This window comes from Vibrio genomosp. F6 (assembly GCF_005146325.1).
GTDB classification, from domain to species: domain Bacteria; phylum Pseudomonadota; class Gammaproteobacteria; order Enterobacterales; family Vibrionaceae; genus Vibrio; species Vibrio cortegadensis.
Genome location: NZ_SYUT01000012.1, coordinates 36413 through 151755 on the forward strand (window position 1 = coordinate 36413; position 115343 = coordinate 151755).

At 42.7% G+C, this 115343-nt stretch carries 105 protein-coding genes and 1 pseudogene (1 of these 106 cut by a window edge); 37 read left to right on the forward strand and 69 right to left on the reverse strand.

Going from position 1 to position 115343, the window contains the following annotated elements; genetic code table 11:
* The 13 genes and pseudogenes from FCV43_RS03300 to FCV43_RS03360 all read right to left on the reverse strand — a co-directional run.
* A pseudogene (locus tag FCV43_RS03300) lies at positions 1–984 on the reverse strand (ISAs1 family transposase); the annotation flags it as partial.
* 208 nt (positions 985–1192) lie between these two features.
* Complete coding sequence (locus tag FCV43_RS03305) at positions 1193–1762, reverse strand: acyltransferase (protein WP_170961596.1); 570 nt, start codon at positions 1760–1762, stop codon at positions 1193–1195.
* Positions 1763–1797: 35 nt separating this feature from the next.
* Positions 1798–2700, reverse strand: a complete 903-nt coding sequence (locus FCV43_RS03310; RefSeq protein WP_136994012.1) for a glycosyltransferase — start codon at positions 2698–2700, stop codon at positions 1798–1800.
* A complete protein-coding gene (locus tag FCV43_RS03315; protein ID WP_136994013.1) occupies positions 2687–4009 on the reverse strand; it encodes a lipopolysaccharide biosynthesis protein in 1323 nt (440 codons plus the stop codon). Before FCV43_RS03315 ends, FCV43_RS03310 begins: the two co-directional genes overlap by 14 nt.
* Before the next feature lie 18 nt (positions 4010–4027).
* Positions 4028–4900, reverse strand: coding sequence for an NAD-dependent epimerase/dehydratase family protein (locus tag FCV43_RS03320; RefSeq protein WP_136994014.1), 873 nt, complete (start codon positions 4898–4900; stop codon positions 4028–4030).
* A complete protein-coding gene (gene rfbC, locus FCV43_RS03325; protein ID WP_136994015.1) occupies positions 4897–5448 on the reverse strand; it encodes a dTDP-4-dehydrorhamnose 3,5-epimerase in 552 nt (183 codons plus the stop codon). The genes FCV43_RS03320 and rfbC overlap by 4 nt, the downstream gene beginning before the upstream one ends.
* A gap of 51 nt (positions 5449–5499) precedes the next feature.
* Entirely contained in the window at positions 5500–6813 is a 1314-nt protein-coding gene (gene rfbH, locus FCV43_RS03330) for a lipopolysaccharide biosynthesis protein RfbH (RefSeq protein WP_136994016.1), read from the reverse strand.
* Positions 6814–6815: 2 nt separating this feature from the next.
* Positions 6816–7895: a CDP-glucose 4,6-dehydratase gene (gene rfbG / locus FCV43_RS03335; RefSeq protein ID WP_136994017.1), complete on the reverse strand. Its 1080-nt coding sequence runs from the start codon at positions 7893–7895 to the stop codon at positions 6816–6818.
* 3 nt (positions 7896–7898) lie between these two features.
* Positions 7899–8672, reverse strand: a complete 774-nt coding sequence (gene rfbF / locus FCV43_RS03340; RefSeq protein ID WP_136994018.1) for a glucose-1-phosphate cytidylyltransferase — start codon at positions 8670–8672, stop codon at positions 7899–7901.
* Between the two features lie 22 nt (positions 8673–8694).
* Positions 8695–9663, reverse strand: coding sequence for an FAD-binding oxidoreductase (locus FCV43_RS03345; protein ID WP_136994019.1), 969 nt, complete (start codon positions 9661–9663; stop codon positions 8695–8697).
* Positions 9664–9816: 153 nt separating this feature from the next.
* The gene (locus tag FCV43_RS03350; RefSeq protein ID WP_136994020.1) at positions 9817–10809 is read right to left on the reverse strand and encodes a Wzz/FepE/Etk N-terminal domain-containing protein; all 993 of its coding nucleotides are present in this window, start codon (positions 10807–10809) and stop codon (positions 9817–9819) included.
* Positions 10810–10889: 80 nt separating this feature from the next.
* Positions 10890–13499 (reverse strand): SLBB domain-containing protein, encoded by a 2610-nt coding sequence (locus FCV43_RS03355; protein ID WP_136994021.1) that lies wholly within the window; start codon positions 13497–13499, stop codon positions 10890–10892.
* A gap of 127 nt (positions 13500–13626) precedes the next feature.
* On the reverse strand, positions 13627–14973 hold the full coding sequence (locus tag FCV43_RS03360; protein WP_136994022.1) for a capsule assembly Wzi family protein: 1347 nt from the start codon (positions 14971–14973) through the stop codon (positions 13627–13629).
* 397 nt (positions 14974–15370) lie between these two features.
* On the opposite strand from FCV43_RS03360, the gene FCV43_RS03365 reads away from it, so the two are divergent.
* The 10 genes from FCV43_RS03365 to FCV43_RS03410 all read left to right on the forward strand — a co-directional run bounded on the left by FCV43_RS03365 (position 15371) and on the right by FCV43_RS03410 (position 26452).
* On the forward strand, positions 15371–15619 hold the full coding sequence (locus FCV43_RS03365) for a hypothetical protein (protein ID WP_136994023.1): 249 nt from the start codon (positions 15371–15373) through the stop codon (positions 15617–15619).
* Positions 15620–15824: 205 nt separating this feature from the next.
* Positions 15825–16529: a YjbF family lipoprotein gene (locus FCV43_RS03370; protein WP_136994024.1), complete on the forward strand. Its 705-nt coding sequence runs from the start codon at positions 15825–15827 to the stop codon at positions 16527–16529.
* Positions 16530–16561: 32 nt separating this feature from the next.
* A complete protein-coding gene (locus FCV43_RS03375; RefSeq protein WP_170961598.1) occupies positions 16562–17503 on the forward strand; it encodes a capsule biosynthesis GfcC family protein in 942 nt (313 codons plus the stop codon).
* Positions 17503–19866: a YjbH domain-containing protein gene (locus FCV43_RS03380; RefSeq protein WP_136994026.1), complete on the forward strand. Its 2364-nt coding sequence runs from the start codon at positions 17503–17505 to the stop codon at positions 19864–19866. Before FCV43_RS03375 ends, FCV43_RS03380 begins: the two co-directional genes overlap by 1 nt.
* A 205-nt stretch (positions 19867–20071) precedes the next feature.
* Complete coding sequence (gene rfaD / locus FCV43_RS03385; RefSeq protein ID WP_136994027.1) at positions 20072–21016, forward strand: ADP-glyceromanno-heptose 6-epimerase; 945 nt, start codon at positions 20072–20074, stop codon at positions 21014–21016.
* Between the two features lie 51 nt (positions 21017–21067).
* Positions 21068–22069, forward strand: a complete 1002-nt coding sequence (locus tag FCV43_RS03390) for a lipid A biosynthesis (KDO)2-(lauroyl)-lipid IVA acyltransferase (protein ID WP_136994028.1) — start codon at positions 21068–21070, stop codon at positions 22067–22069.
* A gap of 12 nt (positions 22070–22081) precedes the next feature.
* Positions 22082–23170: a lipopolysaccharide heptosyltransferase II gene (waaF, locus tag FCV43_RS03395; protein ID WP_136994029.1), complete on the forward strand. Its 1089-nt coding sequence runs from the start codon at positions 22082–22084 to the stop codon at positions 23168–23170.
* Positions 23167–24522, forward strand: a complete 1356-nt coding sequence (locus tag FCV43_RS03400; RefSeq protein WP_136994030.1) for a 3-deoxy-D-manno-octulosonic acid transferase — start codon at positions 23167–23169, stop codon at positions 24520–24522. The genes waaF and FCV43_RS03400 overlap by 4 nt, the downstream gene beginning before the upstream one ends.
* Position 24523: 1 nt before the next feature.
* Positions 24524–25444 (forward strand): glycosyltransferase family 2 protein, encoded by a 921-nt coding sequence (locus tag FCV43_RS03405; RefSeq protein ID WP_136994031.1) that lies wholly within the window; start codon positions 24524–24526, stop codon positions 25442–25444.
* A 24-nt stretch (positions 25445–25468) separates the two neighbouring features.
* Positions 25469–26452 (forward strand): polysialyltransferase family glycosyltransferase, encoded by a 984-nt coding sequence (locus FCV43_RS03410; protein WP_136994032.1) that lies wholly within the window; start codon positions 25469–25471, stop codon positions 26450–26452.
* A 52-nt stretch (positions 26453–26504) separates the two neighbouring features.
* Here the strand turns inward: FCV43_RS03410 and FCV43_RS03415 are convergent, their stop codons facing one another.
* The 18 genes from FCV43_RS03415 to FCV43_RS03500 all read right to left on the reverse strand — a co-directional run bounded on the left by FCV43_RS03415 (position 26505) and on the right by FCV43_RS03500 (position 44492).
* Positions 26505–27233 carry a HisA/HisF-related TIM barrel protein gene (locus FCV43_RS03415; RefSeq protein WP_240697120.1) on the reverse strand — a complete coding sequence of 243 codons (729 nt, stop codon included), beginning with the start codon at positions 27231–27233 and terminating at the stop codon, positions 26505–26507.
* A gap of 50 nt (positions 27234–27283) precedes the next feature.
* Complete coding sequence (gene hisH, locus FCV43_RS03420; RefSeq protein WP_136994034.1) at positions 27284–27895, reverse strand: imidazole glycerol phosphate synthase subunit HisH; 612 nt, start codon at positions 27893–27895, stop codon at positions 27284–27286.
* Entirely contained in the window at positions 27892–29034 is a 1143-nt protein-coding gene (locus FCV43_RS03425; RefSeq protein WP_170961599.1) for an N-acetyl sugar amidotransferase, read from the reverse strand. The genes hisH and FCV43_RS03425 overlap by 4 nt, the downstream gene beginning before the upstream one ends.
* Positions 29035–29046: 12 nt before the next feature.
* Positions 29047–29817, reverse strand: a complete 771-nt coding sequence (locus tag FCV43_RS03430; protein WP_136994036.1) for an oxidoreductase — start codon at positions 29815–29817, stop codon at positions 29047–29049.
* Positions 29810–30505 (reverse strand): cytidylyltransferase domain-containing protein, encoded by a 696-nt coding sequence (locus FCV43_RS03435; protein ID WP_136994037.1) that lies wholly within the window; start codon positions 30503–30505, stop codon positions 29810–29812. The genes FCV43_RS03430 and FCV43_RS03435 overlap by 8 nt, the downstream gene beginning before the upstream one ends.
* A gap of 55 nt (positions 30506–30560) precedes the next feature.
* Positions 30561–30947, reverse strand: coding sequence for a serine O-acetyltransferase (locus FCV43_RS03440; RefSeq protein WP_240697121.1), 387 nt, complete (start codon positions 30945–30947; stop codon positions 30561–30563).
* An 86-nt stretch (positions 30948–31033) separates the two neighbouring features.
* Positions 31034–32017, reverse strand: a complete 984-nt coding sequence (locus FCV43_RS03445; protein WP_240697122.1) for a Gfo/Idh/MocA family protein — start codon at positions 32015–32017, stop codon at positions 31034–31036.
* Positions 32018–32022: 5 nt separating this feature from the next.
* Positions 32023–33081, reverse strand: a complete 1059-nt coding sequence (locus FCV43_RS03450) for a nucleotidyltransferase family protein (RefSeq protein ID WP_136994039.1) — start codon at positions 33079–33081, stop codon at positions 32023–32025.
* A 60-nt stretch (positions 33082–33141) separates the two neighbouring features.
* Positions 33142–33795 (reverse strand): acetyltransferase, encoded by a 654-nt coding sequence (locus tag FCV43_RS03455; protein WP_136994040.1) that lies wholly within the window; start codon positions 33793–33795, stop codon positions 33142–33144.
* Positions 33788–34861, reverse strand: coding sequence for an N-acetylneuraminate synthase (gene neuB / locus FCV43_RS03460; RefSeq protein WP_136994041.1), 1074 nt, complete (start codon positions 34859–34861; stop codon positions 33788–33790). The genes FCV43_RS03455 and neuB overlap by 8 nt, the downstream gene beginning before the upstream one ends.
* A gap of 7 nt (positions 34862–34868) precedes the next feature.
* Positions 34869–36053, reverse strand: coding sequence for a UDP-N-acetylglucosamine 2-epimerase (gene neuC / locus FCV43_RS03465; protein WP_136994042.1), 1185 nt, complete (start codon positions 36051–36053; stop codon positions 34869–34871).
* A 35-nt stretch (positions 36054–36088) separates the two neighbouring features.
* Entirely contained in the window at positions 36089–37234 is a 1146-nt protein-coding gene (locus FCV43_RS03470) for a LegC family aminotransferase (RefSeq protein ID WP_136994043.1), read from the reverse strand.
* A 59-nt stretch (positions 37235–37293) separates the two neighbouring features.
* Positions 37294–38484: a UDP-N-acetylglucosamine 4,6-dehydratase gene (locus FCV43_RS03475; RefSeq protein WP_136994044.1), complete on the reverse strand. Its 1191-nt coding sequence runs from the start codon at positions 38482–38484 to the stop codon at positions 37294–37296.
* A gap of 174 nt (positions 38485–38658) precedes the next feature.
* Positions 38659–40632 carry an acyltransferase family protein gene (locus FCV43_RS03480; RefSeq protein ID WP_136994045.1) on the reverse strand — a complete coding sequence of 658 codons (1974 nt, stop codon included), beginning with the start codon at positions 40630–40632 and terminating at the stop codon, positions 38659–38661.
* Positions 40633–40739: 107 nt separating this feature from the next.
* Positions 40740–41351: a YrbL family protein gene (locus FCV43_RS03485; RefSeq protein ID WP_136994046.1), complete on the reverse strand. Its 612-nt coding sequence runs from the start codon at positions 41349–41351 to the stop codon at positions 40740–40742.
* A 105-nt stretch (positions 41352–41456) separates the two neighbouring features.
* Positions 41457–43313 (reverse strand): DUF3413 domain-containing protein, encoded by a 1857-nt coding sequence (locus FCV43_RS03490; RefSeq protein WP_136994047.1) that lies wholly within the window; start codon positions 43311–43313, stop codon positions 41457–41459.
* A gap of 9 nt (positions 43314–43322) precedes the next feature.
* Positions 43323–44066: a 3-deoxy-D-manno-octulosonic acid kinase gene (locus FCV43_RS03495; RefSeq protein WP_136994048.1), complete on the reverse strand. Its 744-nt coding sequence runs from the start codon at positions 44064–44066 to the stop codon at positions 43323–43325.
* 33 nt (positions 44067–44099) lie between these two features.
* The gene (locus tag FCV43_RS03500) at positions 44100–44492 is read right to left on the reverse strand and encodes a diacylglycerol kinase (RefSeq protein WP_136994049.1); all 393 of its coding nucleotides are present in this window, start codon (positions 44490–44492) and stop codon (positions 44100–44102) included.
* A gap of 104 nt (positions 44493–44596) precedes the next feature.
* On the opposite strand from FCV43_RS03500, the gene FCV43_RS03505 reads away from it, so the two are divergent.
* The 4 genes from FCV43_RS03505 to coaD are packed head-to-tail and all read left to right on the forward strand — an operon-like array spanning position 44597 to position 47989.
* A complete protein-coding gene (locus FCV43_RS03505; protein ID WP_136994050.1) occupies positions 44597–45655 on the forward strand; it encodes a glycosyltransferase family 9 protein in 1059 nt (352 codons plus the stop codon).
* Positions 45645–46439: a glycosyltransferase family 2 protein gene (locus tag FCV43_RS03510; RefSeq protein ID WP_136994051.1), complete on the forward strand. Its 795-nt coding sequence runs from the start codon at positions 45645–45647 to the stop codon at positions 46437–46439. Before FCV43_RS03505 ends, FCV43_RS03510 begins: the two co-directional genes overlap by 11 nt.
* 36 nt (positions 46440–46475) lie before the next feature.
* On the forward strand, positions 46476–47507 hold the full coding sequence (locus FCV43_RS03515; RefSeq protein WP_136994052.1) for a glycosyltransferase family 4 protein: 1032 nt from the start codon (positions 46476–46478) through the stop codon (positions 47505–47507).
* Positions 47504–47989, forward strand: coding sequence for a pantetheine-phosphate adenylyltransferase (gene coaD / locus FCV43_RS03520; RefSeq protein WP_017052181.1), 486 nt, complete (start codon positions 47504–47506; stop codon positions 47987–47989). Before FCV43_RS03515 ends, coaD begins: the two co-directional genes overlap by 4 nt.
* Positions 47990–48049: 60 nt before the next feature.
* Here the strand turns inward: coaD and FCV43_RS03525 are convergent, their stop codons facing one another.
* The 7 genes from FCV43_RS03525 to FCV43_RS03555 all read right to left on the reverse strand — a co-directional run bounded on the left by FCV43_RS03525 (position 48050) and on the right by FCV43_RS03555 (position 54865).
* The gene (locus FCV43_RS03525; protein WP_136994053.1) at positions 48050–50041 is read right to left on the reverse strand and encodes an LTA synthase family protein; all 1992 of its coding nucleotides are present in this window, start codon (positions 50039–50041) and stop codon (positions 48050–48052) included.
* An 86-nt stretch (positions 50042–50127) separates the two neighbouring features.
* Entirely contained in the window at positions 50128–50937 is an 810-nt protein-coding gene (mutM, locus tag FCV43_RS03530) for a bifunctional DNA-formamidopyrimidine glycosylase/DNA-(apurinic or apyrimidinic site) lyase (RefSeq protein ID WP_136994054.1), read from the reverse strand.
* Between the two features lie 2 nt (positions 50938–50939).
* Complete coding sequence (locus FCV43_RS03535) at positions 50940–51464, reverse strand: hypothetical protein (RefSeq protein ID WP_136994105.1); 525 nt, start codon at positions 51462–51464, stop codon at positions 50940–50942.
* Positions 51465–51665: 201 nt separating this feature from the next.
* Positions 51666–51833, reverse strand: a complete 168-nt coding sequence (gene rpmG / locus FCV43_RS03540; RefSeq protein WP_002535344.1) for a 50S ribosomal protein L33 — start codon at positions 51831–51833, stop codon at positions 51666–51668.
* Positions 51834–51846: 13 nt separating this feature from the next.
* Entirely contained in the window at positions 51847–52083 is a 237-nt protein-coding gene (gene rpmB / locus FCV43_RS03545; protein WP_004728407.1) for a 50S ribosomal protein L28, read from the reverse strand.
* A gap of 309 nt (positions 52084–52392) precedes the next feature.
* Positions 52393–53067, reverse strand: coding sequence for a RadC family protein (gene radC / locus FCV43_RS03550; RefSeq protein WP_017052177.1), 675 nt, complete (start codon positions 53065–53067; stop codon positions 52393–52395).
* A 118-nt stretch (positions 53068–53185) separates the two neighbouring features.
* Entirely contained in the window at positions 53186–54865 is a 1680-nt protein-coding gene (locus FCV43_RS03555; RefSeq protein ID WP_136994055.1) for a methyl-accepting chemotaxis protein, read from the reverse strand.
* 200 nt (positions 54866–55065) lie between these two features.
* Here FCV43_RS03555 and coaBC point away from each other — a divergent pair, with 200 nt between their 5' ends.
* Together coaBC and slmA are read left to right on the forward strand one after the other, a co-directional pair.
* Positions 55066–56271: a bifunctional phosphopantothenoylcysteine decarboxylase/phosphopantothenate--cysteine ligase CoaBC gene (coaBC, locus tag FCV43_RS03560; RefSeq protein ID WP_136994056.1), complete on the forward strand. Its 1206-nt coding sequence runs from the start codon at positions 55066–55068 to the stop codon at positions 56269–56271.
* A gap of 58 nt (positions 56272–56329) precedes the next feature.
* A complete protein-coding gene (slmA, locus tag FCV43_RS03565; RefSeq protein ID WP_017052174.1) occupies positions 56330–56920 on the forward strand; it encodes a nucleoid occlusion factor SlmA in 591 nt (196 codons plus the stop codon).
* A gap of 102 nt (positions 56921–57022) precedes the next feature.
* On the opposite strand, the gene pyrE is transcribed toward slmA, so the two are convergent.
* Entirely contained in the window at positions 57023–57664 is a 642-nt protein-coding gene (gene pyrE, locus FCV43_RS03570; RefSeq protein WP_136994057.1) for an orotate phosphoribosyltransferase, read from the reverse strand.
* A 106-nt stretch (positions 57665–57770) separates the two neighbouring features.
* Positions 57771–58487 carry a ribonuclease PH gene (gene rph / locus FCV43_RS03575; RefSeq protein ID WP_017052172.1) on the reverse strand — a complete coding sequence of 239 codons (717 nt, stop codon included), beginning with the start codon at positions 58485–58487 and terminating at the stop codon, positions 57771–57773.
* Positions 58488–58649: 162 nt separating this feature from the next.
* Between rph and FCV43_RS03580 the strand changes: the two genes are divergently transcribed.
* Positions 58650–59516, forward strand: a complete 867-nt coding sequence (locus tag FCV43_RS03580; protein ID WP_017052171.1) for a YicC/YloC family endoribonuclease — start codon at positions 58650–58652, stop codon at positions 59514–59516.
* Between the two features lie 236 nt (positions 59517–59752).
* Here the strand turns inward: FCV43_RS03580 and FCV43_RS03585 are convergent, their stop codons facing one another.
* The 6 genes from FCV43_RS03585 to FCV43_RS03610 form a co-directional block, all read right to left on the reverse strand.
* Positions 59753–60757 carry an SEC-C metal-binding domain-containing protein gene (locus FCV43_RS03585; protein ID WP_136994058.1) on the reverse strand — a complete coding sequence of 335 codons (1005 nt, stop codon included), beginning with the start codon at positions 60755–60757 and terminating at the stop codon, positions 59753–59755.
* A gap of 73 nt (positions 60758–60830) precedes the next feature.
* Positions 60831–62141 (reverse strand): type II toxin-antitoxin system HipA family toxin, encoded by a 1311-nt coding sequence (locus tag FCV43_RS03590; protein WP_136994059.1) that lies wholly within the window; start codon positions 62139–62141, stop codon positions 60831–60833.
* Positions 62131–62421 (reverse strand): helix-turn-helix domain-containing protein, encoded by a 291-nt coding sequence (locus FCV43_RS03595; RefSeq protein ID WP_113796211.1) that lies wholly within the window; start codon positions 62419–62421, stop codon positions 62131–62133. Before FCV43_RS03595 ends, FCV43_RS03590 begins: the two co-directional genes overlap by 11 nt.
* 359 nt (positions 62422–62780) lie before the next feature.
* Entirely contained in the window at positions 62781–63746 is a 966-nt protein-coding gene (locus tag FCV43_RS03600; RefSeq protein ID WP_113796209.1) for a sensor domain-containing diguanylate cyclase, read from the reverse strand.
* A complete protein-coding gene (locus FCV43_RS03605; protein WP_017052041.1) occupies positions 63743–64366 on the reverse strand; it encodes a chemotaxis protein CheC in 624 nt (207 codons plus the stop codon). The genes FCV43_RS03600 and FCV43_RS03605 overlap by 4 nt, the downstream gene beginning before the upstream one ends.
* A complete protein-coding gene (locus tag FCV43_RS03610; protein WP_017052042.1) occupies positions 64363–64731 on the reverse strand; it encodes a response regulator in 369 nt (122 codons plus the stop codon). Before FCV43_RS03610 ends, FCV43_RS03605 begins: the two co-directional genes overlap by 4 nt.
* Before the next feature lie 354 nt (positions 64732–65085).
* Between FCV43_RS03610 and gmk the strand changes: the two genes are divergently transcribed.
* The 5 genes from gmk to FCV43_RS03635 all read left to right on the forward strand — a co-directional run bounded on the left by gmk (position 65086) and on the right by FCV43_RS03635 (position 72398).
* Positions 65086–65709, forward strand: coding sequence for a guanylate kinase (gene gmk / locus FCV43_RS03615; RefSeq protein WP_113796207.1), 624 nt, complete (start codon positions 65086–65088; stop codon positions 65707–65709).
* A gap of 142 nt (positions 65710–65851) precedes the next feature.
* Positions 65852–66124, forward strand: coding sequence for a DNA-directed RNA polymerase subunit omega (gene rpoZ / locus FCV43_RS03620; RefSeq protein WP_004735648.1), 273 nt, complete (start codon positions 65852–65854; stop codon positions 66122–66124).
* A gap of 39 nt (positions 66125–66163) precedes the next feature.
* Positions 66164–68284, forward strand: coding sequence for a bifunctional GTP diphosphokinase/guanosine-3',5'-bis pyrophosphate 3'-pyrophosphohydrolase (gene spoT, locus FCV43_RS03625; protein ID WP_113796205.1), 2121 nt, complete (start codon positions 66164–66166; stop codon positions 68282–68284).
* Between the two features lie 270 nt (positions 68285–68554).
* Complete coding sequence (recG, locus tag FCV43_RS03630) at positions 68555–70633, forward strand: ATP-dependent DNA helicase RecG (protein ID WP_136994060.1); 2079 nt, start codon at positions 68555–68557, stop codon at positions 70631–70633.
* A 373-nt stretch (positions 70634–71006) separates the two neighbouring features.
* Positions 71007–72398 carry a uracil-xanthine permease family protein gene (locus FCV43_RS03635; protein ID WP_136994061.1) on the forward strand — a complete coding sequence of 464 codons (1392 nt, stop codon included), beginning with the start codon at positions 71007–71009 and terminating at the stop codon, positions 72396–72398.
* A gap of 104 nt (positions 72399–72502) precedes the next feature.
* On the opposite strand, the gene envZ is transcribed toward FCV43_RS03635, so the two are convergent.
* The 4 genes from envZ to FCV43_RS03655 form a co-directional block, all read right to left on the reverse strand.
* Positions 72503–73798 carry a two-component system sensor histidine kinase EnvZ gene (gene envZ, locus FCV43_RS03640; protein ID WP_113796200.1) on the reverse strand — a complete coding sequence of 432 codons (1296 nt, stop codon included), beginning with the start codon at positions 73796–73798 and terminating at the stop codon, positions 72503–72505.
* Positions 73799–73903: 105 nt separating this feature from the next.
* Positions 73904–74623 carry an osmolarity response regulator transcription factor OmpR gene (gene ompR / locus FCV43_RS03645; protein WP_017052048.1) on the reverse strand — a complete coding sequence of 240 codons (720 nt, stop codon included), beginning with the start codon at positions 74621–74623 and terminating at the stop codon, positions 73904–73906.
* A gap of 245 nt (positions 74624–74868) precedes the next feature.
* Positions 74869–75354, reverse strand: coding sequence for a transcription elongation factor GreB (gene greB / locus FCV43_RS03650; RefSeq protein WP_017052049.1), 486 nt, complete (start codon positions 75352–75354; stop codon positions 74869–74871).
* A 76-nt stretch (positions 75355–75430) separates the two neighbouring features.
* On the reverse strand, positions 75431–77293 hold the full coding sequence (locus FCV43_RS03655; RefSeq protein WP_136994106.1) for an ATP-dependent zinc protease family protein: 1863 nt from the start codon (positions 77291–77293) through the stop codon (positions 75431–75433).
* Between the two features lie 400 nt (positions 77294–77693).
* Between FCV43_RS03655 and FCV43_RS03660 the strand changes: the two genes are divergently transcribed.
* A complete protein-coding gene (locus FCV43_RS03660) occupies positions 77694–80048 on the forward strand; it encodes a Tex family protein (RefSeq protein ID WP_136994062.1) in 2355 nt (784 codons plus the stop codon).
* Positions 80049–80228: 180 nt separating this feature from the next.
* Here the strand turns inward: FCV43_RS03660 and FCV43_RS03665 are convergent, their stop codons facing one another.
* Entirely contained in the window at positions 80229–80699 is a 471-nt protein-coding gene (locus tag FCV43_RS03665; RefSeq protein ID WP_029203301.1) for a hypothetical protein, read from the reverse strand.
* Positions 80700–80874: 175 nt separating this feature from the next.
* Positions 80875–81645: a pimeloyl-ACP methyl ester esterase BioH gene (gene bioH, locus FCV43_RS03670; RefSeq protein WP_170961600.1), complete on the reverse strand. Its 771-nt coding sequence runs from the start codon at positions 81643–81645 to the stop codon at positions 80875–80877.
* Between the two features lie 87 nt (positions 81646–81732).
* Here bioH and FCV43_RS03675 point away from each other — a divergent pair, with 87 nt between their 5' ends.
* The 4 genes from FCV43_RS03675 to cysQ all read left to right on the forward strand — a co-directional run bounded on the left by FCV43_RS03675 (position 81733) and on the right by cysQ (position 84866).
* Entirely contained in the window at positions 81733–82440 is a 708-nt protein-coding gene (locus tag FCV43_RS03675; RefSeq protein WP_084654766.1) for a ComF family protein, read from the forward strand.
* A 119-nt stretch (positions 82441–82559) separates the two neighbouring features.
* Positions 82560–83144 carry a Fe-S biogenesis protein NfuA gene (gene nfuA / locus FCV43_RS03680; protein WP_029203303.1) on the forward strand — a complete coding sequence of 195 codons (585 nt, stop codon included), beginning with the start codon at positions 82560–82562 and terminating at the stop codon, positions 83142–83144.
* A gap of 324 nt (positions 83145–83468) precedes the next feature.
* On the forward strand, positions 83469–84026 hold the full coding sequence (nudE, locus tag FCV43_RS03685) for an ADP compounds hydrolase NudE (RefSeq protein WP_136994063.1): 558 nt from the start codon (positions 83469–83471) through the stop codon (positions 84024–84026).
* A gap of 12 nt (positions 84027–84038) precedes the next feature.
* On the forward strand, positions 84039–84866 hold the full coding sequence (cysQ, locus tag FCV43_RS03690; RefSeq protein ID WP_017052057.1) for a 3'(2'),5'-bisphosphate nucleotidase CysQ: 828 nt from the start codon (positions 84039–84041) through the stop codon (positions 84864–84866).
* Positions 84867–85034: 168 nt separating this feature from the next.
* Here cysQ and FCV43_RS03695 read toward each other — a convergent pair whose 3' ends face one another.
* From FCV43_RS03695 to gspC, 12 genes are all read right to left on the reverse strand, one after another.
* Complete coding sequence (locus FCV43_RS03695) at positions 85035–85799, reverse strand: type II secretion system protein N (protein ID WP_170961601.1); 765 nt, start codon at positions 85797–85799, stop codon at positions 85035–85037.
* A gap of 1 nt (position 85800) precedes the next feature.
* Positions 85801–86295 carry a type II secretion system protein M gene (locus FCV43_RS03700; protein ID WP_017052059.1) on the reverse strand — a complete coding sequence of 165 codons (495 nt, stop codon included), beginning with the start codon at positions 86293–86295 and terminating at the stop codon, positions 85801–85803.
* Between the two features lie 11 nt (positions 86296–86306).
* On the reverse strand, positions 86307–87545 hold the full coding sequence (gene gspL / locus FCV43_RS03705) for a type II secretion system protein GspL (protein WP_136994064.1): 1239 nt from the start codon (positions 87543–87545) through the stop codon (positions 86307–86309).
* Positions 87514–88566, reverse strand: coding sequence for a type II secretion system minor pseudopilin GspK (gene gspK, locus FCV43_RS03710; protein WP_136994065.1), 1053 nt, complete (start codon positions 88564–88566; stop codon positions 87514–87516). The genes gspL and gspK overlap by 32 nt, the downstream gene beginning before the upstream one ends.
* Positions 88559–89278, reverse strand: a complete 720-nt coding sequence (gene gspJ, locus FCV43_RS03715) for a type II secretion system minor pseudopilin GspJ (RefSeq protein ID WP_136994066.1) — start codon at positions 89276–89278, stop codon at positions 88559–88561. Before gspJ ends, gspK begins: the two co-directional genes overlap by 8 nt.
* The gene (gene gspI, locus FCV43_RS03720) at positions 89265–89624 is read right to left on the reverse strand and encodes a type II secretion system minor pseudopilin GspI (RefSeq protein ID WP_017052063.1); all 360 of its coding nucleotides are present in this window, start codon (positions 89622–89624) and stop codon (positions 89265–89267) included. The genes gspJ and gspI overlap by 14 nt, the downstream gene beginning before the upstream one ends.
* Positions 89614–90231 (reverse strand): type II secretion system minor pseudopilin GspH, encoded by a 618-nt coding sequence (gene gspH / locus FCV43_RS03725; RefSeq protein WP_136994067.1) that lies wholly within the window; start codon positions 90229–90231, stop codon positions 89614–89616. Before gspH ends, gspI begins: the two co-directional genes overlap by 11 nt.
* 88 nt (positions 90232–90319) lie before the next feature.
* Positions 90320–90763 (reverse strand): type II secretion system major pseudopilin GspG, encoded by a 444-nt coding sequence (gspG, locus tag FCV43_RS03730; RefSeq protein WP_017052065.1) that lies wholly within the window; start codon positions 90761–90763, stop codon positions 90320–90322.
* A gap of 104 nt (positions 90764–90867) precedes the next feature.
* Entirely contained in the window at positions 90868–92094 is a 1227-nt protein-coding gene (gene gspF / locus FCV43_RS03735; RefSeq protein ID WP_017052066.1) for a type II secretion system inner membrane protein GspF, read from the reverse strand.
* A complete protein-coding gene (gspE, locus tag FCV43_RS03740; RefSeq protein ID WP_017052067.1) occupies positions 92094–93596 on the reverse strand; it encodes a type II secretion system ATPase GspE in 1503 nt (500 codons plus the stop codon). Before gspE ends, gspF begins: the two co-directional genes overlap by 1 nt.
* A complete protein-coding gene (gene gspD / locus FCV43_RS03745; protein ID WP_136994068.1) occupies positions 93596–95623 on the reverse strand; it encodes a type II secretion system secretin GspD in 2028 nt (675 codons plus the stop codon). Before gspD ends, gspE begins: the two co-directional genes overlap by 1 nt.
* A gap of 89 nt (positions 95624–95712) precedes the next feature.
* On the reverse strand, positions 95713–96642 hold the full coding sequence (gene gspC / locus FCV43_RS03750) for a type II secretion system protein GspC (protein ID WP_040887159.1): 930 nt from the start codon (positions 96640–96642) through the stop codon (positions 95713–95715).
* Positions 96643–96859: 217 nt separating this feature from the next.
* Here gspC and hslR point away from each other — a divergent pair, with 217 nt between their 5' ends.
* From hslR to FCV43_RS03775, 4 genes are all read left to right on the forward strand, one after another.
* Positions 96860–97246, forward strand: coding sequence for a ribosome-associated heat shock protein Hsp15 (gene hslR, locus FCV43_RS03755; RefSeq protein WP_113796182.1), 387 nt, complete (start codon positions 96860–96862; stop codon positions 97244–97246).
* A 14-nt stretch (positions 97247–97260) separates the two neighbouring features.
* Complete coding sequence (gene hslO, locus FCV43_RS03760; RefSeq protein WP_136994069.1) at positions 97261–98151, forward strand: Hsp33 family molecular chaperone HslO; 891 nt, start codon at positions 97261–97263, stop codon at positions 98149–98151.
* A 336-nt stretch (positions 98152–98487) separates the two neighbouring features.
* Positions 98488–100113: a phosphoenolpyruvate carboxykinase (ATP) gene (gene pckA, locus FCV43_RS03770; protein ID WP_017052072.1), complete on the forward strand. Its 1626-nt coding sequence runs from the start codon at positions 98488–98490 to the stop codon at positions 100111–100113.
* 109 nt (positions 100114–100222) lie between these two features.
* Entirely contained in the window at positions 100223–102304 is a 2082-nt protein-coding gene (locus FCV43_RS03775; RefSeq protein WP_136994070.1) for an AsmA family protein, read from the forward strand.
* 231 nt (positions 102305–102535) lie between these two features.
* On the opposite strand, the gene FCV43_RS03780 is transcribed toward FCV43_RS03775, so the two are convergent.
* From FCV43_RS03780 to FCV43_RS03790, 3 genes are read right to left on the reverse strand one after another with little or no spacing between them, the layout of a single operon-like run.
* Entirely contained in the window at positions 102536–103459 is a 924-nt protein-coding gene (locus tag FCV43_RS03780; RefSeq protein WP_017053830.1) for a bifunctional GNAT family N-acetyltransferase/hotdog fold thioesterase, read from the reverse strand.
* A gap of 33 nt (positions 103460–103492) precedes the next feature.
* The gene (gene dtd, locus FCV43_RS03785) at positions 103493–103927 is read right to left on the reverse strand and encodes a D-aminoacyl-tRNA deacylase (RefSeq protein ID WP_017053831.1); all 435 of its coding nucleotides are present in this window, start codon (positions 103925–103927) and stop codon (positions 103493–103495) included.
* Positions 103899–104837: a virulence factor BrkB family protein gene (locus FCV43_RS03790; RefSeq protein WP_017053832.1), complete on the reverse strand. Its 939-nt coding sequence runs from the start codon at positions 104835–104837 to the stop codon at positions 103899–103901. Before FCV43_RS03790 ends, dtd begins: the two co-directional genes overlap by 29 nt.
* A 43-nt stretch (positions 104838–104880) precedes the next feature.
* Here FCV43_RS03790 and FCV43_RS03795 point away from each other — a divergent pair, with 43 nt between their 5' ends.
* Positions 104881–105522, forward strand: coding sequence for a DUF2959 domain-containing protein (locus tag FCV43_RS03795; protein ID WP_017053833.1), 642 nt, complete (start codon positions 104881–104883; stop codon positions 105520–105522).
* Positions 105523–105658: 136 nt separating this feature from the next.
* On the opposite strand, the gene FCV43_RS03800 is transcribed toward FCV43_RS03795, so the two are convergent.
* Together FCV43_RS03800 and typA are read right to left on the reverse strand one after the other, a co-directional pair.
* Positions 105659–106210, reverse strand: coding sequence for an AAA family ATPase (locus tag FCV43_RS03800; protein WP_136994071.1), 552 nt, complete (start codon positions 106208–106210; stop codon positions 105659–105661).
* Between the two features lie 105 nt (positions 106211–106315).
* Positions 106316–108148, reverse strand: coding sequence for a translational GTPase TypA (gene typA / locus FCV43_RS03805; RefSeq protein WP_136994072.1), 1833 nt, complete (start codon positions 108146–108148; stop codon positions 106316–106318).
* A gap of 517 nt (positions 108149–108665) precedes the next feature.
* On the opposite strand from typA, the gene glnA reads away from it, so the two are divergent.
* The 5 genes from glnA to FCV43_RS03830 all read left to right on the forward strand — a co-directional run.
* On the forward strand, positions 108666–110075 hold the full coding sequence (gene glnA, locus FCV43_RS03810) for a glutamate--ammonia ligase (protein ID WP_017053836.1): 1410 nt from the start codon (positions 108666–108668) through the stop codon (positions 110073–110075).
* 265 nt (positions 110076–110340) lie between these two features.
* Complete coding sequence (locus FCV43_RS03815) at positions 110341–110937, forward strand: DUF4124 domain-containing protein (protein ID WP_017052131.1); 597 nt, start codon at positions 110341–110343, stop codon at positions 110935–110937.
* A gap of 145 nt (positions 110938–111082) precedes the next feature.
* Positions 111083–112147 (forward strand): nitrogen regulation protein NR(II), encoded by a 1065-nt coding sequence (gene glnL / locus FCV43_RS03820; protein WP_113796166.1) that lies wholly within the window; start codon positions 111083–111085, stop codon positions 112145–112147.
* A 76-nt stretch (positions 112148–112223) separates the two neighbouring features.
* A complete protein-coding gene (gene glnG / locus FCV43_RS03825; protein WP_136994073.1) occupies positions 112224–113627 on the forward strand; it encodes a nitrogen regulation protein NR(I) in 1404 nt (467 codons plus the stop codon).
* A gap of 203 nt (positions 113628–113830) precedes the next feature.
* Positions 113831–115343: the 5' portion of a bifunctional diguanylate cyclase/phosphodiesterase gene (locus FCV43_RS03830; RefSeq protein WP_136994074.1), read on the forward strand. 1028 nt of this gene lie beyond the right edge of the window; the window shows 1513 of its 2541 coding nt (coding positions 1–1513); the start codon lies at positions 113831–113833; the stop codon falls past the right edge of the window.

Consider the following 115343-nt stretch of genomic DNA (forward strand, 5'->3'; position numbering starts at 1 on the left):
CAAGCATCTTCGCCAAATGTCGTATCTAGACTCCAGTACATCGACTCTACTAACCAGTGTGAACGCGTTGCATTTAACAACTCTTTAGCATTTAAATTCTTCGAACTAATGTAGTATCTCACCGTAATTTCTGACTCTTTCGCCACGGCTTCTTCTTGTCTTACAGAAACGACGATACCCATTGTTTTTAACTCTGGCCAATCAAACGCTAAGTCACCTAAAACACTCAAATCGGTGTTCGTTAAAGCCAATCTAGTTTCTTATCTACCACGTGATTTTTCTTGTGTGCTGTAAGAATCACCATCGTGTTTTTGTAGCATGCTCATATCGAAATAATTATCGAATGCTTGCTCTAAACGACCTTGATTACCTTTCACCGCCAACAAGTAATCTGCGTTTTTGTTTAGCACTTTTTGAGCAATTTTCTTTTGGCATCACATCACATCACATCACATCACATCACATCACATCAATTGTGACCAAACAACCTGATATATCAAGCAGTTCGAGCAATTCTGGGATAGCTGTGATCTCGTTCGATTTCTTGTAAACTTTATGCTGTCCGAGACTAACACCATTTTCAGTAGCAAAAGCGTTCACCATGTGAATCGCGCCAAGGCCACGAGAGTCATCATAAGAGCCTCTGACGGTTTTGCCATCAATGGCAATCACTTCACCTTTAGTCAGCTCACAGCAATCTTTCATCCACTCGATAAAGCATTTCTGCAGTCGAGTAGCATTAATCACGCCCATCGCTCTGGCTATCGTCGATGTTGAAGGTACACCATGGTTAAAATCACCAAATCGCTTCAAGAAATCCAACTTAGCTTCACCGTAAAGGCTAATCGCTTTCCAGTCGTCTTGGCCCGAAAGCACAGCACAAATTGTTAACAGAATGATATCAGTTAACTTGTGTTCGACTTTGCCTTGTTGTCGGTAATCTGGAATGACATCGAAATGCATAAATGGGTGCTGGTTACTCATCGTTGGACCTCCAATTTGTCTATGGAAGTATTAGAAAACACTGAAAATGATCTACAAATCGATCATCGGACAATTAATTGTTATGTGATCACGCTAACTAGTGAAGTTCAAAAATTGAGAACTCACTACGCCACAAACCCTTTAAACATGGGCATATTCATGAATCTTCCCTGCATGGACTGATTTTTCCCTAAATTACACATAATATTTAATCACTCGATACCAAATTTCTGACCATCTTTGCTGGGTTGCCTGCAACCAATACACCATCAGGCACATTTTTAGTGACAACAGAGTTAGCAGCAACAATAGAACGAGCTCCTATGCTAACACCTTTGAGAACAACGACATTCATACCCAACCAAACGTTATCTTTAATTTCGATTGCGCCGGAAGATACTATCTCTTTACCTGAAATTCGATTAATATAGTCCAAATCATGTCTATCATTGTCAATGATAGTACAATTAACCCCGATGAATACATTATTACCTATACTAATCCTTTCTCGAGAAGAAATAACTCCACCGCTTATACCACAGTTATCACCAATATATACCCTCCCCTTACCATTTGCTGAAATGTATGTCCTTTGCTTAATACCAGCACTGTTAGACCAACTTGCGGTTCGGAATTTGCAGTTACTTCCAATAGTTATTTTTGACTCATTATCAAGTGTTACAAGGGGCAAACCATAAAATTCGCAACCATTTTTTATGCTTACATTCAAACTAGATAAATATAAATACATCCATTTATCACATAGAGTCTTTACCACTCTATTCTTTAAATTAAAACACCTATATATAATTCTCATTTACTGCACAACCTTTTAATTCTATAAAATATATATTTAGTTATACGCTTAATTCCAAAAAACAACATAACCATCTTAAAGCACTCAAAATTGTATAACATCAATCTAAAGTAATGGGAATCAAAAAAATCGGTATAAAGTTTATCTGTAAATTCTTTTCTCGCTTCTTTATTACTTATTATATTTCTAAGACTTAACATCCCTAGATATATCTTGTAGTTAGAAAGCCCTGAGCCATATGATGCATTACCCGCCCTCCACGCGACGTAGAATTCACCATTCAACTTCCTAATACATTTAACTCGCAACCTTCCGCTCTTTGATATGAAGGATAGTAGGACTCCAACATGAGGAAAGATCGAACTGCTAAAAAATAAACCTGTCTCGATATGTTTACACACTTTACGAGAATAAATATTAGATGAAATAAGTCCAAGCATAGATAGCGAAGAAAATGTATTATAAAACTCACTCTCGTCATAGTTCGTTTTATCATATGAAAGATACTTTTCACCAACAACTTCAGCTCCTATGTACAAATAGTCGCAATTATTTGCCAGTAAAACTTCATCTATCACATCGAAATCAACAAAATCATCATCACTTAATATCCAAAGAAAGTCTGAATCATTTTTCATAAACCCTTTTAAGATATTTCCGGACAAGCCTATGTTTATTGGATTAGTATCATAGTCAACAAAAATCCTTTCCTGTTCTTTAATCAACAACTCAACGTTACTGTAGCTTTGTTCGGAGGCGTTGTTCGATATGATAACCTTTACATTTTCATATTTGGTTACATTTGAGTTTAACTTTTCGAACAAGTTACTTAGCAGTTGATATAAAATATCAGTTCTATTGTAAGTCGGTATATATATAGTTAGGCTATTCAAGTTCACTCTTCTTTTTACTTAAGTTATTTACAACAAATGGTGAAATTACAGCAAATGGCAACAAACACAATATAGATGAAAGGACAACTCCTTCTATGCCAAAATCAAAGTACTTCACAAAAAAATATGATATTGGGATATTCAATATAGCGCCAACAATACTACAATAAGTTTGCAGCTTTAGTGAGTTTATGCTATTCAAGAAAATCGAAAAAATATTACTCCAGATACAGATCATAATGAAAGAAAATATAGCTTTTGCACCCACAATGCTATATAAAAACCCATCGCCTAGCCAGTGACTAAATATTATAGGAAGAAAGCTATATAGCATAATAGCTAAAATAATCATCATAACAAAAAGTAGTACTTGCTTAACTAGCATCTCCCTAATCCAGGAAAACTCTTCCTTTATATACTTCTCAGAATAAATTCCCCACAATGGATTGTTTATTAATGAGTGCGCTATCAGAAATAGGCTCGCAAACTTGTATATTAAGTCATATTCAGCAGCATCGTCTAATCCTACAAAACTACCGATAATAATCCGATCAGTAGTAAATAGTACCAAATAGCTAAACTGCATGACTAAAAAAGTACCACTAATTTTCGCAATCGGCTTAATTTCATATATGCTACTAAAGCTATATTTGGTTGGAATAAGAACACGATTATTACGAAAATATAAGACTGTATTTTGCAATGCGGCAGATAGTATTGCTATAGATTGTATTAAAAACAGTTCATTTATACCAATAGAAAAGAATCTATCGCAAATCAATATCGCACATAAGTTGACAATAGCAGCAAATGCAAAAGTTCGCTCTTTTAAACTAGCTTGCTTTGTCACATTAGCTATAGCATGGACAATAGAAAATACAAAGTTAGCTAGAACGCTAAATAAAAACACAAGCAAGGGCATCGAATCTATATTTATGTTATCGATTACTCTTTCATAACAAATTGAATATGCAAACAAAAACAAGAAGAATAATGCAATTGAAATACAAGATAAAAATAAAAAAGCCCCCCAAATAAGCACTTTTGCTTCTTTTAGTTTTCCCTCAATAATAAGTTTGCTCAACTTATTTTTAATACCATTAATGAGTCCAAAATCAAACAAGCTAAGCCAAGATACCATTGAAATAACTATAGACCAAAGCCCATATTCTGATTTACCAAGTGAACTTAAGATAATCGGTGTAGTGACAAATGGAACCAACATGCTTATCCCCTTGAAAAAAAAGGACATCTTTACTGTTGCTTTGTAACTTGTCTTATCATCATTCAATGTATTCTCTTTAGTTTTTTCCATTCTGTTTATTATCTCGCACTAAAAACTTTCTGAACACCAAAGCTCTTTAATTCCTTCTTTTAGAGAAACCTGTTTTTTCCACCCTGGTAGTGTTTGGTACACACTTTCAGGAAGTGTCATGACTTCTCTATCACGATAAGGGCGCCCCCCCCAATTTATATTTATTGGCAAATTAAATTCACTTTCTATTAATTTGGTTAACTCTTTTAGAGATATATCGTCACCAGTCAGAATTGTAAACTCTTCACTCTTAGGTGCTTCTGCAAGACTTACTCTTTTCAAAGCGATATCCAAAGCTCTAACTGCATCACAGATATGACATGTTTCAAAACGTTGCTCTCCTGGGCTCATATCAAGAGAAGTGCCATTTTTAGCCGTCTCAATGAGTAACTGGATGATCTTTTTCCGTTGATCTGTTTTTCCATAAGTATCATTGAAATGGAGATTTAAGCAATTCCAGCTATACGCATCAGAATAGAAGGCTAATAGCTCTTGGAAAGCTTGTTTAGTTGCAGCATAAAGGTTGGCGTATTTATAGTGCTCATCATTAAATTTTTGCCATGTTGTACCCACATTGACGATTCTATTTTTGCCAGTTTTTTTCATTGCTTCAAGCAACTGTGTTCCAAAAACAATATTGGCCTCAAGCAAGGGGGTTATATCTTCTTCTTGGTGTGTTGCACGGTAGAAAGTTGCTAAATGAAGGACAATATCAATCTCTTTCAGTGCATACTTAATCGAATTGATAGTTCCGTCGTAATGATGAGTTATTGCGCCAGGTATCGAAACATCTCTACTTCTTACTAACGCATTTACCTCGTAGTATTCATGCTGTGCAGCGATAAATTGCTGACCAATAAAACCAGTCGCGCCTGTAATTAGCACTCTCATTCAAATGGACTCTCATAATCAGTTAATGTCGGAAATGCACTATCTCGCTCAGAAATGATTAGCTCACTTAATTCTATAACATCAAGTTCTAGGCCTATACTTGACCACAAGATCCCCTTATCAAGCTCTGGTGCATACACATGATCCGTCTTGTATAAGAGTGTGGCGTACTCTGATAGCGTTAGGAAACCGTGTGCTAGCCCTTGAGGCAGATAGACAAGTTGTGGTTGTTCAGAGCTCAACTCGACAGTAACAACTTTACCGTAGGTGCTTGAAGACTTTCGAATATCAACAAAAAAATCAAGTACTTTGCCTTCCAGGCAAGTCACAATTTTATTGTGCGCAGCAGGTGGCTCTTGAAAGTGAAGACCACGTAGCACGTTCTTTTTTGAAACCGAGTAAAACTCTTCTTGAAGGTTAAACTCAGAAATTTCTGTGCCTTCAAAGTGATTTGGGTGGAAAGTTTTGATAAATGCCCCGCGCAGATCTTCGAATTTAGGGAGATCGATGAGGTAGCATCCCGATATTTCTAGTTGTGTTACATTCATAAAATAAAGCCAATGATTTCTCATTGGCTATCCATTCTCTATAGATATGCTTTAGAAGCTGACACCAAAAAACTCTTCGAACTTTTCAATAATGAAATCTAAATGATCTTGCCCCAGGCCTGGGTAAACGCCAACCCAGAAGGTGTTGTTCATAATTAAGTCTGTATTAGTCAGTTCACCAACTACTCGATATTCGACATTTTCAAAATATGGTTGGCGTGTCAGGTTACCTGCAAATAGAAGGCGAGTACCAATCTTGTATTGATCCATAAACTTCAATAAGTCTACGCGGTCAATACCTGAATTTTCACGGATTGTAATAGGGAAACCAAACCATGATGGATCAGAATGTTCCGTCGCTTCAGGAAGAATAATAAATTCCTCACAAGAGGCTAAACCTTCTTTTAGATATACATAGTTATCTTTACGTACTTGTACTAGCTCTTCAACTCTGTCCATTTGAGCCAAACCACAAGCAGCCTGCATATCGGTGATTTTTAGGTTGTAACCTAAATGTGAGTACGTGTATTTATGATCGTAACCTTGAGGTAGAGATCCTAATTGCATATCAAAACGTTTCTTACATGTGTTATCACAACCTGGTGCACAGTAACAGTCACGGCCCCAATCACGGAAAGATTCAATTAGTTTACGAAGTTCATTGTCTTTAGTGAATACTGCCCCCCCCTCACCCATCGTAATATGGTGTGCAGGGTAGAAGCTTACTGTAGAGATATCACCAATGGTACCTACCATTTTACCGTTATAAGTCGACCCAAGAGCATCGCAACAGTCTTCAATGAGCCATAAATTGTACTTATCAGCTACACGGCGCGCTTCTGTAAGATCAAATGTGTTACCTAATGTATGAGCCACCATGATAGCTTTGGTTTTATCTGAAACGGCAGCTTCAATCATTTCTGGCTTAATTTGGTAAGTAGGAATATCTACATCTACAAATACTGGCACTAAACCATTTTGAATTGTTGGGTTTACTGTCGTAGGAAAACCAGCCGCAACAGTAATCACCTCATCACCTGGTTTTAATTGACGATCACCAAGTTTTGGAGATGTTAATGCTGTAAGAGCTAAAAGGTTTGCAGAAGAGCCTGATGTTGTCGTTAATACGTATGGAACACCAATGTATTCTCCTAAACGTTTTTCAAATGCATCATTAAAACGACCTGTTGTTAACCATCCATCCAGGGAGGCTTCAACCATTAATTGAAGCTCTTTAGCGCCTAGCACTTTACCAGAAGGCGGAACAACGCTTTCACCACCAACAAACTCTTTCGGTGCATATTCTAATGCTGCATATTGCTCGACAAGCTCTGCAATTTGACTTCTTAATTCTTCTTTCGACATTATTATTTACCTACTCGTGCTGTCATGTATTCTTTAATTTCATTAATAGTGTATTGCTTCATGTCTTCTTTATTAATCCATGCTTTCTGCCAATTCACTATCTTATTCAATGTGGTGGTTAAGTCCCAAACAGGCTGCCAATCCAAACACATTTTTGCTTTTGAGCAATCTAGCTTAAGGTAATGAGCTTCATGTGGATGCTTACCTTCACTCAAGAACCACTCAGCGCTTTCACCCCATTCTTTCTTCATGGTTTCAACGATCCACTGAACAGGCTGAGCATCTTCTTCCTTTGGACCAAAGTTCCAACCTTCTGCATACTCAGGCCCATAATTATAAAGGCGTTCAGCAACTGTTATATAACCAGATAACGGCTCTAGTACGTGTTGCCAAGGTCGAATAGCGTGTGGACTTCTAATTTCAACTTTGTTGCCTTTCGTAAAGGCATTTAACATATCTGGAATAAGTCTATCATCAGCCCAATCACCACCACCTATAACATTGCCAGCTCGAACAGACGCTAATGCACAGCCATGCTCATGATACTTATCTTTGTTGAAAAAAGACTGGCGATAAGATGATGCCACTAATTCTGCACAACCCTTACTATTGCTGTATGGATCATAACCGCCCATGGCTTCATCTTCACGATAGCCCCATACCCATTCGCGGTTTTCATAACACTTATCGGAAGTGATATTAACCACAGCTTTAACACCACCTACTTGCTTAACAGCCTCTAAAAGATAAACCGTACCCATTACATTGGTAGAATAAGTCTCCATTGGCTCATCATAAGACAATCGCACCAATGGTTGAGCTGCCATATGAAAAACGATTTCAGGTTTAAAGTCATTCATCACTTGACGTAGATGAGTAAAATCTCGAATGTCACCTTCTTCAGAAGACATCCCAGCCCATACTTCTGCTTCTTCAAAAAGACTTGGCGTTGTAGGTGCTGGAAGTGAGTAACCTTTTACAATTGCACCCATTTCCTGAAGCCATAAAGATAACCAGCTTCCTTTAAAGCCAGTATGCCCGGTAACAAAAACTTTCTTACCTTTCCAAAAATCTGGATTCATAGCTTACTCCCAAATTTTCCAAGGTGCTTTACCTTCTTGCCATAACTCTTCTAAATAAACCTTATCGCGAAGAGTATCCATTGGTTGCCAGAAACCATGATGCTCGTAAGCCATTAGTTCACCGTCTTCAGCCAACTTATTCAATGGATATTGTTCCCAAGTACAACTATCGCCATCAATGTATTTAAGAACATCTGGAGACAACACAAAGAATCCACCGTTAATCATAGCTCCATCACCTTTCGGTTTTTCTTTAAAGCTATTCACTTGACCTGCATTGATATCTAATGCGCCAAAACGACCTGGAGGGAATGTTGCCGTTAATGTCGCTTTTTTACCATGAGATTTATGGAATTCAATTGTTTTAGCAATATCAATATCACCTACACCATCACCGTAAGTAAAACAGAATGCTTCTTCGTCTTTTATATGCTCAGCGACACGCCCTAAACGACCACCTGTCATAGAGCTATCACCGGTATCGACTAAAGTAACAGTCCAAGGCTCTGCACGCTTACGGTGCACCTTCATCTCATTTTCTTTCATGTCAAATGTAACGTCTGACATATGTAGGAAGTAGTTAGCAAAGTACTCTTTAATCACATAACCTTTATAGCCACAGCAAATCACAAAATCATTAATACCATGGGCAGAATATTGCTTCATTATATGCCATAGAATCGGTTTTCCACCAATTTCGACCATTGGTTTTGGTTTTACTGAGGTTTCTTCACTTAAACGTGTTCCTAAACCACCAGCTAAGATGACTGCTTTCATTAGTAGCTCCAAGCTATAAAAATTATTTTGCGGGTGTGAATGCATCAGAGAAAAATGATTCTGATGGCAACTGATTGTTAATAAATAGGTCTTTGGCTTGGTTGATCATGGAAACCGAACCACAAGCATACACTTCATACTCTATTAAAGATTTGAAATCACGCATGACCGCTTCTTGTACATAACCTTTATAAAAAGTACCTTCAGACTCTTCTCTAGAAAGTGCTGCGGTAAATTTAATGTTTTGATGCTGTTCGACTAAATCGATTAGAGCTTCGCAATACAGCTCGTTTTTGTATTGCATTCCCCAATAGATGTGAATATCACGAGGGTCTTGCTTTTCAACAAGGTCTTCAACAACAGCTTTCACAGGAGCAATGCCCGTACCTGTTGCAATAAGAACTAAAGGCTTGGTGTTACTCTTAACAAAGAACGTACCTTTTGGCCCTTCCATTCTCATTAACTGGTTTTCTTTCACTTGCCCAAAAAGAGCATCTGACATTTTACCATCAGAAACTTTGCGGATGTGAAGCTCAATCTCTTTTGTTTCTTTCTTAGCATTTGCAATAGAGTAACTACGTTTGATACCTTTGTAGCTTAAGTCTACATATTGGCCAGAAAGGTAATCAAACTTGGCGGTTGGAGGGAAGCGAAATGTAAGAATAACAATATCATCAGTAGGGTATTCAACACTGACTACCTTACAAGGAACTGTTTGTTGTTTAATATGAGCAAGCTCCGGATAGTAATGAGCTTTCAATATAGCATCTGATTGTGCCTTAGATTGACAAGTCAAAATTTGTCCTGACGTAACTATATATCCATCTTCGTTCTCAATAGAACCAGACAACACCTCTGCCGAGCAAACACCACAGTCGCCAGTTTTACAGCTATGCTCTAATGGGAGTGAATTTGATAGCGCATCCTCTAACAGATTTTCTTCGCTTTTATAGCTTACACCTGCGGGTTGAATTTCAATGTTATATTGCATTTCTTAAGTTCTATTTATGAAAATTTCGACACTTCAATCTCAGACATTAAAACCCATCTGAGACACTTTTTATTCATTTTGAGACAGTCCATTTCAGACAATCCCTTATAAACCCTAGTTTTTACTTACTTTTCAAAAAGAGCCCCAATAGGCCTATCTTTCAACGTCCAGTTCATCTTCTTTTTTAAAAGCAAACCGAACTAAAACCACAGCCACACCCAGCATGCCACCCAGTAGGGTTGCTAACACGCAGATTAACGCACGTTTAGGGCCTGCTTTCTCTTCAGGGATAACCGCCGGGTCTACGGTTTTAAATGCAAATTCGGTTTCAACTTCTGCCAGCATAAGGTTCTTAGTTTGCTCTTCAATTAATTGAAAAAAGACTGTACGCATGTCTGATACGTTGGTTTTTTCTAACTGCTTCTCTAAATAACCAATATTACGCTTGGTCTCATTGAGTGATTTTTCTTTCGTCCATGCGTTTAAATCTTGCACTAATAGTTCAGCCCACTGTTGGGCAATCACTGGCGAGAAATGAGTAACAGACAAGGTCACTAAACCGGTATCTTTTGCTTCAGAGCTACTAAGGAGTTTTTTAAAGGCTTTATATGCTTCCCAATCAGTTGGAATTTGAGATTTACCCGGTTTTACTTCTCGAACCCATTGCTCTGTTTTTACATCGTAGAGTTCAGGATCAATCACTAACGAATTGTCGCCTTCGTTCCACTCCGTTGCCGCCATCAGTGGCACAAGTAAGTTATGCTTGGTAATGAAGGTATTTAAAAACTGACGGGAATTCAGCACCGCAAGAGACATACCCTTATTGTCGGTACTGCCTCCGCCTAAATTGATGCCAGCCAGTGAGGCTAAACCACCAAACTGCGCCGCCATTGCAGCCATACCACCCTTACCGCCGTCACTTGAAGAGGCAAGTACAACCTCGGCTTTATAGGTATTGGGTTGAGAAAGCGCATATAGAACGCCGCCTACCGCAAAAACAAACGTTGTCGCGATAATGAGCCACTTACCACGCCAAAGCGCGACAAACAGTTCACGTAGATCAATCTCATCACTGCTATCTTGGATAGGGTATTGCGCTGAATATGGGTAAGGTTGATTTGATTCTTGTAACGTAGGCTTATTCATAAAGAGACTATATTTTGAGTAATATGAAATATTGAAATGCAGCACCACAAGTAGGCGCTGCATTATACAAATAACGAGAGTTAGTCTTTAACCGCACTCCACGCGACACCAATTTGGTACAAGATTTGAGTCGCAGACGTTAGGGTACTTAAACCATCTAGGTAATCGGTATCAATTGGAACAATAATGGTATCACCCGGCGCCAATGGCTTCTCTTTACGGCTAAACCAGAATGAGTTATTTGGCAGGTCAACCGAGCCATCCGCTCTGACAATATAGATACGGTCAGTATCCGCTTGTTTTTTGGTGCCACCAGCGGTTGCTAAATAGTCTTCAACCGTCATACCCGGCTTGAAGGTGTGATTCGAAGCATATTGCACTTCACCCATTACACTAATGGTTGGGTTAAGGGCTGGAATATACAGCTTATCACCTTTTTCAAGCATCACATTAGCCGATCTATATCCTGCCATCGCTTCTTGCAAGTTGATCACTAATCGACCTACTGCTTCTGCTTTTGCTAACTCATCAGCAATGGAGAGCGCATCCATCGGGCTTGTAGTATAGGTCGCTGATGAATTTTGACGGCGCAGCGCTAAGCCACCGATCTCTTGTTTAAGCTGTAAGTTAAGTAAATCTAAACGCTCTTGCTCTTGGCGCTTCAAACGCTCACGGCTAAAAATCGCCCCTTGAGGGTAAGCAAACTCAGTAAAGCCACCTGCTCGTTGAATAATATCTTGCAAGGTTTCACCGCGTTGGAAAGTATAAGTCCCCGGGAAGACCACTTCTCCTTGCAACTCAATGATCATATCTCGTTGCCAATTCGGTTTCGTTTTCACTACGATATGATCTTGCGGCTGCACCGTGACCGTTGAATTACCGTCAAGCTCATCACTTAAAGAGAAGTTGATATGAGAGACTGAGAATTTATCATTTTGCGTATTACGGCGAGTCAGAGTTGAGCTCTTAAGATAAGCTTGCTCTTTTAATCCCCCAGCGGCAGCAATGACCTTACTGATGCTTTCACCTTTTGGTAAAGGGTAGATTCCTGGGAACTTCACAGCACCGGAGATTTCAATCAGTCTGGCAGGATGCTCAAAGGTAGATTGAGCTTTCAAGCGTTCAATGATTGGGCTGAGTAACTCTTCACGGCTGGTTTTACGAATCTCACCACCTTGAGAGAGAATCTGTTTATCATTAGATACCTCTAACTTGTCAGTATCTTCCGCAAGGATTACCGCGCCAGTTTCAGCATCGACATACTCTTTAACCACAGATTCAGCTTTAGCACTAGCTTTTTTATTGGCATAAGCACCAAACCAATAATCCAACTCAATGCCGTTATCCAAAATAAACAGTTGATCGCGTTCCGCCAGCAAAAGATTATCTTTTGAGTGAGGCTTAGTGATCGCGTTAAGTAGATTAAATTGATAAACGTCGATGTCACGGTTGTCATTTTTCTCACGCACGAGCAGCGCGTATTTTAGATCGGCACTCTGTTTTAGATCGGTTTCAATTGAGCCAATGACATCACTGATTCGCATCCCTTTAGTAAAGTTGAATGCCCCTTGTCTCACGACCTCACCACGAACCGCTACCGCGTTTTTCAGTGAGTTGGATGACTGTGCAATATGAATGTCATCTCCATCTTTTACCACAAATCGACGATCCGCTGACTTTGCGAGATCTAAAGTGATTTGCTGAATACCGTTAGAGGTAAAACGTCGAACACTAACTTGAGAAAGATAAGCTTGTGGCTTCGCGCCTCCAGCAATACTCAATAACTGACCAATGGTAGTGTTATTCTTTAATTCGTAGAGTGCGGGACGAACCACTTCACCGTCAAGGGTCACATTCGATGCTTTAGCTGGAACGAAAAGCGTATCTCCTGCTAATAGGCGCACATCACTTGAGGTATCCCCCTTAAGCAGCAAGTCATACATATCTAATGTAGCGACCACCTTACCTTTACGCTTCAATTGAATGTTGCGCAGGCTACCCGTCTCTTTTATTCCACCGCTCGCAAGTAGCGCCTGAGTCATAGAGGTCAAGCCGTTGACGTTATAAGCCCCCGGTTGAATGGTTTCCCCAACGATGAAGACTTGCATTGCGCGCATCGAACCCATAGAGACAACAACATCCACACCCATGATTTTTTGTTTAATGACATCTATAACTTGGGTGCGAAGTTGCTCAAACGTTTGTCCTGATACCGCTAACGGGCCAAAATCAGGGAAGTGAATAAAGCCTTCACGATCGATAGTTAAGCTTAACTCTTGGCTCGTCTTACCATAAACCTGTACTTTGATTTCATCTCCAGCAGCCATAACATAGTCAAGAGGAACAGGTAGGTTATCTACATTAGTAAATTCTAATGGTTCACCGAGTAAGACATCATAACCAAAGGGCTTAAGCTGATCCGATTTATTCACGTTTGAAGCAGGGCGTGATTTCAATTGCGCTGTAGTGCGTTCTATTTGAGGCGCAGCGGCTTTCTTTTCGTTAGCCGGACTTGAACCTTTGCCACTGATAACGCTGATATCAACACCATATTGACGAGCAAGTTGTTCTTGCTGCGCTTTAGGTAAGCTTTGAAATTGTTGCAACTGTGCTGGCGTTGGGTTAAATGCTAATGCACCGGAGCTTATGGCACTGGCTATCAGAGCGAAGACTGTTTTTTTACTGAACATGTATGCTGTTGCCTGTTTCAATTAATGCTTTAGTTAGAGGCTAATGGTTCTAGGTTCTAGGTTCTAGGTTCTAGGTTCTAGGTTCTAGATTCTAGGTTCTAGGTTCTAGGTTCTAGGTAGATTGAAGCTAAAACCTAAACTCATAGCCAGTCCAAATATTCGTTTCGTTGTCTTGTTTCATTTGAGTATAATCCACACCAAAATGAACCATGCCAGATAAAGCAGGGAGCCTATAGGTGGCTTGTGTGACTTTTATTGTGTCACTGTCAATGGTTGATTTTTTGTAGCTCACACTCATGTTGTGATCGTTGTTCAACTGAAGATAGATCGCTGCAGAAACGCTATCGTCCAATTGATAAGTATTCTGATACTGCTGCTTATTCACAGATGGATAATCAATGGCTTGAGAACCACTCTTCCATTGATCTTTCTCTTGCTCAGATGTCGCTTGTTGTGACTCAAGAACCAGACGAGCGGTATGCTCAGCCACCTCAACACTCCCACTCCACCCTATCAACCAAGCGCCAACGGAGGATAACTCAGACGTTGAAGCCAGTTCTGTATACACACTGTGATAGAGAGAGGAGAAATGAGGCAAGGTCAGTTTGCCATCCACAGCGAACTGCCCCTCTCCTTGCTCGCCTAATTTATCGAACCAATGCTGGTAGGTGATCCCAAACTCAAACATCGAGAAAGGTTTCGCGACAAAACGATTGGCACTGTGGTAATCAAAATCGGCCTCATCTAACTTACTGAGTACCGTTTCGATGCTCCATATACCTAGCAGGCTGCTATTGTCGAGCGTATCTCCACCGATATAGTTCACACTGAACTCTGGTGTTGATTTCGCGTAAGAGCCCAAAATCAAGTTATGCTGCCAACCCTGCCCCCACCAACGATCTAAGATGCCGAAAGAGAACAGCCAAGATCCGGCGTTCAAAGAGAGGTATGAGTCGTCCCATACCACCTCTGTCTCACCATTGTAATCGCTGTAACCGGATGATAAACGAAAGGCAAAATCATTATCTAGATGTTCATAACTTGCGTAAGCGCCCCACTCATCTCGGCTAAATTGGCCGTAGCTACCCGATGCGCTATTCCATGAACTGCCCCATGAGTTACCCAGAGCCTTGGCTTCGTTACCGTAAACCAATTTCGCCCGGCGGTTCCCACGATTAAGCTTTGCCGATTGAAGTGCATGCTTTAACTGTTGGTTTGCGACCACGATACTAGAACTATCGTGTTGAACATTTTGGGGTACTAAGTTTGCAAGATCATCACCAAACAGTGACCATCGGGCAGGATAGTGGTTGACCGGAGACGAGATTTTTCCGGAATCAGACAATAAAAGAAGAGAGGAGCGTAAGAATGGATCTTGAGACTCAAGCCAAGGGGAAGAAAATACAGAGGAAGAGGTCAACATAGCAATAGTGAGAGCCAAGTTACTTGGCCTTAGCCACCCATATTTTTGCATGTACTTATCCTTGTAGAACTAACCATTACGTTCATATATAAAGAGTTTTCATTCGCAGCGAGGCAAGCACGTAAATACGCTACCGCCCATTGGTGTCAACGCAAACCACACTGCGCCATCTGTCGCGAGTCGAGTCGCCCAGATGTTTCATTCAATTTTAATTATTCTTTTTATTTTATACTCAAAAAAGAGTGTGGTTATTATCCATATTTGCGTCTACGGTGCAATTAATAACATAAAAAACGGAGCTAGTAATAAGGAAGAGTGTTCTGTAATCATCAAAAACATACGCCTTTGGTTTACAATATGCCTCCGGTTACATTATCATCAGCAATTGAAGTTTAATATGAGCTTCAAACATCGATGTTTAAAACTGTATATTTAACAAGGAAAAGATATGAAACGTATCGCTCTAACAATGCTAGTTGCACTTGCGGCTTCTACTTCTGCTTTCGCAGCAACTGAAACTGCAGCGGCTGGTGCTTCTACTGGTGGCGCTGCTGGCGGTACTGCTGCGGCTGGTGCTGCGGCTGGTGCTGCAACAACAACGGCTGTTGCTGTTGGCGCTGCTGTAGCAGTAACAACTGTAGCAGTTGCTTCAGGCAGCAACGACGGTACTACTGGTACTACTGGTACTGCTAAATAAGCCACTACATCATGGTTCAAACAGCTTTAATCGCGATTGTTTGTACCTGATTAGATAATAAAAACCAACGTGAAAGCGTTGGTTTTTTGCTATGGCTCGCTCTTTATTAGCACCACAATTAATAATAAACTAACGCTCAAAGTCTAGGTCTCAACATATCCTCTTAAGGCTTACTCAAAAATTTAATACAGGGCTGTTTTCTCTCATGAAATTCAATCATTTTGGTAGTTCTACTTGGAAAGTCGCAGGCTTGCTAGGCGTGGTACTACTCACTGGCTGCGTACAAAAATTTTCGCATGTGAATGACACCATCAAAGAGGCCGTCTATGGCTTTGATGATATCACTATGACAACTGAAGATATTAACAAGCTGCCTTATGCCAGCAGCTATATGCGCTTTAACGATGGCGCTCGCGTGTTTATGGTGTTGGCGTTTGCTGAGAAAAACCCAGCAACGGGAAGTACTCAACTTAAGTGGGTATCATCAGACAATGCGATGGTGGTGACTGAGAATGGCAAAGTAATCAAAACGTTGAAACTGCCAACTGAAAATCTTGCTCGTCGCTCTAACGTTATAAACCAACCCCTTACGAACTCAGATTCCCAACCCCACAACGAGTGGATAGAGGGCAAGGTTCAGCATGCAACCTATGACTGGCCTAAAGGTAATCACTACGGCTATCAAGCGGATATCACTCTAATAAAGCAGGGCAAACAGAAACTTGACTCTGTAATATGGTCGAAAAATACCACTCAATGGCAAGAGCAGATTAACTTTCCTCAGTTAGATCAAAATGTCACTAACCACTATTGGGTGGCCGACAACGGCAACGTAGTCAAAAGCATTCAATATATCGGCCCTGATATGACCCGTATCGAAATCGATATCCTTAAGCCTTTTGCGGAGTAGCTATGTTCAGAATAACTATATCCAGAGTAACCATGTCCAAAGTAACTATGTCCGAAGTAGCTATGTCCGAAGTAGCTATGATGAACTTATCAATCAATTTGCCACTTAAATGGCTTAAGGTCACTTTGCTGGCGCTGGCTTTGCCGTTAGGGGTTATCAGCTCTGCGAATGCCACCGACAACCGAGAAAATGCTGACAACCAAGCGAATACGACAATAACCCTAACTCAGCAAGGTATTGGCTTGGAGTATGATCAAAGTGTTAGACTCGATCGCGTACTAAGCGATGCTCTTAATCAGCTATATTTCGATCAAGAATATGCAGCTCAAACCGCCTCAGCTAACTCCTCTTCTTATTCTCCATACCCAGAAGGCTATAAGCTGTTTAATTTAGATAAACAAAGTCAAGCAGACGCGCTGTTCAATAGTGTTGTTCAACAGCTTGAAGCATTAAGAGCAGACATTGACTACCAACAAAATGCAGCGATGCTACTCCAGCAACTCAAACCGCTGTCATTCGCATACCGTGAAGATATCAATCTTGATTTAGATGCTATTCGCTTAGATCCATCTCTGAACCCCTCGCTTCCTGGGTCTTATGCTTTAGAGTTAAATTCGCGTCCTGATACGGTTCTATTTTTTGGTCTTGTTGAACAAACGCAGCAACCTTTTAGCGCGAGCAAACAACTTGGCGACTACATTCAACAAACGGCTCTACTCGCTCAATCAAACAATAGCGATGCCTGGGTCATTTCCCCTGACGGCCGAACTCAAAAAGTAGGCTTCGCTTACTGGAATAACCAGCATATGAACCTAATGCCCGGTAGCACTGTTTTTATCGGCTTTAATTCTTCAGGTTTAAGCGTGTTTGATAATGATCTTGAAAAGCTAGAACAGGATATAGTCACTCTGCTTAGTTTTATAACAAATAGCTTTATACAGAACACCCCAATGCAACATGAGGTTAAAGGTTAATGATGACTTACTCTATTAATAAATCAGCCTCACGTTCAGCACGATTCAACGCTACAACTCTGATTTCTAGAACTCTGATTTCTAGAACTCTGATTTCTACTTCACTGTTATTAGTATTAAATCCAGCGTTCGCAAATGAACCTATCACCACCAGCGAACAAACGGCTAGCAAGTTGCATCCCGTCCAATTACGTCCTTCTCAAACCGATTTTGGCGGTGTGGGCTTAATGCAGATGCCAAGCGGACGAATGGCAAAAGAGGGCGAGTTTAACTTTGGCGTCAACATTAATGAAGACTACCAACACTACTATACCTCTATTCAACTGTTCCCTTGGTTCGAAACCACCATTCGCTATACTCGCGTGCCAGACATGCTTTTTAACCCAGACCCTAATTACAGTGGCGATAACTTATATACCGATAAAGGGATCGATTTTAAATTCCGCCTGCTAGAAGAGAGCTACTGGTTACCTGAAACTTCTATCGGTATCCGTGATTTTGGCGGTACAGGTCTGTTTGATGGTGAATTTATTGCTGGGACTAAAAACTTTGGCCCACTAGATGTCACATTAGGTATGGGCTGGGGCTATATCGGTCAAAGTGGTAATTTTACCAATCCGTTTTGTAAAGTCAGTGATAAGTTCTGCGACCGACCTTCAGAGACAAAAGGTTCTGGTGGTAGCGTTGATTTTGAACGCTGGTTTAAAGGCCCTGCGGCACTGTATGGTGGCATTGAGTATCAAACCCCTTATCAACCACTGCGTTTAAAACTCGAATATGACGCCAATGATTACAGCGGAGACTTTCCTTTGGTTCGCGGCGGAAAACCAATGCCTCAACACACGCCATGGAACATTGGCGTGCTGTATCAGTTTGGCAATTGGGGTGATGCAAAACTCAGCTATCAACGTGGCGATACCGTTACGTTCGGTTTCAACCTGTATACCAACTTCGATGATATGAAGGCAGTATGGCGTGATGAACCGAAACAAATGGTGTCAGCTCGACCTTCAGAGCACTCAAGCACGGATACGAATAGCACCGATTGGCAGCAGGTCGCCCAGCAATTAGAAAACAATGCGGGTTATGAGCAGAGCACCATTGAGCAAGATGGCGACACCTTAATTGTTACGGGTAAGCAAGTTAAGTACCGCGATCGTGATGAAGCGGTAGATCGCGCGGCCGCCATTCTGGCAAACAACACTCCGCAAACCATTTCAACTTATCGTATCGTTGAAAATAACCACGGCATTGACCTAACAGAAACTCAAGTCGATGCAGAGCAATATCGTCAAGCGGCAACTTATCAATACATTGGCGCCAAGGCGAGTGATGCAACGCAACAAGTTGAACCACACAGCGGAAGCCAACAGAAAAGTGCATCAGGCGCCTCAACAAGCTCAATGCTTGCGACCAATAAAGAGCGCTGGAATATTGGTTTATCACCTGTACTGTCACAGTCTTTAGGTGGGCCAGAGGCGTTCTATCTATATAACATCGGTTTCAATACTGACGCTAATGTGTGGCTAACGGATAACCTAGAAGCGAGTGGTTCAATCTACTTTAATTTGGCGGATAACTACGACAAATTTAACTACATAGAGCAAAACCCACATATCAACAACTTCGCGGTTCCTCGTGTTCGTACTATGTTCCGATCTTATGTACATGATAACCCTATACGCTTAAGTAATTTACAGCTCACTTGGTTTGAACAACCAACTGATGAGATCTATACCCAAGCTTACGGTGGTTACCTAGAAACCATGTTTGCAGGTGTGGGTGGTGAAGTACTGTATCGACCAATGAACAAGAATTGGGCGATTGGTTTAGATGCCAACCTTGTTTCTCAACGTGATCCTGATAGCTGGTTCGGTACTTTTGATTCAGCCTATGTGTATTACGACGGCTATGATGCTAGCAACTGCTCTCCTGGCCAAGTTAACTGCCAAGCGTATGTGTTAGATAAAGGCACAACAGGACAATTAACCGGTTACTACATGCCGGAATGGTCTCTATTGCAGAACACGCTATTTAAGGTGAGTGTCGGTAAATTCTTAGGCGGCGATATGGGTACCCGTGTTGATTTCTCTAAGCAGTTTAAATCAGGCATGATTGTCGGTGCGTTTGCAACGGTAACGGATTTAACCACCGAAGAGTATGGTGAAGGCAGCTATAACAAAGGTTTCTATATCTCAATTCCATTTGATATTTTAACCGTTAAGCCAAGTACTAGCCGTGGCAATATTGCGTGGCAGCCAATTACTCGTGATGGCGGACAAACTCTGAACCGTAAATATCACCTGTTTGATGAGACAGACGCAAGAAGCCAGTGGTATCAGCGCCCTAACAGCGTTGAATAAATCATGAAGCAACTACGTACGAATCTAGCGGACTCATAAATAAAGAGCACGCAAATAAAAAACCAAAGGCTGGCATTTTTGTCAGCCTTTTTGTTTGAACCAATATCCACGTAGCCACTTAAAATCCAACTCACATGACATACTCGTAACCATTTCTCTTCTCTGCTAAAATTCTTAGGTATTATTTATCTTTGGTGGAATATTTATGATTATCGTAACTGGTGGCGCTGGCATGATTGGCAGCAACATTGTTAAAGCATTAAACGAATCGGGCATTAACGACATTCTGGTTGTCGATAATCTAAAAAATGGTAAGAAATTTGAAAACTTAGTGGATCTTGATATCACCGATTATATGGATCGTGATGATTTTCTGGTTCAGCTAATGTCTGGCGAAGAGTTTGGCCCAATTGACGCGATTTTCCACCAAGGTGCTTGCTCTGATACAACTGAAACAGATGGAAAATTCATGATGCTCAACAACTATGAGTATTCAAAAGAGCTACTTCATTACTGTTTAGAGCGTCAAATCCCATTCCTTTACGCTTCATCAGCGGCAATTTATGGTGACCGCAGCGACAACTTCATTGAAGAGAAGCAATTTGAAAGTGCACTGAATGTTTACGGTTATTCTAAACAGCAGTTCGATAACTATGTTCGCCGCTTATGGGAAGATGCAGAAGCGCACGGTGAAACGCTTTCTCAAATTACCGCTCTGCGTTATTTCAGTGTTTACGGACCACGCGAACAACATAAAGGTGAGCTGGCTTCGCTCCCATTCCAACTGAACCAACAACTTAGTGCAGGAAAAGTACCGACTATTGTAGCTGGCAGTGAACACTTTAAGCGTGACTTCGTATACGTGAGCGATGTTGTCGCGGTAAATCTTTGGTTTTTACAAAATGGTATCTCTGGTATTTACAATGTCGGAACAGGCCAAGCTGGGTCTTTAGGTGATATGACTAAAGCTGTTGTTCACTATCATGGGAAAAGTGAGATTGAGGCGATTGACGATCCAGCGTTATTGAAAGAAACCTATCCGGAATTAGCTCAAGCTGACTTAACCAAATTGCGAGCGGCAGGATGTCAGCATCAATTTAAATCCGTAGCGGAAGGTATTGCTGAATACATGCCAATGATTAATAAGTAATGGGTTAGAAAGACACTCTGGTATTTAACGAAGTATCACTCTAGAAAAAATATGAATAAAAACCAAAACGATTTTGATCCTAAAGCCTATAACCCCACTTTTGAGTGGCGATTTCTTGCGCCTAAATACTGGGGAACCTGGTTAGCCGTTATACTCGCCGTGCCATTTGCCTTATTGCCACTCAAAGTACATAAATGGTTAGCACATTTGATTGCGTCACATATGATCAAGTCCAATCGTAATGCCGTTAATAATATCAGAGCTAACCTCTTGCACTGTTTTCCTCAGCTCGATAATACCGATCGAGAGACATTAGTGTATAAGAGCTTGTACTCTGCTGGAATCGTGATGATGCGATTCAGTTTGCTTTCATCACGTTCAGCAAAGTGGCTACAAGCTAATACTGACATGATCAACAGACACCATATGGATCAATGCATAGAACGAGAGGAAAAGTTTGTTCTTTTTGTTCCACACTCTTGGGCAATTGATGTGCCAGCAGTGGTATTGGCTTCGCAAGGTATCCCATTAGTTGCCATGATCAAACAGCAGAAGAATCTGATATCCGATTGGCTGATGCACCGACAACGAGTGCAATATGGTGGCAGGGTTTATGAACGCTCTGCCGGAATAAAACCTTATGTGAAAGCCATTAAAGGCAACTACTTTGGCTATTACTCACCCGATCAAGATCATGGTGAAGAGGTGAGTGAGTTCGTTGATTTTTTTGCCACCACCAAAGCCACATTTCCAGGTTTAGCAAAGGTTGCAAAGCTATCTAAAGCGATCGTCATTCCTACTTTCGCTTCCATAGATCCAGAGACAGGCCGTTACGTGATAGAGTTCCTTCCTCCGATAGCGCAGAATGGCAGTGATGCAGAAAACGCGCGAGAGATGAATCAAGCGATTGAGAATTTTGTCGGAAAGCAACCTGAACACTATATGTGGACGCTACGATTTTTACGCACACAGACCGATGGACGCCATTTCTACCGAGAGATGCGATCACGCTATGCGGAGCAAGTAAGTGCGTCACAAAAAGATAATGAATAGAGAGACGAAGTGATGTCTGCAAAAAAAATTCTCATTATTGGTCCATCTTGGATCGGTGATATGGTGATGTCGCAATCACTCTACATGACTCTCAAACAGCAAGATCCAGACGCCTTGATTGATGTCTTGGCTCCGGCGTGGTGCAAACCAATCCTAGAACGTATGCCGGAGGTCAATCAAGCCATTGAAATGCCTCTTGGTCATGGTGAGTTTAATTTCTTTGGTCGTCGAGGCTTAGGAAAACAGCTGAAAAACGAGCATTACACACACGCTTATATCCTGCCAAACTCAGCCAAGTCAGCACTGATCCCTTGGTTTGCGGGCATTCCAACCCGTATTGGGTGGACAGGTGAAATGCGTTACGGTTTGTTGAACGATATTCGTCCGAACAAAAAATCGTTCCAATACATGGTTGAACGATACATTGCTCTTGGCCACCCAAAAGTGAACATGATCGATTCAAGTTCGCTTGGTGGATTAGACAAACAACCCTACCCTAGCCTTCATATTGATAAAATCGCACAAGATGCCGCTTTAGAAAAGCATCAGCTTAATCGTAGCCAAAAGGCTATCGGTTTAAGCCCAGGCGCGGCGTTTGGTACAGCAAAAATGTGGTCGCAAGAGCACTATGCTACTGTCGCTGAAACAATGTGTGAGAAAGGCTATCAAGTATGGATATTTGGATCTCAAAACGACTTACCTGTTTGTGAAAACATTGTCAGCCGCATTCCATCAGAGCTTCACTCCAACATTCATATTTTGGCGGGAAAAACCTCGTTAATTGAAGCGGTTGATCTACTGGCTGCATGTGAAAGCGTGGTGAGTAATGACTCCGGGTTGATGCACGTGGCATCGGCGGTCGGTTGCTATGTGGTCGGTGTTTACGGCCCAACCTCTCCAGATTATGCTCCGCCATTAACCCATACGGGCGATATTCTTTACACTGGTATCGAGTGCTCTCCGTGTAAAAAACGCGAATGCCCACTTGGCCATTCGAAGTGCATGAAAGAGTTGTACCCTACGCAAGTTTTAGAGTGCTTAGAGCATCAATCGCTCAAAGTTTTAGCGAAAGAGCAACCGAACCAAGCGAGTGAAGCATGATTGTTCGCTTGCTCTATACGCTACTGCTCAGCTTAGCATCCCCCATATTATTGTTTGGGCTATATAAGTCGAAACCCAATAAACCTAAATTTGGTTCTCGTTGGAAAGAGCATTTTGGCGTCACACCTCCGCTTATCAATGCAACAGAAAACCGTAATATTAAGCCTGTTTGGGTTCATGCTGTGTCGGTAGGGGAAAGCATTGCCGCCACGCCACTGATCAAAAAAATGCTAGAGCAAAACCCGCAGCAGCCCATTATTGTGACCACAACAACAAGCACGGGTGCAGAGCAAATAGCCAAGTTGGCAAGTGCTCACACAATGATTGAACACCGATACATGCCACTGGATTTTACTTTTGCTGTAAAAGGATTCTTGAAAGCGATTCAGCCAAGTAAAATGCTGATCATTGAAACCGAATTGTGGCCAAATACGGTTAACGCAGTAAACCAAGCCGGCATTCCTATCTATGTGGTGAATGCGCGTCTATCTGAAAAATCTTTCCTGAACTACGCTAAGGTTCAACCGCTATTTAATCAAATTGAAAAATGTTTGACGAAAGTGCTATGCCAATTTGATTCCGATAAGGAACGCTTTGCTCAGCTTGGTGTTAGTAAAGAGAAGCTAGTGACCACAGGTTCGATAAAATTCGATATCTCTATCTCTGATCAAACCATTGAACAAAGTAAAGCTCTACGAGAACAGTTGGGTGTTGATCGTCCGGTATGGATTGCGGCTAGTACGCATAAAGGGGAAGACGAGCAAGTGCTTGCTACTCATGCAGAAGTATTAAAGCAGCATCCTGATGCGTTGCTGATCCTTGTCCCTCGCCACCCTGAACGTTTTGATGAAGTTTTTGATCTATGTAAAAGTTTGAAGTTTACAAGCACTAGGCGTACCTCGGATGAAACTATCACCGTTGGAGCCTCAGCCGCTGGAACCTCATCAACCGAAGCTTCGCCAATTAAAGACCTAGCAACTAAAACCCTATCAACAGAAACCCAAGTCTATCTTGGTGATACCATGGGTGAAATGCTAGTACTGATGGGCGCAGCAGATGTCTGTTTTATGGGCGGAAGCTTACTCGGCGATAAAGTCGGCGGACATAATGTGTTAGAGCCAGCGGCTTTGGGCGTCCCTGTTATTACTGGGCCTAGTTATTTTAATTTTAAAGAGATTGTTGAAGAACTTTATGCATCTAATGCTATTGTCATCACAGAAAAGCCATCAGCAATTTCTGGGTTACTCACAGATCAATCAAGCAGAAACAGCATAGCTAATAATGCATTAATTATAATAAATAAAAATAAAAATATTCTACATATGCTCCAACACAACTTAAAGAGAAAATAAAATGTTAACCATTATAATACCTGCATTTAATTCTGAAAGAACCATATCTCGATGTATTAATTCAATATTAGAATCAGATTTAAAAACACCAAATATTTTAAATGAAATAATCATAGTCAATGATGGCTCAACAGATAATACATTAAATAAACTCAATAAAATCGCATCTAATAATAAAAAAATAAAAATCATAAACCAAGAAAACAAAGGTGCAGGAGGAGCTAGAAATACAGGAATTAAAAACAGTAATTCTGAATACATATCATTTGTAGATGTTGATGACACTGTAGATGATATGTACCTTTCACCTCTCATTGATTGTAAGCATGACCTAATTAGCTTTAATTTAATTAAAGAAAATAAAAATGGTAGTCACTGCTTAATCACTTGTAATGATAAAAATGGCTCTATTGTTTCTGCTTTTTTAAAGCGTTCTTACATAATTGACAATGCAATATACGCCCCAGAAAAAATAAATTATGAAGATAATGCTATTTGTTTTTTGATCTACAATAAAACAAAAAACAAACATCATCAAAATAGCCCTCTCTATAACTATAAATATAGTAAAAATAGCCAAAGCAATACAAAAAGCTATAGACACGCCGAAGATAGGGTAGATTCTATCATATATTTAATAGACAATGCGAAAAGGCTAGATATATATAACGAAAATAAATCAACCTTAGATGAAATGGCATTTAGCGTTGGATATTTACCTGCTCTATCATTATGTTTTAGAAAATGGGGTAATTACAACAAGCTATCGTCACTTAGACAAAAACTACTATCTAATGTCGAAGTTAAATTACCAGTAAATACAAAGTTAAAAAACAAGATTTTTTATCTATTGATTGAAAAGTTTGGGCGTCTCGGATATCTTTTGATTTGTTTTAAAAGAATAAATAAAATCTTTAAATAATATAAAAAGAATGAGGTTTATTTTATGAATGTATTCTTAGTGACATCTCCTCTCCAGTACATTTGTGCAGAGGAGGCTTTATATGCATATGGCACAAATGAAAATATATTAGTTATAGTAGAACAGAATGAAGCTTCTGGAATTAAACACTTAAGAAATGTGTTTAATGAAGACAGTTGGGACACAATAATAAAAGTCAAGAGTGACCAAAGAACTCTTAACTTACCTAAAATCATAAAGAAAATAAATAGGCTATCGGACCATAAAGGGATTGAACACTTATTTTTTGGTGAATATAAGTCATTCCGTACTCGATTATTAATGAAAAATCTAACTTGTAAAAAGTTTGTTTTTTTTGATGATGGAATGGCAACTTTATTTGACTACTATGATTATATTCATGAGAAACGTGATTTCACTAGAAAACGTTTACTACAAGATATTATTTTAAGAATACAAGGTTGCAAGCCTATTGGAACAATGCCTTTCTCTGAGAAACTTGAAATTTTCACTATGTTTGATATACCTGATTGTGTGTGCAAAACAACAAGAAACAATTTAACTATAATGCGTGCAGTTATGAAAGCTCATGAATGTTATTCGCCAAGTGCTCCTATCGGATTTATTGGTGAAGGCGCTATAGGTGATAAATTTGGTAAAAGAGAGCAGCCATCTAAAAAAGAGTACCTACAACAACTCATAGACTTTAGAGCATCAACAGAAAGTACCATCATTTACTTCCCACATCGTACAGAAACTGATGATGTAAAACAGGAGGTTATGAAAATCGATAATTTAATCTACCACAATACAGAACTCCCACTAGAATTAGAAATCGCGACGAAAAAAATTAAGTTATCAAAACTAACAGGAATTGCATCTACAGCTCTTTATACCCTCTCTATCTTATATAAAGAAGTCCCTATTGATGCCCATAAAATTGACATGCTTGACGTTGATAGGATCAACTCCGTAATTGAACGTCACTTTCATCAGCGTACAATATAAAAGAGGGAGCCGGTAGGCTCCCTCTTTTATATTAAAAATTTAATTCCAATCACTACTCAGGCTTCGACCAAAAAGCAATGTTCGCACCAGATGCTAATAAGTGTTCTCTAGCTTTCGGCAAACCATTACCTATAAAATTAAATAGGTTTGCAGTTGCTACAGCAGAAACAAAATCAAGTTCAAGTCCTTCTTGTAAATGAAGTTCATTTCCAGCGCCTCCCATTAAAATAAGAGGGACACTCATCTGATTAGATATATTCTTAATTGTATCAAAATCAAAACCAAAACCAGTTCCATCTTTATCGATCGAGTTTAAGATAATTTCACCAACGCCAAGTTCCTGCACATAATCAACATAATCAATTAGTGACATATCAATCGACTCAGACCCATCATTAATATAAACTTCCGCGATACCATTTATATTTTTATAATCAATACACGCCACGACACTTTGAGTACCGTACTTTCCCGTTATCTCTTTGATTAATTTTGGATTTTTATATAAAGGCGTATTGAGTATGACTTTATCGGCCCCATTTAAAAATAAGAGATCTGCATCTTCAAGGCTTCGAATCCCTCCCCCAGCAGCAACAGGAATAAATACATCATCAACCAGTCTTTTTACAATCAGAGAGAACTCTTCAATATTTTTATCTTTTCGAGATGCATTAAGAACGACTAACTCATCTAAAGAAAAAGATATTTTTTGGAACTTATAATTACGTTCCAACCAATTTATATCTCCAACTCGCTGCAGTCTAAAATTACGACTTTGCATAAATGCACCGTCGTTATATATAAGACTAAAGATCAATCTATCTCTTAACATTAAAATAGCTCTATAAAGTTTTGTAATAATTTCAAGCCATTGGTTTGACTTAACTCAGGATGAAATTGAACACCAGCAATGTTATCAACCTCAAAACTAGCAATAAAATTATCGCCATATAGAGTAACGGATTGCCCGATATCTGCAGAAGAGGTCATCTTAAAACTATGCGTGAAATAGAAATCAGGATCATCTGATAAACCAATATAAAGTCGACTTTCACCATGTGGTATGACTTGATTACATCCTACATGAGGGACTTTTAAACCAGTAACCTGAAACTTATCAACGCTACCATTAACAAAGCTCAAACCGCGATTTTCACCACTCTCTGTACTTGATAAGCCCAGAATTTGCATACCCAAACAAACACCTAATATAGGTTTTTTATTCGTTACAACTTGCTCATATAAAATAGCTTCTAAACCTAGGTCTGAGATTTTTTGTGCTGCAGTCGAAAAATTGCCTACTCCTGGTAGAATAAGCTTATCGGCCTTTTCAAGTTCCTCTGCTTTATGCGAGACAACAATATCATCTATCCCTAAGTATCGTAGAGCACTGATCATCGAAGATATATTGCCCATTCCATAATCAACAATTGCTATTTTCATACTTCGAAATCTTCACCAACAGTAAACTTAGGCTCCCAAATACCATCGATTTTTTCAAATAAATCTTTATTTGCATATTTATCAAGCACTGCATCAAATTCATCTTTCGACATTTGATAGTACTCAAGGTAAATGTCAATAAACTCATATGGGTATTGGTTATCATATGCCATCACTAGATTTAACGCCTGATCTCTAGTCATTGCTCCGCGTCGAATTTCAATGCCAGCATCTTGAGTTGCTCGGCCAAAGCCAAACTTAAGGTACATCAAATACGCGTGTAATGAATACAATGCTTGGTCATTTTGAGAGAAGTTGGTAAATGTACCAGCGGTACCTTCTTCTTTTTCTTTTAATCCACAATGTTCTTTTGCAACAACGTAATTGCGGTATGAATCCCATGCTTCAAAATAAGACCAATGTGTAAAGGCAAGTTGAGACTCTGCAACTTGTTCATCACTTGGGAAATTCCAAAATGCTAAATTTCCTTCCTGAACATCTTCTTGTTTGAGTATTTCTTCGAAGACTTTATCGTAACCACCTTCAAAATAAACACGTTTCATATACTCAATATCGTACAATGGGTTGTACTTACTTTCAGTTGAGCCACCGTACTCAACTTCACCATCTTCACCATAAAAAATCAGCGGTATACCAAAGTTCATAGCTGTCTGAATAACTGCTGTTTTTATCGCTATCAGCCACCCATAATATGGGAATCCCTTTTCGATAAAGCCTAATTTATTCAACTTTTGCATGATCTTAGCGTCAGGAGAAATATGAATATGGTTATAACCTGAATCGATAAAGTTAGATAAGTTCTCATCCCCAAGCTCTAAGCTTAAAGCTGGTCGAATAGTAACGGCTAATGGATTCATTCCATACTTATGCTTTAGAGTATAAGCAACATATGAACCATCTTTCCCGCCACTAACAGGAACGATACAATCAAACCCTTTCCCATTAGATGAACGATATTTATCTAATAGATCATTCAATTCAACTTGTCTTGCATCCCAGTCAAGATTCTTTTTCTCATCTTTCCAATTACACGCATTACAGCTACCATTATCATCAAATGAGATACGTGGTCTTGTAGACATATTTAGGCAAGTTTTACACCAAAAGATTTTCTTCATAATTAATCCAATTTATAAGCTAAAGCCATCATCCACAATGATATTCTGGCCTGTAACGAATTTTGATTGTGTTGACAATAAAAACAGTATAGAGCCAATCATTTCTTGTGCGTCTAACATTCCCGTACCGTGAGTATTAGACTTATACGCCTCGAGAAACTCCGAGGGTTGGTGATCAAAGATTCCACCAGGGCTCACACTATTCACGCGAAAGCGGCTGTCGTTAATATACGTAGATGCATACTTATTTAAATGAAGAATAGCAGATTTTATTGCCGCATACTCAACAGGCATCGTCATTGGTGTATTGTCGTAGATATCGAACTTTGGTGCAACTACACCATAAATAGAAGAAATATTGACTAACGAAAAAGGCTCAAGTTTATCTTTAAAGTATGCTGCACATTGCTGAGTAAATAAAAAGGCACTACCAAGATGCAACGCCAGGTTCTCATTGAAGCTCTGCAATGAAACATCAAAAAAATGAGCCCCATAAGTTTTATTTCTAGGGTAAGTACTATTTACCGCTCCGGTGAGACCAAATTGTGATGCAAAAAAATCTTTGACACTTTCTTCATTCGTCACATCAAGCAATACTAATGTTAAAGCCTCATTAGAAAGGTCAACTTGCTGTGCGATTAGTTTTTCTCGCATCAATTCCACATTAATATCAGCGGCAATAACTTGAGCGCCTTGCTTTAGCGCATCCTTCACAATTTTAGCGCCGAGTAAACCGCCAGCGCCAGCAACTAATATTTTTTGTTTATTAAGTAAGCTACTCATTATCCTCACCCTTCAAAATTGCTTCGGCTAATCTAAAGTCATAAATATCATCGATATCAACCGCACGCTCTTTTGGTACTTCAATACTAGTCACCTTCCCAGAAAACAACCCATAATGATTTGATACAAATTCTGGTGCCGTTGCATACACAACCGTGGTGATATCAAAAACTTCAGGTGCATCTTGACGACGAGTGACATCTGAGTCTGGTTTATTGACTAACTCCACAAAGCCATCTTGCGTCTCTTTTACCATATTAAAGAAAGGGCTACGGCTTGCTGGGGTCACTGAAATACAGATATCGGCATCGACGTCACAACGCTTTTTAATTGCCGCCTCTACATCCACAACACCACGAAGTGGACTTGTCGCTGGTAAGCTAACAAAGCCATCAAATGTGCCGTAATGTTCATTAGCCCACTCGATAGCATGACGCCATGATAGCCACTCAGGACTTGTATCTGTTGCAAGGTCAGCAGGTCTTTCAATCAGAATAGCACCCGATTCAATCGCCACTTTTGCAATATCAGTGTCATCAGTCGAAACAAACACTTTATCGATAGATGGCGATGCAAGAGCTGTATCAATGGAATATTGAAGCAATGGCTTTCCAGCTAAAGGCTTTATATTTTTCCCTGGAAGCCCTTTAGAGCCTCCACGAGCAAAAATAAACGCAAAATTTTTCATTCTAATTCTCTATATTTTACTACTGACAAGTTCAGCAAGGTATTCTTGCAAGTTCTTATCTAGTACCGATAACTTTATTGACCCCAACAGCTAAGCTGTTAGCTTGTAAATTTTTTGTTATTACAGCATTAGCACCGACTCGGCAATTCGAACCAATTTCAATACCACCGATAATCTTAGCTCCTGTGCCGATATGAGTACCCTTCCTCACCTGAGCCATTAAATTATCACTTTCAAAGTTACCACCAATAGTAACTTGCTGATAGATAAAGCACCCTTCCTCAACAACGGCATTTGAGCCAATAACAACCCCCGTAGGGTGCGGAAAAATAACTGATGGGTGAATATCGGCACTATGACTAATATCACAATTGTACTTGTAGAATATTCGTCTCTGGAAATATTTACGTATAAAGCGAGAGTGAACTGTCCCCCACCTCATTAATTGAATTTCGAACGAAAATTTTTTAACTGGGCTGCTTGTTGCTATCCACCGAATCAGTAATGGAAATAACCTCTTTGGCTTCATTATAAGACCTCAGTTGATACTTTAATTTGATTAATGAAATGAACCGTTGACGTGGCACTATTCATTTCAATACAGCTATGAGGAGCCTGGTTAATCATTTGAATAAAATCAGTAATCATAGCAAGGTACATCAGATTCTTATCCCACTCAGGTTCACTATAAAGTACGCGAGTTTCTGTTGCAGTCGTCAAAGTAAGCTGATTCTGAATCAAGTCCCAATCTATTCGCCCGTGGCTCCCCACAAAGCTGCATTTTCTATGCGCTTTGCGCTGTAAAAAATCCAAATGAATGGTCGCGACAGCACCAGTATCGGTTAATGCGGTGATATCCGCCATGTCCTCGACCTCTAAATTAAGCTCTTCAGAGGAACGTAATAAAGCATGCTGTAAATGAAGGGGACCTAGTAACCACTGAGCGTAATCTAACTCATGACTGAGCTCAAAGAGAGCCCCGCCACCTAAATGTCTATTAGCCGACACACAATCGCGATAATCTTTACTTGGACGCCAATCTGGTAGGTATTGACCAATTTCGATATGCGCATTGTACAAGGTACCAATCGTCTCGTTATCAAGTAATCTCTTCAGCTCCTTGGCTGAAGGAAGATAACGTAAACAATAGCCTACCGCGACAGGCGTACCATGTTCATCTATCGATTTTTGAATTGAATCGGCGTCTTCTTTAGTGGTTGTTACTGGCTTTTCTATTAATGTAGGAATACCAGCCTCAATCAATGGGATAGCATGCTGAGCATGAAAAGGGGCTGGCGACGCAACAATAACCAACTCAACTTTCGCTTCTATTAAAGCTTCAACACTCGCCACAATTCCGTCGCTATCACTGATGGCTTCTTCCAGTATGCGTCCACTTGCCGACATAACCAGCAATTCAGCTCCTGGAAATAAAGCCTTCAAATTACGACGATGTCGAGTGGCTATATTACCCAACCCAATTACAGCAACTTTATTAATGATGCTATTCATAATCATTAATCCAACCCTAGCGTATGAATATCCGCTTGCGCACGATTAAAGTCATCCATACGACCTATATCTAACCAATATTCATGAATAGGGAACATGAGAATATTTTCACGCTCAACCATATGATCTTCAAGCAGTGTTGGCATGTCGATATGGTGGTTCTCGGGAACCGATTGGATCACACGTGGCGATACAACATAAATTCCAGCATTAACAAAGAATCGTTGAATTGGCTTTTCAACCATACTGGTAATTTTATTTCCTTCACCATTGATAACCCCATAAGGGATCTGGTAATCGTATTCACGAACGCACATGGTTGCATCTGCTTGGTTTTCAGTGTGAAATTCTAACAACCGCTGAAAATCGACTTTAGTCAGAACATCACCATTCATCATAATAAGTGGCAGATCTTGCGGTAAATCTTTTGGTAAAAGGCCTAACGCACCACCAGTTCCTAACGGTGACTCTTCGTAAACATAAGTAATATTAACGCCCAAATCGGAGCCATCGCCAAAATGTTGTTCGATCTGCTCTGGCATATAATGAGTTGAAATATAAAAGTTTACAAAACCAGCCTTAATAAAACTGCGGATCACCGTCTCTAAAATAGGCTTGTTACCAATTTTTAGCATCGGCTTAGGGCATGTATCGGTTAATGGTCGTAAACGAGTACCAAAACCACCAGCCATTAAAAATACAGGGTTTTGATACACTGGTTTACTCAACATACCATGTAGGGTTTCAAGCCCAACAACTTTGCCACTTTCAAGCAATGGAAGAGAAAGAATCTCTTTACTTTCCATTGTGGCAATTAGATCATCACGAGGCGTCTTGGCATCTGCGGTCATTGGGTTAGTATTCATGACCTGAGTAATTTCAGCTGTTAGTGCAAGATTATTCAATAAGCCACGACGGATATCACCATCAGTCACAACCCCTTGCAATTGGTGGTTATCATCAACGACCAATACGACACGTAGTGCTTCATTATTAATTATTTCTAATGCATCACGCAGTGTACTGGTTGGCTTTATTAATACATTTTTCCAGCTATGACTCATGACTTACCTTCATGTTTTTTATATTAACTTTTAAATAACAACGCACTTTACACCAATCGATCACTTCGACGCTTTTATTATCGATCGACTTGGATAACAAATCTGCTGAGATGCGACATTTTTTGTCACTATAGCACCGGCACCCGCAATTGAACCTTGTTCTAGCTTAATATTCTGAATAACGATAGAACCTGCTCCAACGTATACTTCACCCTGAGTTGTCACTTGTCCACATAACGTCGCCCTTGGCGCTATATGATTATAACGACCAATATGACAATCATGTTCAATAATAACGCCACTGTTAATCACGCTATGAGCACCAACAAATGCACCGACTTGGACAATGGCCCCCGCAAACACTTGCACTCCGGGTTCAATTACAGCAAATGACGAGACTTGTGAACTATCCTCTATAACCGTTTCAAACTGATAGCCATGAGATAGATAATACTGATTAAGCTTACGTTTTAAGTTCGACCTTGGCAGCATACCAATACCATTAACCAGTAGTACTTCATCAGGTGAAAACTGTAATACATCATCATCTTGTTTTAAGTGCTGAATACCTGAAAACACGCTACGCATACTGATATCATCAGGGCAAACAATGGCTAATATTTTCCGCTTTTGAGATCGTAAAATATCCACTAACACGCTAGCATGGCCGCCACCGCCAATGACGACAATAGGCTTAAGAGACGAGTTACTCAAAAATCAAATCTCCTGCTTGATAATCTTGACTTGCTGGTTGATTTAATAATGTCCAATAGTGGTATGGTGACATGCCTGAGCCTGGACGTTTAATCGTGAGGTTATCTTCTGTAATAAGTTCGCCTTGTTGAATGGCTTTCGCTGCCACTAAACTTTTACGCGCCACCGCTTTATTTTTTACTTCGGAAACCGTTGGGCTTTTTACACCAACACCTAATGCCACTTCGACTTGACGAATGGCAGCCACCATAGCCGTAAGCTCAGATGGTTCTAATGAGGCTTTATGATCGGGTCCTTCCATATTTTTATCTAACGTGAAGTGCTTTTCAATTAAGACGGCACCACGAGCCACTGCCGCGATTGGGATGGTAATCCCTTCACTATGATCGGAATAACCTGCTGGCAATTCAAATGCACGGCCTAAAGTATCCATCGCTTTAAGGTTAATTTCAGCCATAGGCGCTGGGTACTCTGTCGTACAGTGCAATATCGTCACTTTTTGCTTCAGAGCTTTTTGTCCTTGTTCGGAAGCATAAGCTTGCTGAAATGCTAATTCCGTTGGTTTCACATTTTTATCAGCGGTATAACCGAAAGCGATCACCCCTAAAACGGCTTCAACTTCCGATAACGTCGCCATTCCGGTAGAGACAATCAAATCACAGCCTGTACGAGCATGTTCTAAAACCAATGGAGCATTAGTGATCTCACCTGAAGGGATTTTAAGACGAGTTAGCCCTAAATCATTCACTAAAAAATCTAAGCTTTCTGAATCAAATGCAGTCGAGAGAAATTCAATGCCTAAGGATTCACAATGCTTAACGAGCTGATGGTGAACATCATAAGAAAGCTCTAATCGGCTTAACATCGCTAATTGTGATTCTTGTTTTTGAGTATTCGTCACTTGGTACTCTGCTTGAACCGCCTCTTCTGTTACTAAATTTTTTGCTTTAAAAGTTTGGAATTTAACAATATCAGCGCCTGCGTGATAAGCCGCATCGACAAGTTGAAAGGCGAGATTTTCATCACCATTATGGTTAACGCCTGCTTCTGCAATAATTAAAGTCATGACTCTCTCACTCTACATCGTTAAAAGTTATATCGTAAAACGCTTTACTTGGGGTGAATTGCAATGATTTGATCATTTCAATGACTTGACCGCTGGTATCACCCTGACCATATGGATTGTGAATATGTTCATCACAATCCTTGTAAGCACGAGAAATCGCGATCTGAATGGCTTCTGAAATCGATGACTGAGCCGCTTCCACATTCAAGACACTCTTAGCGGCTAAGCGTCCTTTTTGTCTCGAACCTATATTGACCGTTGGAACATCAAACGCTGGCACTTCAATAATGCCACTTGATGAATTCCCAATAACAGCAGTAGCGTGCATAACGGAACTCAGGTAACGAACCTGCCCTAAAGAAGGGATAGCTAACACTCGTTCTGGGTTATTCCGTGCGTATTCTTCAAGAATTGGAATAATACGTCGCCCACCATCATCCGCATTAGGGTAGGTTAAAATAACTTGATGATCGGGGTACTCATCTAACGCATTGAGTAAAGCTTGGAAACTCTCTTCTGGCGCTTCATTACCTAGTGTTACGGGATGGTAAGTGACCAAGAAGAAAGGCTTATCGAGAGTAAAATCCAATGACTTAGATAACTCAGGGACCGACATAAATGTTGCACGCTTAAGGTGATCTAACCCAATCGCTCCAACATTTTGTACTCGATTCGGATCTTCACCAAGCTGTATCACACGTTGGCGATACTCTTCCGTGGATGTGCCATGCAGGTAGCTAAGCTTAGTGATGGCATGACGAATCGAATCATCATATGCGCCTTCGGTGATCTCGCCACCATGCAAATGAACGATGGGTATACGCATGATCATGGCTGTTTGCGCGGCGGCTAACGCTTCAAAGCGGTCGCCCAAAATAACCAATACATCCGGTTTCAAACGTGCTAAAGCATCTGAGAAGCCTAATACCCCAAGCCCCATACTTTTAGCCGTACCTACCGCAGAGTCTGATGAAAGAAGGATCTCAATCTTTTCATCAATCACAAAACCATCCGCTTCTATTTGCTGATACGTTTCGCCAAATTCTGGAGATAAATGCATGCCTGAAACCAAAAGTTGCAACTGAAGGTCTGGATCATTCTGAATATCTTTTAAAAGCCAAAAGAGCAGACCGTACTCTGCTCTTGTGCCTGTAAAAACGGCTATTTTCTTATTCATGACTTGCTTGCTCATAATAAACCGACTATCTCTTGTTATCTTTTTTACAACTACAGAGCTATAGGTGTGCTCGGCAAATTAATCAAATGCGCTTCAATCTGCTCTGACTGGGTTAAATCACCACGAGGCGCATCTTTAAACATAGGCAAACGATGCATCAACTGCCAAATAGGCCGAGTCATAACACCTGATTCGTTTGTTTGCTTTAACATTTCATCACGAGCTTGTACTGATGGACAAATCACCGCATTTAACCAGTAGTTAGATTGAGCATATTCAGGCTCAACCACAAATTGGAAATCACTCTCAGCAAAGAACGCTTGATAGCGACTCGCCAACACTCGCTTCTGTGCTAGGTATAGCTCTAATACTTCCATTTGAGCGCAACCCAAAGCTGCGTTTAAGTTTGGCATGCGATAGTTAAAACCAGCTTCATCATGATAAAACTCATAAGGGTGCGGTACTTTTGCCGTTGTCGTGACGTGCTTAGTTCGAGCGCCAAGCTCTGCTGTTTTGCATAACACCATGCCACCACCACCAGTGGTAATAATTTTATTACCATTGAAGCTGACCGCACCAAAATCGCCCAAAGTACCTGTATGCTTACCTTTATAGAAAGAGCCTAAACTTTCAGCAGCGTCTTCAACTAAGGTAATATTCCACTTCTGACAAACGGCAATCAATTCATCTAACTCAACAGGGTGGCCGAAAGTATGCATGGGTACAACCGCACGAATTGGGCGCTTAGTTTGTTTATGAATACAGCCAGTATCTGTAACTTGTGCATGTTGCGTTAAGTATTCATCCATGGCTTTAGGACAAAGCCCTAAACTCACTGGTGACACATCAACAAAGATCGGTTCAGCACCCATATGGTGTAAGGCATTACACGTCGCGACAAACGTCAGAGCTTGAGTAATAACGAAATCACCAGTTTGAATACCTGCCATGTAAAGCGCGGCATGAAGTGCAGCAGTCCCATTAACTGTCGCCACCGCTTTTTTTGTACCCGTATAAGCTTCTATTTTCTGTTCAAACTCATCGACAAATTTGCCGACACTCGATACAAAAGTGCTTTGGATGGTTTCTAAAACATACTTCTGCTCATTGCCGTCAAACGTTGGGGCATGCAGTGGAATGAAGTCATTGGTTTGATAAATATCTCGCACAAACTCAACTAGTGGTGTCTTGCTCATTACTCAACTCTCTACGTTATTTGAAGCTTATCGATTAACACTAAATTAGGCACTCTAGATTACATCTTGCTATCAAGGTATTTGCCTGTCTCTTTGTGCCCGAAATCAGGGATCATGGTAAAGAATAATTTGACAACTTCTTCTTTGGTCCACTGACGTTCTGACTTCATTTGACCAATTTTTTGTTCAAATAATTCAAGAAGTTCTTGCTGATAAAGCGGATCATTTTTGATGATACCTAAATTATCAAAGCGGCCCATATCTAGCGTTTCTTTATCGGTAAAAAACTCTTCAAAGTCTTTCTCACCCGTTGTATCACTAGAAGTAAACAAGCATGGCCACTTCCCTTGAGCAGGTAATATTTTAGCGAGTTCACGCGCCTCATCTTCACTCTCACACAAGTGTGGTTCATACCCAATTTGTTTCAAATACTTAACGGCAATGTCTGCAAACGAAATTAGGTGCAATGCTTCACTCAGTTTAGGGAAGAAGATGTCGCGGTTTTCGCCAAAGATACAAGACATCAAACAAAGCTCACCGGATTCTTGAGGGGTAACGAAATAGCGTTTGATATCGTTTGGCGCCACAATCGGCTGATTCTTTTGAATGCGTTGATTAAAGCCATGCAGAAGAGAGCCATCAGAAAAGGCGACATTCGCAAAGCGGGCGGTTGAGATAGCCATCTGCTCACTCTTCCGCATTAGGAACATTTCCATAATACGTTTAGACGCGCCCATCATGTTGACAGGGTTAGCCGCTTTATCTGTCGACACACAGAAATATTTCTTAGCTCCCGCATCAATCGATTGTTGAATAGTTTTATCGGTATTAAACACATTCACATCAATCATGCGCATTAAAGTAAACGGATCTTTTTCACTGCGAACATGTTTAAGAGCAGATAAGTTTAATACGTAATCGTACTGTCCATCAGCTTTGATGAATGCGTCGTATTCTATAGAACCGATGTCTAGTGCAAAGGTTTGAAAATCACCATTGATATAGCCAAATGAGCTGCGAATATCACGAACCAACTCCACCATATTGTTTTCACTGATATCAACAACATGAAGCTTCTGAGGGTGACGTTTGAAAATCTCTTTGGTCACAGCCTGGCCTATAGAGCCCGCGCCGCCTAGAACTAAGAAGCGAGATTCAGACACAATTCGCGACAACTCGGCTTCATGGCTAGAGATATCTTGAGTAAAAAGGGCATCGGTGCGGCCGATAAGAGAGAGAGTTGAATTCATATGATGGCTACTTTTGTTAGTAATAGTAGGATTTTAAACCAAGGTTACGAATGGCGAAAGCGAAGTCCCAGCTAAAAGTGATTTCAGCAGGGACTAAATTACTCTATGTTCGAAGCATTTCGCCACTTCACCGCTATTAACCCAGTAATATAGGTTAACCCTTGTGATAAATGCTTAATTTAATGGATTACTGTCACGCTGTAGATACTTTTGCCCAAGAGCTTTTGAACCGACATAATTTAAGTGTCCACTATCTTTGTAGTACGTTAACCCTTCTTTTGCGACGTAACATTGTTGTGAGTCACAAAGCAATTCTCGTGTATTGATAAAAAGAACTTGTGGATAGAGTGGCTTCACTTTCGCAAAGAATTCCGTTTCAAACTGCTGAAAGTCTTCAATAACCGCTCGGTCTTCGCTACTTGAACAAAGCGTTGAGCCTTCAAAGCGTGATTTCAAAATTTCACATTTTGACTTATCGACAGGAAAATACGGCACATCCTCAACAATGATTAACCTCTTATCCTGACTTAAAATATAGTCAATAGTGCTAATCATGCTAGATTTAAAGTTTTCTAAGGATTGCTCATAAGAAGGCGTATCCCCCTCTCTCATAAACCACGAATCATAAAGTTCATCCACATATTTTGAATAGCGAGCAGTCAGGACAACAGTGTCTCCTTTGAAGTTCTCTACCATCTCTTGCGTTTGTTTGTTTTTTGCGGAATATGACGTGAAACCTTTTCGCTTCGTATCATAACGTTCAACATCCACTAAGAATGGTGTCCCACCGTTATACACAAGCGTCCCCTGCTTTTCTGCATCATTGGCTAATGAATTAAAAAAGCCTTCCATAGATTGCGCGTGTGAGTCTCCCACCAATAAGAAATCTGATTCTATATAGTCGGTCGAAAATTTGTTCTTATATTCAGGCCCACAGTATGCCGCAGTACAATCATTGTAATTGGTTGAAATAAAAACAGATAAGCGATCGTTGCCTTCACCTGAGAACCTTTCAGGAAAGCCATCATGCTCTTTAGTTATTAAGACTGTTGAGAGCAACAAGGCAAACGGAACCCCAAGAAATAAGGCAAAGGTTTTACGTGGTGAAAATACATACTTGAATCTAAAAGCTTGCTCAACAAAATGATAACTCAGAACCGACATGACAAAAGTAAGCGTCAATATCGCAGCTTTAATTGGTAGAGTTTTCTCAATTGAAAGGTAGTTACAAAAAACATTGATCGGCCAATGCCACAGATACAATGAATAGGAAATCAAGCCGATATATGCGACAACCTTATTAGACATCAATTTATTGATAATCCCTTGGTTGTCTTTATCTTTCCCCGTAATTAACAAAATCACAGTCGCAAGGCATACAACTGCGGCGTTGATTCCAGGAAAGACACTCCCCTCTCTTAAAACAAAAGCCATCGATACAATGCTAACCAATGCAATTATTGATAATAAATGGTTCAACTTAGCGTTAATAACGGGGATGCGATGAAGAGTTAATGCTAGCCAAGCACCCATAAGCAGTTCATATGAACGAGCAGGTAATAGGTAGTAAGCACTGTTTGGGCTATAACGAGCAAGGTATTCTGACAATCCTAGAAATACAACGACCAGCAGTAGCACAAAAGATGAAAGGCGCTGTTTTTTGAACACTTTAAACAGCAATAGAAGAAGAGTTGGCCAAATGATGTAAAACTGCTCTTCAACCGATAGCGACCAAGTATGGATGAGAGGAACAAGCTGACTTCTTGCCCCCCAATACCCTGACGTTATATTGCTGAAATAAAAGTTACTTACAGAAAGGAAAGCCGTCCCGGCTCCATTTACTGTACGATAAAAATCTTCAGGTAAAAGAAAAAACCAGCAAGTCGTGAGAGTAAAAGCAAGTACGACTAGTAGTACCGGAATTAACCGCCTAACACGACGAAGGTAGAACTTCTTGTAGGAGAACTCTCCTGCGACAAGGTCTTTGTACAGTATCGAAGTAATTAAGAATCCAGACAGAACAAAGAATACATCGACACCGACATACCCACCAGAAACCGAAGTAAACCCTGTATGAAAAAGAATGACGATAACAACAGCCAAGGCCCTTAAGCCACTGATATCATCTCTGTATCCACTTGCAATCATTAATCACTCATAAAATAAAAAATAAAGAGTGGTGATTATACAGACAAAAAAAACACTTCAAAAGTACTAAATCAATCACTCCTCACTATTGAAACTGAATAATTAAATCATTCATCATTAGCTTCTCTGAATTTTAAATAAAACTCTTTGTGATTTTTCAAAACTAACCTGTTTACAAATCCGTTCATGAATTTTTTCCATTTCCTCTTAATCTTATGCTGACCCAACAGCTTAATATAATTAGATAAAGGGAAAAACTCTGCCCCACCAAACCCATCAATTATATAAACTTTAAGTTCTTTATTTCTATTACAAACTAATAAATTACTCGTAACCAAGTCACTTGGTATAATATTATTATCAATGAGATACAACTCTAATATTTCAAGTTGACGATAAAATTCATTTAATTCATCATTTGTTCTATTATCAGCTATATAGTCGTAAATATTTTTGGATATTTCTTTTGAATCATCAAGAATAACTTCTTGCTCTATTCCGATAAGATCATCTTTCTCTATGAATTGGAAGATTTGAGGAATATGTGCAAATGATTTATTTTCTTTCTTCAAAAGTTTGAAATATTTAATTTCTCGCAATGATTGTTTGGAGTTTTTCTTATGGCTCACTTTAATACAACGAGAACTGTCATCAGGGTCTTGATAGCACGTTCTTTCACTGCCTTTTCCTATAACTTCCCATTGAGTAAAATCACGCATTCATTGGCCTCTTAATTCCAGCTTTTGTGTCACTATATCTACTGCCCTTACCGCAAATTAGATACGTAGTAAGGGCTGTAATTACGATTGCTTGTATTAAAAAAACTACTTCCTAAAGCGACTGATCTTCTCGAGCGCTTGCTGGACGTATTGATAGTTCATGGTTTCATCTTTTAACGGGCGATAAGAACTATCAAGAATTTGAGATTGCCCCGTACCATTTACTTCAATGATCACATCATCATAGATAATAGCGTATCCACTGTAACTTGAACTCATGATCCAGTCGCGTTTCACCTTGTCACCAAACAAATCAGCACCTGTAGAGTAGCTTTCAACTTCACCCGTTGACCCTAAATAATGGTTCATTAATGTAGGAGCTACATCTTCATGGGAAGTGGTCAGTTTCGCATTATCAGCCAATTGACCAACAGAACTGACGCCTGGGCCGAACATCACAAATGGCACATGGGTTTGAGCGCGAGTGAAGTTGCTGTTGTGTCCCCAGTAGTTTTGTTTGTTGTCATTCATCTCTTGGCTGTGATCACCAGTGATAATAACAAGTGTATTTTCCAAATCACCTGCCGCTTTGAGCTTATCTAAAGCACGTTTCACTTGGGTATCGACATAACGAACACTGGTTTTGTAGCGATTAATGAAACCTTCTCTATCAGAATCATTATCTAATTCAAGATAATCAACCCTATCAATCATCGGCTCATATTTATGCTCAAAATCAGCCGGGAAGTCATAGCCGTGTGGCGCATCATAAAATAAGAATGAAAATGCTGGCTTACTTTTATCGCGTTTATCATACCAATCCATCCAATCTTCCGTTAAACGTTTATCACGAGCGGATGGGGATCGACCAATAGAGGTAACGCGTATATCTGGCACATTTACGAATACAGTTTGATGGAATTCTGGGCTCGTTAAGCGAGCAGCTGAGAATAGACCTAATTGATAATCAAGCTCTTGTAATCTATCAACCAATACTGGTGACTGTTGGTTGGCTAGGAAGCCGTGCCAATAAGTTCCAGGCAGCCCATAAAATAGACCAAAGATACCAGTACGAGTAGCGTTACCGGTTGCGATATGATCCTGGAACATTACACCATTTTTCGCGTATTCCCACATATATGGTGTGTTATCTGCGTTAAAGGTATCCGCTCTCCATGAATCGACTACAACGAGTAAGATATTGGTTGGTGCTTCTACAGCATTAAATTTCACTGGCGTCAGTGGATAATTTAAGTCACTTTTCGGACGAATACTCATCGCTTTTTGTTGTTGGATTGCTTTGAGATCGATCCAACCTCTTTTTTCCATAAACGAGTTTGCTGTTGCAGGATAAAAAACCGGAAGGTAACGCTTAACCATAGTGACAGGCTGATAAACATTTGCCGCCGCCCAGATATGGGTAACATTGGTTATTAATAACGTAATAAACGTCACCCAAGCAAATTTCTTACCGAGTTTGTAACGATTTAATGGCGCTTGTCTCACTGGGTTATTACTGCGTTCTAGCCAAGTTACTACTGCAAATTGAGCAGCAAGCAAAACCAACACGCCACCAATAACGGTTAACCACGTCACTAATGGAAAACTCACCACCTGTCCAGACAATACAAGGTCAAGAACGACCGCATTTATATGAAAACGGTATTGGGCAAAGACAATCGTATCAATGAACAAAACAGCAATGCCTAAGGAAGCAATAACCGCTTGAACAAGGTTTCTACCACGCTTAGGCAACAGCAAAGCAGGCATAGAGATCAAACCGATCAATGCCGCGAGCAATACCATTTGGCTAAAGGTTCCAGCGAACAGAAACACAATAGTAAGAGAGTCGGATGGGAACTCAGGTAAAAATGCGTAGTAACGGCAAGCAATCGCAATGGCCACTAGCGCATTAAAGAGAATAAACCAGCCATGCGCATGGAGTTTTTGCTTAAACGGCATTGAATCTTCCTATACTGAACGTGATGATTGACGACCAGCACCGCGCTGATAGCCACTAAATAAATACTGGAACTCAGGTTCGTCCCATTGAATATTACGTTTTTTCTGTTCTTTCTTAAACGAGCGCAGCAAACGATCTAGGTTACTTTGCTTCCATTTCCCATTTGATGCGACCGGCTCTTGGGCACATTTATCGAAATCGATAATCCACACCTTGTTCTGCCCATCGATTAAGATATTGTGGATATTAAGATCGGTGTGATTCACGTTTGCCTGATGCATTTTCGCGACTTCGCAGCCAATAGAAACATATTCATCTCTGCTCAATGATCTTATTTGTAATATATCCACTAAATCCTTGGCGTTGGGTATTTTTTCACTTAATAAATCGGCTTTATAGGTTAAGCCCATTTTTGTCACGCGTGCTGCGATTGGCTTAGGTACATTTACGCCAGCATCAATTAACAGATGGAGTAGGTTAAATTCTTCAGCACTACGCGACAGGTTCCAGTCAGTAAACCAGTACTGATCCTTAACTAACTTACCAAACAAGCCACCACGTCGATAATGGCGCAAAGCAGCTTGCATAGTTTCAAGCTGCACAAACCAAGTCGTTCCTCGACCAGTCGCACTACCTGTTACTTTGCTTTGTTCATGCCAATATTCCGCGTCGAAAACACGTTCAACCGGTTCTTTGAGTAGTTGGTCATCAAACCAAAATGCTTGGTTAGCCATTACGATATGTTGAATCATATTAGGTGCTATAAACCGATAATTAAGTCAGTGCTATAAATGAAAGTAATGGCTAACAATGATCGTCAGCCAAATAAAACCGGCGAGAACCAATGCAACTAAAACCGCAGAAGAACCGATATCCTTTGCTCGGCCACTGAGTTCATGGTGCTCAACGCCGATACGATCGACAACCGCTTCAATCGCAGAGTTAATCAACTCCACAATCAACACAAGCACAACTGAACTTAACATCACAAGACGTTCTAGCATCGTCACATCAAGCCAACATAACAACAGAATAGCAACCACTAATAGACCAAGCTCTTGTCGAATGGCAGCTTCATGCTTAAAAGCGGCTTTTAACCCCTGTATAGAGTAACCAGTGGCCTTAATTACACGTTTAATACCCGTATTACCTGGTTTTCCTTGATTCACCTGTGTCATAGTTCTCTATTCTGTCTTTTGTTAAATAGGTCTAGTGCGCGCTATTTTACATTTATCTCGTCTATCTGCATAATCTTAGCCAATTAATTTTATGAGCCTTCATTATGCCTCTCTTTTCTCAAGCGCCTGATTCTGTCTGTTTTTTACGGCTTTCCGCTATTGGTGATGTTTGCCATGCCGTTTCAGCGATCCAAGCTTTGCAAAGCCATTGGCCTGAGACAAAAATCACTTGGATTATAGGTAAAGTAGAAGCTCAGCTACTTGACGGCCTCGATGGTGTTGAGCTCATTGTTTTTGACAAGAAAACCGGCCTCTCAGGCATGAGGCAAGTATGGCAACAATTAAAAGACCGCAAGTTTGATGCTTTAGTTCACATGCAGTTAGCATTAAGAGCCAGCTTTCTAACGACTGGCATCAAAGCCAAGTATAAAGTGGGATTTAATTTTAAACGTGCCAAAGAAGGACAATGGCTATTTACCAATAAGAAAATACCGGATACTCAATCACAACATGTTCTCGATAGTTTTTTCTCTTTTATCCATTATTTAGGTGTACCACCAAGTGCTCCCAACTGGCAACTACCGATTACTCAGCAAGACTTTGATGCTGCCAACAAGCTTCTCCAACAATTACCAACAATTTTAGTTTGTCCTGCGGCCAGTAAAGACGAACGCAATTGGCTAACAGAGCGTTATGCTCAATTCGCAGATCATGTGATTGAGCAGGGGTATCAAGTGGCTTTATGCGGATCTCCCTCACAAAGAGAACAACAACTCACGCAAGCCATTCAAAGCAAGATGAAACATAGTGCTCTTAACTTAGTCGGGAAGACCACATTAAAACAGCTGACGGCTATGATTAAGCTTTCAGATTTAGTTTTAGCGCCTGACTCTGGCCCTGCTCATCTAGCCACCACTCAAGGCACTCCGGTTATCGGCTTGTATGGACACAGTAATCCAAAACGAACAGGCCCATATAATAATTTACACAATGTGGTTAGCGTCTATGATTTATTCGCAGAGCAACAACACAATAAACCTGTCGAGCAATTAGCTTGGAGCACTCGAGTAAAAGGTGATCACGTGATGGCAGAGATTTCACTTGAAGCAGTGATCCAGTCATTTGAACAAATAACAAAAGGTAACGACCCAGATGCCCAATAGCAATACACCTACCATCGCAGTTGCACTTATCGTTAAAAACGAAGCACAAAATCTTGATGCCTGCTTGCGAACTGTCACTGATTGGGTTGATGAAATCGTAATCTTAGATTCAGGCAGCAGTGATGACACGAAAAATGTCGCCCTTAAATACACCGACAAATTTTATGTTAATGAGAATTGGCCTGGATTTGGGCCTCAACGAAGAGTCGCTCAGCAGTATATAGAGTCCGATTTCGTGTTATGGCTAGATGCTGATGAGCGAGTCACTCCAGAATTAAAGCAGAGCATCCAGCAAGCCGTAAGTACTAATGAAAAGAATACGTTATATAGTATCTGCCGCCTAAATTGGGTGTTTGGTCGCTATATCCGCCATTGTGGTTGGTATCCTGACAATGTTGTTCGTCTCTACCCAACGCAACTTACCCAATACAACGATGCTCAAGTGCACGAAAAAGTGGAAGTTACTCAGGGGATGCAGATAAAGCAACTCGATGGAGATGCCATCCACTTTACTTATAATGATTTACAGCATTATTTAAGGAAGTCGAACTCGTATGCTTTAGCCTGGAGTGCAGATAAAGCAAAACAAGGTAAGAAAGGAAGATTTTCTCAAATCATTACTCATTCCATCGCCTGTTTCATTAAAATGTATATCATTAAAGCTGGTTTTCTCGACGGCAAACAAGGATTACTGCTTTCGCTTCTATCAACGCACTATACCATCATCAAGTATGCGGATTTGTGGATTCGAACATCGGCTAAAAAACCTGATCAAGCATTCTAGAATCACGCTCAAACTATTGATAAATAAGGATCAAACATGCATATTTGCCATGTTAACTTAGCTACAGGGTTTAGTGGTGGTGAAAGACAAAATTTAGTGCTAATTAAACACCAAATTGAAATGGGTTATGACATAACGGTTGTTGCTCACCCCAGAAGCCCTTTTTATGATGAAGTAAAAAAATTGCCATGTCGGTTATTTCCTACCAAACATTTTTTATTCAATCATAGGCGATGTATTACTAATGATTGCACGGTGATGCATGTCCATGAAGGGCGAGCTATCTACTGGGCGTATATACAAAAATTGTTGTTTGGAACTCAATATATAATAACCAGAAGAATTGATAACCCATTAAAAAACAAAAGATTATCACGGATGGCATATGCTGCTGCTGCTCATATTACTGGTGTGAGTAATAAAGTAGTTGAAGTGGTATTAGGGCGTCATCCTGATGCTAAGTGTTCTTTCATTCCCGACTCTCCTGCGCGTTATTCCTACGATCCTGTTGCTGTACAAAAAATAAGAGAGCGGTTTAGCCATAAATTTTTGGTCATAAAAGCCGCTAAAATGTACCCTCATAAGGGGTTTGATGTCGCGATAAACGCGGCAAAAGAGCTGCAATCTCAAACGGATATCCACTTTGCTTTGCTTGGCGATGGGCCAGAAGAAGAATCACTTCAGCAGTTAGCACATGATATCGGCAACGTATCTTTGGTAGGCAATCAACCGAATATTGGAGATTGGTTCGAGGCGGCAGATTTATTAATTCATACCTCCTACACTGAAGGGATGGGATCGGTAATTCTTGAAGCTATGGCTGCAGGCCTTCCTGTTATAGGCTCCAAAGCCGGAGGAATACCTGATGTAATCCAAGATAGCGTTTCAGGGTTATTATTTGATGTAGGGGATGCTACGCAACTGAGTCAACTCATACAAAAGATCAAACAATCTGACGAACTCTATGAGCAACTCAAGTTAGGCGCCAAGAACAACTTAATTAAGTTTGAAATAGAAACAACAGCACAAGAATATGAAATCATATATCAACAAATAGAGCGTGGATGATGACCAAAAAAGTTTTATACCCAGGAACGTTTGATCCTATGACTAACGGTCATTTGGATTTAATCGAACGCGCAGCCAGTATGTTTGATGAGGTCATTATTGCGGTCGCGGCAAGTCCAAGCAAAAACACCATGTTTACCTTAGAAGAGCGTGTTGAGTTCTGTAAACAAATCACTCAACACCTAGATAACGTTTCAGCTCAAGGTTTCAGCGGGTTAATGGTGGACTTTGCGAAACAGGTCAATGCGAATGTACTGATCCGAGGCTTACGCACCACCGTCGATTTTGAGTACGAATTTGGTCTTACGAATATGTATCGCCGACTAATGCCGGGGCTTGAAAGTGTGTTCTTAACTCCAGCAGAAGAGTACTCTTTCATCTCTTCAACCATTGTTAGAGAAGTTGCCATCCATGGTGGTGATGTATCGCAATTTGTACCTAAAATAATTGCGGATGCTCTACACGCTAAAAATGGCGATTAGCAAAAAGCAAAAAACTGTAAAGGCACAGCTTTGTTTATAAAACTGTGCCTTTAACTTCTCTTAATTGTCTTTACCAATAACTACCTGCGAACGTAAATAGTAGTCCTGAAGCTTACGGTACTCTTCACTCCAATCCGCATCTACATTTTCCGTCGTCACTGGATCAGACTTCAAACTGGATAAATCTTTCCATGGATATAACTTTTCAGGCTGAGAATTAGCATAAGAACCTAGGTCATGGACACTTCGAGATGCGTTATAACCAATATTACTAATCGCATTGGATGACAACAAATTCTCACCTCCCAGAGAGACGTAAGATTGATCCGATAAGCTAAAATTATACAACGTAGGAAACACATCTCGATGGGAACCGATTCGATTACGATCAAAACGATAATCAGAATGTTCCAATATCACATCTGGCACATACATATAAAATGGAACGCCAAACGTTAACCCAAATTCACTCGCCGTCTCTGTTTCTAAATATCGCACACGGTGATCACCAGACGCGGCTACAAGCGTCTTACTTCCTAACTCAGAGCCTTTAATCCCTTGAACAAATTGGCCTAGTGAATCATTCGAATACTGATACGTTTCCAGTAAAGCATGCGCTTGATCTGCCATAGGCCCAAGCAGTGTTGTTAACCGTTCGCTTACTTTCACTGGCTTAGGCTGATAATCAGCTGGCGCTCTAAATGGAGAATGATTGGTTACCGTCATGATGTAAATCATCAAGGGTTTTTCAGCTTCATCTAGCAACTTACGAGCAAACTTGAACGTATACTCATCGGGAACACCCCAAGTATCAGCGTACTCTTCTGCCGCTGGGAACGCTTTTTTGATGCTGTTTTCATCGTAAACCGTATCAAAACCTTGGCGCGGTAAATAATTCGCCAAATTACGCCACATACTGTTGCCGCCATAAATAAACACCACTTCGTAACCAGCCTGTTTATAAGGCAATACCGCCGAACTTGGTAGCACCACCTTCTGAGCACTTGAATGGCTAATGGTCGGTATATTACTGTGGAACAGCATCATGACGATGCTATCAATGGTTGCGGATGTTCCGGCAAGAAAGCGCTTAAATACAAAATCTTGCTCAAAGCCTTCACGTAACGAGCCAAGTAGGTCGTTATTACTCGCGTCATCCTCAATAAGCACATTCATCCCCATCCCTTCCATCAACGCCATTACAACGTTGGGCTTATTTGCTTCTAAATAATCATTTTTAGGGGTTTGATAAACTGGGGTTGGTTGGCCTAACACTTTCAACATCTGAGCTTCAACGGCTTCGGCTGAAATAGGTTCAAATTTGGACTGCTTCTTATAGTCACTTTTTGCCCAATCGAGCGCCATAAATGCATTGGGAGTAATGATGTTCAACGCTTTGTACTGAGAAACATTCGCGTGATAACGCTTAAGCGGCAAAGTACCAATCGAACCACGAGCAATCACCACATAGACTAAAATAGTCAACACAACAGAGACAGTAGTAACGGCCCAATGACGCTTACTCCACTGCCACTTTTCCGCTCGGCGTAACAGCTTAGCGGTACCTAGAAATGCTAAAGCAGAAATAGCGATTGACGCTAAAAATGAGCGAATTATCGGGTAATCTTCCCACGCATTTTCCAGCACGGCTTTCGTATCATCATCAAACAAACCAAACACGAAAACATCAATGTAGCTACCATATGTCACATAGTAATAGTAATTACCGATTGAGAAGGCCGCTAAGAGAAAGAAAATAAGAGCGACATAACTTGGAATACCACGAGAGAAACGTTGATATACCTTTGGGAAAGCACCAACACTCAACCCAATCAGTAATAGAGGCGCAAAAGCGATAGAGACAATTTTCGCATCAAATCGAGCTCCAACAATAAAGGCTTGCCACACATCACTACTTAAACCAACCAATTGCTCAAATTCAACAATTTGGCTAAAGAAAAGACCACGGGCGAGAGACAAGAGGATAAGACCACCCAAAACCAAGGTCGAGATCACTCGAATCAGGTGGCGAAAATTATGCTGGAAGTTCATGATAAATCACTTATAAGGTGTAGATATAATTCAAATATTTTAAGCTCTGCAATATAGCACATTATTTAATCTTGTTTATGTGAGGTTCACTTCTGGCACCCTTCACAGAAAAAAGTATTACGTTGGGCAATTTTTTGCTCTTGCAGTATTGACCCACATTTAGGACACGGCTCTCCACCTTTACCATAAACCTGAAGCTCTTGAGCAAAATACCCCGGTTTACCATCCGCTTGAGAAAAATCTTTTAGCGTTGTCCCACCTTGCTTAATTGCGGTAGCAAGTACTTGCTTAATGTCATGAACGAATCGAGTCCATTCAAGCAGAGAAAGGCTATTTGCAGGTCGTAAAGGATGAATGTGAGCATTAAAGAGTGATTCGTTAGCGTAGATATTACCGACGCCAACCACCACTTTGTTATCCATAATGAATTGTTTCACCGCAACCCGCTTTTTTTTCGCTTTATCCATTACATACCCAGGATAAAAATCATCAGTTAACGGTTCAGGCCCACAATTATCTAGAACGGAATGAGATTCACCAGGTGCACACCACAACCAAGCACCAAAGCGGCGTGGATCGTTATAACGAAGTACTTTTCCATTGGTTAATTTGAGATCCACATGATCATGTTTATCTGCGGGAAAATCATTGTCGAGAACTCGTAATGATCCCGACATACCCAAATGGACGATCGCAGAGCCTTCATCGGTATTAATTAACAAGTATTTCGCACGACGAGTAATGCTTTTGACCACTTTGCCATGCAATAAATGAATCTCTTCCGGTATCGGCCAGCGCAGTTTGGGCTGGCGAACAATAATCTTATCAATGGTTTCACCCACTAGGTGAGGCGAAATTCCCATTTTACTGACTTCAACTTCTGGTAATTCAGGCATGGTTATTCACTGGCCTCCATAGGGAATAGGAAATCTTTCTCTACCGAGATCGCAATCCACTCACCTTGCCAATTTTTTAATAACCAAAATTGAGGCGCTTGATAGTAAGTGATCCTCTGAGGCTCTTCCTGATCTTCATACCACACTTCAACCGTTTTAGGGTTATTCAACAGTGGTTTCAAACCATTGTAAGTCTCTGAATCAACGTTAGTTCCAACCAGTTCACGCCACCTTTCAACTAACACTTTCGGAGCGACTTCTGTTGGCAAGCTTGATCGCCATCGTCCTTGATTTTGCTCTAATGACCATTGATTAAAGTGCAATGCTTGAACGTCACTGTTTGGATCCAGTAAATAGGGATAACGACTGATCGGCTCTGCTACTAAATAAGTTTTAATCACCGAAGGTAGGTTTAACACCGCCATGAAAGCAACAACACTTAAAATTAAGATATTGTTCCAACGACGGCGACGGGCTGGGCGATTCAATGGCTGCTCCTTGCGGCTAAAGTCGGCAAAAACGATCATATTTAATAAGATCATCGATTCAGTATGAGGGTAAATTTAACATAGAAACATTAAAACGAACAAAAACTCATCGAGAGTCTGAAGCTCATTAACACCATAATAGAAATAAGAGTGTAGACGATAAGCGAAACTTGAATTTTGGGTATAAAAAAACCCAACTCGAAAGCTGGGTTTTTATCTATTTACATCGAAGGAAATCAATTACTTGATTTTAGCTTCTTTGTACATAACGTGCTGGCGAACTACTGGATCAAATTTCTTGATCTCAAATTTGCCTGGCATGTTACGCTTGTTTTTGTCAGTTGTGTAGAAGTGACCTGTTCCAGCAGAAGATACTAGACGGATTTTCTCACGAATGCCTTTAGCCATTGCTTAATTCCTCTTAAACGTTTTCGCCACGTGCACGGATATCAACAAGAACAGCATCGATGCCTTTCTTATCAATAATACGCATGCCTTTAGCAGTTAGACGTAGTTTAACAAAACGTTTTTCGCTCTCTACCCAAAAACGGTGAGTTTGTAGGTTCGGCAGAAAACGACGCTTGGTAGCATTTCGTGCGTGCGAACGGTTGTTACCCGTTACTGGACGCTTACCAGTTACTTGGCATACTCGGGACATGAATGTCTCTCCAAATCGTTTCAGCTCGATATCAACCTTGGTGGCCGAACCTCTCTATCAATTATGAAAATAGAGGTAAAACCATTATGGAAAATCCATTCAAGGCTATCAAAGGTCGCGCATTATACTAACTTGATATGCATTGCTCAAGACCCGAACAGATCCTTTTAACGGATTTCGTGATCTTTTTTTGAGCAAGGCGGCTTTCAATGAGTAATTGAGCTGATTTAGGTTCAAAAATTAGTGGGCGAATAATAGCAGATTCTGACGATGTCACAACCTAAAATGTGAAATAGATCTACGTCATGTTTACATCCACCCTCTTTCGGCAAAAGAGACGACCTCTCCATCCCCTACAACAAAGTGATCAAGTATCCGAATATCAACAAGTTCCATCGCTTCACACAGCCTTCTGGTGATTCTTCGATCCGCCTGGCTGGGCTCTGCAACACCACTTGGATGGTTATGTGCCAGTATTAAAGCGGCAGAATTATGATAAAGGGCACGTTTAACCACTTCTCTTGGATACACAGACGCAGCGTCAATCGTTCCTTCAAACATCACTTCATCACGAATGACACGATGCTGGTTGTCTAGAAACAATATATAGAACGCTTCTCTCTGCCTATCACGCAACACACTCGATAGATAAAGCTTCGTCTGTTCCGGGCTGGTTAGTGCATCCCCTCGCTTCAGCGTTTCCGCTAAATAGCGTTGGGTCATCTCGACGATGGCTTGTAACTGGACATATTTTGCAGAGCCAAGCCCCTTATGACGACAAAACTCCTCCTCCGTCGAGGAAAATAGTCGCCTAAGTGAGCCAAAGTCTTTAATCAAAAAGTCGGCAAGCTCAAGCACATTCATTCCTTTCGTGCCCGTGCGTAGAAAAATAGCCAGTAGCTCTGCATCAGTGAGTGAGTGGGGGCCATGATTGAGTAACTTCTCACGTGGCATAGATTCAGCTGGAATGGATTTTAGGCTCATATAAGCTCCCTAAGTTTTCACTATAGGAAACAGATTCGGCGAAGGTTGCAATTTTCCTTCGCCGTTATTAGAGAGGATCTAATGTTTAATGTAATTGATAATTAACTAAGATAGATAGCTATAACTTAAAGTGTCCGACTAAAGCGCTCATTTGCTTACCGGATTCTGACAGCGTTGCACTGATCGTTTCAGATTGCTGCAAGTTCCCACTTAACTCATTAACAATATGCTGAATCGACACTAAGTTCTGATTAATATCTTCCGCAACAGCACTTTGTTGCTCGGCAGCAGAGGCGGTTTGAATCCCCATATCTTGAATAGTCCCGACCGCTTGCTGAATTCCCATCAAGCTATCTCGAATTTGCACGGACTCCGCGACAGTTTGATTACCGCGCTCTTGGCTGGAATTCATGGTGCTAACCGCTAAACTCACCCCTGAATGTAAAGACTGCAGCATTTCACTTATCTCTTGAGTACTGTTTTGGGTACGGCTTGCCAACGAGCGCACCTCATCCGCCACCACAGCAAAACCACGACCCTGCTCGCCAGCCCTTGCCGCTTCAATCGCAGCATTCAAGGCCAACAGATTTGTCTGACCCGCAATCTCACCGATCACTTGCAATACATTGGTGATTTTTTCAGTTTGCTGGCTTAATGCCTGAATCGCTTCAGAAGTGGTGTTCACTTCACTCACTAAGCTTTCGATCCCGTTAATAGCCAAATCGACCTCTTCTTGAGCATCTGAAATTTGACGATTTGCTGATTCAATCGCACTTGAAGTCGCATTGGTATTATTGGCCACCTCACGAGAGGTCGCACTCATTTCAGTCACAGCAGTAACCACTTTGTCGGTTTCAAGGCAGTGGGTTTGCATCTGACTGCTGGCACCACATGTTTGACTGTCTAAATCGCTCGCAGCTTGCTGGACAGATTCTGCCGATTGTCGAATATCTTGAATAAGAGGATGTAACTTATCCATGAATTCATTAAATGCTAACGCGACATCACCAATCTCATCTTGGCTCTCTACTTTTAATCGGGCAGTTAAGTCGCCATCTCCAGCCGCCACATCTTTTAACGAATCCACGATATGCTGCAATGGTGCAATGCCTTTTGACACAAAAAAGCTCACGATCAGGATAGTAAGCAACAAACCGACAGACGATAACCCAATAGCAGAAAGTGTATGCTCTTTCAGTTGGTTCTCTCTATTTAACCGATACATCGACACTTGCTGATCAATGTCATCAATATAGATACCTGTGCCTAACACCCAATCCCATTTAGGCATGTATTCCGCATAACCTAATTTCGGAGCTTGTTTATCTATCGATGGTTTATGCCACGAAAAATAGAGAAAACCATCGCCATTTTTAGACGCGTCAATTAAACCTGCAATAACGGGCACACCGTTCTTATCTTTTAAGCCATAAAGATTTTTTCCCTCTAATTGTGGTTTGATCGCATGAAGCGTATTGACCCCTTGAGAATCATAAGCAAAGAAGTAGCCATCACTTTCAAAGCGCATCGCTTTAAGAATTGCCTTGGCTTGAGCTCGATTTTCACCATTGATATCGGAGTCATACAACTCACTAACGGCGGTCACGCCCATCATTAAGTAGGCTTGTAGCTCGCTTTTTTTCGTGTCCACGAGTTCAGTACGATACTCTTCTGCTTCAATATCTAGGCTCTTAGTTCCGTTCCAGTAGTAAACCAGAGTCACCAAAGCGGTAATGGTTATAAGAGGAATGACCGTGAGAAGCAGCAGTTTCGTTTTACTTTTTAGCGCAAGTAACATTGATATTCCTATTGTTGTTATTGTTTGATTATCAATATCATGCCTTCACATTTAGGAATATCTGTGAGTAAGCCGATCTTTCTATAAATTTGAATAAACCGCATCCTATTGCTTTGACTTGTTCCTCTTTTATCCATAAGAAGAGCAAAAATAATCAAATGTCTGTGATAAAATCCTGAGATAAATCTGGAGAATAATTGATGAAAACACTTGCTGGAAAAAAAATCCTACTTGGAATAAGTGGCGGTATTGCAGCCTATAAATGTGCAGAACTCACAAGACGCCTCATCGAACGCGGTGCTGACGTTCAAGTCGTGATGACAAAAGCAGCGAAAGAGTTTATCACTCCGCTCACCATGCAGGCCGTATCTGGCAGACCAGTATCAAGTAGCTTGCTTGACCCTTCAGCTGAAGCCTCGATGGGACACATTGAGTTAGCCAAATGGGCAGATCTCATTTTATTGGCCCCTGCGACTGCCGATCTCATTGCTCGTATGGCTGCTGGCATGGGTAATGATTTATTGAGCACTCTGGTTCTTGCGACAGATTCACCGATTTCGGTCTCTCCTGCAATGAATCAACAAATGTATCAAAACCTCGCGACTCAAGAGAACATCGCCACATTACAGCGCCGTGGCATGACAATTTGGGGTCCAGCGGCTGGTGAGCAAGCTTGTGGAGATGTCGGCCCGGGACGCATGCTCGAACCTATGCAGTTAGTGCATCACTGTGAAGCATTTTTTCAACCTAAAGCACTGCAAGGAAAATCAATCCTGATCACTGCAGGCCCAACTTGTGAAGCGATAGATCCTGTCCGTTATATTACCAACCATAGCTCTGGAAAAATGGGTTACGCGATTGCTCAATCTGCGGCAGAACAAGGGGCAAAAGTGACACTTATCAGCGGCCCTGTTTCCCTTAGCACTCCTACGAATGTAGATCGAATTAATGTTTCTAGCGCACAACAGATGAATGATGCCGCACTGGAACATGCAACGAGTCATGATGTTTTCATTAGCTGTGCTGCTGTCGCAGATTACCGCCCTGTTCAGGTTGCCGATCAAAAGTTGAAAAAAACCGATGATGTCGACTCAATGACCATTCATATGGTGAAAAATCCAGATATCGTTGCAGCCGTTGCCAATTTAAAAGAGAACCGACCTTTTACTGTTGGCTTTGCAGCAGAAACACAAGATGTAGAAACCTACGCTCGCTCCAAACTAAGTCGTAAAAACTTAGATATGATCTGTGCAAATGATGTCTCTCTGCCGGGGCAAGGGTTTAATAGCAACGACAACGCTTTGCACCTATTTTGGCAAGGTGGCGAAAAGGCGTTACCTCTCGCTTCTAAGTTAGAGTTAGGACAAGAAATCATCAAACAGATTAGAATCAACCTATTGGGATAACCCCCAAACAATAAAAATAATGTCTATTCAAATATAGTTATAACAAGGAATCGGAGTCATGGCCGGTACAAGAAAAACCAATCGTCGTGAAGAGATACTTCAGGCGCTTGCTCAGATGTTAGAGTCTACCGATGGTGCTTCACGCATAACAACGGCAAAGCTGGCAAAACAGGTCGGAGTATCTGAAGCTGCTTTATATCGACACTTTCCAAGTAAAGCTCGAATGTTTGAAGGGCTGATTGAATTTATTGAAGATTCACTCATGTCACGAATTAACCGTATTCTTGATGAAGAAAAGGATACGCTGGAACGCATTCGACTGGTGCTTCAATTAATACTGGCATTTTCAGAGAGAAACCCAGGGTTAACTCGGATCTTATCGGGTCATGCGTTGATGTTTGAAAACGAACGACTGCGTGAACGAATTAATCAACTATTTGAGCGTATTGAAACCTCTTTACGCCAGATTTTAAGAGAAAGAAAACTACGTGAAGGCAAATCTTTCCCTGTTGATGAAGGTATTTTAGCCGCTCAACTGCTTGGGCAAGTGGAAGGAAGTTTGAATCGTTTTGTTCGTTCTGATTTTAAATATCAGCCGACTGAAAACTTTGATGCCTACTGGGCTCTGCTCAGCGCTCAAATTAAATAGCGAATAACAAAAACGCGGACCCCAATTGGGTATCCGCGTTTTTTTAACCACTCATAGTATTAAGCAGCGCATCAGCTTGGGTGCTTTACCCGTGCGTAAAGACTAAATCCCGTATTGAGCGCGATACGCTTTCACCGCATCTAAATGCTCAACACTGGTGCCCTTCTCTTCTAAGAAAGTCACAAGGTCTGTCAAACTGACGATTGAAATGATCGCACAACCGAAATCTCGCTCCACTTCTTGAATCGCAGACAATTCACCTTTACCTTTTTCTTGGCGGTCAATCGCAACCAATACGCCAGCCAAGTCAGCACCGTTCGCTTGGATGATCTCCATAGATTCACGAATTGCAGTGCCTGCCGTAATTACATCGTCAACCAACATAATTCGTCCTTCAAGATCGCTTCCGACAAGCTTGCCACCTTCACCATGGTTTTTCGCTTCTTTACGGTTAAAGCAGTAAGGCGTGTCCACATCATGATGATCAGCCAGAGCAACCGCGGTTGTAGTGGCGATTGGGATCCCTTTGTAAGCAGGGCCAAACAACACATCAAATTCAATGCCAGAATCCGCCAACGCTGCGGCATAGAAACGACCTAAGCGCGCTAAATCACGTCCTGTATTAAACAATCCAGCATTAAAGAAGTAAGGGCTCTTACGACCAGACTTTAAAGTAAACTCACCAAACTTTAGAACTTCTTTCTCTAGTGCAAACTCAATAAATTCACGTTGATATGCTTTCATGTTTTTCCTCTCATAATAAAGACCACGACTACTGGCCTAAATAAAGTCACTGGTTGGGGAAAACCAGATAAAAAAATAGCCCCCAAATTGGGAGCTATTCAATAAACTATTCGGCTAACGCCAATTTCTGCGCTTCGACAATGTCGGCAATGCCTTTATTTGCCAGAGCCAGTAATTCTAACAACTCTGCATGACTGAACGGTTCGCCCTCTGCGGTGCCTTGCACTTCAATCATCTTGCCATCTTCTGTCATAACAACATTCATGTCTGTGTCAGCTGCTGAGTCTTCCGTGTATTCTAAGTCACACAGTGCTTCTTGGTTGACGATACCAACAGAAACGGCCGCAACGTGCCCTTTCATCGGGTTACTTTTCAGTTTGCCTTTTGCAATCAAGCTTTGGATTGCATCAGCCATTGCCACACTTGCACCAGAAATAGAAGCAGTACGAGTTCCGCCATCCGCTTGGATTACGTCACAGTCAACGGTGATCATGATTTCACCCATCGCTTTTAAATCCACAACAGCACGTAGGCTACGAGCGATAAGACGTTGGATTTCCATTGTACGACCACCCTGCTTGCCACTTGCGGCTTCACGGCGGTTACGAGTATGAGTTGCACGCGGTAACATGCCGTACTCAGCGGTTACCCAGCCTTTACCTTGGCCTTTCAACCAACGTGGCACGTTCTCTTCTACTGTTGCGTTACACAATACTTTGGTGTTGCCGAACTCCACCAATACTGAGCCTTCAGCATAAGCAGTAAAGTTACGAGTAATTTTAATTGGACGAACTTGATCTACAGCGCGGTCATTTGGACGCATGAAATACTACCTATGAATGGGATGAATTCGGTTGGGGCGAGATTATAACGAAAGAAGGCTTTAGGGTCGAGTACGCGATAGGCTCATCTCGTCTCTTTTCTATTTTCTGTGCTAACATATCGACCACATAATTTTCATCTCTCCTAAGTAAAGGACAATTCAATGATCTACAGCATGACCGCTTATGCACGTAAAGAAGTAAAAGGTGACTGGGGTACCGCCGTTTGGGAAATCCGCAGCGTAAACCAACGTTATCTAGAAACTTATTTTCGCATGCCAGAGCAGTTCCGTGGTTTAGAGCCAATTCTACGCGAACGTTTTCGCAAGCGTCTTGCTCGCGGCAAAGTTGAATGTAACCTGCGCTTTGAAGCGAACCCTGCGGCTAAAGGCGAATTAAGCATTAATGAAGGCCTAGCTCAGCAAGTGATCAACGCTGCCAACCAAGTAATGGGCATGACTGGCGAAGAAAGCCGTTTGAACCCATTCCAAATCATGAACTGGCCTGGAGTGATGGAAACACCAGAACAAGACATGGATGCCATCAATAAAGACCTACTTGAAGCGTTCAATGATGCGATTGCAGAATTTATTGACGCCCGTGCTCGCGAAGGTGAGAACATGAAGGCGCTCATTGTACAGCGTCTAGATGCAATTACCGATGAAGTGGTAAAAGTACGCGCTCGTATGCCTGAAATCCTAGAGTGGCAACGTGAACGTCTACTGACTAAATTTGAAGACGCTAAAATCGAACTTGAAGGTTCTCGCGTGGAACAAGAGCTTATTCTACTGGCACAAAAATCTGACGTTGCAGAAGAGCTAGACCGTTTAGATTCTCACGTTAAAGAAGCCAACGTAGTATTGAAGAAAGGTGGCGCATGCGGCCGTAAACTGGACTTCATGATGCAAGAGTTCAACCGTGAGTCGAACACGCTGGCATCAAAATCAATCAGTACCGATATCACCGCTTCAGGTGTTGAACTGAAAGTGCTTATCGAACAAATGCGCGAGCAGATCCAGAATATCGAGTAAATTTACAATTGTATTTAAGTAATTAAAATACCTTCCCACCATCGTATTATTTAATACGATGGTGGGCATGATAGATTTACCACAAAGGTTAACGATGGGTAAAACAATAGCCATTAATAATTAAGTTAACGGCTAAAAAGTAATGATGACATCCCTGAAATCCAAAGCATAACCCCCTTTAGCTGACTTACACCCTTATCTAGCATCGAGATATCTAACACATCCTCTTCCCTTTATCAGATTTCAAGCTTGAATTGGAAAGCGAGCGTCATCAATGGCTGAACTTCTACTTTATTTGGCGCCCGGAAATCATCAATATGCTTCATTGGCGCAACCGTCACAAAACCCCAAAACTCCAGAAACCGTTTAATAAAACGCGATTCAATCATTGTGCCTAGTAGCTGACTTGGGGACGAGTACTCATCTTCAGGGCATCTCAGCAGTAAGTCAGGGAATGCGGTAATGACCTCTTCAATCAACTGCTTTGTATTGCCATGACTTTGCAAGCGCCACAGCATAAATAGCCAGAAGGTTCTTAAATCAATCTCGTGCTCCCATCCATCTAGGTAGCCCCAATTGTACTGAGAGGTTGCCGCTTCGAGCATTGGGATAAAGAACGCTTGAATGCCGTGTGCTAGGAACTGCTTTTGAGCTGCTTTTTTAACATGATAACGGCCACTGCGGCGATAGATTATACCCGCTATCTCTGCTAGCACTCGGCTGTAATGCAATGCATTAAATTTATCTTCGTTACTGCCTGCATATTCACTGATACTGATATGTCGTTCAAATTGAGATACTGCAAACTCTGGCAATAATTCACTGGCCTGTTTGACGATTATTGTCGGTAAGTTGCCCTTGCTGGTGGCTTTAAATGAGCCATCGTTTTGCATTGCTTCATCTAATATCAATTTTAAGTAACGCATCACCGGGCTGGTCTTAAGATCGTCTGGCGTCTTTATCGTGACCTGTTCCAGTTCCTTGAAAGGTGCATAAAACCAATTACTCATTTGTGTTGGCGAAAGGCCACAAAAGTCAGGATGAGGCCGTTCATTAGCCGCCTTCATTTTTTGCTCTGCAACAATATTAAGTTCTTCTATAGACAAGTTAGGGTTCATTGCAGCAACTTGCTCAATATCATCCAGCATTGATGCGTGTTGCTTAGATATACTGTTCATGCAGCAACGTTTGTACTTTTTACCGCTGCCACAAGGGCAGGGTTCATTTCGACCTGGTTTCATGTTTTATCTACTCGTCTTATTTTATCTTAATGCTACGTCACCTTAAGAAACGCCATCTCAAACCAACATCATCTCAAGCTAAAAGTGCCGCATTTTCTTGCTTACGCTCTGCAAGTGTTTTTTCTATCGCTGACACAGTGGTCTTACTCACCCCGTGTTGCTTAGCAAGCTGCCTAAACTGACTAATGGCATCAACTACCTCTTGAATGCATTGCTGTGCTTCCTTCCAATTAGCAAAGCCTGCACTAGCAGCCAGCTTTTGCATCACTTTGAGTGGTGGCGCTTTTCCGTAGCCAGCAAAGGCAGTAGCATGCTCGTTAAAAGGGTGAGGGCTAAACGTTACATCGTAAAATGGTGCGAGTTGCCAGCTTCCATTATCTGCCTGTAAAAAGCCCCAGTTCTTACTGTGATCATCTTGGTTCGCGGCAAATAAGTTAAACATTGCGCGACGAAATTGAAGTTGCCCAGCAGCTGGTGACTTACAGAGTTGACGACTGGCTTTAATAAGGTCGCTGTAGTCTAAGCTCGGGCTTCGAAAATCAGCATCCAATAAGCCGCAGGCACTGTGCATATGTAAACGCCCAGCCTTCTCTTGCGCGGGTAAATAATCGAAACGCTTTAACGCAAGCCATGCTTTAGCACCACTACTTGTAGGTGCTTCGATTAACTGCCACGTCGGTGGCTGACATTTTGCCAACCCAGCCATTTCTAAATAGGCCGCTTCACACAAACCTTCTTCGTGGCCCAAGGCTAAGTTCTTAGAAGTAAACTTAACTAACCATGCTTCATCGCCAGGTTGTGCATAGGTGCGGCATTGGGTCGCGTCGCCAGCAGGCATATAAATTTGCGCTTTAGGTCTAGCTCCGCCAGAGCTACCGACGGCTACCAAGGTTGCTAACACTTGCTGAGTGCTACCGTCTAACTCATCAGAGAGGGACTGGTCGAACAAGGTTTGGGCTTCAAGGCCAAGTGTTTCCAAATCAATATCTGAACGATTTTCTAATGAGAGCTCTGATACAGGCGTAAAAGACAATGCCCCCATTCCTTGCTGGCCAACAAAAGCCAGCCTATCCATTGCTGTTACTTGTGCTGGCAAAATACCTTGTTGGCGGAATACTCGATCTTGCAACAGCAAACCCCAACCATCGGGAAGACTATCACCAAAAACGCCGTGAATGCCTTGGTGCGGCCCTTTCTGTGCTTGATGCAATCGCGCATCATCTTGAAGCGTAAAAGGGGATAAATTGCCAAACCTGCTTATATAGTTTTCATCGTACTGAAAGAAAACACCTTGGCGGTTTTGCGCTAATACACCCACAGATACAGTTTCGCCCGTTGTGAGAGTGCGCTCCACATTCAACTTTTGGATGGATTTAAAGCTCATCTTTAAGCACCTCTTCTATACTGGTCGGTAAAGCGGTACGGTCAGACGTTGTTTGTGTCAATTGATAAAGTCTGTCTAGTGAATCCAGCGACTGCCACAAAAGCAGCAGCTGACGAAATGAAATTTGTCCGGTGAGTTCAAACTTTTTTATGGTCGAAGCAGGTACACAACTACGCTGGGCCAGTGCCTCTCGCGATAGCTTCGCTTGTTTGCGTAAGCCACGCAGATGAGTAGAAAAAGCTTGGCTTACATCGGTATCATCTAAAAGTGAAAATTTCATACGCAGCCTTATTGGATACAGTAATGTCTATTATAGCGTTATTTTGTAATTTATGGACACTATAACACCCATAGAGATATGAATAACTATCACGTAACTGGAGAAGGAAACTCAAAGCTGATACTTTGCGTCAGGCAGGGGGGGTTGAGTTAAGGTACTTCATAGCCTAATAGGCTTGTATCTAGGAAGTGAACCACTGGTGGTTAAATTGGTGGTCAATAATTAATAACAAAGAAAGACTTGAGTGCATCCATTTGATTTTTGATGAGTTTAATATTCTAATCGCCATTCTGACTCTATCGGATCAAAAAAGCCCTAATCACTAGGGCTTTTCTGATATTAATCGAAGCATATAAAAATCAATCATTCTTGCAATCAGAAGCCATTACGACACAGTTCCTGCCACTCTGTTTTGCTTTATAAAGTGCTTTATCTGTATCAGATAAAATATCTTTTGCAGGCACTTCAAAATCCACAATGCCGCCGCCCACGCTAATCGTGACTGGAATATCGACACCATCGACAGTAATTGGTTTTTTCGCGATAGATTGGCAAATTCTCTCTAATACACCGCGCGCGAATTCATCGGGTAAATTAGGCAGTAGAAGAACAAACTCTTCGCCACCAAAACGGCATAACGTATCAGATGTTCGCAAACAGTGATGAACACGATTTCCCAGCTCTTTTAAGACTTCATCGCCAACTGGGTGACCATAGGTATCGTTGATATGTTTAAATTTATCGACATCAAAAATCGCGTATGTCAGAGACCATTCATAACGCTTACAACGCGCAATGTCATGGTTTAGCTGTTCAAAGAAGTAACGACGGTTGTATAAACCAGTGAGTTCGTCACGGTTACTTGTCTCTTCAAGAGTCAGTACTTGCTCTGTCGCCTCTTCAAGCAACAACTGTGCTTGAGCCATCTCGGTCACATCATGTATCGAGATACATACACCTTGGACGGTGCCATTCGTATCCAGCAACGGCCACATTGCACAGTTTTGATACATTTGCGATGACTCAACGCCCGAAAACTGACTAGTTGGGAAATGCAACAAGTACGGACGTTGCGTCCAGTTGGTGTAGGATTGATTTCCTAGCACCATCACTGAACGCACTTTTTTGGCAAACCAGCCCTCTTTGAGTTCTGGGAAAAACCGAGGTAAGTGTTGATTAAGAATCTCTTCTGATTTGAGTTTGCTATGGATCTCCATGAAGCGATTCCAAAAAATCACATTCAGACGGCGGTCAACAGCAAAAACGCCGGCTGTTGACATCGACTCTAGAACCGAAGAGAAATCAAATTCACCACTTTCTATCATGCCATCAGTTTCCGTAGTGAAGAGACTAGGTTAATAAGCCCTTCCTCTTTTAAAGAGATAATATTGTCACAATGCACGCCTTTCTCTTCGATCTCTAACTTAATATCAATCAATAGAATATGTGCATCTGAATCCGAGTACGCTAATCGGCTATCATCAACTTGAGTACTTTGCGTATCAAAGAACAAAATTGCAGGCTGAGACAGGTGTAAATCAAGTTGCAACTCTTCCGATAAACCAGAAAGGCTCGCGCTATTAATGACATTCGTTAACTCATTAAGAATTTCATGTTGAGTTGCCGTTGATGTTGCGTCTTCTTCATCATAGCCTAAGTAACCCATTAATGAAGTAAACGTTCCACCACCGTACATCACTGAAGAGCGACCAATCATTTCACCAATGAATTCTTGTTGCACGATATTCACTGGATCAGATTTTTGACCAAAATCTTGAACTAAAGCGGTGATCTTTTCTTGTGATACTAAATCAACATGAGGGACAGATAGCTTCACCTTACTTTCAAACAGCTCAGATAATTTAGCACCTGCACGGCCCATACCAATATTAGTCAGCTCACGCAGCGCATCAAACTCATCAGCATTTAAATGGATCGAACTCATAATTGCACGCCCTCCTGGCGTAAAAATGATTCAAGCTCTTCAGCAGAGATCGGTTTTGGTAAAAAGCCTTTTGCGCCAAGTTGGAACGCTTCTTCACGTATTGCAGGTTGAATATCCGCAGAAATAACGTAAACACTTGCGCTGTATTCCATCGTTTTAAGGCGCTTAAGCACTTCAATACCATCTATGTCCGGCATTGTAATATCAAGGAAAAGAATATCAAAATTAGAGTTTGAGCATTGAGAAAGTGCATCTTCTCCGCCCGAAGCTTCAGTAATGCTTACTTCCCAGCTTTGTGGAATTGCGCGCTTGATCATTCGGCGAGAAAACGATGAATCATCAACGATAAGTAAACTGTCTGACATTTTAAAACCCTAACTAACTACAAATTAAATGACATAATATACTATTAAATTTCAATTAAAAATCACATTGATATTATGAATAATAAGTAACTATTTCACATTATTTTGACATCGAACATAATTCAAGCAGTCTTTGCTCGTTATTAAAGCTTACTTGAGCGTTTTTCTTACACGAGCACAAACAGCTTTTTCTTGAGAAGATCTTCAAGATCGTGCTACTCTTCGCCTCCATTTTTCTGACCTGAATATCGATAAAACTCACAATCACGTTTTTTGATACAGGTTGGTGCTATCTTTACTATGTCGGCAATTTTTAGCTGGCATACAATCCAAAACAACAGTGGAATAATACAGATGGGCAAAGGTACTCTTTACATCGTGTCTGCACCAAGCGGCGCAGGAAAATCGAGCTTAATCTCAGCTATGCTGGAAACCAACCCAACCTACGCAATGAAGGTATCTGTATCTCATACCACTCGTGGCATGCGCCCAGGTGAAGAAGATGGTATGCATTACCATTTCGTAGAAAAACACCATTTTGAAGATCTCATCAAGAAAGAAGAGTTCCTTGAGTATGCTGAAGTATTTGGCAACTACTACGGCACATCACGAGTTTGGATTGAAGATAACCTAAACAAAGGTATTGATGTTTTCCTTGATATTGATTGGCAAGGTGCACGTCAGATCCGCAAACAGATGCCTCAGGCAAAAAGCGTCTTTATTCTGCCACCATCAAATGGTGAGCTAGAGCGTCGCTTAAATACGCGCGGCCAAGATAGCGAAGAAGTTATTGCAAAACGCATGAGTGAAGCGAAATCAGAAATCTCTCATTACAGCGAATATGATTATGTGATCATTAATGATGACTTTGATGCTGCATTGATGGATTTCAGAGCAATTATTCGTGCTGAACGTTTGAAACAAGATAAACAGTCTGCCAAGTATACTGGTATGCTGACCGCACTGTTAGCGGAGTAATCACTCTCAACTAACCCGTTTTCTTATGAGAACAGTGCTTTCCTTAGAGAATAAGTAAACAGCAAGCTAGAAAGTAATCTTTTTAGCTTGTATACTTTCTCGTCATTAAAAATAAATTTAATAAACTATTTGGAGTTCTCTTATGGCACGCGTAACTGTACAAGACGCTGTTGAAAAAGTTGGTAATCGTTTCGACCTAGTTCTTATCTCTGCACGTCGCGCACGTCAGATGCAGACTGGCGGTAAAGATTCACTAGTGCCTGAAGAAAATGATAAGCCAACGGTTATCGCACTTCGCGAAATCGAAGAAGGCCTTATCACTAAAGACGTATTAGATGCTCGTGAACGTCAAGAGCAACAAGAGCAAGAAGCGGCAGAGCTAGCAGCAGTTAGCAGCATCGCTCACACTCGTTAATACGATTATTCGAATCAAGTAACCTTCCGGGCCTTTAATTTGTATCTATTTGATAGCCTCAAAGACGTTGCCCAAGAATACCTAACAGAGCCTCAAGTTGAGGCTCTGCGTCAATCTTATGTGGTAGCGAGAGACGCCCATGAAGGGCAAACCCGCTCAAGCGGTGAACCGTATATTATCCACCCTGTTGCTGTTTCTCGTATTCTGGCGGAGATGCGCCTAGATATTGAGAGCTTGCAAGCAGCCCTTCTTCACGATGTTATTGAAGATACTGAAGTAACCAAAGAGGAGCTCGAAGCTCAATTTGGTACCACTGTGGCTGAGCTTGTGGATGGTGTATCTAAGCTGGATAAGCTTAAATTTCGTGATCGCAAAGAAGCGCAAGCCGAAAACTTTCGTAAGATGGTTCTTGCCATGGTGCAAGACATTCGCGTTATCTTGATCAAACTTGCCGACCGCACTCACAACATGCGCACTTTGGGAGCATTACGCCCCGATAAAAAACGCCGCATTGCTCGTGAAACGTTAGAGATCTACTCTCCTCTTGCTCATCGTCTTGGTATTCATAATATTAAGACTGAACTTGAAGAGCTCGGTTTCGAAGCTTTATACCCTAACCGTTACCGCGTTTTAAAAAATGTGGTGAAGGTCGCGCGTGGCAACCGTAACGAAATGATCGAGCGTATCCATACCGAAATCAAAGGCCGTCTTGAAGATGTTGGCCTTAACGTTCGTGTATTTGGTCGTGAAAAGAACCTGTTCTCCATCTATAACAAGATGAAAACCAAAGAGCAGCGTTTCCACACCATCATGGATATCTACGCTTTTCGTGTCGTAGTAGACAGTGCCGATACTTGTTATCGTGCGCTTGGTCAAGTACACAGCCTGTACAAGCCACGTCCTGGTCGCATGAAAGATTACATTGCAGTACCAAAAGCCAATGGCTACCAATCTCTGCACACTTCAATGGTTGGCCCTCACGGCGTGCCTGTGGAAGTGCAAATCCGTACTGAAGATATGGATCAAATGGCAGACAAAGGTGTCGCGGCACACTGGTCTTATAAAGGCAATGGCGATCGCACTGGCACAACCGCTCAGGTGAAAGCTCAGCGCTGGATGCAAAGCTTATTAGAGTTGCAACAAAGCGCCGGTAACTCATTTGAATTTATTGAAAATGTGAAATCTGATCTGTTCCCAGATGAGATCTACGTTTTCTCGCCAAAAGGTCGCATCGTTGAACTTCCTGTAGGCGCAACGGCTGTCGATTTTGCTTATGCCGTGCATACTGACGTTGGCAATATGTGTGTAGGAGCAAGAGTCGATCTTAATCCTTACCCACTCAGCAAAGCGCTCAAAAATGGCCAAACCATTGAGATCATCAGCGCGCCTGGTGCTCGTCCAAATGCTGCATGGCTCAACTATGTTGTGACTTCTCGCGCTCGAACTAAGATCCGTCAAGTTCTGAAAACCATGCGCCGTGAAGACTCCGTCACATTGGGTCGTCGTCTGCTAAATCACGCATTGGGTGAGAGCTCCATTACGGATCTCGCAGAAGAGAACGTTCAACATGTTCTTTCTGAGCTGAAAATGGCTGACATGGATGAGTTGCTGGCAGCTATTGGACTGGGTGAGTTAATGAGTATTGTTATTGCTCGTCGCTTACTTGGCTCAGCAGATGAATTAACAGAAGTCGAAGGCACAGACGGCAAGCCGAGGAAAAAGCTGCCTATCCGTGGTGCTGAAGGCATACTGCTCAACTTCGCCAAATGTTGTCACCCAATTCCTGATGATCACATCATTGCGCATGTATCACCGGGTAAAGGCTTAGTGGTTCACCGTGAAACGTGTCCGAATGTTCGCGGTTATCAACGTGAGCCAGACAAGTACATGGCGGTTGAATGGTCTGATGAATACGATCAAGAGTTTACCGCTGAATTGCAAGTTGATGTTCAAAACCATCAAGGTGCATTGGCAGAGTTAACCAATGTGATCTCTAAGACGGGTTCAAACATTCATGGTCTTTCAACAGAAGAGCGCGATGGCCGTCTGTACACCGTGACGGTGCTATTGACCACCAAAGACCGCGTACATCTAGCAAAAATCATGAAGCGTATTCGTGTTATGCCGCATGTTCTAAAGGTTCGCCGAAAGAAGAACTAACGGCTAGCGTACTCGTTTGGGACTCGTCAATATTGCGCCCATAAACGAAACGCAAACAAAGCCGATTTAGATATTGAATACCCTGTGTTTTACTTATTCTCAATAAGCCAAATACAGGGTATTTTTGTATCTCGTCGCTCAATATTTCACATCGTCATCATTAGCTCAATTCAATAACTGTCTCATATCACTGCAAATTCTCCCTGTACAAAAAGACAGTAAAATGCTTGAATAGTTTATCTATTTTTCCTTTCTGTAAGAGCGCTATTTATGTCCCAACTCCTTTCAGCCATCTCCCTTACTTCGCTCTCTGGAGTGGGTGCCAAAGTCGCTGAAAAGCTAGCAAAAGTCGGGCTCAATAACGTTCAAGATCTGCTCTTTCATCTGCCACTTCGCTACGAAGATCGCACTCGTATCTATCCCATGGTCAAACTGCATGCTGGGTTATGGGCGGCGGTACAAGGCAAAGTCATGAGCGTCGATACCATCTTCGGCAAACGTAAAATGCTGTCGGTGAAAATCAGTGACGGCAATGGCACGGTGAGCCTGAAGTTTTTCAACTTTACCGCCGGCATGAAGAACAACTTTACCGAAGGGAAACAAGTTCATGCTTATGGAGAGATCAAGCGTGGGGGAATCGGACTCGAAATTGTTCATCCTGATTATAAATTTTACGTCCCAACTCAAAAGCCGGATATTGAACAAAACCTAACGCCCGTCTACCCCACCACCGATGGGTTAAGGCAAATAACACTACGTAACCTGACCGATCAAGCCTTAGCGCTACTCGATAAAGCAGCCGTCAGTGAACTATTACCGTCAGGATTATACGATCACCAAATTACGCTAGGGGAAGCGCTGCATACCATTCATCGTCCTCCACCAAGTATTAATCTTGAGGAGTTTGATGAAGGGCGACACCCAGCTCAGCAACGCCTTATTATTGAAGAGTTGCTGGCACAAAATCTTTCTATGCTCTCTGTTCGAAGCAAAGGACAACAAGATGTTGCTTTGCCACTCGCGGAAGTGTCCAATCTCAAACAGCAGTTACTGCAACAACTTCCGTTTACTCCAACCAATGCCCAATCTCGCGTGGTGAAAGAGATTGAAGATGACCTAGTCAAGTCTCACCCTATGATGCGCTTGGTTCAGGGCGATGTGGGTTCCGGAAAAACATTGGTTGCTGCACTTGCCGCGGTTAGAGCGATTGAGCATGGTTATCAGGTGGCACTAATGGCCCCAACAGAACTACTCGCAGAGCAACATGCCATCAATTTTGGCCAATGGTTTGAAAGCATGGGAGTACAAGTAGGTTGGCTTGCAGGCAAACTCAAAGGTAAAGCCAAAGAGACTGAACTGGCGCGCATTGCCAGCGGCGAAGCGCAAATGATAGTGGGAACTCACGCACTGTTTCAGGAACATGTAGCGTTTAAAAATCTCGCTCTTGTGATCATTGATGAACAACATCGATTTGGTGTCCACCAGCGTCTAGAGTTACGTGAAAAAGGGGCAAAACAGGGCTCGTATCCACATCAATTAATCATGACCGCAACTCCCATTCCAAGGACGCTGGCCATGACTGCTTATGCCGACCTCGAAACCTCGGTGATAGATGAACTGCCACCGGGAAGAACCCCGATCCAAACCGTCGCCATTCCCGATACCAAACGCGATGATATTATTGAACGAGTGCGAAATGCCTGTCTTAATGAGGGAAAACAAGCTTATTGGGTCTGCACACTGATTGATGAGTCAGAAGCTTTGGAAGCGCAAGCGGCAGCAGATACGGCGGAAGAGCTGCAACGCATTTTGCCCGATGTAAAAATTGGGCTGGTACACGGTCGAATGAAATCAGCAGAAAAACAAGCGGTCATGAAGCAGTTCAAGGATAACGAGCTGCATCTATTAGTCGCGACGACGGTTATTGAAGTCGGTGTGGATGTACCCAATTCCAGTTTAATGATCATCGAAAACCCAGAAAGGCTCGGTTTAGCGCAACTCCACCAGCTAAGAGGCCGTGTAGGACGAGGTTCAGTCGCAAGTCATTGTGTACTCTTGTATCACGCACCACTATCAAAAACCGCACAAAAGCGCTTAGGGGTACTCCGCGAAAGTAATGATGGATTTGTAATTGCACAGCGTGATTTAGAGATCCGTGGCCCCGGTGAACTGCTTGGCACCAAGCAAACCGGAATGGCCGATTTCAAAATTGCAGACTTAGTGAGAGATCAACGCTTAATTCCAGAAGTTCAGCGCATGGCGCGCTACATTCACGATAGTTATCCTGATAATGCCCTCTCAATTATCGATCGCTGGCTAGGTGATCGCGACGTCTACGCTAAGGCATAGCTATTATTGTTAGGAGCTTCTTGTTCAGAGCCTCTTGTTAAAAGCTCTTTACTAAGAACTCCTTGCTAAGAGCCCTTTTCCTACGAGATCCTTTTTAGGCTCTCCTTTCCAAGCTGAGCTTTCCTCAAATATACCGAATGGGCACAACCCGTTCGGTTTGTTTATTTCAGATCAATTTCTCGCCACAACACGCACGCAACCGTTTGCTTTTTGTTTTCGTTTATTTATAATCGCGCACAAATTTTGAGTAAGAACACTACTCAACCCAACCTGAGTCGATTCTGATTAACAGCAATCACAGATGAAGACCGACTCAACTTAGCGTTCCCATTCAGCGAACTCTAAGCAACTTAGTCACAATTAGGATAAACACATGAAAACCCCGAACGCAGCACGCAAATCGGAACTGATCTATCAACTCAATGATCGCCCACCGCTTTTACAAACACTTTTTGCGGCCACACAGCACTTGCTCGCCATGTTTGTCGCCGTCATCACGCCCTCTTTGATTATCTGCCAAGCTCTAGGTGTCACACCTGAGCAGACAAATACCATTATCAGCATGTCTCTGTTCGCTTCTGGTATTTCATCGTTTATCCAAATTAAAACCATTGGTCCTATCGGATCAGGCTTGCTCTCCATTCAAGGCACAAGTTTCAATTTTATCGGTCCTATTATTGCGGCAGGTTTGTCGTTAAAAGCCGGAGGCGCAAGCATTGATACCGTCATGGCAGCCATTTTAGGCACCATCCTTGTAGCATCATTTAGTGAAATTCTACTTTCTCGCGTACTTGAACATGCGCGCCGTATTATCACTCCACTCGTATCTGGCATCGTCGTAACACTTATCGGCCTAACCTTGATTCAAGTGGGTTTGGTTTCTATCGGTGGAGGCTACTCAGCATTAGCCGATGGCAGTTTTGGTAGCTTAGATAAGCTTGCGTTGGCAGGGACGGTTCTTGGCTTAATCGTCATATTAAACCGTTCAAGTAACTCTTATATTCGTGTTGCCTCCATTGTGATTGCCATGTTTGTCGGTTACATGATGGCCTACTTCATGGGCATGATTGACACTTCAACACTGGCAGAAACAGAACTTATTGCGCTACCGGTTCCGATGCAGTTTGGACTAAGTTTTGACTGGTCTCTCTTCATCCCACTGGTTCTTATTTTCCTCATCACGGCACTGGAAGCGATTGGCGACATTACAGCTACTTCAGAAGTATCCGGAGAGCCAGTAAAAGGCCCTGTTTACATGAAGCGCATCAAAGGTGGTGTTCTCGCGGATGGCCTAAATTCGGCGATTGCGGCGGTATTTAATACTTTCCCGAACTCTACTTTTAGCCAAAATAACGGCATCATTTTACTGACAGGTGTTGCAAGCCGTTACGTGGGCTACTTTATTGCAGGCATGCTAATACTGCTTGGTTTGTTCCCGGGCGTTGCAAGTTTTGTACAGTTGATCCCTGAGCCTGTTCTTGGCGGAGCGACGATTGTTATGTTTGGTACGATTGCCGCTGCGGGGGTACGAATCATTTCACGTGTAGATCTTGATCGCCGTGCCATTCTCATCATGGCACTCTCATTTTCAATGGGATTGGGCATCGCACAAAAACCTGAGATCTTGCAGTTTATGCCGGAGTTCATCAAAAACATCTTCTCTTCAGGTGTGGCCGCTGGCGGGGTAACTGCGATTTTGCTTAACCTTTTACTTCCTGAAAAATTAGAAGATGAAGAGATCGAAGCAGAAGAAGCTAGAAGCTAGAAGCTAGAAGCTAGAAGCTAGAAGCTAGAAGCTAGAAATGAGTTTGATGCCATATCGCGTCAAACTCATTTTTATTTTTAAGGGACAGTTATAAATTCAATGATCTAACCACGAACAGGAAAATTAATTTGAGCTTTGAGCCCACCTTCACTGCGATTATTCATCACAACTGAACCGTGATGCTGGCTCACAATCCGTTTGACGATGGCTAAACCTAATCCAGTTCCCTCACTCCCTCTTGCGGTATCGCCACGAGTAAAAGGTTCGAATAGTTTATCAATCTGATTCGATTCAATTCCGGGCCCATTGTCTTCAACGCACACCCAAATCAATTTGCTATCAGCGGTCATTCCAGTACTCACTCGTACCCAACCATTACCGTAACGCAGTGCATTTACCACCAAATTACTCACCGCCCGCTTCATCGCAATGGGGTTGCCTCGCGCCAGTTTTAAGGTGTGGTCAATATGTGTTTCAATTTCAACCTCATACCCCCCTTCAGCACTGGCAACATCGCTGGCAATATCGTTCAAATCCACACTTTCAAACGACTCCACATTCACAGGCTTCAAATAATCCATAAACTGACTGATGATCTGATTACACTCTTCGGTATCACTGATGATCCCTTCCGCTAAATAACTATCTTCTGGTGACATCATTTCAGTCGCAAGACGTATACGAGTCAAAGGCGTTCGTAAATCATGGCTAATACCCGCCATTAGTAACGCGCGGTCCTCTTCTAGCTGCTGAATACCTTTGGACATCTGGTTAAATGCTCGCGTCACCGAACGAATTTCTGACGGACCTTTTGCTGGTAAGGGGGATGGGATTTCTCCGCTCCCCACCACTTTGGCCGCTTTTTCGAGGGCGACTAATGGTCGATTTTGCAGGCGGATGAATAGCCAACCTCCAGCGATGATTAACAGTGCCATTAACAAACTATTGTTAAACAAAGGCGCAAAGTCTTCCTCTTGTAACTCCGATAATGGGATCCGAATTAACGAGTTTGGCAACGCATCGATATCCATCCATAAAACGTAGCTATCTTCACCGAGAATCAATCTAACATTGGTGGTGGAGCCAAGTTCTTCACTCATCTCTTCACTCATTAAATCGATGGTCACAGCATGCTCAAACTCTTCCGTCGAAGGGGTGCCTTTGCCATGAATGGTGACACCAAGCTCTTCAAGCAATTGTCTTCTTAAGGGTGTTTTTAAGTCGAGTTCATCTTGCTCGTCTAGCACCAAGCGTAATTCATGCGCCAAAATTTTATTAAACTGCTGCATGCTCGGCATCAGAGCGTAATAGAACACGGCGTAATACGAATAAGCTTGGCTTGCCACCAACAGAGTGATGAACAGCAATATAGATTGAGTAAGGGAGCTACGAATACGCATCTAGAAAACCTTTAGCGAGTGAGAAACAGGGAGTGGGAGGTGAGGAGAAAGTCTAACCTGAAAATAAAAAACCCTCGGAACATGCCAAGGGTTTATCGAATTGGGTTATGCCTCTTTCCCATCTGGCACAAACACATACCCCAAACCCCACACGGTCTGAATATAGCGTGGTTTGCTTGGATCTTCTTCTAACATTCGGCGTAAACGTGAGATCTGAACATCGATAGAGCGTTCCATTGCAGAATACTCTCGACCACGAGCCATGTTCATCAACTTATCACGCGACATCGGTTCACGCGCATTGGTCACCAGAGATTTAAGTACCGCAAATTCACCCGACGTTAGCGGCATCGGCTCTTCATTACGGAACATTTCGCGAGTACCAAGGTTTAAGCGAAACTCACCAAATTCAACCATCAACTCTTCTGAGCTTGGCGCGCCCGGAGCTTCTACCACTTGGCGTCGCAACACCGCTTTAATTCGAGCAAGCAGTTCACGTGGGTTGAAAGGTTTTGGCAAATAATCATCGGCACCCACTTCCAGCCCAACAATGCGATCAACCTCATCGCCTTTTGCCGTTAACATTAAGATAGGTAGCATGTTATTGGCACTGCGAAGACGACGACAAATCGACAAGCCATCTTCCCCTGGTAACATGAGATCCAGCACCATAAGGTGGAAATTTTCACGAGTTAACAGGCGGTCCATCTGCTCACTGTTAGCGACACTACGTACTTGGAAGCCTTGCTCAGACAAGTAACGTTCTAGTAATGCACGCAAACGCGCGTCATCATCGACCACTAATATTTTATGATTTTCTTGCATCTACTGATTCCACCTATTAAAAGCGTCCACCTCAAGAGATAAGGCAGTGAAAAATGTAACAGACTCAGGGAAAAAGTCGCCTAAATAATTGTTAACGTTTGTTGCCTTTGCCGACATAGTAACGCATCAACTCGTCTAACTTGGTCAGTATTTCGACAAGTATGTCACATCAAGCATTATCTGTAGCCCCACCGTTCGTTCAGGCCAAACTCAATGCTTAACGAAATTATTAACTAAGCGCTCGGCTATGCTTGCGGCTTCTCGTAAGTGATTGAGTTAATGAACCACTCTTTATCACCTTCTGGTGTACGCACCACAAATTCATCATCCACTTCTTTTTTGAGCAGTGCTCTCGCCATTGGTGAATCTATCGAGATGTAGCCTTTACTATCTCCATAAATTTCTTCAGGGCCAACAATACGAAACTTTTTCACTTCACCAGCTTCATTTTCGATCTCTATCCACGCACCAAAAAAGGCTTTTCCTTCTTGCTGAGGTGAATAATCAACAATCGTGACATCCGGTAAGAACTTACGTAAAAACCGAACTCGGCGATCAATTTGTCTTAATAAACGCTTATTAAAAGTGTAATCCGCATTTTCAGAGCGATCTCCTAAGCTTGCTGCCCAAGTAACAATTTTGGTCACTTCTGGGCGTCTCTCATGCCATAGGTAATCGTGCTCTTGCTTCAGTTTGTTGTAGCCTTCCCGAGTAATCAGTTTGGTTTTCAATGTCGCATCTCTATACGAGTAAAGTTTTATCTAGTAGTACCGAAAATGAGTCATCATTGTCAATCAGTCTCGACTGTCATTGATTCAGTAAGTAGTCCTCATCACTCCCCACCAGCGCTCCGTACTTCAGTAAGTTCTTACCTAAGATCATGCTGTAGCGGAATCGAGAGCGATCTTGAAGATTGACCCGAATGGTTTTATTTACCTTCCCCAGTTGCACGTTCATCTCAACAACAGGCCTGATGGTTGGCTTCTCTCCTTTCTTCGCTTTGATTCGCATCACATCCACCATAGGTCGGGTAAAATCTTGTTTTTGTCCCTGATCATTTTGATAGGTGAAGCTCACCATCGGTTTTCCATCTTGCTTGAACTGTTTAATATTAAGAGCATGCATTGAGCTTACATCGGCACCAGTATCCAATTTAACCGGAAAGGTCATCCCTTCCACGGTCGCCTTTTCAATGTGTCCTGCTCGAAACAGTGGATAGTCTTCCAATAAGTGATCAGAGCGCGTATTGATAAGCACGCCATCTTTTACCATTTTCTTACCAATCACAAAGTAAGCGTCATCTTCCTTACCGTTGTCGAGTGTTTCTAAAGCAAATTGAAGCGTTTTATGTCGCCCACCTAATTCAAAATCCCCCTCAATAATCGGTCTTACTGAATTGCCCACTTTGATTCTTTTGATCACTGGTTTGGTTATTTTCTGTTTATTGCCTGCACTATCTTTCAAGTAGTAGCTAACCGTGCGGTTTTCCCCCGTGGTCATCTCATAGCTGTCGACTTTAAGCATTGGCGTTTTTACTGTAAAAGAGGGCTCAGCTTGAAGTTTGTAACCATCAATCACAACGTGTTCAAAGGTAGAGACAACTAAAGGCTTATGTTGATCAATTCTCTGCTGATAAGTGTATTGGGAAGCGTTCACTTTGCCGTTTTTTGTCGATGGTTCCGCTTTCAATTGAGTCGCAAGGAAATTTTCTTCATCGGTATCAATCATAAAGTATTGATTCAACGTATCCTGCCCCACACTCAATATGGAAGATGACTCACCTCTGTCTTTTAAATACGCCTGCATATAGTGAACCTCATCACCAAGTATGACAGGTAAATTGACCAGTGGGCGTTCGTGACCATTCACATTCAGCATTCGATCTAAAGGCAAAGAGAGCGTCTTTTTTACCTCATCAACACTGATTGCATCAAAAGTGACACGTTGTGCTTGTGGATCGACATGGATGTTTTCAGCATGCATATTGGAATATTTGTTGATCCCAAGGAACCGCGTCTCAATCGGTAAGCCCGCTAACTCTAACTGCTCTTTTTTCCCCACAATTTTCGAGTTCGGCTGCTGTTGTAAGTAATCATAGCCTGCTAATACCCAAGCGTTATGCTCAAGAAAGCTTTTTCCTATCAAAATAGAGGCTGAAAAATTACCTCGATCGGTCAAGTTCACCTTGGTGTTCACCGTCTTTCCTGCAATGGTCAATGGTAGGCGAATGACGGGCCTATAAAGGGGAGTTTCACTGGTTCGGCTGCGGATAACACCTATATTTTCAAGAGGACGTTGCACCTTAACCTCTTTTCCAGTGTAAGGGTGTCGAAGAGTAAAAGAGACGCTCGCACTTACCCTGTTCGGTGTTTTATCAAACGCTTTTTCTAGCGCTTTCAATAATTCTAGCTTCGGTAAACCTTGCAGTTCAGGAGCGTCGCTGAAGACTTGAATATTGTCGGCATGTATGGAAGTGGTGTCGGCTCCGGTATCAATTTTCCCGACAAAAGGGACACCACTTAAAGCATCAATATCTGAATAATAGACACGCTCAACTCGCCCTAAAACAATTTTATTATCGACTTCATACACCGGATATTGAGTGGTCGCAGAAGAGAGTTCATTTGCTTGTAAACCGACGCTCCACGACATCAAAATGAGCAGTAACATGAACGATATAAGCGACATAAGCGATAAGCGGGCAGCCAATACTGTTTTCGCTGGCGTAACAATAAGCGAAAAAGACCGAGTAGCAACGGTTCGTATCTCATCGACCAATGATGTCAGTATTGATGGTATCTTCAGCATTCTATATTCCCATATCGTTCATGATTACTAATTATCCACATTCGAGCCCTCATATGCTCATAAGTTCTGATTGAAGTTGAGGTTTTGACAAAATATTAACTTAACAGCGTAATAAAAATTCAATATCTATTTAGAATTGACAACTTCATCGGGTGAGATTGGAAATAGCTAACTTCGCCCCCATGTTATTAGCATAAAATTATTCATACCGACGGCTAGAGCTAAGAAAGTTTAGCCTGAAAATAGAGATGAGACCCCACGGATGAGCCAAGTTATTTGCCAACAAATTGCTCAAGAGCTGAATGTACGCTCTGAGCAAGTGATCGCAGCGGTTACCTTAATCGATGACGGAAACACCGTCCCTTTCATTGCCCGATACCGTAAAGAGGTGACGGGTGGACTCGATGATACTCAACTGCGTAATTTAGACACTCGCTTATCTTATCTCAGAGAGCTTAATGATCGCCGTCAAAGCATCATCAAGGCGATTCAAGACCAAGGCAAGATGACACCTGAACTGCAAAAAGAGATCAATGATGCAGACAGTAAAACTCGCCTCGAAGATTTATACCTTCCATACAAACAGAAACGTCGCACCAAAGGTCAAATCGCTATCGAAGCGGGACTTGAACCTCTAGCCGACAAATTATGGAATGAACCACAGACTAATCCTGATTCTGAAGCGGATAAATACATCAGCAGCGACAAAGGCATTGCGGATACCAAAGCGGCCCTCGACGGGGCAAGAGTCATCATCATGGAACGCATTGCCGAAGATGCGAATTTACTCGAAAAAGTCCGAACTTATCTAACCCGTAACGCTGAACTTTCTGCGCGCGTGGTCGCAGGCAAAGAGCAAGCAGGCGAAAAATTTAAAGACTACTTCGAACATAATGAAGCGATCAGCAAAGCTCCCTCACACCGTGCGCTTGCGATGCTTCGTGGTCGTAATGAAGGCTTCTTACAACTTTCTATGAATGCCGATCCCGCGCAAGATGAAAGCATTCGTAGCTCTTACTGCGAAACGATTATTTCCGACCATTACGGCATTTCACTGAGCAACGCACCCGCCGATGCTTGGCGTAAGCAAGTGATCAGCTGGGCGTGGCGCATTAAAGTATCGATGCACATGGAAACCGAGCTGATGGGCAGCATGAAAGAGCGTGCGGAAGTGGAAGCCATTGAAGTGTTTGCCACCAACCTAAAAGATCTACTCATGGCAGCACCGGCTGGTCCTCGTGCAACGCTGGGTCTTGATCCGGGTTTACGTACTGGTTCTAAAATTGCGGTTGTTGACCCGACAGGTAAAGTTCTTGCAACAGAGACCATCTACCCTCACCCACCACAAAAGCAGTACGACAAATCCGCTCATGTGGTTGAACAGATGGTACGAAAATACAATGTTGATCTGATTGCCATTGGTAATGGTACGGCTTCACGTGAAACGGACTCTTTCGTTGCTGATGTCATTAAACGTGGCAACCTGAAAGTACAAAAAATCATTGTGAGCGAAGCGGGGGCATCGGTTTATTCGGCTTCTGAGTTAGCGGCGAAAGAGTTCCCAGACATGGATGTATCGATCCGTGGTGCGGTGTCGATTGCGCGTCGTTTACAAGATCCTCTCGCTGAACTAGTGAAGATTGATCCAAAATCTATCGGGGTGGGCCAATACCAGCACGATGTGAGCCAGAGCATGCTAGCAAAACGTCTAGACGCGATTGTTGAAGATTGTGTGAATGCGGTTGGTGTTGATGTGAATACCGCTTCTGCCGCTCTACTGACGCGGGTTGCTGGTCTCTCTAATACAATTGCGCAGAACATTGTCGATTACCGCGATGAAAATGGACGATTTGAAGCTCGTACTGCATTGAAGAAAGTCGCGCGTCTTGGGCCAAAAGCGTTTGAACAGTGTGCGGGTTTCTTACGAATCATGGATGGTAAAAACCCTCTGGATGCCTCTTCTGTTCACCCTGAAGCGTACCCATTAGTGAAAACCATCGCGGCAAAAAACAGCAAAGATGTGAAAGGTTTGATTGGCGACAGTCAGTTCCTACGCGGTTTGCATGCGATTGATTACACGGACGATAACTTTGGTGTCCCGACGATCACCGACATCATCAAAGAGCTTGATAAACCAGGACGCGATCCACGTCCAGAGTTCAAAACCGCGACATTTGCGGAAGGGGTGAATACCGTTTCTGATCTTGAAGTTGGTATGGTGTTGGAAGGCGTTGTATCAAACGTGGCGAACTTTGGTGCCTTCGTTGATATCGGCGTTCACCAAGATGGCTTAGTGCATATTTCCGCGCTAACCGATCGCTACGTTGCCGATCCACGAGAAGTGGTGAAAGCGGGTGATATCGTGAAAGTAAAAGTCATGGAAGTTGATGCCCAGCGTAAACGTATCGCTCTGACAATGCGCCTTAACGATGAGCCAGGACAAGATAATCGCAGCCAACGCTCTTCAGGACAAAACCAAGCATCGAAACCGGCACGCCAACAGCAAGAGCGTCAACAGTCAGGTCGACAACAACAAAACCGAGATCAGCGTTCTGCTCCTCAAAATGCAGCAATGGGTGGCGCTTTCGCGGCGGCATTTGCTAAAGCCAAAAAGTAGTCGCTGATCTGCCATGAGCTAATCTTTCGTAAACTAATCGGTCATGGGCTAATAATCCGATGAACCAATTAGCGCGATGAACCAATTAGCGCGATGAACCAGTTAGTACGATGAACCAATAAAAAGGCCAATACTTGCGTATTGGCCTTTATTCGATGGCTCTGATCATTAACATCATGTTCATAGTATCGCTATTACTTCTGAAGGTGTATTGGGTACAACAGCATGACCATAATGATATTTAATCACCTTTCGCCGTCGCTCCATTTGCCCCTCTTTAATCGCTGCATCTAAAATGTGCTTAGGCAGCCGAAATCGTATGGTGTAACTCTTGCCTTGATCTTTGCTATAGGTCTGTAAAGCAATCAAATCGAATAACCTATCTATTGGGTCCTTCAACTCTTCATGATTAACAGCAGCAGTCTCTGACTCTGTTTCCATCGAATACCCAGGGTGCTCTGATGGATCCCAAGAAGATTGCCTTCGACGTTTATCGTCTGCTTTAACCTTACGCTCCGCATTGGCTTTTGCTAACGCTACGGTCGGCATTACGGGTTCTCGCACTTTATTGTCGCGCGCAACCTGTTCCGTTTGTACATTTACCGATGGGGCGATCAGTGGCACACTTACTGTCGTGGGTGACACAATCATCGTCGAAACCTCCTCAGCATCGCCCGAAGTTACTCTCTGCTTGTTTCCAAGCAGCCCCATTCAAAGCAATCGCTCGTTTTCATCAACTCACTACAGGTCAGTTCAAACCTAGCGCTCTGTTTGGTTAGGTTATATATCGACCAGTTTGTTCATTTATTTAGCAATTTATTTACACTTATACTTGCTCGTCAAAACGAATCAACTGATGACAAAATGCCTCAGGCTCGGTCATGAAAGGCGCGTGCGACGATTGAGTGAAAATAAACTGCTCACTTTCCGGTAAGCTTTTATCCAAATCCTTTGCGACCTTAATTGGCACCAACCCATCTAAACGCCCATACAAACGCAGTAACGGCATCGAGAGATCAGGCAGTTGATGGCGCAAATCCACATCCGCGAGCATGGTTAACCCTGCGAGTAACGATTTTGGGTTGGGCATCGGCCTCGACAATACCGCTTGTTTTAGCTGCTTAAGATCGTGCCTCGCGGAAGGACTCCCCATCGCTTGCAGCGCCATAAAACGTTCGATGGTCGTTTGAAAATCTTCCACCAGCTGATCGGTAAAAGCACTCAATACATTTGGTTGTATTCCGCGCCACGGTTTTTCAGCAGAGAATTTAGGAGAACTGGCAACCGTTACGAGCTTGCTGACGTAATCCGCATGATGCAGCGCCATGTGCGTGGCAACTAATCCACCTAAAGACCAACCAACCCAAATCGCTTGCTTTGGCGCTTGTTCAAGAAGCTGCTGGGCAATTTGCTCAAGATTTTCAGCGTGGCATTCCGCACTGTGTCCATAGCCGGGTAAATCGACAACATGGACACGAAAATGAGGAGACAACGCATCAACCGTCTGCTGCCAAACCGCGCCATTCATACCCCAGCCATGAACTAAAACCAGATCATTGCCTCGCCCAGTGACATGCCAATATAAAGGTGTGCTCATGCTCTCAAATTCTCCCACTAATTCCATACTGAGATACGTTGCTATCACGCTAACGTATCTCTGTTGTCCATCTATTAAGTGAAATTCATGTTATCTCATTGGCGAGAAAAAACCACACTCCTCAACCGATTAAGCCAGTGCCATTTGTGCGGGCTCAATATAGAGAATCGCTTGGTAACGGACATGTGGTGCCAGCACTGCTATCAATACTTTCTATCTCAACCCCGCTGCCTACGTTGTGGGATCCCCACCTTAACGACGGTAGATCAATGCGGTAACTGCTTATCAAACCCACCGTTATGGCACCGCTTATATTGTGTCAATGATTACACTTTCCCGACCTCTGGCTACGTTCATCAATTTAAGTATCAAAAGAAATACTGGTTCGCTAAAAACTTGGCTCGACTACTCGCTAATAACATTGATCAACCCGCTCCCATCATCACTGGCGTCCCCTTACATTGGCAACGATACATAAGAAGAGGTTTCAATCAGAGTGAACTGCTCGCTCACTATCTGGCAAAACAATCCCCAAACTCAATCCACCTTAAACAAGCTTTTATTCGCACTCGGTCTACCCCCGCACAACAGGGGTTATCTAAAGAGCAGAGGCAAGTGAACCTTCATCAAGCGTTCCAATTATCACGGATACCAAAGGCTTCTCACGTCGCGATTGTTGATGATGTCGTTACCACAGGATGTACAGTACGACATTTATGTAAATTACTACTTGAAGTGGGCGTCGAAAGAATTGATATTTACTGTGTATGCCGTACTCCTGAACCAGCCAGCTAAAACTCTTGCGATTCATTTGGTTATAACAAGAGGTGAATTAGAATAAAAAAGGGCTGAATTCATATTCTGACAGGAGTAGAATGGTGCTAATAACCTACAATTTTACTCAGGTATTCGTCGTGTCAAATATTACAATTACAGAAACTGCTCAATCTCATTTTGCTAACCTATTAGGTCAGCAGCCTGAAGGCACGAATATTCGCGTATTCGTGGTTAACCCTGGAACTCAAAACGCAGAGTGTGGCGTATCTTACTGCCCACAAGAAGCGATTGAATCCACGGATACACAGCTACCTTTTGAACACTTTTCAGCGTATGTTGATGAGCTGAGCTTACCTTTCCTAGATGAAGCAGAGATTGACTTTGTCACTGATAAGATGGGTTCTCAGTTAACGCTAAAAGCGCCAAATGCGAAAATGCGCAAAGTGGCTGACGATGCATCACTGATGGAACGTGTAGAATACGCCATCCAAACTCAAGTTAACCCACAACTGGCAGGCCACGGCGGTCACGTAAGCCTTGTTGAGATCACTGAAGATGGCGCAGCAATTGTTGCCTTTGGTGGCGGTTGTAACGGTTGTTCTATGGTTGATGTCACTTTAAAAGAAGGCATCGAGAAAGAGCTGCTTCAACAGTTCGAAGGTGAACTAACTGCGGTTCGTGATGCAACAGAGCACGATCGTGGTGAACACTCTTACTACTAAGAAGAGTGTGCTTACTAAGAAGAAAGCGTTTACTAAGAAAAAAGTAGTTCCAACCTAAATATTGAGAGGCTGACATGAAAGTGTCAGCCTTTTCTTTACCTGAACATCACCGATGAATGAATGCCCTTCTCAAAATAGCTGACGCCCCAGTTCCGGCAGTAAAACGATTCTGTTGTGACACTTTACGAATAGAGCCCTCATTACTGATATATATTTATAAATAAATCGATTGCTTAAAAACTCACCCTTTCCAAATCATCACTTTTTCCCATATATTAGAGGCTCTCATCATTGAAAGTGACCAACGCTAAGGAGTGAGCGAACATGAGCAAAAAGAAAGGGCCTGAGATTCTGGCTCAACAGGTCGTCGCTCAATCAAAACTATTCTCTATCGAATCAATGGATCTGCGTTTCTCTAATGGGGTTGAACGAACCTATGAACGCATGAAACCGAGTGGTCGCCACGCAGTCATGATGGTTCCTATTACGGAACGCGGTGATATTTTATTAGTGCGTGAATATGCTGCCGGAACGGAACGTTATGAGCTAGGCTTTCCAAAAGGGCTCATTGATGCAGGTGAAACCGCGTTGCAAGCTGCAGATCGTGAATTAAAAGAAGAGATAGGTTTTGGTAGTCACCAACTAACACCGTTAAAAGAGGTCATTCTCGCCCCCTCTTATTTTTCCAGTAAAATGACGCTGTTCATCGCTCAAGGCCTTTACCCACAAACACTGGAAGGGGATGAACCAGAGCCACTGGAAATAGTACGTTGGCCACTGGCACAAGCCGAAGAGTTACTGACTCATTTAGATTTTTGCGAAGCCAGAAGCATTACTGCGCTACTACTCACATTGCGAGCTTTACCGACACTCGGAGAATAAATAGGAACGTTTATGCCCATTACAAAAGATTTGTCTCATCTTATTCCATCAGTCATTGAAGTCGCTCGTTCTGCTGGACAGTTGATTCTAGATATCTACGAATCCAAACAGTATGAAGCGTTTACTAAAAGTGATGAAACTCCAGTAACGAGTGCCGATCTTGCCGCGCATAAATTGATCATGGAGCGACTGACCGAGCTCACTCCAGACATTCCGGTTCTTTCTGAAGAAGATACCGATATCAGCTTCGAACAGCGCTCTCAATGGAATCGATACTGGTTGGTTGACCCTCTTGATGGCACCCAAGAATTTATTGCTCGTAGTGGTGACTTCGCAACCATCATCGCTCTTGTAGAAAATAACAAACCGGTGATGGGTGTAGTATATGCGCCAGTGTCTGGTGTCACCTATTATGCCTATCAAGGGAAAGGGGCATGGAAAATCCCTGACATGGCTGAGAGCGTTAAGATTAAAACTCACAAACATGAAGGCAGTCAGCAATCTATTGCCATTGCGATCAGCCGTCGCCAAGACATCAATTGCATCACCAATCGAATGAGCGCTCAGTGGAATTATGATCTTGTCCCTCTCGGCTCTGCGGCACTCAAAGCGTGCTTAGTCGCAGAAGGAGCAGTGGACTGTTACCTTCGTTTAGGACCGACTGGAGAGTGGGATACCGCCGCGACTCAATGCATCGTTGAAGAGGCCGGTGGCCGAATATTAAGTACCCTACTGGATCCACTCTCATACAACGAAAGAGATACATTGGAGAACCCTAACTTTATTGTTATCGGTGATGAAGCCCTACCTTGGGACAATATTCTGCAAGTGAAAGATTAATCACTCCATACTCACTGGTATTCATGCAAACAAAAATCCCTCGACAAGTGCGAGGGATTTTTATTAAGTACAGAAGCAATACACAGCTCAGTTTCAGCGAAACGTAATCCGCCTCAGCTAGACCTAGCCAGTGACAGCTAACCTAACCAGATTCTGAGAAACATCGGCTTAAAAACGGCCTTGGTAGTTAAACTGATACTTACCTTGCCCATCAGGATTACCTAACCATTTTAATTGTGCCTTCATAGCCGCAGGGAATTCGGCGCCAGGTTTAAACCACGCTTGGCTGCTATAACGACGGTTAGGGGTTAACTCACCGGTAAATTCACTGCTAACATTGGAGCTCTGCTGTCCACCCTTCGCACTGATCTTACTATCCGCACAAGTAAAGTCGGCAATCACTGGCCCTAAATCAAGGCTTCCAATTGGCGATTCAACACTGCTACTACTCCACGCCAGTGAACCTTCACCCGCTTGGCACCAAGGGCTCGCGTAAGTCATCTGCTTAATGGTTAGCTCTAATTGACCATTCAGAGTCACAGGAACGGGAATTGGCATAGGAGATAAGGCTAATGCTTGCTCTGCTGGCATTGACGCCACAACACTCTCCGCATAAGGGCCCGACAAACCATACCCAACCATGCCTTTACCATGCAGCCCAATATCACTGCCACGTCCAAAGCGGACGGCAAATTCAGCTTTCGCTTGGAATAGTTGGCTTAACTGAAAATTCCAGTTTGCAGCACCATAATTTCGCTTCTGCCAACTCACTTGATCCGCTCGACCCTGCCAAACCGTACCTTGAGCGCCTTCGATTTTAAGCCCTCGAACGCTCGGCATGTGTTGCAGTACAAAAGAGATGGGTAGATGAGCCAACAAACTGACTGAGAATACCAATACAAATATGACGCTATAAAGAATCCCGCGTTTCACTTCAATTGCCTCGCTTAAATTGGAGTCTATTCACATCAATCACACCCGATTTTTCTGAGCGGTCAATATCCATAAATTCAACCTCAACCCCTTTCTGATCTTTTAGATAAGCGATCCAAGAGAGGAACTGATTGAAAGGCACAGGTTTAATCCAAACCTGTAGCATTTCATTACGAGGTTGAACCCGAATTAATTCAATTTTATAACCTCGAGTCGAGGAAGAAATAATCTGGTTAAGTGGCTGATTAGAGACTTTAATGCCGCCAGCACTGCGTAACGCAACAATTTCATCCGCTTTATTTTCTACCCAACTAAGCAGCTGTTTCTCACTTGTGATACGAAGTTGAGCCTGTTCCGCTCGTACATTCAATGGTTGCAACAGCCCCCAGTAAATCACGCCAATTGTAAGTAACACTGAGCAACCAATCACTAATCGCTGCTCACGCTGGCTAATACTCGTCCACCACGTTTGTAGTAAGGAAAGTAAATTCTTCACTGTTTTCTCCCTCACTTACGCTTTAAGACGAAACTGCCCATCACCGAATCACCGGTGCGATTCAGTTGGCCTTGTTCAACATTAAATTGTTCAGACAACTTAACTCGTGCTTGTTCAAAATTTTGGAAATCGGCACCGCTTGCTTGGAGGCGAACTTCGCCACGATTGCCATCATATTTTAAGCTTTGCAACTCAATACTAGAGATGGTCCCCAACGTTTTAGGCAGTAGGTTTATCCATGTAAGCATAGAATCCGCTTGGCCAGAACCAGACAAGCGTTGCTGCTCAGTCGTCATTTGACGCTTTAGGTAACTCACTGTTGGGATCTTTCTTTTATCAGGGAACACGCTACGGAAAATGCGTTCACTTTCGGCGCGATAAGCTTTCACCTGAGCTTCATACTGATTAACGAGTAACACTTGCTGCGTAGCTAAAACGGCGATCAAAAAGGTGCTAGCAATCGCGACTTTTTGCCACGTTTTCCAGTATTTCAGTAATGATGACTTGGGTTTAAAGTGGCCCGTTAATAAGTTGATAGAGCTGGCTATCGCCTCTTGCGCGAGGATCTGCATCACAAGCGTTGCTGGCTGCTGTTCCCACTTACAGGTTGAGCTAACTAACACGGACTCATCAGGCAGCTCGCTGTAGCACTGTATACTTTGCTCAGCAGCACCTTCAGTATCCACTTCCGATCCTAAAAACCAATCTGACTGGCAGAACAGTGGAAGCCAATCTTGATCAACCGCCACCGCTTGATAAGCTTTTTTGCGCATCAACCACTGCTGACCAACCTGCACAGCACTCATACCATTGTCTACGACTGGCAGTGCTAATCCATCCGGTAAGACTTTTTTGATCTCAATACCAAGCTGTTTGAATTGACCTAATATTTGGCTGAGCCAATTCTGATCAACCCCACAAACTGACGCTTTCTGACCTGATTTCTCTAAGACACTAAAATGCAGCTCATCGGCATCTTGAGCGATCTCATCTTCCACCAAATAAGGCAACATACTTTCAAACTGACGCGCCGCGCCTGCCGGAATATCAACCGTCGTCATAACCACATCGCTGCTCGACAGTAAGACGATCGTGGTTCTCTGCTGTGCATAAGGCACCAGCTCTTCTAATTGTAAATAACTGTCTAACTGGCCACTCGCAATCACTTCACTTTGGTTTGTAGACCAAACAAGCCATTGGATCGGTACATTATGTTCGCTACTCAGCCGAACGGTCAGAAACTCGCTCACTGATCCCTCCAAAACGACGGCGTACTACCGTCACAGTTTTCCGATTATCGCTGTACAAAAGGCTTCGGATCCGCACCCGCGAATCATCCACTAAAATTTGTGCATCCAATTCAAAATAAGCACTATCTACACTTAAGTAAGATTTTGCCTGCTTTTTTGTTTTCTCATTAACAGCGGCAATATCGGCCTCTGCCATAAATTCATCCACACTTGCCCAACCATCAAAAGGACGGCTTTCGATCAAGTCTTTAGCATTCGACTCACTGAGTTCAGGATCAAACATTGCGACTAAAATCGTGGCCTGCTCCGGCGCGAGTGTATTCACATTTAAACGCCAATTGTCGGTTGGTAGAGCGCACACGAGATTATCGACTTTCTGAACCACGTCACCTTTAACTTGGTACACCGCTCGCAATTCACTGCTATCTGCCATTAAACTATTCGGCGAGAGATACGAGGGTTTTAACGCTTCATAAGTACTGTCTTCTACACCAGAAGAGGAGGTCACATTGGTATCGCTGTCGACAAATTCCCACACCGAATCCGAGATGACCTCTGCTGAATAATTTTCAACATCAGATTCCTCTAACAACCGTTGCAATACTTTAACTAAGTATGGGCGATCCGTGGATGAGAGATTCGCTTTTACTTGAGCTAATGCATTCAAATTAAAACAGGCTTGGCGATCAATAATTCGCCCAGATACTTCTCCATAATCAAGTGGATACACTTGTTCTTCTAACGCCCAACCTTGGTTTAGGTTCACGGTATCACTGTCTTTGTAGCTCTGTTCAATCGCCACTTTTGCTAACGATTCAACTCCTAAACTATACCAATAGGCTTGCTGGTAATTCACCTGATTTCCGGCACGCTGAAATTGCACAAACAGACGCTCAGACATGCTGGCTGCGATGGAAGCCATGATGGCTAGTAACATCAAAACCACGATCAACGCGACACCCGTTTGTCGGTGTCTTGGTTGATTGAGCGCTTTCAGCTTCACACGAGAGGTATTAACCATTGTTGCCACCACTCACTTGAGAACTGCTGCTCGAATCCTGAGAATTAGCATTATCTTGAAGCTTAATGCTTCCGCCCGACGTGAGGTAAATCCGCTCAATTTCGCCAAAATCTTCAAGAGTTAGCACTACAGAAACGGCCTTGGGTAGAGAGAGTTTACTCTGCCACTGTTTCTGCCAGCTTTTTCCATCGTAAAAACGTAAATCTAAACTTTCCACTTGAGTCAGCAGCGGTGTCACCACGCCAGCTTGCCCTGCTGGTGTATCGGGATAACGCCACCAGACACGCTCAAGGGTGGATTCTTTTAATCGATAGCCGACTTTAGTCACTTCCCCACGAGGAAATTGCTGTTGTGGGTTATGCCAACCTAAACGAGTAAACATGACCCCTTTCGCGTCAGAGTCCAACAGGTACTCTTGCCACTGAAGAAGGGCAGATGTCGGCTCTTCGCCATCAGTACGGAACTGCCTCAACGCCATTTGACGAAAATCACTGTCCATCATGACCAGTGAACGTTGAAGTTCATTAATTCGAGTGCTGCGCTCTAAAGAGACTTCATTACTGCGCTGTATTTGATTCACCACCTGATAAGCCGCAAGACTTAAGGTAGAGAAAATGGCTATCGACACCAAAACTTCAATCAGGGTAAAGCCTGCAGATTTGATGGATGAACTCGCGGTTGAGCGGTTTGAGGATCGCTTATTTAACCACATAACTTCTCACCGTCGATAATGGGCTTCCGCCTTTCTCTAATGAAGCACTCACATCAAACGCCTTGAGTAAGTCGCCACTGGTGTTAACCGGCGTTACTTTCCAATACCAAGTTCTACCTGCCATTTCAGCTTCGCCTTTCTGAGCTTTTAACTTATCAGTGCTCAGCAGTACTTTCGCCATCTGGTTATCAACCACCATTCCTGCGAACATCTTCTCTTCTAGATAGCTGACAGTATTAATATGCTGAGTCACCGATCGAATCACGCTTATGGCTGCGGTCGCAAAAATCGCGAGTGCCACCAGCACTTCTAGCAACGTCATCCCACGGGTTCGGTTATTCTTCATCGCTCTCTCCAGGGGTGAGTAGATGCACCGCTCCCGTCTCTTTCACGGAAATACGCCAACCATCTTGAGCAGCATCTCCAACGTTGGGATAAATCGCTAAAACAAACGGAGTCAGTTCACCACTTGAGAGTAAAAAGAGTTGTGGTGGTTTTTGAGGTTTTTTCTTCTTTTCATCAGAGAAGAGATTGTCAGATTGTGTATCTCCGCCGAACATGTTCTCATCAAATAAGTTGCTCGGCTCAAAAAGTCGGTCATCACTTCCCCACGCACCACCGCCCAAGGTTAGCTGAAGTGCGATACTTTCATCTAACTCTGTCACCGCTGGAATTCGCTCCATCTCAAGCTCTTGCCAACCATCAGCCGTCAGCGTGAGGTAAACATAAGTCGACTTACTCTCATCAACTCGAATACCAAAATCTTTACCGCTTAGCACTGCTTCTTCATTGAGTAACATGAAGCGCTGATAAAAGCGTTGAGCCTGTTTTTTACTAAGATCATCACTATTATCAGGCAGCGTCGCGATCACCGCTACAGCACTAACGGAAAGTAGTACCAATACCAGCATAATCTCAATGAGGGTAAAGCCTGTGGCTCGTTTGATTGTCATACTATGTTATATAACCGCCGTATCACTTGATATTGATCGGGGCTCATAAGAGTAAAATGGGCAGCGAAATCGCTACCCACGCTATCTCTTATTGAAAGTCCTGAATGTTCCAGTTGCCAATGTCGGCTGAGATATCTTCGCCGCCTTCTTGACCATCAGCACCAAGGGTAAAGATATCAATATTGCCATTATCACCAGGGCTAAGGTATTGGTACTCATTGCCCCATGGGTCATTTGGAAGACGCTTGATGTAACCATTGTCACGGTAATTACGTGGCTCTGGGCTGCTTGGTTTGGTGACCAACGCTTCTAAGCCTTGGTCTGTTGTTGGGTAAACGCTGTTATCTAGCTTATACATATCTAACGCATTTTCTAACGCGATAATATCGGTCACGGCTTTCTGTTGGTCGGCTTTCTCTTTGTTACCTAACAAGTTCGGAACAACAAAACTTGCGAGTACGCCTAAGATAACCACCACAACCATGACTTCTAACAGTGTAAAGCCCGCTTGTTTTTTCATTCTATTTTTCATGTTTCTCTCCGAACTAAAATTCTCTAATTGCTGACAAGACAGCTCTAAAATTGACGATGCATTATATTAATAGTGTGTAAAATTGACTGCGTATATTGACGACACTACCCACTAATTAAGTTATTCATTTCCAGCATTGGCATCAAGGTTGCCATCACAATAAACAGCACCAAACTCGCCATTAACGCGATCAGTGCAGGGGTAAAAATACCCAACGCGATATTGACGGTAGATTCAAAGTTTTGATCTTGCGTGTTCGCAGCTCGTGTCAGCATCTGCTCTAACTGACCACTTTGTTCACCACTGGCGATCATATGCAGCATCATTGGTGGAAACAATTTGGTTTGTTCAAGGGCTTTACGCAAACTCGAACCTTCGCGCACATTATCGGCTGCGGCCGTGACTTGATTTTTCACATACTGATTCGACATCACATCCACTGCCACTTTCATCCCTTCCAGAATAGGGATCGCACTAGACGTACAAATCGATAATGTATGGGCAAAGCGGGAGGTGTTTAATCCTTTCGATATCTTTCCGATCAGCGGCATCGAGAGGATTTTTCTATCCCAACTCAGACGAATGCTAGGTTTACTCAAGGCAAGCTTGCAAAGATATATGCTGACCACGACCACAGAGAGCAGCATCAACCCCCAGTTTTGAATAAATTCGCTGGATGCTAGCAGTATTTGAGTGGATTGAGGCAGCTCTTGACCCATCTGCAAAATAGGTTCGACGATTTTTGGCACCACGCTTGCCAGCAAGAATGACACAATCACCACGGCGAAGACGACAAGCACAACCGGATAGATCATCGCTTGTTGCAACTTAGAACGCATCTTTTGGCGGTTTTCAGCATAGTCGGCAAGTCGCTCCAAAACGCCATCTAAATGACCCGATTTTTCACCCGCAGCAACCATTGAACGAAACAGTTCATCAAAAATATGCGGATAATCCGCAAAACTGTCTGCCAACGTGTAACCTTCCGTCACCTTTGAACGAATAGCGGCCATCATGGTGCGAATTCGTGGTTTTTCAGACTGCTCAGAAACGGCTTTTAAGCACTCTTCAAGTGGCATGCCTGATTGTACTAATGTCGATAACTGACGCGTAATCAAAGCGAGATCAGGCGTACTGATGCCACGCTTAAAACCTGAAGATTTACCACTGGCTTTATCGGCTTTCGCTTTGGTCTGAGTCTCCACCACTTCAATCGGGACTAAGCCTTGCTCTTTTAAACGCTGGCGAACTTGACGAGCATTATCACCTTCGATAACCCCTTTTTTCTGTCTGCCTTTTTCGTTTAAGGCTTTGTATTCAAACGCCGCCATTATGCTTCCTTAGTCACTCGCATAACTTCTTCAAGCGAGGTTATGCCACGTTTCACTTTCGCTAAGCCATCATCACGAATACTTGGCGTTTTAGAGCGGATGCATTTATCAATCGCTTGTTCACCCGCTTCGCCATGAATCAGTTCTTGGACGGATTCATCTATCATTAGAAGTTCATGGATACCCGTTCGGCCACGGTAGCCTTTGTTATTACACTGCTCACAACCATGAGCTTTGTACAGCACCAACTCTTGATCACTGCCGAGATTAAACAGTTTCTTCTGCTCATTATCGGCTTGGTAAGGCACTTTGCAGTCTGAACATAATGTTCTCACTAAGCGTTGAGCCAATACTCCCAATAATGATGACGAGATGAGGAAAGGTTCGATCCCCATATCACGCAGACGAGTAATCGCACCAACAGCGGTATTCGTGTGCAATGTCGACATCACTAAGTGACCCGTTAATGATGCTTGAACCGCAATTTGCGCCGTCTCTAGGTCACGAATTTCCCCGACCATCACCACATCGGGATCTTGACGAAGAATGGCACGTAAACCACGCGCAAACGTCATATCCACTTTTGGGTTAACTTGAGTTTGGCCGATACCGTCGATATCAAATTCAATCGGGTCTTCAACCGTGAGGATATTTCGCTCGTTGCTATTTAGCTCTTGCAAGCCCGCATACAAGGTGGTTGATTTACCTGAACCCGTCGGGCCCGTCACCAAAATAATACCGTGAGGACGTTTGATTAAACGGCGGAAATTTTCATGATTTTCGGCTGTCATGCCTAAACTGTGTAGATCTAAGCGGGTCGCGTTTTTGTCTAAAAGACGCATTACCACACGCTCACCGTGTGACGATGGCATGGTCGAAACACGCACATCCACCGCTCGGCCACCAATACGCAATGAGATACGGCCATCTTGTGGAACACGCTTTTCTGCAATATCCAACTTCGCCATCACTTTAACCCTCGACACCAACAGTGGTGAGAGTTTACGGCTTGGCGCTAGAACGTCACGCAACACACCATCGATACGGAAGCGAATCGATAAGGTTTTTTCGAATGTCTCAATATGAATATCAGAAGCACCCTCTTTGATCGCCTCACCAAGCATGGCGTTGATCAATTTGATGATAGGTGCGTCGTCTTCCGACTCAAGTAGGTCTTCATCTTGTGGTAGTTCTTCCGCAAGAGAGAAGAAATCATCGTTATCGGCTCCGATATCTTCCATTAACTGACGCGCTTCCGACGAATCACGTTGATAGGCATCGGTCAGTTTTTTTTCAAACAGCTCTTCTGAAATCGCTTCAGGCGTAAAAGCCCCTTTTAGCACTCGACGAACTTCCATTAATGCCGCTGCCTTGATGGGCGCAACATAAAACAAGATCGGGGGACGCTCTGGGTGAGCGTACTCTAATACCAGTTTAAATCGGTTGGCGAAACTAAAAGGTAGACGACGATAAGCTGGCGCCGTATCCAACATATCAACCATTATTGCGTCTCTTTCATTTGATCTAGAAACGCTTGAATTTCTGCAGGGTGACGAATGTCATCACCAAACTCAGGCAATACCGGAATCAAGCTGTTATCCATCAACTTCAAGCCTTGATCTGCTTTGAATAGCTGCTCAGCTCGAATGTAGTTGTATTTACGTTGAGTAATGCCATCAGCACTCATACCATCACGAATAATGGTTGGCTTAATGAACACCATCAGGTTCTTTTTCTCAACTTGAGTGCTGGTTGATTTAAATAGGTGCCCCAAATACGGAATGTCACCTAATAGTGGTACTTTAGATTCACTCTCTAGTGCGCGCTCATCAATCAGACCACCAAGCACCAGCATCTGTCCATCTTGCACAATCACGGTCGTATTAAGCTGACGTTTAGCAAAACGGACATCAACCGCACCATTCGCGCCAAGAACGTTCGATACTTCTTGCTCAATTTGTAGCTGAACCGAGTCGCCTTCGTTGATTTGTGGTACAACTTTCAGCTTGATACCCACTTCTTTACGATCAACGGTTTGGAATGGGTTGTCATTACCCGAACTCGCACTTGAACCCGTCAATACTGGTACTTCTTCACCCACGATGAAGGAAGCTTCGCCATTATCCATCACTGTAATGCTTGGAGAAGAGAGAATATTCGAATTAGAGTCGGTTGATACTGCACTAATCAGTGCTGTCCAATCGCCCATAACCACACTCATCGCAGCACCATTTACGCTGCCTAAAGCATTAGCTAACGTCGTGTAATCACCCTCTTCAGTTGTCTCGCGACTTTCCCATTTATTGTCCGTAGAATTCCAATAGCTCTCTGTTTTGGTTGTATCTTTCGCTTCTTCTAAACCAACCATCACTTGGCCAATAGATGCGCCCGTGTTGCCGTACTGGATCATCGCGCCGGTTTCTAGGTTGCCCCACTGAACACCTAGGTTCACCCCGTCGCCTTCTGACATCTCAACAATCAATGCTTCAATCAGTACTTGCGCACGACGAATATCAAGCTGAGCAATCACATCTTGAATCGCATTCATGATATCTGGCGGAGCGGTGATCACGAGAGAGTTGGTCCCTTGGTGCGCCGCAATCACGACATCACCGCGCTTAGTTTTACTGTTCTTACCGCCCGACTGTTTCTCCGCTTGCAGGTTGTCTGATACGCCTTTTAGCACATCCACCATGTCTTCTGCTTTCGCATATTTCAGGTAAACCACACGGTTATTACCTTTGGTCGCCATTTCAACATCCAGTTGTTCAATCAGACGACGTAGGCGTTCACGCACTTTCGGGTCACCTGAAATCAGAATAGAGTTGGTGCGCTCATCGGCCACCAATTTAGGCTGTAAGAAAGCAGGGGTATTTTTTGTATTGGTGGTTTTATTTAACGCTTCAACAATACGTACCATTTCAGCAGCAGAGGCATTCGCTAGCTCTACTACTTCAATCTCTTTGTCACCCGCTTGGTCAACACGTTTGATGATTTCCGCTAAGCGATTCACCACGGCTGCACGGCCAGTAATCAAAATAATGTTAGCAGGGTCGTAGTGAACGACATTACCCGCGCCCGCATTATCATTTAGCTGACGTAATAATGGAGATAATTCACGAACAGATACATTTCTCACCGCCACAACACGAGTGATCACGCTGTCGCCTTTAATGCGTTCGTTATTGCCCACTACAGGAATTGCTGAGGTTTTTGCATCTTTCGCTTTAATGATTTTCAAGATGCCGGTGTCCATTTCAACCACCGCAAAACCGTAGACTTCTAATACGTTCAAGAAGAAGCTGTAATACTGCTCTTCATTGAGTACATCGTAACTACGGACGTCGATTTTTCCTCGAACGGCAGGATCAACAATGATGGTTTTTTCTAGATTTCGACCAACAATATTGATGAATTCTTGAATGTCTGTTCCTTTAAAACTCGCACTAAAATCATTTGCGATAGCCGCTGGAGTACAGAATAAGCATCCCGCTAACAACCATGCACTCTTCTTCAACCAATGTTTCACGAACCTCTCCCTCTACTCACCCCATGTGGCATGAGTCTGTCTTCTTATCTTAAATGTATAATTCGTTATCAATATCGATGATGGTGTCGCTAAAATTCAATATAGATGTCGTGTTGCTGTCCATCTCTCTCGACAGTGAGACTCAGCTCTGTCAAATCAGAAATCGACCTAAATATTTGCCCCATCGCCTTTGGATCGGTGAGGTCTAACCCATTCAGTTGCGTAGCTATATCGCCGCTTTGTAAACCAACCGACTGAAATAACTCTGGCTCTTTACCCGGGCTAACGCGATAGCCTCGTACTTTACCACCCTGCTTAACTTGGGATAGACGAACGTATTGGAATATCTGTTGTGGATCACGAGTAATCGTTTGTTTTATCTTGGCTAACTTATCACGAGCGCTTGATGGGTTGTTACCACGGACATTAGAAACGGTTTTTTTATTACTCGGTTCCGAAACGGAAAGCTTCTTATACTCTAAACCTTCGAGCATTAACGTCTCATCTCGTCCAGAGTTATCAATAATAACTCGATCGATCAATACCGCTTTCAACTTAGCGCGAGTGCCTTCAATTTCTTCATTGATACCGTATGTCGCTTGCTTACCGCGATTGGCTATAACCGCTAAACTGGTATTAGGGTTTGAACTTGCCACCGCACCCACGAGCACAAGATTAAGACGTGTTTTCGGCGCATCTTGCACAACAGGTTTAGCGATCACTTGAGGTCTTTTTTCATCATAAGCGCCAAACAGGTTGATACTTTGTAAGTCAGATAGATCCATCTGCTGCGATTGATGATTACCACGGTTTTGAGAGACTTGCGCTTTCCATGGGACTAGAGCTCCGCTTTGAGGCTGAACGAACCATATGATTTGCCCTAGTATCCAAGCAGACGCTGCGATTAAGACTAGTGTTAGTACAAAACTGATCTGTTGCTGGAGTGCTGGCCCGTTATTCAATAACCGCATATATAGCGGGCTACTATTGATTCCGCTTCCGAGCTCTAATCGTTTCAAAAATTCGATTCCTTCTTCATTCTTGGCTTTCTACCATACGCATATTAACCGCCAATTTTATCGCGGGTAAAATAGGGACGAACTATAACACAGTCAACAAATTAGGCTGAGAGCGAAGACTGAATTTGCAAGTAACCTTGAAAAATTTGATCGCAATCACCATTGTTAGCAGCAGTATATGACGATTCACCATCTCACTTAGAGGTACATTCGCGTTATGAGTTCCCCAACATCAGCAGTAAGGCTAGACAAATGGTTATGGGCGGCACGTTTTTACAAGACTCGTTCCGTTGCTCGTAACATGGTTGATGGTGGCAAAGTCCACTATAATGGTCAACGAAGTAAACCAAGTAAAATTGTTGAACTTGGGGCAGTTATCACTTTGCGTCAAGGAAATGAAGAAAAAACCGTCACTATCGAGAAAGTCTCTGATCAGCGACGAGGAGCGCCAGAAGCTCAAACCCTTTATACAGAAACACAAGAAAGCGTGGCCAAGCGTGAGCAACATGCACAAGATCGCAAGTTACATGCCGTTAGCCCAAGCCCTGAACGCCGCCCTGATAAAAAACAGCGCCGCAACATCATTAAATTTAAGCAACAATAAGCTGGATCGCCCTTATGACAACGAAACCAACGGCACAAAACGTTTTAAACCGCTACCTATTTGACAACCTATCGGTTCGTGGTGAATTAGTTCAATTAGACGAGACATACCAACAAATTATCGCTAGCAAAGATTACCCAACACCAGTGCAAAATTTATTGGGTGAATTGTTAGTGGCGACAACACTATTAACTGCAACGTTGAAATTTGAAGGGTCAATTACTCTACAACTTCAAGGTGACGGTCCTGTCTCTCTTGCCGTAATTAACGGCGACCACGATCAGAAAGTTCGTGGTGTTGCACGCTTTGAAGGTGATATTGCTGATGATGCTGGCTTACATGACCTTATTGGTAAAGGCCACCTAGTGATCACCATTACGCCGAAGAAGGGCGAACGCTACCAAGGTGTTGTCGGCTTAGAAGGTGACAACCTTACACAAGTGCTAGAAGGCTACTTTGAGCGCTCTGAGCAACTTAAAACCCGCTTATGGATTCGTTTAGGTGAGCACCAAGGTCAAGCACATGCCGCTGGTATGCTACTGCAAGTTATGCCCGATGGAACTGGATCGCCAGAAGACTTCGAGCATTTAGAGCAACTAACGAATACTGTTAAAAATGAAGAACTCTTCTCTCTTGAAGCGAATGAGTTACTTTATCGCTTATATAACCAAGAAAAAGTGCAAGTATTTACCCCTCAAGATGTTGTATTTCATTGCGGCTGTTCACGTGAACGTAGTGCATCTGCCATCATGACGGTTGCAAAACAAGAAGTTTACGACATTCTTTCGTCAGAAGGATCTATTTCTTTACATTGTGATTACTGCGGCACGAGTTACTCGTTCGACAAGGGCGATGTTGATGCCATGCATAACGATGCAGCCAATGGTAGCAACACTGTTCATTAATTTGCATAAATTAAGAAGCACGTAAAACCCGTACAGAGGCCTGCATCATGCAGGCCTTTTTTGTGATCCAAACCCAGTCATAGCAAGGCTTAAACGGCCAAATTCCTCACTTATTTTTTTGAAAGTAATAATCATTTAGCTCTAGCGCAAAGGATTGCGGACAGGATAAAATAATAGACGCCAATATGTGACGAGACACTTAAAACCACGAATATGACATGGGTATTTTTTGAACTATATCCCTGTTTTCTCCCTATCTCGTTGTTAGCATGGTGAGCAGATTACAAAACAAAAATTATTACAAAATCCCTACAAAATATCCTACAAGGAGCACCTATGACCGTTATGGAACATACAAAGGCTGCACAAATCGATCTGACAAAACATGGATTATCTGGCGTATCTGAGGTTGTACATAACCCTAGTTATGACCAATTGTTTGCTGAAGAAACGCGCGAAGGTTTAGAAGGCTACGAAAAAGGCGTAGTAACGGAACTAGGTGCGGTTGCAGTTGATACTGGCATCTTTACTGGACGCTCACCAAAAGATAAATTTATCGTTAAAGATGAGACAACACGCGACACGATGTGGTGGTCTGATCAAGGTAAAAATGACAACAAAGCTATCACCCCTGAAGTATGGGACGATCTAAAAGCGTTAGTGACTGAGCAGCTTTCAGGCAAACGTCTATTCGTACTCGATGGTTACTGTGGCGCGAACCAAGATACACGCCTAGCCGTTCGCTTCATTACTGAAGTCGCATGGCAAGCTCACTTCGTTAAAAATATGTTCATTCGCCCTTCAGAAGAAGAACTTGCTTCATTCGAACCTGATTTCGTTGTTATGAATGGTGCAAAAACCACTAACCCTAAGTGGAAAGAGCATGGTCTTAACTCTGAAAACTTCGTGGCTTTCAACCTAACAGAGCGCGTTCAAATCATCGGCGGTACTTGGTACGGTGGTGAAATGAAAAAAGGTATGTTCGCAATGATGAACTACCTACTTCCTCTAAAAGGCATCGCTTCTATGCACTGTTCTGCAAACGTTGGTGAAAAAGACGACGTTGCGATCTTCTTTGGTCTTTCTGGTACAGGTAAAACGACTCTATCTACCGATCCTAAACGTCAGCTCATTGGTGATGATGAACACGGTTGGGATGATGAAGGTATCTTTAACTTTGAAGGCGGTTGCTACGCGAAAACCATTCGTCTTTCAAAAGAAGCGGAACCTGACATTTACAACGCGATCCGCCGTGATGCACTACTAGAAAATGTGACAGTTCGTGGCGATGGCTCTATCGATTTTGATGATGGGTCTAAAACAGAAAACACTCGTGTGTCTTACCCAATTCACCACATCGATAATATCGTTAAGCCAGTTTCAAAAGCAGGCCATGCTCAGAAAGTTATTTTCTTAACCGCTGATGCATTTGGGGTACTACCTCCTGTTTCTAAACTAACGCCAGAACAAACGAAGTACCACTTCCTATCAGGCTTTACCGCTAAACTGGCAGGTACAGAGCGTGGCATCACAGAGCCAACACCAACGTTCTCTGCTGCATTTGGTGCTGCATTCCTAACACTTCACCCAACTCAGTATGCTGAAGTACTGGTGAAACGTATGGAAGCGGCTGGCGCGGAAGCTTACCTTGTCAATACTGGTTGGAATGGCACGGGTAAACGTATCTCTATCCAAGATACTCGCGGTATTATTGATGCTATCTTAGACGGTTCTATCGATGATGCTAAAACGAAGATTATCCCAATGTTCAATTTAGAAGTACCAACATCTCTACATGGTGTTGATGCCGAAATCTTGGACCCACGTGATACCTACGTCGATCCACTACAGTGGAGTAGCAAAGCGGAAGATCTAGCACAACGCTTTATCAAAAACTTCGCTCAATACACTGATAATGACGAAGGTAAAGCACTCGTTGCAGCAGGCCCTCAACTAGACTAAAACCAAGAAATCACGAGCAAGCCCCTCTTTTGAGGGGCTTTTTTTGTTGATGAAAGATCGAATTTGGGCCACTGTATCAATCTGAATATTGAAAAAAGGCAATCAGGGAATGAATAGAGCCATTAAAGCAGTCATTGTTCTGCTTCTGCTGCTAACGGCCACGTTATGTGTATTGATTGGCGTATTACACACTCAGTACGCGACCCCGCTGGTTAATTCACTGCTCTCTTCTTATTCTCAACGACTTGCCAGTCAACACACTAGCACTCAACACTCATCGTCTTCGATCCTGATACCAACCCATATTAAAAAAGTGACGTACGAGTTCCCGACTCACTTCACTCTACATGACGTAAGTTTTGAAAAAACAGACCTAAGCTATATTGATCAAGTGGATATCTGGCTGAACTCTCGCCTGATAAAAGAGGGCAAGCTTGCCATTGATAGCGTCTTGATTGACGGGTTAAGCCTACAGCAAGGCATCAACGCGACCCACCCACCAGAGAACGTCCTAGTCTCTCAATTAGCCATCAACAATTTGGATTATTCAGACGGTCATTTCAGTGCCCGTGGAATGAATATACAAATAGAAAACCCACTTTGGTCGCACGCTAACCAGATCATGCCATTTGGTAAAGTTCAGCTCAGTGCTGACCAGGTTTACTGGCAAGGTGAGGCGTTCAATCAGTTGCTGATCAGCAGCAACTACAAGCAAGAGCGCAGCACTATTTATGGTCTCTCTTTTGAGTGGCGTGATGCTCAAATATCAGGACAAGCAGAACAGTTAAATGATCGTTGGTCACTCATCAATGTCACTCTCAATAAGCTCAACCTAAACCAGAAACAGGTAGAACGTATTCTTGCCAAGCCCTGGGAAAACATTGCTCCAGTGAATTGGGATCTTAATAGTGTCGACATCCTAAACAGCGATTTAGCTTTCAATGACATCCACCTTATTAATGTTGACGCCTCGATTGAAGATCTCACTTTTCCAACGAACATTTGGCAGCAAGACTCTGGATATTTATCACTCAATGCGGAAAGTGTTATTTATCAAGGTGAGCAGTGGATCGAGCCGAGCTTTCAAGCGAACTTCTTTCCTAATTCCATTAAGATATCGAATTTTAATGCCTCCTTGCTTCAAGGGTTTGTTGCTTTTAATGGGCAATTCTCACCCAACTCTGCCAAGCTAAAAAATCTCTCGATCAACGGTGTCAAATGGATAGCAGAGCAAGAGAACTCAACTCACTGGTTAGGCAAGCTTTTTCACGATTATCAATCACTCTCTATTGAGCAACTCAACATTGAACGTAGCCAATTTATTCAACTTGCGACTGAACCATTTTGGCAACTCTCAGGTATGAGTGCGGAAGGAAAGTCGTTAGAACTCATCAGGAAAGGTCGCCAAGGTGTCTGGAATGGTTCATTAACGATGAGTGCCAACAGTGCCAGCTATCAAAATATTGTGGCCTCACAGGGGCTCTTTGAGATGGAGAGTCAGCATGGTGACTGGCGGCTCAATCGCCTATTCTTCCCTTTACAACAAGGTTATATCGAAGCCAGCGCCACCATGGCATTTTCTAAGCCGAGTCAACCATGGCAACTTGAGATTGGTGTCGATGGGCTAGACATTCAACCTCTAGTTAAGCCTTTGAAGTTACCTTTTGAACTGCATGGTTTAGCTGAATTCGAACTCACCGCTTCTGGGCTCGCAGGAGATGAACTCATGTTCGCTCACTCTTTGACGGGGCAGCTGCAAGGCTCGATTCGAAATGCTGCGATTGCGAACCCACCTCAACAGCACATAGCACCGAAACCGCTGCCGACACAAGCCTCTCAGCTTCAGCCTCAAACTCAAGAGGAGCTAAAAGAGGTACTAAAAGAGAATGAAACCATAACGCCATCAGCGGAGTTTATGACTCAAAATGAGGAAGAGGTATCCGTCCCTGTAGAGATCTCAGATATTCAGATTCAAATGGATCGAGGGCGAATTAATGTCAATAAAATCACCATCATTGGGAGTGATATTGATGGGAAGATTGAAGGGCAATACGATCTAGCGTTACCAAATAAAGAGCAGGTTACGCTAGAGTATCAACAAGCTTGTCAGAAACACACTGGAGCGCTGACTTCTGATATTAGCCAAGCCGAAGATCAATGCTTAACGGATAATACCAATCACAGTAAGTAGATGGTCATAAAAAGCGTAGGAAAAATGCTTGAGAACAAGGCAGAAATTTTCGATAAGTAGTTATTCTGCAATCAAAATTTCTAACGCCGTTATCGAGTATTTTAACAAGCTAGGATGACCAGTTATTTACTACGATTAGTATATTACCCCGCTCATTCAAGATTGATCCATACGGCCATCACTAATGAACTGGCCACTACCGTGACAAGGGCGCAATTATTATCATTGCGTTTACATGCTACTATTTAGCACCGCTTTGTAGTTGGGTAGCAGCATGTAGGTTCCAATAAACTGCACTGCCGCGACGTCTCCACTATAGATAGTGACATTGATAACAATCCGAGCTTTACGCCCTGAAGCCAGCCGATCCAAATCACCACTGATCCCATCTAAAGAGGTCATCGCAACGGGGCTCTCCTCAACGGGGTGGCGGTAACGAATATTGCTATCAGCCAACACAATATCCCCTTTCAAGTTACGCTCTTTCATCAATAACCAAGCCATCCCCCACCCCGTTAAAGTCGCGAGGGTAAAGGCGGAACCCGCAAACATGGTGTTGTGTGGGTTTAAGTTTGGATTGAGTTGCGCACTGCACTCGAATTGGTATCCCGTGTACTGATTGATCTTGATTCCCATCTTGTCACTGATCGGAATATGATTCTCCCAGCGTTCTTGCAGTTCACTACACCATTCTGGCCGACGAAGCACATCTGCCATTGGATCGAGAGGTTTAATCATCTGTTGATGACGTACAGGCCCGCGTTGGTCATTCAAGTTGCCTTGGCTTTCAAAACCATTCTTCTCGTAAAATGAAATCGCATCTTCACGCGCACTACAAACCAGACGTTTAGCCCCTTCTTGACGTGCAAGAGACTCAAGGGTCACAAGGAGCAGAGATCCCATCCCTTTATTTCGAGCCGAGTTTTTCACCGCCATGAAACGAATTTGCCCTTCGTTATCGGGGGTAATGTAAAGTCGCCCAACCGCGATAGGTCGACCACGGCCATCAACAATCATCCGATGGTGGCTCATTGGGTCATACTCATCTCGCTCTGAACCAATCGGCATCCGCCATGGCTCACGTAGCATCTGCCAGCGAAAATGGTAGTACTTGTTTAGCTGATTCTCCGTCTTTGGAGTAATAAGTTTAAACATGAAAATCCTTTTTTAGAAAAATCCTATTTACCGCTATACCTGCAACCAAAACGTCACGGGACCATCGTTAACTAATGATACTTTCATATCAGCAGCAAAGCGACCACGTTCAGTTGGCAATACTTGCTCACATTGATCAGCAAAGAAATCATACAAACGCTCAGCGTCGGCAGGGTGAGCGCCACGAGAAAATCCGGCTCGGGTGCCTTTCTTTGTATCCGCAGGCAAAGTAAATTGAGAGACCACAAGTACACTTCCATTGACTTGTTTTACATTCAAATTCATCTTGTCGTCATCGTCACCAAACACGCGATAAGTCGTCACACGCTCCATCAAGCGTTTCGCTTTTGCCTCATCGTCATCTCTTTCTACGCCGAGCAACACCAATAAGCCTTGCTCTATCTCACCAACGACTTCACCTTCCACTTTAACAGCGGCTTCACTTACTCTTTGGATCAGTGCTATCACTGGTAATTCCTTCTTCTTCATCACTAATTATGGTCGAGTTTAGCACTTCTTGCTTCGAACTCCACTGAGCACTTTCGCCTAACGCTGCCGTAACTTCCGCCCCAATTAATACAATCAACCAACATAAATACACCCACACAAACAGGATAGGAATCGCGGCTAATGCGCCATAAATCAATTGGTAAGAAGGAAACTGGGTTATATAAAGAGCAAAACCTTTCTTACTCATCTCAAAAAGCAGTGCCGCCACTAATGCACCCATCACCGCATGACTAATGTGTACCTTCTTATTTGGAACCAACAGATATAAGCCAACAAAAGTACTTAAAGAGAGGATAAAAGGCAGCCAGCGAAGTAATGTGTGATATACCCCAGAGATCGTTTCACTCTCCAGAAAGTTAAGAGAGGTCACATACGATGTTGCCGCAATACTGGCACCAATCAATACGGGACCAAGCGTCAATACCATCCAGTACATTGAAAATGAAAAGACGGCGCGGCGTTTTGCAGTCACTCGCCAAATGTAGTTAAGATTCTTATCAATATTTGAAATCAACATTAATGCCGCAATAAACAAAAATGCAGCGCCAACTGCCGTCATTTTTCCGGTATTGGCAACAAACTCAGTTAATGCGCCATGAACCGCATCGCCTGCGGCAGGAACAAAATGAGTAATAATGAATTTTTGTAATACCACGCCCACATTCTCAAAAACTGGAAATGAAGACAGTATCGATAACAAAACAGTCAGCAGTGGCACAATCGAAAGCAGCGTAATGTAAGCAAGGTAGCCCGCATTCACATTGACTCGATCATGGCTCATTCGCGTGAGCAAATAGCGTCCAAATGGCACCAATTGTTGTGTAATCTGTTCGATTCTCAACTTGTATCTCCCAAATAACTCGTTCATAGTCTTATTAATAATTGATTATACCTATGTATGGAGAAATAGGATGCCCTACGTACTTATCATTCTGCTATCAGTTTTTACGTTAAGTGGATGTCAAAGCGCATATTACTCAGCAATGGAACAGGTCGGCTACCATAAACGAGACATCATGGTCGATCGCGTTGAGGATGCCAAAGAGTCTCAACAAGATGCTCAACAAGAGTTTACCAGTGCTCTCGAAGCGTTATCAGCACTGACCAAATTTGACGGAGGCGAGCTTGAGGCTATTTATAATAAAATAAATGATAAATACCAAGACAGCGAGCAAGCGGCACAAGATGTTCGCAATAAAATAGCCGCTATCGAAGATGTTTCTGATGCGCTGTTTGATGAATGGCAAACCGAGTTAGATTTATACACCAGCAGCAAATTACGTCGTTCAAGCGAACAAAAGCTACGTGAGACCAAAACCTCTTACACGGCGATGCTGAAAGCGATGAAACGTGCAGAGCAAAAAATGACGCCCGTGCTCAATACACTGCGTGACAATACTCTCTACTTAAAACATAACTTAAACGCGAGTGCGATAGGCTCACTTCAAGGAGAGTTTATGTCATTGGAGCAAGATATTAGTTATGCGATTAAACAGATGAATACCGCTATCGCAGAGTCCGATAAGTTTCTGAAAAAGTTGAATGCTAAATAACAGGTCTACTAAATAACTAAGCGGCTAAATCGCTGAACAGAGAAATACGAAAAACAGCAAACAGCAAACAGCAAACAGCAAACAGCATTATTTATAGGCAAAGTGGACGCGGCATAGAATGTTTGTCGCGTTCACTTTAGCAATCGTATTGTCCCACTGATGGTACGTGCAATTCAGCCAACATGAATTCCACTCTTTCAGCGACACTTCCCCACGGCACATTCACCACCTCATAATCAAAAGCCTGATAAACCTTAACTAACTTCTGGTGGATCTCTAACGCTTCCGTAAACGGGTGAGGACGCACGTCATCTTGGACGTAAATCTCACGCTGCGGTGCACAAAGAAACACTTTCTGATGATAGTCTAAGCTCTCGCTGCGATACGGTTCACTTACCTCAATTTCTCCCTGCTCCAAATAAGCACAAATATCAGGGATCGCTCGATCCATAATGCTCATCTTTACATCGGCTAATGCGGCCCGCTTTTGTTCCGCCATCAACTCTAAACACAACTCAGCGAATGCGGGTAAATTCGTCCACGGTAATACTCCATCATCCAGTTGGCTCTGTTGCTCAATCAGAGTGCGTGAAGCTTCCGAGTAAACCTTAAAGCCACAAGCTCCCAATGCATTGGCTAATGTCGTTTTCCCTGCACCAGGGCCACCTGTAATAACAATAGGCTTCATATCGTATTTCTTCTATTTTCCTCAATGCAATGCACATTGATTAGTTAAAAAAAAGCCCCGCTATTTCTAGCAGGGCCTTAGATTTTTGCTTACGCGTTTAACGAATTACTTCGCTGGACGGCTTGCACGTTTACGTTCGTTTTCAGTAAGAAGTTTCTTACGGATACGAATGCTTTCTGGTGTTACTTCTACTAGTTCATCTTCGTCGATAAACTCTAGAGCTTGCTCAAGTGTGTACTTGATAGCAGGAGAAAGCGTTTGAGCTTCATCAGTACCAGAGGCACGAACGTTAGTTAGCTGTTTACCTTTCAGACAGTTAACTGTTAGGTCGTTTGCACGGTTATGAATACCGATGATTTGACCTTCGTATACTTCGTCTGCGTGCTCAGTAAATAGACGACCACGCTCTTGTAAGTTAAACAGTGCGTAAGTCAGTGCTTTACCCGTTGCGTTCGAAATTAGAACACCGTTGTTACGTTGACCAATTACGCCACCTTTATGTGGACCGTAGTGATCGAATGTATGGTAAAGAAGACCAGAACCAGACGTCAGTGTCATAAATTCAGTTTGGAAACCGATAAGACCACGAGAAGGCATCATGAAGTCCATGCGAACACGGCCTTTACCATCTGGAGCCATATCTGTTAGCTCACCTTTACGTAGACCGATGTTTTCCATGATACCGCCTTGATGCTCTTCAAGAACATCAATCGTTACCGTTTCAAACGGTTCAGATAGGTTACCATCTTCATCACGCTTAATGATTACTTCTGGACGAGATACTGCTAGCTCGAAACCTTCACGACGCATGTTTTCGATAAGGATAGATAGGTGAAGTTCACCACGACCAGAAACGCGGAAACGATCTGGGTTATCTGTCTCTTCAACACGTAATGCTACGTTATGAACCAATTCTTTCTCTAGACGCTCAAGGATGTTACGTGAAGTCACGAACTTACCTTCTTTACCCGCGAACGGAGAAGTGTTTACTTGGAACGTCATGGTTACTGTTGGTTCATCAACAGAAAGCGGAGTCATCGCTTCAACATTGTTTACGTCACAGATAGTGTCTGAAATTTTCAGCTCACCAAGACCTGTGATTGCAATGATATCGCCAGCGTTAGCTTGTTCAACTTCGTGACGCTCAAGGCCTAGGTAACCAAGAACCGTACCGACTTTACCGTTACGTTTCTTACCATCAGCACCGATAACCGTTACTTGTTGGTTTGGTTTAACTGAACCACGAGTTACACGACAAACACCGATAACACCTACGTAAGAGCTGTAATCTAGTTGAGAAACTTGCATTTGTAGCGGACCATCAAGGTCAACTTGAGGTGCTTCTACTGTATCAACAACCGCTTGGAACAATGGTTCCATGTCTTCGCCAACAACGCCTTCTTCCATTGTTGCCCAACCGTTTAGAGCTGAAGCGTAAACAGTTGTGAAGTCTAGTTGCTCATCAGTAGCGCCTAGGTTGTCGAATAGGTCAAAGATTTGATCCATAACCCAATCAGGACGAGCGCCAGGGCGGTCAATCTTGTTGATTACAACGATCGGCTTAAGGCCGTGTGCAAATGCTTTCTGTGTAACGAAACGCGTTTGAGGCATTGGGCCATCAACAGCATCAACGATCAGTAGAACAGAATCTACCATAGACATAATACGCTCAACTTCGCCACCGAAGTCCGCGTGTCCAGGAGTATCTACGATGTTGATACGGTAATCGCTCCAGTTAATTGCTGTGTTCTTAGCAAGAATCGTGATGCCACGTTCTTTTTCGATATCATTCGAATCCATGACGCGCTCTTCAGCTTCACCACGAGATTCAAGTGTACCTGATTGCTGTAGCAATTTATCAACCAGAGTTGTTTTACCGTGGTCAACGTGCGCGATAATCGCGATATTTCTTAACTTATCAATCTGTGGAGTAGACATGGATTTTCGATTCACTCATAAAAAGTAGCCGCAGGAGTGCCGCCAACTGATTTAAAAAACGGTCAATAATATACCAGATATTCTGCAGAAACCCAAAAATATGTGATCTGAATTGAAATTTTTATTTCTTATCCACTCCAAAAGTGACGAATAACACACATATAAGCGCCCTTTCTTATAAAAAGTGGATTGACAATATCTGCAAGAAGATGCTGAATAGTATGCGTTTGTGATTCATTTTAGTGCACCATCAATAATCCGCACCAAAATAGTGCACCTCAGGATTATCTTGGTGCAATAGAAGATAAAAACAAAAACACAAACGCTTCAAATTAATGAAATTAAAGGAATAATTTTTTTGGCACGGTTTTGGCTTACTCTTTATATAAGCTCATTAAGAATAGTCAGCATCGATTAGTTCTATGCAAATGGTCATTAATCAATGCCGATTACTATTTACTCTTAATGAATAGAATCGCACCCAATATCGATTTAATAACACTGGAGGTTATCCACGATGTCAGTAGAAAATGTTCTGTCGCTAATCCAAGAAAACGAAGTTAAGTTTATTGACCTACGCTTTACCGACACAAAAGGTAAAGAGCAACATATCTCAATTCCTTCTCACCAAATTGATGCTGACTTCTTTGAAGACGGTAAAATGTTTGATGGATCTTCAGTTGCTGGCTGGAAAGGAATCAACGAATCTGACATGGTAATGATGCCAGATGCAGCAAGTGCGGTTTTAGACCCATTCACTGCTGATCCAACACTCAACATTCGTTGTGATATCCTTGAGCCTGCAACAATGCAAGGCTACGATCGTGACCCTCGCTCAATCGCAAAACGTTCTGAAGAATACCTACGCGCAACGGGTATCGCTGATACTGTTCTTGTTGGTCCAGAACCAGAATTCTTCCTATTTGATGATGTGAAATTCTCAACAGATATGTCAGGTTCTTTCTTCAAAATTGATGACGTAGAAGCGGCATGGAATACTGGTGCTGATTTCGAAGGTGGTAACAAAGGTCACCGTCCTGGCGTTAAAGGTGGTTACTTCCCAGTAGCTCCTGTTGATTCATCTCAAGATATTCGTTCTGCAATGTGTCTAGTAATGGAAGAGATGGGCTTAGTTGTTGAAGCACACCACCATGAAGTAGCGACTGCGGGTCAAAACGAAATTGCGACTCGATTCAACACGCTGACGAATAAAGCAGATGAAACTCAAATCTATAAGTATGTGGTACATAACGTAGCGCACGCTTTCGGTAAAACAGCGACATTCATGCCAAAACCACTCGCTGGTGATAACGGTTCTGGTATGCACGTGCATATGTCTTTAAACAAAGACGGCCAAAACTTATTTGCAGGTGACAAGTACGGCGGCCTATCTGAAATGGCACTTTACTACATCGGCGGTATCATCAAGCACGCTCGTGCAATCAACGCATTTGCAAACCCAGCGACAAACTCGTACAAGCGTCTTGTTCCTGGATTCGAAGCGCCTGTAATGCTTGCTTACTCAGCACGTAACCGTTCTGCATCTATCCGTATTCCAGTAGTGCCAAGCCCGAAAGCACGTCGTATTGAACTGCGTTTTGGTGACCCAGCAGCGAACCCGTACCTTGCATATTCTGCAATGCTAATGGCTGGTCTTGACGGAATTAAGAACAAGATCCACCCAGGTGAAGCGATGGATAAAGATCTATACGACTTACCAGCAGAAGAAGCAGCAGAGATCCCAACAGTAGCGGAATCTCTAGATATCGCGCTGAAAGCACTAGATGCTGACCGTGAATTCCTGACGGCTGGCGGCGTATTCTCTGATGACTTCATCAGCTCGTACATCGACCTTAAAGCGCAAGACGTTGAAAAACTGAACATGGCGGTACACCCACTTGAGTTTGACCTGTACTACTCAGTATAACTCTAGCAAGTATCGTGCTTTGCTTAGTTGCTAGCTTAAAATACAAATGAGCGTCGGTATACCGTCGCTCATGTAACATGTAACTAAGCCGATTAAAATTTCAGGCTCGCCTCGCAGGCGGGCCTTTTTTGTATTTTCCTGATCTCATATCCCCATTAGCATGGGTTCTGTTTTATTTCTTAAACAGCCAAAGCCAAGCATTTATTGCCTTCAACTCAATAATGGCACGCTTGAAATGAATTCACTTTCGTCAGGAAAAGAGAATATGAAGTCTATAGTCGCCATCATCAGCCTAATACTTGCTTGGTCAATACTGTTCATCAGGCCAATAACGAGCCATGCTCAAGAGGTTTATACTTGGGAGGATGAGAATAACGTTATCCACTTTAATGACAACGCGTTGAATGCTAAAAGCCTGACAATTACCCTTCCAGATTACCAAGCCGAGCCACCAGCGCCCGAAATAGAGAACATCGCCACCAACGCTATGCCGAGTGAAACACCAAATGAACACAAGGTTAAGGCCAACGACAACATAGTAAAATATGTGAAACCGCAGCCGGCTAAACCAGAGCGGTTAACTATCACTCTCAGCGCACCTCAACATGAAGAGACCATTCGCAGTACCCGAGGTACTATTCCAATAAGCGCACAGATAAACCGAAAACTAGGCATCGGAGAACAACTGCAACTCATGCTTAACGGCAAACGTTATGGAGCGCCGCAAATCCAGTCAAATTGGGTCTTAAAAAATATCGACCGTGGTGCTCATACTATTTCAATTCAAGCAGTTAGAAGCGGCAAGCTTATTGCATCGACTACTCCTATCACGGTGTATTTACATCGTGCCACGGCTAAGTAGTGTAATTGCAAGATAACTAAGCTAAATATCGGTTTAATCGCCTCTGTATTTACTTTTTCTTCTTGTCTTTATAAGCCATACTGAGATCGCACTGCACAACTTTGGTGCATTGCCCTCAAGTGGATCAATAGACAAGGATGCTGTTTTGAATTCTGAATTAACCAGTTCGATTATTAATAATATGGTCACGGCTACCTTAATGCTCGACGACGGCCTGATCATTCGCTACGCCAATCCAGCCGCGGAGCAACTTTTTTCTCAAAGTTCAAAACGCATTGTCGATCACCCGCTGTCCCAATTAATTCAACACGCCTCTCTGGATCTTGCTCTGCTCACTCAACCATTACAGAGCGGTCAAAGTGTCACTGATAGCGATGTCACCTTCGTGGTCGATGGTAAGCCACTCATGCTCGAAGTGACGGTGAGTCCACTCTCCTGCCAAGCTCCTCATTCCAACAAAAAAGCATTAATGCTGCTGGTTGAAATGAGAAAGATTGATCAACAGCGACGTTTAAGCCAAGAGCTAAACCAACACGCTCAACAACAAGCCGCCAAATTACTGGTTCGCGGGCTGGCTCATGAAATCAAAAATCCTCTTGGTGGGTTACGAGGCGCAGCCCAATTATTGGAGAAAATGCTACCCGAGCCTGAGTTAACCGAATACACCCAGATCATAATTGAACAAGCAGACAGGCTTCGAGTGCTTGTTGATCGCTTACTTGGCCCTCAAAAACCGGGGCAGAAGAAGAGCGAAAATCTGCATTTAATTTTAGAGAAAGTCCGCCAGCTTGTAGAGTTAGACATTAATGCTGACGTGCGTATTGAGCGAGATTATGACCCTAGCCTGCCCGATATTTTGATGGACACCGATCAAGTTGAACAAGCGATGCTCAACATTGTGAGTAACGCGGCTCAAATACTGTCGAACCAACCGCAAGGCATTATCACCATCCGCACCAGAACGGTGCATCAGGCCAACATTCATGGTCAAAGGCACAAGCTTGCGGCACGGATTGAAATTATCGACAACGGCCCAGGTATTCCTAGTGAGCTACAGGACACCCTTTTCTACCCGATGGTCAGTGGCAGAGAAGGTGGAACCGGCTTGGGTTTATCTATCTCACAGAATTTGATCGATCAGCATCATGGGAAAATTGATGTCGAAAGCTGGCCCGGTCATACGATATTTACGATCTATTTACCGATTTAATTTCACTCAGGATACAAAAATCCAATATCACTTAATAAATCACTGAGTTCACCAAATTTGCTGCAAGGAACAAAAGATGAGTAAAGGCTACGTATGGGTTGTTGACGATGACAGATCGATTCGCTGGGTAATTGAAAAAACCCTCTCTTCCGCCAATATAAAATGCGAAACATTTGCCGATGCAGAAAGTGTATTAATGGCATTAGAGCGCGAAATACCCGATGTCTTAGTGTCCGATATTCGCATGCCCGGAATGGATGGTATTGACCTGCTCAACCAAGTGTCACAGCGTTGTCCTGATCTACCCGTAATTATTATGACCGCGCACTCCGATCTCGATGCGGCTGTGAATGCTTATCAAAAAGGGGCTTTTGAGTATCTGCCAAAACCATTTGATATCGATGAGACACTCACCTTAGTCGAGCGCGCCATCGCACATAGCCAAGAGCAAAAACGTTCTCACTCAAACGCTGAAGCCTTGAATACCAATGCACCTGAAATCATAGGTGAAGCCCCTGCAATGCAAGAAGTATTCAGAGCGATAGGCCGACTGTCCCGCTCTTCTATCTCCGTATTGATCAATGGCGAATCAGGAACCGGCAAAGAGCTCGTGGCTCATGCTCTACATCGCCATAGCCCTAGAGCGGACAACCCTTTTATTGCATTGAATATGGCCGCTATTCCAAAAGATCTCATTGAATCAGAATTATTTGGTCACGAAAAAGGGGCATTTACTGGAGCCAACAGCGTTCGCCAAGGCCGTTTTGAGCAGGCAAATGGCGGCACACTATTTCTGGATGAGATTGGTGACATGCCTCTTGATATCCAAACTCGTTTGCTGCGCGTGTTGTCCGATGGCCAATTCTATCGAGTGGGTGGGCGATCACCTGTACAAGTAGACGTCAGAATCGTTGCCGCCACCCACCAACACCTAGAGCAACTCGTTAAATCCGGAGATTTTCGCGAAGATTTATTCCACCGTTTGAATGTTATTAGGATCCATATTCCAGCGTTAAGAGAGCGTAAGCAAGATATCGAAAAGCTAACACAGCACTTTCTTAGCATGGCCGCAGAAGAGTTAGGTGTTGAAATAAAATCGCTGCACAAAGAGACAGTCGAGGTACTCAATACGCTCGCTTGGCCGGGAAACGTCAGACAATTAGAGAATATTTGTCGTTGGTTAACCGTAATGGCAAGTGGCAGTGAAATTCTACCCAGCGATCTACCGACTGAATTAGTCGATGACAAGAAAATATCCCATCACGACTCAGATTCAAGTTGGCAGCATCAACTCACGACATGGGCTAAAAACTCGTTAGCGTCTGGAGAAACTGAACTGCTTTCTTATGCACTTCCTGAGTTTGAACGTATACTGTTAGAAGCCGCATTGGAGCACACCAATGGCCATAAACAAGATGCCGCTAAAGTTTTAGGCTGGGGGCGCAATACGCTTACTCGAAAACTTAAGGAACTGTATTAGCTTTATAGACCGTTAGCTTTAATAGACAGTTAGCTTTTAGGCTATGAGCATATTAGGTCATTAGCATTTTAGATCATTAGCTTTATAGGCTATTCGTTTTATAGACTGAGCTCTCGCTTCTACTGATTGCTCAGTCAAAACAGTCGATTGTTTTTTTTGGAATGATAAACTTACAGAATGATATTCCTACAGATGAATAGTGCATGTCCATGATAAAAAAAATTACGCTTAGAACTGCTCTCGTTCTCCCCACTGTAATGATTTTAATAATTACATTTGGCGTAATTGTGTTTGTCCAACAAAATAGCTATGAAAAAATGGTCAATGATATAAGTACCAAGCAACTTACGTCACTCACCGCCAACGTCAACAAAAGCCTATTCACCTTCCTTCATGAACCATTTAATGCCAGCTTAGCTCTCAGTCATAACATCGGATTCAATCAGCTTTACCAGCCAAATAACATCGAACCACTACAGAGCTACATGCATGCGGCTTTTTCCAATCTCTACCGAAATATCCCTCAATTAGATGCTCTCGGTTTTGGCTCAACACGTTTAGAACACATCACCTACCGGAAAGAAGCCAACAATGGCTACACGCTTATTCTTCAAGATAAGCGCACAGACAGAAACCTCGTCGTTTATCGTGGAAGTAAAATCAGCCAAGATATTCGTTCCATTATTTCTAACTATGATTCTCGAACCCGCCCTTGGTATACGCCGGTAGCCAAAACTAAAAAACCAATATGGTCTTCGATTTATGCTAATGCCGATGAAAGGCAAGAAATTACTCTCTCTGCGCTCACCCCCGTTTTTACTGATGATGCATTTCAAGGCGTATTTGTAGCCGATATCAAAATCAATACGTTCAATAAGTTTTTGCAGAATCTCAAAGAAAAACACAATGCCTCTTTTTATATTTTTGATCAGGACCAACGTTTAGTCGCGCATTCCAGCAATGGCAGCGTTGTCTCATGGGGGACGCCTACCACAGAGAAAGGTCACCGACTGCTGGCGACAGAAAGTAGTAACCCGATAATCAAAATCAGCTCTAGCTACATTAATGAGAACAAACTCGACCTCAATAGTGGCACCCAGCGGTTCCAGTTTAATGTCGATGGCGAGCGTTACTTTAGCCAAACCACCCCTTTTAAGGACGAATATGGTCTTACTTGGTTTATTAGCACCTCCATCTCAGAATCCGCTCTGTTAGGTGACCTGCCACAGGATCAGAAAAACAGTTGGTTAATGGGGGTGATTGTGGGCTTATTTGGTATTGGGATTGCGATTCTAGCTCTCAATAGAATCACAAAACCCATCACATCAACTGCAGATTCAGCGAAACAACTGGCGAAAGGAGATTGGGACAGCACCATGCCTCAGCCTGGGTATATATACGAAACCAGTATGTTGGTGTCTGCATTTAATGAGATGTCGAATAATCTTAGAGCCTCGTTTAAAGCGTTGAGGGATCAGATTCTCATCGACCCGCTCACGAAGTTATATAGCCGAGATGGGTTAATTGAAACCAGTTCAGCATTTGAGGCAACCTCAGGGTTTCTGCTACTCATCGGTATTGATCGCTTTAGAGATATCAACGAGAGCCTTGGGCACCACAAAGGCGATCAGCTATTGGTGATGATTGCTGAGCGCTTAAACGCCGTCTCTGAATATGATTATATTATTGCTCGTCCAGGTGGTGATGAGTTTGCGA

Coding starts and splice junctions, on each gene's coding strand:
- FCV43_RS03315 (WP_136994013.1), bottom strand. CDS start 4,009: ATGGAAAAAACTAAAGAGAATACATTGAATGATGATAAGACAAGTTAC.
- FCV43_RS03320 (WP_136994014.1), bottom strand. CDS start 4,900: ATGAGAGTGCTAATTACAGGCGCGACTGGTTTTATTGGTCAGCAATTT.
- rfbC (WP_136994015.1), bottom strand. CDS start 5,448: ATGAATGTAACACAACTAGAAATATCGGGATGCTACCTCATCGATCTC.
- rfbH (WP_136994016.1), bottom strand. CDS start 6,813: ATGTCGAAAGAAGAATTAAGAAGTCAAATTGCAGAGCTTGTCGAGCAA.
- rfbG (WP_136994017.1), bottom strand. CDS start 7,895: ATGAATCCAGATTTTTGGAAAGGTAAGAAAGTTTTTGTTACCGGGCAT.
- rfbF (WP_136994018.1), bottom strand. CDS start 8,672: ATGAAAGCAGTCATCTTAGCTGGTGGTTTAGGAACACGTTTAAGTGAA.
- FCV43_RS03345 (WP_136994019.1), bottom strand. CDS start 9,663: ATGCAATATAACATTGAAATTCAACCCGCAGGTGTAAGCTATAAAAGC.
- FCV43_RS03350 (WP_136994020.1), bottom strand. CDS start 10,809: ATGAATAAGCCTACGTTACAAGAATCAAATCAACCTTACCCATATTCA.
- FCV43_RS03355 (WP_136994021.1), bottom strand. CDS start 13,499: ATGTTCAGTAAAAAAACAGTCTTCGCTCTGATAGCCAGTGCCATAAGC.
- FCV43_RS03360 (WP_136994022.1), bottom strand. CDS start 14,973: ATGCAAAAATATGGGTGGCTAAGGCCAAGTAACTTGGCTCTCACTATT.
- FCV43_RS03365 (WP_136994023.1), top strand. CDS start 15,371: ATGAAACGTATCGCTCTAACAATGCTAGTTGCACTTGCGGCTTCTACT.
- FCV43_RS03370 (WP_136994024.1), top strand. CDS start 15,825: ATGAAATTCAATCATTTTGGTAGTTCTACTTGGAAAGTCGCAGGCTTG.
- FCV43_RS03375 (WP_170961598.1), top strand. CDS start 16,562: ATGTCCAAAGTAACTATGTCCGAAGTAGCTATGTCCGAAGTAGCTATG.
- FCV43_RS03380 (WP_136994026.1), top strand. CDS start 17,503: ATGATGACTTACTCTATTAATAAATCAGCCTCACGTTCAGCACGATTC.
- rfaD (WP_136994027.1), top strand. CDS start 20,072: ATGATTATCGTAACTGGTGGCGCTGGCATGATTGGCAGCAACATTGTT.
- FCV43_RS03390 (WP_136994028.1), top strand. CDS start 21,068: ATGAATAAAAACCAAAACGATTTTGATCCTAAAGCCTATAACCCCACT.
- waaF (WP_136994029.1), top strand. CDS start 22,082: ATGTCTGCAAAAAAAATTCTCATTATTGGTCCATCTTGGATCGGTGAT.
- FCV43_RS03400 (WP_136994030.1), top strand. CDS start 23,167: ATGATTGTTCGCTTGCTCTATACGCTACTGCTCAGCTTAGCATCCCCC.
- FCV43_RS03405 (WP_136994031.1), top strand. CDS start 24,524: ATGTTAACCATTATAATACCTGCATTTAATTCTGAAAGAACCATATCT.
- FCV43_RS03410 (WP_136994032.1), top strand. CDS start 25,469: ATGAATGTATTCTTAGTGACATCTCCTCTCCAGTACATTTGTGCAGAG.
- FCV43_RS03415 (WP_240697120.1), bottom strand. CDS start 27,233: ATGCAAAGTCGTAATTTTAGACTGCAGCGAGTTGGAGATATAAATTGG.
- hisH (WP_136994034.1), bottom strand. CDS start 27,895: ATGAAAATAGCAATTGTTGATTATGGAATGGGCAATATATCTTCGATG.
- FCV43_RS03425 (WP_170961599.1), bottom strand. CDS start 29,034: ATGAAGAAAATCTTTTGGTGTAAAACTTGCCTAAATATGTCTACAAGA.
- FCV43_RS03430 (WP_136994036.1), bottom strand. CDS start 29,817: ATGAGTAGCTTACTTAATAAACAAAAAATATTAGTTGCTGGCGCTGGC.
- FCV43_RS03435 (WP_136994037.1), bottom strand. CDS start 30,505: ATGAAAAATTTTGCGTTTATTTTTGCTCGTGGAGGCTCTAAAGGGCTT.
- FCV43_RS03440 (WP_240697121.1), bottom strand. CDS start 30,947: ATGAGGTGGGGGACAGTTCACTCTCGCTTTATACGTAAATATTTCCAG.
- FCV43_RS03445 (WP_240697122.1), bottom strand. CDS start 32,017: ATGAATAGCATCATTAATAAAGTTGCTGTAATTGGGTTGGGTAATATA.
- FCV43_RS03450 (WP_136994039.1), bottom strand. CDS start 33,081: ATGAGTCATAGCTGGAAAAATGTATTAATAAAGCCAACCAGTACACTG.
- neuB (WP_136994041.1), bottom strand. CDS start 34,861: ATGACTTTAATTATTGCAGAAGCAGGCGTTAACCATAATGGTGATGAA.
- neuC (WP_136994042.1), bottom strand. CDS start 36,053: ATGAGCAAGCAAGTCATGAATAAGAAAATAGCCGTTTTTACAGGCACA.
- FCV43_RS03470 (WP_136994043.1), bottom strand. CDS start 37,234: ATGAGCAAGACACCACTAGTTGAGTTTGTGCGAGATATTTATCAAACC.
- FCV43_RS03475 (WP_136994044.1), bottom strand. CDS start 38,484: ATGAATTCAACTCTCTCTCTTATCGGCCGCACCGATGCCCTTTTTACT.
- FCV43_RS03480 (WP_136994045.1), bottom strand. CDS start 40,632: ATGATTGCAAGTGGATACAGAGATGATATCAGTGGCTTAAGGGCCTTG.
- FCV43_RS03485 (WP_136994046.1), bottom strand. CDS start 41,351: ATGCGTGATTTTACTCAATGGGAAGTTATAGGAAAAGGCAGTGAAAGA.
- FCV43_RS03490 (WP_136994047.1), bottom strand. CDS start 43,313: ATGCCGTTTAAGCAAAAACTCCATGCGCATGGCTGGTTTATTCTCTTT.
- FCV43_RS03495 (WP_136994048.1), bottom strand. CDS start 44,066: ATGATTCAACATATCGTAATGGCTAACCAAGCATTTTGGTTTGATGAC.
- FCV43_RS03500 (WP_136994049.1), bottom strand. CDS start 44,492: ATGACACAGGTGAATCAAGGAAAACCAGGTAATACGGGTATTAAACGT.
- FCV43_RS03505 (WP_136994050.1), top strand. CDS start 44,597: ATGCCTCTCTTTTCTCAAGCGCCTGATTCTGTCTGTTTTTTACGGCTT.
- FCV43_RS03510 (WP_136994051.1), top strand. CDS start 45,645: ATGCCCAATAGCAATACACCTACCATCGCAGTTGCACTTATCGTTAAA.
- FCV43_RS03515 (WP_136994052.1), top strand. CDS start 46,476: ATGCATATTTGCCATGTTAACTTAGCTACAGGGTTTAGTGGTGGTGAA.
- coaD (WP_017052181.1), top strand. CDS start 47,504: ATGATGACCAAAAAAGTTTTATACCCAGGAACGTTTGATCCTATGACT.
- FCV43_RS03525 (WP_136994053.1), bottom strand. CDS start 50,041: ATGAACTTCCAGCATAATTTTCGCCACCTGATTCGAGTGATCTCGACC.
- mutM (WP_136994054.1), bottom strand. CDS start 50,937: ATGCCTGAATTACCAGAAGTTGAAGTCAGTAAAATGGGAATTTCGCCT.
- FCV43_RS03535 (WP_136994105.1), bottom strand. CDS start 51,464: ATGATCGTTTTTGCCGACTTTAGCCGCAAGGAGCAGCCATTGAATCGC.
- rpmG (WP_002535344.1), bottom strand. CDS start 51,833: ATGGCTAAAGGCATTCGTGAGAAAATCCGTCTAGTATCTTCTGCTGGA.
- rpmB (WP_004728407.1), bottom strand. CDS start 52,083: ATGTCCCGAGTATGCCAAGTAACTGGTAAGCGTCCAGTAACGGGTAAC.
- radC (WP_017052177.1), bottom strand. CDS start 53,067: ATGAGCCTAAAATCCATTCCAGCTGAATCTATGCCACGTGAGAAGTTA.
- FCV43_RS03555 (WP_136994055.1), bottom strand. CDS start 54,865: ATGTTACTTGCGCTAAAAAGTAAAACGAAACTGCTGCTTCTCACGGTC.
- coaBC (WP_136994056.1), top strand. CDS start 55,066: ATGAAAACACTTGCTGGAAAAAAAATCCTACTTGGAATAAGTGGCGGT.
- slmA (WP_017052174.1), top strand. CDS start 56,330: ATGGCCGGTACAAGAAAAACCAATCGTCGTGAAGAGATACTTCAGGCG.
- pyrE (WP_136994057.1), bottom strand. CDS start 57,664: ATGAAAGCATATCAACGTGAATTTATTGAGTTTGCACTAGAGAAAGAA.
- rph (WP_017052172.1), bottom strand. CDS start 58,487: ATGCGTCCAAATGACCGCGCTGTAGATCAAGTTCGTCCAATTAAAATT.
- FCV43_RS03580 (WP_017052171.1), top strand. CDS start 58,650: ATGATCTACAGCATGACCGCTTATGCACGTAAAGAAGTAAAAGGTGAC.
- FCV43_RS03585 (WP_136994058.1), bottom strand. CDS start 60,757: ATGAAACCAGGTCGAAATGAACCCTGCCCTTGTGGCAGCGGTAAAAAG.
- FCV43_RS03590 (WP_136994059.1), bottom strand. CDS start 62,141: ATGAGCTTTAAATCCATCCAAAAGTTGAATGTGGAGCGCACTCTCACA.
- FCV43_RS03595 (WP_113796211.1), bottom strand. CDS start 62,421: ATGAAATTTTCACTTTTAGATGATACCGATGTAAGCCAAGCTTTTTCT.
- FCV43_RS03600 (WP_113796209.1), bottom strand. CDS start 63,746: ATGATAGAAAGTGGTGAATTTGATTTCTCTTCGGTTCTAGAGTCGATG.
- FCV43_RS03605 (WP_017052041.1), bottom strand. CDS start 64,366: ATGAGTTCGATCCATTTAAATGCTGATGAGTTTGATGCGCTGCGTGAG.
- FCV43_RS03610 (WP_017052042.1), bottom strand. CDS start 64,731: ATGTCAGACAGTTTACTTATCGTTGATGATTCATCGTTTTCTCGCCGA.
- gmk (WP_113796207.1), top strand. CDS start 65,086: ATGGGCAAAGGTACTCTTTACATCGTGTCTGCACCAAGCGGCGCAGGA.
- rpoZ (WP_004735648.1), top strand. CDS start 65,852: ATGGCACGCGTAACTGTACAAGACGCTGTTGAAAAAGTTGGTAATCGT.
- recG (WP_136994060.1), top strand. CDS start 68,555: ATGTCCCAACTCCTTTCAGCCATCTCCCTTACTTCGCTCTCTGGAGTG.
- FCV43_RS03635 (WP_136994061.1), top strand. CDS start 71,007: ATGAAAACCCCGAACGCAGCACGCAAATCGGAACTGATCTATCAACTC.
- envZ (WP_113796200.1), bottom strand. CDS start 73,798: ATGCGTATTCGTAGCTCCCTTACTCAATCTATATTGCTGTTCATCACT.
- ompR (WP_017052048.1), bottom strand. CDS start 74,623: ATGCAAGAAAATCATAAAATATTAGTGGTCGATGATGACGCGCGTTTG.
- FCV43_RS03655 (WP_136994106.1), bottom strand. CDS start 77,293: ATGTTACTGCTCATTTTGATGTCGTGGAGCGTCGGTTTACAAGCAAAT.
- FCV43_RS03660 (WP_136994062.1), top strand. CDS start 77,694: ATGAGCCAAGTTATTTGCCAACAAATTGCTCAAGAGCTGAATGTACGC.
- FCV43_RS03665 (WP_029203301.1), bottom strand. CDS start 80,699: ATGATTGTGTCACCCACGACAGTAAGTGTGCCACTGATCGCCCCATCG.
- bioH (WP_170961600.1), bottom strand. CDS start 81,645: ATGAGCACACCTTTATATTGGCATGTCACTGGGCGAGGCAATGATCTG.
- FCV43_RS03675 (WP_084654766.1), top strand. CDS start 81,733: ATGTTATCTCATTGGCGAGAAAAAACCACACTCCTCAACCGATTAAGC.
- nudE (WP_136994063.1), top strand. CDS start 83,469: ATGAGCAAAAAGAAAGGGCCTGAGATTCTGGCTCAACAGGTCGTCGCT.
- cysQ (WP_017052057.1), top strand. CDS start 84,039: ATGCCCATTACAAAAGATTTGTCTCATCTTATTCCATCAGTCATTGAA.
- gspK (WP_136994065.1), bottom strand. CDS start 88,566: ATGGTTAATACCTCTCGTGTGAAGCTGAAAGCGCTCAATCAACCAAGA.
- gspJ (WP_136994066.1), bottom strand. CDS start 89,278: ATGTGGTTAAATAAGCGATCCTCAAACCGCTCAACCGCGAGTTCATCC.
- gspI (WP_017052063.1), bottom strand. CDS start 89,624: ATGAAGAATAACCGAACCCGTGGGATGACGTTGCTAGAAGTGCTGGTG.
- gspH (WP_136994067.1), bottom strand. CDS start 90,231: ATGACAATCAAACGAGCCACAGGCTTTACCCTCATTGAGATTATGCTG.
- gspG (WP_017052065.1), bottom strand. CDS start 90,763: ATGAAAAATAGAATGAAAAAACAAGCGGGCTTTACACTGTTAGAAGTC.
- gspF (WP_017052066.1), bottom strand. CDS start 92,094: ATGGCGGCGTTTGAATACAAAGCCTTAAACGAAAAAGGCAGACAGAAA.
- gspE (WP_017052067.1), bottom strand. CDS start 93,596: ATGGTTGATATGTTGGATACGGCGCCAGCTTATCGTCGTCTACCTTTT.
- hslR (WP_113796182.1), top strand. CDS start 96,860: ATGAGTTCCCCAACATCAGCAGTAAGGCTAGACAAATGGTTATGGGCG.
- hslO (WP_136994069.1), top strand. CDS start 97,261: ATGACAACGAAACCAACGGCACAAAACGTTTTAAACCGCTACCTATTT.
- pckA (WP_017052072.1), top strand. CDS start 98,488: ATGACCGTTATGGAACATACAAAGGCTGCACAAATCGATCTGACAAAA.
- FCV43_RS03775 (WP_136994070.1), top strand. CDS start 100,223: ATGAATAGAGCCATTAAAGCAGTCATTGTTCTGCTTCTGCTGCTAACG.
- FCV43_RS03780 (WP_017053830.1), bottom strand. CDS start 103,459: ATGTTTAAACTTATTACTCCAAAGACGGAGAATCAGCTAAACAAGTAC.
- FCV43_RS03790 (WP_017053832.1), bottom strand. CDS start 104,837: ATGAACGAGTTATTTGGGAGATACAAGTTGAGAATCGAACAGATTACA.
- FCV43_RS03795 (WP_017053833.1), top strand. CDS start 104,881: ATGCCCTACGTACTTATCATTCTGCTATCAGTTTTTACGTTAAGTGGA.
- FCV43_RS03800 (WP_136994071.1), bottom strand. CDS start 106,210: ATGAAGCCTATTGTTATTACAGGTGGCCCTGGTGCAGGGAAAACGACA.
- typA (WP_136994072.1), bottom strand. CDS start 108,148: ATGTCTACTCCACAGATTGATAAGTTAAGAAATATCGCGATTATCGCG.
- glnA (WP_017053836.1), top strand. CDS start 108,666: ATGTCAGTAGAAAATGTTCTGTCGCTAATCCAAGAAAACGAAGTTAAG.
- FCV43_RS03815 (WP_017052131.1), top strand. CDS start 110,341: ATGAAGTCTATAGTCGCCATCATCAGCCTAATACTTGCTTGGTCAATA.
- glnG (WP_136994073.1), top strand. CDS start 112,224: ATGAGTAAAGGCTACGTATGGGTTGTTGACGATGACAGATCGATTCGC.